Source organism: Oceanobacillus jeddahensis (assembly GCF_000750635.1).
Taxonomy (GTDB): Bacteria; Bacillota; Bacilli; order Bacillales; family Amphibacillaceae; genus Oceanobacillus; species Oceanobacillus jeddahense.
The window spans coordinates 865,074-980,416 of sequence record NZ_CCDM010000002.1 but is presented as its reverse complement, the minus strand read 5'-3'; the positions used below and the strand labels follow the sequence as shown (position 1 = coordinate 980,416).

General features: G+C 36.5%; 121 protein-coding genes (2 of these 121 cut by a window edge). 22 read left to right on the top strand and 99 right to left on the bottom strand.

Features of this window, described 5'->3' with window-relative positions:
• The 17 genes from BN986_RS12485 to BN986_RS12415 form a co-directional block, all read right to left on the bottom strand.
• Positions 1–2,374 carry the 5' portion of an ATP-binding protein gene (locus BN986_RS12485; RefSeq protein ID WP_040980411.1) on the bottom strand. The gene continues 218 nt to the left of window position 1, outside the view, so 2,374 of the gene's 2,592 nt are visible here — the first part of the coding sequence; its start codon is at positions 2,372–2,374; the stop codon falls past the left edge of the window.
• 21 nt (positions 2,375–2,395) lie between these two features.
• A complete protein-coding gene (locus tag BN986_RS12480) occupies positions 2,396–2,869 on the bottom strand; it encodes a TcpE family conjugal transfer membrane protein (RefSeq protein WP_040980409.1) in 474 nt (157 codons plus the stop codon).
• 87 nt (positions 2,870–2,956) lie between these two features.
• Complete coding sequence (locus BN986_RS12475) at positions 2,957–3,184, bottom strand: hypothetical protein (RefSeq protein WP_040980407.1); 228 nt, start codon at positions 3,182–3,184, stop codon at positions 2,957–2,959.
• 92 nt (positions 3,185–3,276) lie between these two features.
• Positions 3,277–4,425 (bottom strand): conjugal transfer protein, encoded by a 1,149-nt coding sequence (locus BN986_RS12470; protein WP_040980405.1) that lies wholly within the window; start codon positions 4,423–4,425, stop codon positions 3,277–3,279.
• Between the two features lie 32 nt (positions 4,426–4,457).
• Positions 4,458–4,679, bottom strand: a complete 222-nt coding sequence (locus BN986_RS12465) for a hypothetical protein (RefSeq protein WP_040980402.1) — start codon at positions 4,677–4,679, stop codon at positions 4,458–4,460.
• Between the two features lie 182 nt (positions 4,680–4,861).
• Complete coding sequence (locus BN986_RS12460; protein WP_040980400.1) at positions 4,862–5,536, bottom strand: hypothetical protein; 675 nt, start codon at positions 5,534–5,536, stop codon at positions 4,862–4,864.
• 56 nt (positions 5,537–5,592) lie between these two features.
• On the bottom strand, positions 5,593–6,180 hold the full coding sequence (locus BN986_RS12455; protein WP_040980878.1) for a thermonuclease family protein: 588 nt from the start codon (positions 6,178–6,180) through the stop codon (positions 5,593–5,595).
• Positions 6,177–6,449 carry a hypothetical protein gene (locus BN986_RS12450; RefSeq protein ID WP_040980398.1) on the bottom strand — a complete coding sequence of 91 codons (273 nt, stop codon included), beginning with the start codon at positions 6,447–6,449 and terminating at the stop codon, positions 6,177–6,179. Before BN986_RS12450 ends, BN986_RS12455 begins: the two co-directional genes overlap by 4 nt.
• A gap of 11 nt (positions 6,450–6,460) precedes the next feature.
• Positions 6,461–6,811 carry a hypothetical protein gene (locus tag BN986_RS12445; RefSeq protein WP_040980396.1) on the bottom strand — a complete coding sequence of 117 codons (351 nt, stop codon included), beginning with the start codon at positions 6,809–6,811 and terminating at the stop codon, positions 6,461–6,463.
• A 3-nt stretch (positions 6,812–6,814) separates the two neighbouring features.
• Positions 6,815–7,873 carry a ParM/StbA family protein gene (locus BN986_RS12440; RefSeq protein WP_040980394.1) on the bottom strand — a complete coding sequence of 353 codons (1,059 nt, stop codon included), beginning with the start codon at positions 7,871–7,873 and terminating at the stop codon, positions 6,815–6,817.
• 48 nt (positions 7,874–7,921) lie between these two features.
• On the bottom strand, positions 7,922–8,071 hold the full coding sequence (locus BN986_RS26710) for an aspartyl-phosphate phosphatase Spo0E family protein (RefSeq protein WP_148417114.1): 150 nt from the start codon (positions 8,069–8,071) through the stop codon (positions 7,922–7,924).
• Positions 8,072–8,546: 475 nt separating this feature from the next.
• Complete coding sequence (locus BN986_RS12435; RefSeq protein WP_040980392.1) at positions 8,547–9,158, bottom strand: MarR family transcriptional regulator; 612 nt, start codon at positions 9,156–9,158, stop codon at positions 8,547–8,549.
• Positions 9,151–9,402, bottom strand: coding sequence for a hypothetical protein (locus BN986_RS12430; RefSeq protein WP_040980390.1), 252 nt, complete (start codon positions 9,400–9,402; stop codon positions 9,151–9,153). The genes BN986_RS12435 and BN986_RS12430 overlap by 8 nt, the downstream gene beginning before the upstream one ends.
• Positions 9,386–11,593: an SF1B family DNA helicase RecD2 gene (recD2, locus tag BN986_RS12425; RefSeq protein ID WP_040980389.1), complete on the bottom strand. Its 2,208-nt coding sequence runs from the start codon at positions 11,591–11,593 to the stop codon at positions 9,386–9,388. Before recD2 ends, BN986_RS12430 begins: the two co-directional genes overlap by 17 nt.
• Positions 11,590–12,495, bottom strand: a complete 906-nt coding sequence (locus tag BN986_RS12420) for a hypothetical protein (protein WP_040980387.1) — start codon at positions 12,493–12,495, stop codon at positions 11,590–11,592. The genes recD2 and BN986_RS12420 overlap by 4 nt, the downstream gene beginning before the upstream one ends.
• A gap of 213 nt (positions 12,496–12,708) precedes the next feature.
• Complete coding sequence (locus BN986_RS27020; protein WP_157037077.1) at positions 12,709–12,879, bottom strand: hypothetical protein; 171 nt, start codon at positions 12,877–12,879, stop codon at positions 12,709–12,711.
• 23 nt (positions 12,880–12,902) lie between these two features.
• Positions 12,903–13,145 carry a helix-turn-helix domain-containing protein gene (locus BN986_RS12415; protein ID WP_040980385.1) on the bottom strand — a complete coding sequence of 81 codons (243 nt, stop codon included), beginning with the start codon at positions 13,143–13,145 and terminating at the stop codon, positions 12,903–12,905.
• A gap of 177 nt (positions 13,146–13,322) precedes the next feature.
• Between BN986_RS12415 and BN986_RS12410 the strand changes: the two genes are divergently transcribed.
• From BN986_RS12410 to BN986_RS12400, 3 genes are all read left to right on the top strand, one after another.
• On the top strand, positions 13,323–13,712 hold the full coding sequence (locus tag BN986_RS12410; protein ID WP_040980384.1) for a helix-turn-helix domain-containing protein: 390 nt from the start codon (positions 13,323–13,325) through the stop codon (positions 13,710–13,712).
• 322 nt (positions 13,713–14,034) lie between these two features.
• Positions 14,035–14,334, top strand: coding sequence for a recombinase family protein (locus BN986_RS12405; RefSeq protein ID WP_040980382.1), 300 nt, complete (start codon positions 14,035–14,037; stop codon positions 14,332–14,334).
• On the top strand, positions 14,327–16,243 hold the full coding sequence (locus BN986_RS12400) for a recombinase family protein (RefSeq protein ID WP_040980380.1): 1,917 nt from the start codon (positions 14,327–14,329) through the stop codon (positions 16,241–16,243). The genes BN986_RS12405 and BN986_RS12400 overlap by 8 nt, the downstream gene beginning before the upstream one ends.
• A 740-nt stretch (positions 16,244–16,983) precedes the next feature.
• Here BN986_RS12400 and BN986_RS27015 read toward each other — a convergent pair.
• The 7 genes from BN986_RS27015 to BN986_RS12370 form a co-directional block, all read right to left on the bottom strand.
• A complete protein-coding gene (locus BN986_RS27015; RefSeq protein ID WP_157037076.1) occupies positions 16,984–17,127 on the bottom strand; it encodes a hypothetical protein in 144 nt (47 codons plus the stop codon).
• A 165-nt stretch (positions 17,128–17,292) separates the two neighbouring features.
• Entirely contained in the window at positions 17,293–18,012 is a 720-nt protein-coding gene (locus BN986_RS12395) for an EcsC family protein (protein ID WP_040980378.1), read from the bottom strand.
• A gap of 182 nt (positions 18,013–18,194) precedes the next feature.
• A complete protein-coding gene (locus tag BN986_RS12390) occupies positions 18,195–18,800 on the bottom strand; it encodes a response regulator transcription factor (protein WP_040980376.1) in 606 nt (201 codons plus the stop codon).
• Between the two features lie 36 nt (positions 18,801–18,836).
• Positions 18,837–19,940 (bottom strand): sensor histidine kinase, encoded by a 1,104-nt coding sequence (locus tag BN986_RS12385; RefSeq protein WP_244444993.1) that lies wholly within the window; start codon positions 19,938–19,940, stop codon positions 18,837–18,839.
• A gap of 199 nt (positions 19,941–20,139) precedes the next feature.
• Positions 20,140–20,823, bottom strand: a complete 684-nt coding sequence (locus BN986_RS12380; RefSeq protein ID WP_040980374.1) for an ABC transporter permease — start codon at positions 20,821–20,823, stop codon at positions 20,140–20,142.
• A complete protein-coding gene (locus BN986_RS12375) occupies positions 20,820–21,557 on the bottom strand; it encodes an ABC transporter permease (RefSeq protein ID WP_040980372.1) in 738 nt (245 codons plus the stop codon). Before BN986_RS12375 ends, BN986_RS12380 begins: the two co-directional genes overlap by 4 nt.
• Position 21,558: 1 nt before the next feature.
• Positions 21,559–22,506, bottom strand: a complete 948-nt coding sequence (locus tag BN986_RS12370; protein ID WP_040980370.1) for an ABC transporter ATP-binding protein — start codon at positions 22,504–22,506, stop codon at positions 21,559–21,561.
• A gap of 85 nt (positions 22,507–22,591) precedes the next feature.
• Here BN986_RS12370 and BN986_RS12365 point away from each other — a divergent pair, with 85 nt between their 5' ends.
• From BN986_RS12365 to BN986_RS12355, 3 genes are all read left to right on the top strand, one after another.
• Positions 22,592–23,359: a DUF418 domain-containing protein gene (locus BN986_RS12365; RefSeq protein WP_052400763.1), complete on the top strand. Its 768-nt coding sequence runs from the start codon at positions 22,592–22,594 to the stop codon at positions 23,357–23,359.
• A 163-nt stretch (positions 23,360–23,522) separates the two neighbouring features.
• Complete coding sequence (locus BN986_RS12360; protein WP_052400762.1) at positions 23,523–24,338, top strand: CPBP family intramembrane glutamic endopeptidase; 816 nt, start codon at positions 23,523–23,525, stop codon at positions 24,336–24,338.
• A 286-nt stretch (positions 24,339–24,624) separates the two neighbouring features.
• A complete protein-coding gene (locus BN986_RS12355; protein WP_040980368.1) occupies positions 24,625–25,221 on the top strand; it encodes a dihydrofolate reductase family protein in 597 nt (198 codons plus the stop codon).
• 629 nt (positions 25,222–25,850) lie between these two features.
• On the opposite strand, the gene BN986_RS12350 is transcribed toward BN986_RS12355, so the two are convergent.
• Positions 25,851–26,552 (bottom strand): alpha/beta hydrolase, encoded by a 702-nt coding sequence (locus tag BN986_RS12350; RefSeq protein ID WP_040980366.1) that lies wholly within the window; start codon positions 26,550–26,552, stop codon positions 25,851–25,853.
• 153 nt (positions 26,553–26,705) lie between these two features.
• Positions 26,706–27,221 (bottom strand): Lrp/AsnC family transcriptional regulator, encoded by a 516-nt coding sequence (locus tag BN986_RS12345; RefSeq protein WP_081922192.1) that lies wholly within the window; start codon positions 27,219–27,221, stop codon positions 26,706–26,708.
• Between the two features lie 85 nt (positions 27,222–27,306).
• On the opposite strand from BN986_RS12345, the gene BN986_RS12340 reads away from it, so the two are divergent.
• Positions 27,307–28,170, top strand: coding sequence for an EamA family transporter (locus BN986_RS12340; RefSeq protein ID WP_040980364.1), 864 nt, complete (start codon positions 27,307–27,309; stop codon positions 28,168–28,170).
• A gap of 340 nt (positions 28,171–28,510) precedes the next feature.
• Here BN986_RS12340 and BN986_RS12335 read toward each other — a convergent pair whose 3' ends face one another.
• The 6 genes from BN986_RS12335 to BN986_RS12310 all read right to left on the bottom strand — a co-directional run bounded on the left by BN986_RS12335 (position 28,511) and on the right by BN986_RS12310 (position 33,179).
• Positions 28,511–28,954: a carboxymuconolactone decarboxylase family protein gene (locus BN986_RS12335; protein WP_040980361.1), complete on the bottom strand. Its 444-nt coding sequence runs from the start codon at positions 28,952–28,954 to the stop codon at positions 28,511–28,513.
• 188 nt (positions 28,955–29,142) lie between these two features.
• On the bottom strand, positions 29,143–29,571 hold the full coding sequence (locus BN986_RS12330) for a ribbon-helix-helix protein, CopG family (protein WP_040980360.1): 429 nt from the start codon (positions 29,569–29,571) through the stop codon (positions 29,143–29,145).
• 275 nt (positions 29,572–29,846) lie between these two features.
• Complete coding sequence (locus BN986_RS12325; RefSeq protein WP_074435660.1) at positions 29,847–30,398, bottom strand: cupin domain-containing protein; 552 nt, start codon at positions 30,396–30,398, stop codon at positions 29,847–29,849.
• A 355-nt stretch (positions 30,399–30,753) separates the two neighbouring features.
• Positions 30,754–31,620: an alpha/beta fold hydrolase gene (locus BN986_RS12320; RefSeq protein ID WP_040980358.1), complete on the bottom strand. Its 867-nt coding sequence runs from the start codon at positions 31,618–31,620 to the stop codon at positions 30,754–30,756.
• A gap of 16 nt (positions 31,621–31,636) precedes the next feature.
• Positions 31,637–32,212, bottom strand: a complete 576-nt coding sequence (locus BN986_RS12315; protein ID WP_040980355.1) for a TetR/AcrR family transcriptional regulator — start codon at positions 32,210–32,212, stop codon at positions 31,637–31,639.
• A gap of 184 nt (positions 32,213–32,396) precedes the next feature.
• Entirely contained in the window at positions 32,397–33,179 is a 783-nt protein-coding gene (locus tag BN986_RS12310; protein ID WP_040980351.1) for an alpha/beta fold hydrolase, read from the bottom strand.
• Positions 33,180–33,824: 645 nt separating this feature from the next.
• Here BN986_RS12310 and BN986_RS12305 point away from each other — a divergent pair.
• On the top strand, positions 33,825–34,475 hold the full coding sequence (locus BN986_RS12305; RefSeq protein ID WP_040980349.1) for a GOLPH3/VPS74 family protein: 651 nt from the start codon (positions 33,825–33,827) through the stop codon (positions 34,473–34,475).
• A gap of 12 nt (positions 34,476–34,487) precedes the next feature.
• The gene (locus BN986_RS12300) at positions 34,488–34,748 is read left to right on the top strand and encodes a helix-turn-helix domain-containing protein (protein ID WP_040980347.1); all 261 of its coding nucleotides are present in this window, start codon (positions 34,488–34,490) and stop codon (positions 34,746–34,748) included.
• Positions 34,749–34,877: 129 nt separating this feature from the next.
• Here the strand turns inward: BN986_RS12300 and BN986_RS12295 are convergent, their stop codons facing one another.
• From BN986_RS12295 to BN986_RS12215, 16 genes are all read right to left on the bottom strand, one after another.
• Entirely contained in the window at positions 34,878–36,110 is a 1,233-nt protein-coding gene (locus tag BN986_RS12295) for a TcaA 3rd/4th domain-containing protein (protein WP_040980345.1), read from the bottom strand.
• Positions 36,111–36,143: 33 nt separating this feature from the next.
• Positions 36,144–36,650, bottom strand: a complete 507-nt coding sequence (locus BN986_RS25735; RefSeq protein ID WP_052400761.1) for a hypothetical protein — start codon at positions 36,648–36,650, stop codon at positions 36,144–36,146.
• 506 nt (positions 36,651–37,156) lie between these two features.
• Entirely contained in the window at positions 37,157–37,408 is a 252-nt protein-coding gene (locus BN986_RS12285; RefSeq protein WP_040980343.1) for a hypothetical protein, read from the bottom strand.
• Positions 37,401–37,643, bottom strand: coding sequence for a hypothetical protein (locus tag BN986_RS12280; protein ID WP_040980341.1), 243 nt, complete (start codon positions 37,641–37,643; stop codon positions 37,401–37,403). Before BN986_RS12280 ends, BN986_RS12285 begins: the two co-directional genes overlap by 8 nt.
• Positions 37,644–38,153: 510 nt before the next feature.
• A complete protein-coding gene (locus tag BN986_RS12270) occupies positions 38,154–39,239 on the bottom strand; it encodes a hypothetical protein (RefSeq protein WP_040980337.1) in 1,086 nt (361 codons plus the stop codon).
• A gap of 307 nt (positions 39,240–39,546) precedes the next feature.
• Positions 39,547–40,188, bottom strand: a complete 642-nt coding sequence (locus BN986_RS12265) for a hypothetical protein (RefSeq protein ID WP_040980334.1) — start codon at positions 40,186–40,188, stop codon at positions 39,547–39,549.
• Between the two features lie 58 nt (positions 40,189–40,246).
• Positions 40,247–40,570: a hypothetical protein gene (locus tag BN986_RS12260; protein WP_148417113.1), complete on the bottom strand. Its 324-nt coding sequence runs from the start codon at positions 40,568–40,570 to the stop codon at positions 40,247–40,249.
• Between the two features lie 7 nt (positions 40,571–40,577).
• Positions 40,578–41,294, bottom strand: a complete 717-nt coding sequence (locus BN986_RS12255; protein WP_040980330.1) for a DUF6612 family protein — start codon at positions 41,292–41,294, stop codon at positions 40,578–40,580.
• 54 nt (positions 41,295–41,348) lie between these two features.
• Positions 41,349–41,816, bottom strand: coding sequence for a hypothetical protein (locus tag BN986_RS12250; protein WP_040980328.1), 468 nt, complete (start codon positions 41,814–41,816; stop codon positions 41,349–41,351).
• Between the two features lie 73 nt (positions 41,817–41,889).
• Positions 41,890–42,351, bottom strand: coding sequence for a DUF1307 domain-containing protein (locus BN986_RS12245; RefSeq protein ID WP_040980326.1), 462 nt, complete (start codon positions 42,349–42,351; stop codon positions 41,890–41,892).
• Positions 42,351–43,073 (bottom strand): DUF4352 domain-containing protein, encoded by a 723-nt coding sequence (locus BN986_RS12240; RefSeq protein ID WP_040980323.1) that lies wholly within the window; start codon positions 43,071–43,073, stop codon positions 42,351–42,353. The genes BN986_RS12245 and BN986_RS12240 overlap by 1 nt, the downstream gene beginning before the upstream one ends.
• Positions 43,057–43,485 carry a DUF4352 domain-containing protein gene (locus tag BN986_RS12235; RefSeq protein ID WP_187378549.1) on the bottom strand — a complete coding sequence of 143 codons (429 nt, stop codon included), beginning with the start codon at positions 43,483–43,485 and terminating at the stop codon, positions 43,057–43,059. The genes BN986_RS12240 and BN986_RS12235 overlap by 17 nt, the downstream gene beginning before the upstream one ends.
• Positions 43,486–43,750: 265 nt before the next feature.
• Positions 43,751–44,623 carry a DUF6612 family protein gene (locus BN986_RS12230; protein ID WP_040980319.1) on the bottom strand — a complete coding sequence of 291 codons (873 nt, stop codon included), beginning with the start codon at positions 44,621–44,623 and terminating at the stop codon, positions 43,751–43,753.
• A gap of 41 nt (positions 44,624–44,664) precedes the next feature.
• Entirely contained in the window at positions 44,665–45,114 is a 450-nt protein-coding gene (locus BN986_RS12225) for a hypothetical protein (RefSeq protein ID WP_040980317.1), read from the bottom strand.
• 51 nt (positions 45,115–45,165) lie between these two features.
• Positions 45,166–45,831 carry a TetR/AcrR family transcriptional regulator gene (locus tag BN986_RS12220; RefSeq protein ID WP_040980315.1) on the bottom strand — a complete coding sequence of 222 codons (666 nt, stop codon included), beginning with the start codon at positions 45,829–45,831 and terminating at the stop codon, positions 45,166–45,168.
• Between the two features lie 855 nt (positions 45,832–46,686).
• Complete coding sequence (locus BN986_RS12215) at positions 46,687–47,169, bottom strand: LysM peptidoglycan-binding domain-containing protein (RefSeq protein ID WP_244444992.1); 483 nt, start codon at positions 47,167–47,169, stop codon at positions 46,687–46,689.
• Positions 47,170–48,065: 896 nt separating this feature from the next.
• Between BN986_RS12215 and BN986_RS12210 the strand changes: the two genes are divergently transcribed.
• Positions 48,066–48,467 (top strand): VOC family protein, encoded by a 402-nt coding sequence (locus BN986_RS12210; RefSeq protein ID WP_040980313.1) that lies wholly within the window; start codon positions 48,066–48,068, stop codon positions 48,465–48,467.
• Positions 48,468–48,940: 473 nt separating this feature from the next.
• On the opposite strand, the gene BN986_RS12205 is transcribed toward BN986_RS12210, so the two are convergent.
• Entirely contained in the window at positions 48,941–49,243 is a 303-nt protein-coding gene (locus BN986_RS12205) for a hypothetical protein (RefSeq protein WP_040980311.1), read from the bottom strand.
• Between the two features lie 210 nt (positions 49,244–49,453).
• On the opposite strand from BN986_RS12205, the gene BN986_RS12200 reads away from it, so the two are divergent.
• Positions 49,454–50,866, top strand: a complete 1,413-nt coding sequence (locus BN986_RS12200; RefSeq protein ID WP_081922191.1) for a catalase — start codon at positions 49,454–49,456, stop codon at positions 50,864–50,866.
• 144 nt (positions 50,867–51,010) lie between these two features.
• On the opposite strand, the gene yiaA is transcribed toward BN986_RS12200, so the two are convergent.
• The 12 genes from yiaA to gpr form a co-directional block, all read right to left on the bottom strand.
• The gene (gene yiaA / locus BN986_RS12195; protein ID WP_040980309.1) at positions 51,011–51,481 is read right to left on the bottom strand and encodes an inner membrane protein YiaA; all 471 of its coding nucleotides are present in this window, start codon (positions 51,479–51,481) and stop codon (positions 51,011–51,013) included.
• Between the two features lie 162 nt (positions 51,482–51,643).
• The gene (locus BN986_RS12190; RefSeq protein WP_040980307.1) at positions 51,644–52,411 is read right to left on the bottom strand and encodes a 16S rRNA (uracil(1498)-N(3))-methyltransferase; all 768 of its coding nucleotides are present in this window, start codon (positions 52,409–52,411) and stop codon (positions 51,644–51,646) included.
• Positions 52,412–52,427: 16 nt separating this feature from the next.
• Entirely contained in the window at positions 52,428–53,369 is a 942-nt protein-coding gene (prmA, locus tag BN986_RS12185; RefSeq protein ID WP_040980305.1) for a 50S ribosomal protein L11 methyltransferase, read from the bottom strand.
• A 104-nt stretch (positions 53,370–53,473) separates the two neighbouring features.
• Entirely contained in the window at positions 53,474–54,604 is a 1,131-nt protein-coding gene (dnaJ, locus tag BN986_RS12180) for a molecular chaperone DnaJ (RefSeq protein WP_040980304.1), read from the bottom strand.
• Between the two features lie 184 nt (positions 54,605–54,788).
• Positions 54,789–56,630 (bottom strand): molecular chaperone DnaK, encoded by a 1,842-nt coding sequence (gene dnaK / locus BN986_RS12175; protein ID WP_040980302.1) that lies wholly within the window; start codon positions 56,628–56,630, stop codon positions 54,789–54,791.
• Between the two features lie 36 nt (positions 56,631–56,666).
• Positions 56,667–57,221, bottom strand: a complete 555-nt coding sequence (grpE, locus tag BN986_RS12170; protein ID WP_040980300.1) for a nucleotide exchange factor GrpE — start codon at positions 57,219–57,221, stop codon at positions 56,667–56,669.
• A gap of 105 nt (positions 57,222–57,326) precedes the next feature.
• A complete protein-coding gene (hrcA, locus tag BN986_RS12165; protein WP_040980298.1) occupies positions 57,327–58,358 on the bottom strand; it encodes a heat-inducible transcriptional repressor HrcA in 1,032 nt (343 codons plus the stop codon).
• 76 nt (positions 58,359–58,434) lie between these two features.
• A complete protein-coding gene (hemW, locus tag BN986_RS12160) occupies positions 58,435–59,616 on the bottom strand; it encodes a radical SAM family heme chaperone HemW (RefSeq protein ID WP_040980296.1) in 1,182 nt (393 codons plus the stop codon).
• A gap of 309 nt (positions 59,617–59,925) precedes the next feature.
• Positions 59,926–61,734, bottom strand: a complete 1,809-nt coding sequence (gene lepA / locus BN986_RS12155; RefSeq protein ID WP_040980294.1) for a translation elongation factor 4 — start codon at positions 61,732–61,734, stop codon at positions 59,926–59,928.
• 190 nt (positions 61,735–61,924) lie between these two features.
• Positions 61,925–62,218, bottom strand: a complete 294-nt coding sequence (locus BN986_RS12150) for a hypothetical protein (RefSeq protein ID WP_040980292.1) — start codon at positions 62,216–62,218, stop codon at positions 61,925–61,927.
• Between the two features lie 11 nt (positions 62,219–62,229).
• Complete coding sequence (locus BN986_RS12145; RefSeq protein WP_040980290.1) at positions 62,230–63,402, bottom strand: stage II sporulation protein P; 1,173 nt, start codon at positions 63,400–63,402, stop codon at positions 62,230–62,232.
• Positions 63,403–63,523: 121 nt separating this feature from the next.
• Positions 63,524–64,624, bottom strand: coding sequence for a GPR endopeptidase (gpr, locus tag BN986_RS12140; protein ID WP_081922190.1), 1,101 nt, complete (start codon positions 64,622–64,624; stop codon positions 63,524–63,526).
• A gap of 550 nt (positions 64,625–65,174) precedes the next feature.
• Here gpr and rpsT point away from each other — a divergent pair.
• Entirely contained in the window at positions 65,175–65,435 is a 261-nt protein-coding gene (gene rpsT, locus BN986_RS12135) for a 30S ribosomal protein S20 (protein WP_040980288.1), read from the top strand.
• 210 nt (positions 65,436–65,645) lie between these two features.
• Here rpsT and holA read toward each other — a convergent pair whose 3' ends face one another.
• Positions 65,646–66,650 (bottom strand): DNA polymerase III subunit delta, encoded by a 1,005-nt coding sequence (holA, locus tag BN986_RS12130; RefSeq protein ID WP_040980286.1) that lies wholly within the window; start codon positions 66,648–66,650, stop codon positions 65,646–65,648.
• Between the two features lie 688 nt (positions 66,651–67,338).
• Here holA and BN986_RS26165 point away from each other — a divergent pair.
• On the top strand, positions 67,339–67,473 hold the full coding sequence (locus BN986_RS26165) for a YqzM family protein (RefSeq protein WP_040980284.1): 135 nt from the start codon (positions 67,339–67,341) through the stop codon (positions 67,471–67,473).
• A gap of 297 nt (positions 67,474–67,770) precedes the next feature.
• On the opposite strand, the gene BN986_RS12120 is transcribed toward BN986_RS26165, so the two are convergent.
• From BN986_RS12120 to BN986_RS12065, 12 genes are all read right to left on the bottom strand, one after another.
• Positions 67,771–70,062, bottom strand: coding sequence for a DNA internalization-related competence protein ComEC/Rec2 (locus BN986_RS12120; protein ID WP_040980282.1), 2,292 nt, complete (start codon positions 70,060–70,062; stop codon positions 67,771–67,773).
• Positions 70,059–70,637 (bottom strand): ComE operon protein 2, encoded by a 579-nt coding sequence (locus BN986_RS12115; RefSeq protein ID WP_040980280.1) that lies wholly within the window; start codon positions 70,635–70,637, stop codon positions 70,059–70,061. Before BN986_RS12115 ends, BN986_RS12120 begins: the two co-directional genes overlap by 4 nt.
• 25 nt (positions 70,638–70,662) lie before the next feature.
• Positions 70,663–71,271 carry a helix-hairpin-helix domain-containing protein gene (locus BN986_RS12110; protein ID WP_244444991.1) on the bottom strand — a complete coding sequence of 203 codons (609 nt, stop codon included), beginning with the start codon at positions 71,269–71,271 and terminating at the stop codon, positions 70,663–70,665.
• A gap of 104 nt (positions 71,272–71,375) precedes the next feature.
• The gene (locus BN986_RS12105) at positions 71,376–72,122 is read right to left on the bottom strand and encodes a class I SAM-dependent DNA methyltransferase (protein ID WP_040980279.1); all 747 of its coding nucleotides are present in this window, start codon (positions 72,120–72,122) and stop codon (positions 71,376–71,378) included.
• A 5-nt stretch (positions 72,123–72,127) separates the two neighbouring features.
• Positions 72,128–72,484, bottom strand: a complete 357-nt coding sequence (rsfS, locus tag BN986_RS12100; protein ID WP_040980278.1) for a ribosome silencing factor — start codon at positions 72,482–72,484, stop codon at positions 72,128–72,130.
• Positions 72,477–73,061 carry a bis(5'-nucleosyl)-tetraphosphatase (symmetrical) YqeK gene (gene yqeK / locus BN986_RS12095; protein ID WP_040980277.1) on the bottom strand — a complete coding sequence of 195 codons (585 nt, stop codon included), beginning with the start codon at positions 73,059–73,061 and terminating at the stop codon, positions 72,477–72,479. Before yqeK ends, rsfS begins: the two co-directional genes overlap by 8 nt.
• Positions 73,036–73,617, bottom strand: a complete 582-nt coding sequence (locus BN986_RS12090; protein WP_040980276.1) for a nicotinate-nucleotide adenylyltransferase — start codon at positions 73,615–73,617, stop codon at positions 73,036–73,038. Before BN986_RS12090 ends, yqeK begins: the two co-directional genes overlap by 26 nt.
• Before the next feature lie 127 nt (positions 73,618–73,744).
• The gene (gene yhbY / locus BN986_RS12085) at positions 73,745–74,038 is read right to left on the bottom strand and encodes a ribosome assembly RNA-binding protein YhbY (protein WP_040980275.1); all 294 of its coding nucleotides are present in this window, start codon (positions 74,036–74,038) and stop codon (positions 73,745–73,747) included.
• A 1-nt stretch (position 74,039) separates the two neighbouring features.
• The gene (gene aroE, locus BN986_RS12080) at positions 74,040–74,870 is read right to left on the bottom strand and encodes a shikimate dehydrogenase (RefSeq protein WP_040980274.1); all 831 of its coding nucleotides are present in this window, start codon (positions 74,868–74,870) and stop codon (positions 74,040–74,042) included.
• Between the two features lie 428 nt (positions 74,871–75,298).
• A complete protein-coding gene (gene yqeH, locus BN986_RS12075; protein WP_040980273.1) occupies positions 75,299–76,408 on the bottom strand; it encodes a ribosome biogenesis GTPase YqeH in 1,110 nt (369 codons plus the stop codon).
• Positions 76,409–76,410: 2 nt separating this feature from the next.
• Entirely contained in the window at positions 76,411–76,926 is a 516-nt protein-coding gene (locus BN986_RS12070; RefSeq protein ID WP_052400757.1) for a YqeG family HAD IIIA-type phosphatase, read from the bottom strand.
• Between the two features lie 619 nt (positions 76,927–77,545).
• The gene (locus tag BN986_RS12065) at positions 77,546–77,695 is read right to left on the bottom strand and encodes a hypothetical protein (protein WP_157037075.1); all 150 of its coding nucleotides are present in this window, start codon (positions 77,693–77,695) and stop codon (positions 77,546–77,548) included.
• Between the two features lie 530 nt (positions 77,696–78,225).
• On the opposite strand from BN986_RS12065, the gene BN986_RS12060 reads away from it, so the two are divergent.
• The 9 genes from BN986_RS12060 to sigK all read left to right on the top strand — a co-directional run bounded on the left by BN986_RS12060 (position 78,226) and on the right by sigK (position 85,683).
• Entirely contained in the window at positions 78,226–78,366 is a 141-nt protein-coding gene (locus BN986_RS12060) for a sporulation histidine kinase inhibitor Sda (RefSeq protein WP_040980271.1), read from the top strand.
• Positions 78,367–79,053: 687 nt separating this feature from the next.
• Positions 79,054–81,474: a Na+/H+ antiporter subunit A gene (locus tag BN986_RS12050; RefSeq protein ID WP_040980268.1), complete on the top strand. Its 2,421-nt coding sequence runs from the start codon at positions 79,054–79,056 to the stop codon at positions 81,472–81,474.
• A complete protein-coding gene (locus tag BN986_RS12045) occupies positions 81,471–81,902 on the top strand; it encodes a Na(+)/H(+) antiporter subunit B (protein WP_392392277.1) in 432 nt (143 codons plus the stop codon). The genes BN986_RS12050 and BN986_RS12045 overlap by 4 nt, the downstream gene beginning before the upstream one ends.
• On the top strand, positions 81,902–82,240 hold the full coding sequence (locus BN986_RS12040; protein ID WP_040980266.1) for a Na(+)/H(+) antiporter subunit C: 339 nt from the start codon (positions 81,902–81,904) through the stop codon (positions 82,238–82,240). The genes BN986_RS12045 and BN986_RS12040 overlap by 1 nt, the downstream gene beginning before the upstream one ends.
• Positions 82,233–83,717: a Na+/H+ antiporter subunit D gene (locus BN986_RS12035; protein ID WP_040980264.1), complete on the top strand. Its 1,485-nt coding sequence runs from the start codon at positions 82,233–82,235 to the stop codon at positions 83,715–83,717. The genes BN986_RS12040 and BN986_RS12035 overlap by 8 nt, the downstream gene beginning before the upstream one ends.
• A 5-nt stretch (positions 83,718–83,722) precedes the next feature.
• Positions 83,723–84,199, top strand: a complete 477-nt coding sequence (locus tag BN986_RS12030) for a Na+/H+ antiporter subunit E (RefSeq protein WP_040980262.1) — start codon at positions 83,723–83,725, stop codon at positions 84,197–84,199.
• Positions 84,199–84,477 carry a Na(+)/H(+) antiporter subunit F1 gene (locus BN986_RS12025; RefSeq protein ID WP_040980260.1) on the top strand — a complete coding sequence of 93 codons (279 nt, stop codon included), beginning with the start codon at positions 84,199–84,201 and terminating at the stop codon, positions 84,475–84,477. Before BN986_RS12030 ends, BN986_RS12025 begins: the two co-directional genes overlap by 1 nt.
• Positions 84,470–84,820 (top strand): monovalent cation/H(+) antiporter subunit G, encoded by a 351-nt coding sequence (gene mnhG, locus BN986_RS12020; protein ID WP_316244927.1) that lies wholly within the window; start codon positions 84,470–84,472, stop codon positions 84,818–84,820. Before BN986_RS12025 ends, mnhG begins: the two co-directional genes overlap by 8 nt.
• A 155-nt stretch (positions 84,821–84,975) precedes the next feature.
• Positions 84,976–85,683 carry an RNA polymerase sporulation sigma factor SigK gene (gene sigK, locus BN986_RS12015; protein ID WP_040980256.1) on the top strand — a complete coding sequence of 236 codons (708 nt, stop codon included), beginning with the start codon at positions 84,976–84,978 and terminating at the stop codon, positions 85,681–85,683.
• 345 nt (positions 85,684–86,028) lie between these two features.
• On the opposite strand, the gene BN986_RS25730 is transcribed toward sigK, so the two are convergent.
• The 25 genes from BN986_RS25730 to BN986_RS11885 form a co-directional block, all read right to left on the bottom strand.
• A complete protein-coding gene (locus tag BN986_RS25730) occupies positions 86,029–86,700 on the bottom strand; it encodes a hypothetical protein (protein WP_052400756.1) in 672 nt (223 codons plus the stop codon).
• Between the two features lie 710 nt (positions 86,701–87,410).
• Complete coding sequence (gene hfq / locus BN986_RS12005; RefSeq protein WP_040980254.1) at positions 87,411–87,635, bottom strand: RNA chaperone Hfq; 225 nt, start codon at positions 87,633–87,635, stop codon at positions 87,411–87,413.
• 43 nt (positions 87,636–87,678) lie between these two features.
• A complete protein-coding gene (gene miaA / locus BN986_RS12000) occupies positions 87,679–88,611 on the bottom strand; it encodes a tRNA (adenosine(37)-N6)-dimethylallyltransferase MiaA (RefSeq protein ID WP_040980252.1) in 933 nt (310 codons plus the stop codon).
• Between the two features lie 42 nt (positions 88,612–88,653).
• Entirely contained in the window at positions 88,654–90,531 is a 1,878-nt protein-coding gene (gene mutL, locus BN986_RS11995; protein WP_040980250.1) for a DNA mismatch repair endonuclease MutL, read from the bottom strand.
• A gap of 22 nt (positions 90,532–90,553) precedes the next feature.
• On the bottom strand, positions 90,554–93,151 hold the full coding sequence (mutS, locus tag BN986_RS11990; protein WP_040980248.1) for a DNA mismatch repair protein MutS: 2,598 nt from the start codon (positions 93,149–93,151) through the stop codon (positions 90,554–90,556).
• A gap of 514 nt (positions 93,152–93,665) precedes the next feature.
• Positions 93,666–94,238 carry an outer spore coat protein CotE gene (locus BN986_RS11985; protein WP_040980246.1) on the bottom strand — a complete coding sequence of 191 codons (573 nt, stop codon included), beginning with the start codon at positions 94,236–94,238 and terminating at the stop codon, positions 93,666–93,668.
• A 319-nt stretch (positions 94,239–94,557) separates the two neighbouring features.
• Entirely contained in the window at positions 94,558–95,763 is a 1,206-nt protein-coding gene (locus BN986_RS11980) for a Bcr/CflA family efflux MFS transporter (RefSeq protein WP_040980851.1), read from the bottom strand.
• Between the two features lie 327 nt (positions 95,764–96,090).
• Entirely contained in the window at positions 96,091–96,519 is a 429-nt protein-coding gene (locus BN986_RS11975) for a YlbF/YmcA family competence regulator (protein WP_040980244.1), read from the bottom strand.
• A gap of 1 nt (position 96,520) precedes the next feature.
• Positions 96,521–98,080, bottom strand: a complete 1,560-nt coding sequence (gene miaB / locus BN986_RS11970) for a tRNA (N6-isopentenyl adenosine(37)-C2)-methylthiotransferase MiaB (protein WP_040980242.1) — start codon at positions 98,078–98,080, stop codon at positions 96,521–96,523.
• Positions 98,081–98,364: 284 nt separating this feature from the next.
• Positions 98,365–98,625, bottom strand: a complete 261-nt coding sequence (locus BN986_RS11965; RefSeq protein ID WP_040980240.1) for a stage V sporulation protein S — start codon at positions 98,623–98,625, stop codon at positions 98,365–98,367.
• Between the two features lie 87 nt (positions 98,626–98,712).
• Positions 98,713–99,510 carry a TIGR00282 family metallophosphoesterase gene (locus BN986_RS11960; protein ID WP_040980238.1) on the bottom strand — a complete coding sequence of 266 codons (798 nt, stop codon included), beginning with the start codon at positions 99,508–99,510 and terminating at the stop codon, positions 98,713–98,715.
• An 84-nt stretch (positions 99,511–99,594) separates the two neighbouring features.
• Positions 99,595–101,157 (bottom strand): ribonuclease Y, encoded by a 1,563-nt coding sequence (gene rny, locus BN986_RS11955; protein ID WP_040980236.1) that lies wholly within the window; start codon positions 101,155–101,157, stop codon positions 99,595–99,597.
• A gap of 606 nt (positions 101,158–101,763) precedes the next feature.
• Positions 101,764–102,807, bottom strand: coding sequence for a recombinase RecA (recA, locus tag BN986_RS11945; RefSeq protein ID WP_040980232.1), 1,044 nt, complete (start codon positions 102,805–102,807; stop codon positions 101,764–101,766).
• Positions 102,808–103,006: 199 nt separating this feature from the next.
• Positions 103,007–104,254 carry a competence/damage-inducible protein A gene (locus BN986_RS11940; protein WP_040980230.1) on the bottom strand — a complete coding sequence of 416 codons (1,248 nt, stop codon included), beginning with the start codon at positions 104,252–104,254 and terminating at the stop codon, positions 103,007–103,009.
• Positions 104,251–104,829, bottom strand: a complete 579-nt coding sequence (pgsA, locus tag BN986_RS11935) for a CDP-diacylglycerol--glycerol-3-phosphate 3-phosphatidyltransferase (RefSeq protein WP_040980228.1) — start codon at positions 104,827–104,829, stop codon at positions 104,251–104,253. The genes BN986_RS11940 and pgsA overlap by 4 nt, the downstream gene beginning before the upstream one ends.
• A 349-nt stretch (positions 104,830–105,178) precedes the next feature.
• A complete protein-coding gene (locus BN986_RS11930) occupies positions 105,179–106,081 on the bottom strand; it encodes a helix-turn-helix domain-containing protein (RefSeq protein ID WP_040980225.1) in 903 nt (300 codons plus the stop codon).
• A 24-nt stretch (positions 106,082–106,105) separates the two neighbouring features.
• Positions 106,106–106,891, bottom strand: coding sequence for a DUF3388 domain-containing protein (locus BN986_RS11925; RefSeq protein ID WP_040980223.1), 786 nt, complete (start codon positions 106,889–106,891; stop codon positions 106,106–106,108).
• 483 nt (positions 106,892–107,374) lie between these two features.
• Positions 107,375–107,626 carry a DUF3243 domain-containing protein gene (locus BN986_RS11920; protein WP_040980221.1) on the bottom strand — a complete coding sequence of 84 codons (252 nt, stop codon included), beginning with the start codon at positions 107,624–107,626 and terminating at the stop codon, positions 107,375–107,377.
• Positions 107,627–107,795: 169 nt separating this feature from the next.
• Positions 107,796–108,512 carry an elongation factor P 5-aminopentanone reductase gene (gene ymfI, locus BN986_RS11915; RefSeq protein WP_040980849.1) on the bottom strand — a complete coding sequence of 239 codons (717 nt, stop codon included), beginning with the start codon at positions 108,510–108,512 and terminating at the stop codon, positions 107,796–107,798.
• Positions 108,509–109,804 carry an EF-P 5-aminopentanol modification-associated protein YfmH gene (yfmH, locus tag BN986_RS11910; RefSeq protein ID WP_040980219.1) on the bottom strand — a complete coding sequence of 432 codons (1,296 nt, stop codon included), beginning with the start codon at positions 109,802–109,804 and terminating at the stop codon, positions 108,509–108,511. Before yfmH ends, ymfI begins: the two co-directional genes overlap by 4 nt.
• Positions 109,797–111,086 (bottom strand): EF-P 5-aminopentanol modification-associated protein YfmF, encoded by a 1,290-nt coding sequence (gene yfmF, locus BN986_RS11905; protein WP_040980217.1) that lies wholly within the window; start codon positions 111,084–111,086, stop codon positions 109,797–109,799. The genes yfmH and yfmF overlap by 8 nt, the downstream gene beginning before the upstream one ends.
• Before the next feature lie 103 nt (positions 111,087–111,189).
• On the bottom strand, positions 111,190–111,915 hold the full coding sequence (locus tag BN986_RS11900; RefSeq protein WP_040980215.1) for a GntR family transcriptional regulator: 726 nt from the start codon (positions 111,913–111,915) through the stop codon (positions 111,190–111,192).
• A 265-nt stretch (positions 111,916–112,180) separates the two neighbouring features.
• The gene (locus tag BN986_RS11895; RefSeq protein ID WP_040980213.1) at positions 112,181–114,517 is read right to left on the bottom strand and encodes an FtsK/SpoIIIE family DNA translocase; all 2,337 of its coding nucleotides are present in this window, start codon (positions 114,515–114,517) and stop codon (positions 112,181–112,183) included.
• Positions 114,518–114,719: 202 nt separating this feature from the next.
• The gene (locus BN986_RS11890; RefSeq protein ID WP_040980211.1) at positions 114,720–114,926 is read right to left on the bottom strand and encodes a YlzJ-like family protein; all 207 of its coding nucleotides are present in this window, start codon (positions 114,924–114,926) and stop codon (positions 114,720–114,722) included.
• On the bottom strand, positions 114,923–115,343 hold the 3' portion of the coding sequence (locus BN986_RS11885; RefSeq protein ID WP_040980847.1) for a ClpP family protease. 314 nt of this gene lie beyond the right edge of the window; the window shows 421 of its 735 coding nt (coding positions 315–735); its start codon lies off the right edge, out of view — the gene reads right to left on this strand; it ends in the stop codon at positions 114,923–114,925. The genes BN986_RS11890 and BN986_RS11885 overlap by 4 nt, the downstream gene beginning before the upstream one ends.

Genomic DNA, 115,343 nt, shown 5'->3' with positions numbered 1-115,343 from the left:
CTTCCGTTTTTCTTAAGGCAAAGGAAAATATCATTCCCATATTAGCTACATCTTTCCCGTGGTCACTCGCATTTTGTGCTCCCTTAATTAATGTTGTGTTGTAATAGCGTCCCATACGAACTATGAAATCTAACAGTTCAGAACCCATCGCATTTTTTTCAATGGCACTTGCTTCATCTTGCAGAATAAATTTATGTCGAGAACGGTCTGAATTAAACATGTATTGCTTGGCAAATGCAGTAAGAGAAATCATAATCGCTTCAGAAATTTTATGGGTCGCTCGAAGTTTTTTTGTCTTATCCGTCGGTAACTTCAAGTTTTCTACCATCAAAACTTGAAGTGGAACATCCGCATGTAATACTCGATAGTCTTGTCCAACTTCTCCAAACAACAGGTTTGCCAATGGGTCTCGATTTAATGTCTCCAAAATGCTCTTTAAACTTTCAACAGAACTATAACGTTTCACAGTTAAATTATCTTTCTCAAATTCATACATTTCTTGAAGCGTTGTAATGATTGCTCCAATACAAGGGTCATCAGTACTTGCTACTTCTTCGGTTATTTCACTCAAAAGTGAATAACGATCATCTTCAATTTCGATATTGGCGAGATATGAGAGAGTATCCATGCAAATATCTTTAGCTTCATCTATCGTAGTAGATGTCCGAAATGGATCAAGGCTGCCAGCATCCTTTCTGTCTGCACCAAGCGTCCATACAGAGATATCTTTAGCCGGGATAAATGGTAATCCTTTTTTCCAACCTTTTCGGTCGCCTTTAGGATCTAAAACCAGACCTTGTGAACCTGTTAATACAGCTAAATATGCAAACAAATTCATGAAAAAACTCTTTCCTCTTCCAGTCATACCTGCAACTAAAATAGACAAAGAATCCACTTCCGTATTTTCTATGGCTTTAGCAGCTAAATCCGGCTTAATAAACAATGGTTTATTAAAATGCTTTGTATATCCGAGGAAAATCCCTCTATTATCCCCTACAAAAGAAGTTGTGCCAAACATCATCCCAGCAATAACGCCAGGTGCCACCAACATTTCATAGTCTTTGTTTATTTTTTTTGACCCAGGTATTGTCTCCATCATCAAGGTGATTTGTTCTCCAAATGGAGCAACTAACGATAACCCAAAACGATTAATTTGATTAACTAAACGTTCCACACGACTATCCAATTGTTTTTTATTTCTAGCAGTTACCTTAACGATGAAGGAACAAGCATAAGCGGGTTGTGCAGTTTTCTTAAAATAATTCTCCATTCTTATAGCACCCGACTGGGAATCTTTTACGTCTAAATCAATGTCTTCGCCGCCTTTGTTCGCTTCTCTCCGTTGGTCCTTAAATTCAAGCAGCTTATTGCTTAATTTTTTCTTGATATAATCATTAGGCTGATGGTGTGCACGGATAGAAATGGTTACAGGAAATCCAAGATTAGACTTCAGAAAATGAATCCACTCTGATCCGGGGTGTGCTCTTTCATTGTCCATATTGCAACAAATTAGATGTTGCGTGAAGAATTCCTTTTCCTCATTATTAATAATTTTAGCTAACTTTAATGTTTTAGGACCAATCTCCTCAATAGCAGTGTCTTGTAATGATAGAAAATATTTTGTACGAGGACGAATCGCTTTGTATTCTCTATCTCCATTTTCTGGACTATCAAAGCCATGAATCTCTTCTCCTGATTGAAAGACCTTAGGAATATTAATATCAGTATAATTAGATGTAACTGCAAAATTCTTTGCAATAAGATAAATCAAATCATTTGTCTTTGTTGCTTTTACTCTACAATTAAATGCATTAGATAATGCATTTTGAAGAGAATCAGCCTGGTCCTGATAAGCCAAGATTTCATCCTCTAAAATATCATATGGTTCTAAACCTACTGCCGAATAAACCGGTGATTTCAGTCCATCTGTAAAATTTTTTGCAGCCATAATAATATTATTGCCAGTGTTCGGCGACTGGTATTTATTTAATTTTGTGTTTAGCTGCACCCCAATATAATCTGCATATTCACTTGTATCTGACATCTTGCTTTGTTTAGCAAGCGTTGCTTTTAATTGTTTCATATAGGCAATACCGTTTTCTTTTAACTCGTAGTTTAATGTTTCCATACTTTCTATAGTTTCATCAACAATCGTTTCAACATCTGTTGGTGTTGGGTCAGAATAATAATGTAAATCGTGTTTATGGTTCACCAAAAACCCCATTTGGTTTTCAAATGGGGTCATTTTATCCATGTTATTAAGAAACGCATAATTGTATCCTTCCAAATTAAAATAAGCCCAAACCTCGTCATCCACTGTGAATATAAGATTGGACTCAATGTGTTTTGCAGGTAATTCCAATATATTCTTCATTAAATAATACTCCTTTCTCCTCTATCTGAAGGTTACATATTCTTTCTTTTTCTTTACTTTTTGGCTATGCGTTTTTGTTTTACTTAATATGGTATATTTAGAAAACCTATGCTCTCTGGGCTTTTTAACTGCTTTCGTTCTTACATAGACTACTTTCTTTGATTTACGATAATAGTAGTAAAGGAAAGATTTGAAAAAAGAAAATGGAGATCTGCCTTCCGATCCTATATCTACTAATAACCAAGCTAACAATATAGGTATTGCAATTAATACAGCTGGCTGCATCCAGTTAATTAACCTATTTAGAATAGGAATGAAATACCAAATTAGAATTATGCCACCAAAGGTAAAAAAATAAATAACACCTTTTAAAGGCAGTGGTCTTTCTAAGCGCAGACCAAAAACTTGATATAACTTTCTATCAAATTTCAAAAAATTATTAAGAAAATATAGAGATACATACCTTTTTTCTTCTTCCTTCTGTTCTCTAGTCATAGATTCTCCTCCCCTGGAAAAATAAAAATTGGTGAAAATGTTATGTTAAATGAACACCTTCACCAATACTTAAAACTAAACAAGGGTTTAATTGTCACCACCGATATTCACTCTATCGTTAATCCACTCGGATAAATCAAGTAAAATATTAGGGTTTGTAACAAAAATACCAATCACTGCAAAGCCGATAATAGTTGCACCTAACATAATCCAAGCTCGTTTATATGCGGCAACGATAACTAAGATAATAAAACCGATAATCAATAAAATCTCAACTTGATCGACGATCCAATCCTTAATTCCTTCCAGGCTCATGTTGCATCACCTCCTTTCAAGGTGATAAAAAAGCATTAAAAAAAGAGCGATGACTCACATCGCTCTCAAGTACGAAATTTTTATTCTTCTTTTCACTCACCGGAAATATCACCATCTTCTTCTACCTCTGTTTCTTGCTCTTCATTTTCATCCTCTTCAAGCTCTTCTATCGTTTCTTTATCGATTTCAGATTCTGTTTCAATCGTGTAACCGGTCATTTCCTCAATAACGGGTTCTGCATTCATGGATGAAATAATATAACGATTACCTTCCTTTTGAATTAGCAGGAGATATTCAAAGTCAAAGGTTACTAATGTTGCAGGTTCCTCAAAGGTGACAGTGCTTGCTACAATAAATTCATTATCTTCACGCCCTTGAAAAACGTCTGATGATATAACTTCAACAAAATTCATTTCACCGTTCATTCCAATTGCATCTGGATCATCAAGTACATAAGCTAAAATATCTTGCGTATCCGAAGCATAACTTTCAAAAAAGGTTGGTAGAAAATTAGAAATATTTGTCTCTTCTTCTCTGTTTTCACTATCTAATCCTTCTAAGTCTTCTGTCATTCCAGTATTAGCTACTGTTATCTCATTTTCTACATTGGTAAAATAGGGTGTGCTATAAACTCCAAAAGATTCACCATCAAACGCGACAGGGACAGCAATATATTTTTCTAATCGTTCTGATTCATTTTCTGAACTTGCATTTTTTCCACTCCCAGTTTCTACTTCTCTATCTAACGTTGCATTGATAGAGAGAATAATATGAGATTTATTAGCACTAATCTCCCTGATTTCTTTTAATGATGAACTATTATACGTCGCATTCCAGCCACTACCTACCAAATCTATATTTCTTGGTTCAACACCCAAAGCCAGATAAAGTTGGAGCCGTAAATCTCTATCTTCTAAATCGTCTTTATCCCACGTGAAATACTGTCGTGTGAAATCCATAGCAAACTGTATTGCCTCTGGTTGTGTAGTACTGTTTAACTCAAATGCTTCCCCTTCTTGCTCATCAAAACTTGCATTTGAACTGGAAGATGATATGACATTGATTAAAACTACTAAGAACATAAAAATAAATAGTATCCAAAAGGTAACAGCTCCTATTTTTCTAAAAGTATAAGCTCTTGGTTTTTTTACTCTTTCTTTTTTAGGCTTTTTGGTCTTCGAAGCTCTTTTTAAAAAGGTGAAGCCATTTTTTATCTTGGTAGACCATTTCTTCTTTTTCAATGGATGCACGTCCTTTCCAACATTTATAAATCTTACATTCTTTTACTCGATCCAATTAAAATAAATAACCCTGCTATAATAAGCAATGTTGGAATCGCTCCGTATCTAACAATTGACATATTATATAGAGTAACAACTTGCAATTTAACTTCCTCCCATAGCGGTTGTACAGCAGGAAATTCTTCTAACAGTATACTTCCTATAACAAGGAATAAAAAAATTCCCAGTACTAAACCCAGTAAAAACTTAAGCATGGTGATGTCTCGCCTCCATTTTGATATTTTCGATACATTGAGTTAATGCAGTTTCTAAAAGTTAAAAAATAACTATTTTCGAAAAGAAAGTTTTTTTGTCCATATAAAAAGCCCCAAACATTAGAATTATTTATCTAACATTTGGGGCAGTTAAATTATCCGATTTATATAATTTGTGTATTCTATTTTCTACGAAATGATTCAAATATCGAAAGTAGGAGTGTTATCACTACAAACTTTCTCATATTATTTTCTCTTTTGTGCTGTTGTTCATTATATTGATTAATGGACCCTTTATTTAAATGGTCAGCGTACAGCATAATCGCCTGTTGATCACTTTCTGCGAAACCATTTTTGATATGATCCATCATTATTTCCAGCTTTGGCTCTGTTTGATATTGGGCTGGAACCACAGAATGATTATCGAGTGCATCTTGTATAATCTTTAGATTGGATTCAATTTCCTCTATCTCTTGTTCAATCGCTAAGATTCTTTTAGTTCCTCGCTTTTTATTAAGTTTCACTTTAATAACACTGTATCCACCTAATAATATTAGTATAGTTGCTATAGGTAGCCAAAATGAATAAAGCAACACTAAAATGGTTAGTGGCAATACCTTTATAAAGTCCATAAAATTATACGCTTCTGATTTATTTAACACCATTAAAACAAACATTGCAGCAATGGCTATACCAATTATTTTTAATGATAAATGAACGAACTTTTTAAAAGAAAATGCTTTTTCGTATATAATATCATTAGCTTTCTTTTTTAATATTTTTATATCCTCCTGCCAAGCTTTCTTTAACATCAACGATTTATACGTTTGGAAAATATTCATTGTTGATTGATTCATTTCAAACACCTCCGAATATTTTTGTTCATATTTTATCAAAACAATAGTTTCATAAATCATTCAACTACAGACATATCGAATCCATCTTCTGTTACATACCCGTCTATACTCCAGATGTTGAGCTTTTTGTCTTTTGCATTAGCTTCAGCATCCCGAAATTCATTCAAATACTTGGTGTTCGGTTCAAATACATAACCAACACGAGCATACCCTTGTTCTATCATGTGTTGATTAAAATTCACGTCTTCCACCCATATATAAGCTAGTAGCCTATCATAATTATCTCTCTCTGGGTTACCTCTTTCCAAGGTGACTTTCTGGCCAATATCAAAATATGTTTTGGCATAATCCGATGCATCTTTTGCAAATAGCTGTTCTTCTTTATCAGGATGAGAGTTTTCAGGTGTGTCTATTAAAAGTAGTCTAACCGTTTCTTCTTTACCTTCTGAATCTGCTACAATGATTGTATCTCCATCAATAATCCTCAATATCACAGCCTCTTCTTCTGATAAGTTCTGATTCTCACCATCTAGGGAAGGAATACTATTCCCGATATCAGGAAAAGTATAATGTGTAGCTAGATCAGTAAATCCAAGTAGGATAATTACAACAACTAGAAATAGCGAGAATAACGTTCTCTTCATATTTTTTTCTTCCTATTTAAAAAGGATTTGGTCCCTTTTATTGATAAGACTATTATTCCTGTAAATAACAAGAACAATAATATAATAGATAGTATCATTATAATCAAGCTGATAATGACACTATTATTAGTGAACGATATTGCATAACCTGTTAAAAACAATAGGGTTTGACCAAGACATAAACCAACTACAATAATTAATCCGTTTAGAAACAAAATACCAGTTAAAATTAGAGGTACATCTTCCTGTTTCAATGTTTTTTGGGACATATTACAACCTCCTAAAATTCAACTCCAAAACCCGATATCAATGCAGCAGCTGTTTCTTGAGCTACCTGGTCACCTTCCTCCACATCATCATTATTCACCTCATATGAAGCAAATGAAGCGTTCTCAATCTGTTTCAGGACTTGTGAATGGTATTGCTCCTGAATGCCTTTCATTTCTTCCAGTTGAATCTGTATTTGCTTCATTAATTCATTCTGTTTATTTTCATGTTGGTAATTGTAAGCAAACAACAATAACTGTCTAATTGCTTCACTTTCATTCTTATACTGTTTGGCCAATTCTGAGATAAAGCAAGATAATTCTTCATCTGAATTTTTTAACCGGAAACTGTATTGCTTTTTCATAAGTTATCCCAACTTTTTACCTTTTTTTGCAGCGAATGTTGCCCTTGACAATCTCAAAGCTCCAATCGCATTTGCAAATTGGCTTTCATAAATTAATTGCAATCGATTATCAAAATAAGGTTGGATATCTGGCTGAAATAGTTCGCCACCGCCACCAGCCAAAAAAATAGCACCAAATAAATCTGCTTCATTAGACCAAATACTTTTCAGCCGATCTGAAATGTTACTAACAATGGATTCTTTACTAAATTTTATTGTTTCTTTAAAATCTATTTTCTCTCCTTTAAATAATAAATGCCCATTTTTTAAAATTTGCTTAATATATCTTTGATTAAGGTCGGAACCTCCTGTTTTACTTTTAAATGCTTGGTGTAAACTATTATGCAAATTTATGACACCCGCATCTACTGATCCAGATAATTTAGCAATTGGCGAGAATGAACCATTACTTTGAATTTCAACAACAATATAATCCGTGGTCCGGAATCCAATATCAATAAGAGCAATTAGATTTCCTTCAGTCATCAAATGAGGATAGACAAATTTCCCTTCATGGTTTATTAATGCTGTAAAAAGTGCTGTTGCTCCCTGTGGTAATACGAGAGCATTATCAATATTAATTGTCTTTTCTTGTCCAGCCAAAGGTCCTGATACCCAAGTAGTTACTGGGTGTATACCTAAAATGGACTCCCTAAAGGACTTTGACTGTGATTGGTAATAATCCAATGGTAAACCAGTTGCAATCTTTACAATATCCGAATCACTTACTAACTGGATTGCTGTATTCAATAGAATTTTTGTATGATTATTGCTAAAACGCTCTTTCTCAAAAATTCTTGTACTTGAAGATGATTCTTTTTCAGCTAGTTCACCTATAAAGTAGCTTTCATTATTCATTTTCAAGTGCATATTGTTAATATCATTATTTCTCTGACCAAAGGTGTTTGTTAAATCTACATTGTTTACTCCATCACCGACTACTGATGGGAAAATTGCCCTTTCTCCATTGCTTGCTATTACTTTTACATAACCGTAGCCAAGGTCAGCTGATACGATTGTCAATTTGAACACATCCTTTATTAATTCTCCCTTTTGCTGTATCGGGGTTATCTATTCATCATTATTTGATTTTTGAATAGCAATGATTATTTTATCTATTTCCTGTGATAATCTAATGACTTCAGGAGCATCGTAACCTTTTTGTTCAGCTAACTTTATCATCTCTTTCCTTTTTATTTCTAAAAGCTTGATTAATTCCATAACTAACTCCTTTCGTATTCTTGTTTTGTATTCTGAATACTTCATTTGTTATTTATCCCTCTATTCCTGAAAAAGCAATTGTTGGCTGGATACGAAGATTTAAACTACAATATTTATCTCAAATCCTTCCCAGCCAAGTTTTCTCATCAATAAATTAATAATCAGGTATAGATACTGAAACAAAGAAAAGATGATTGATATCTTTTATAAAAACTGAAAAATAATTTACGCTTTAATATATAGAGAGTGAGAAGAGATTACATATCCTAATTCCGATTAAAGCTTGGTATAGTGCTCTTTAAAAAGGATTTGTAGTGTGGCAATATTGCCACACCTATGTGGCTATTTAGCCACACCCCCAAACCCACTTTCCCATTCTTTTTTTATCAATTTCAGGTGTGGCTATTTAGCCACAAATAATATTTAATCAAATTAAAAACCCTTATACATCAAAGGGTTTCAAGCTAACATTCTGTCACATTTTATTTCTCATTTTTAAATAGGTATTTCTTTTATATAATTTCCCATACTCTTCAGCAGATTTAAGATATAATTTCCAGGATAACTTGATACCTTGTGACTCAAGTACATCAAATTCCATCACAAGTCTCGTTAATGTTGCATTTACTCTGTTTCTGTCACCTCTGAATATAATTTCGGGATTTATAAAGAAGGGGCGTTGACTAATATTTCGTTTATACTTTTTTAGTTCTTGAGCATTTACAAATTCAAAAAGAATCCCTTTCTCCAATAATTGCGAGATCGTTTTACTCAACCTTGTTCTTTCCCTTTTTAAGGTTGCAGCAAGTTCCGATACTGACATAAATTGTCCATCCGAATTAACAATTGCATTGGAATGTAACTCTACAAAAGGCATTAGCAAAAATAGAAGTGTATATTCTGCATTGGTAAGATGATTTGACTTAATTAATATTTCCAAATTTTCGTTGATGGTTTGCGTAAACACGGCTTTATTTTTCTGATTAATTTTATACAAAGAGAAACCGTGCGCATTTGCTCTACGCTCTAATTCATTTATATCTGATAAATCGTTATCAAATTTTTGTTTCTTGATTGATTCATCCAAAACTTTCTTCCTCTTTTACTAGAGCATAATTATAAAACCAATTGCTGAAGCTTAAAAATTTACACTCAATATGACCATTAATCAAAGCATTATGATAAATTTCTTTTAATCGATTCAAATCAAGATTTTGTTTGGCCAACCATTCATATAACAAAACTTTTAGACCAGCATTAGACTCTATTTCATTTGAAATGTGTCTTGAAACCCAATCGGAATCAAATTGAACATTAATTAGTTGTGGCATATTGATTTCCACCTTTCTCTTTAAAATTCATAATACGTGTTGCAAGTTTGCTATTTTTATTTATAACCTTATTATTCTGTATCGCTATATCCATAGCCTTCTGAGTTCCAATAAAGACCAACCGTTCTTTCGCTCTAGTCATTCCTGTATAAATCAGATTTCGCGCAAGCATGACATGATGATTTGTAGTGACGGGTATAATAACGACCGGAGCTTCTCCTCCTTGAGATTTGTGAATCGTAATTGCATAAGCTAAATCAAGTACTTTTAACTCCTCTTTTTTGTAGGTTACTAGCTGACCGCCAAAATTGACTTTTAAAATATCTATGAAATCGCCATATTCATTTTTCTCTTTCGTCATCACTTCAATCATCCCTAAATCACCGTTATATACCTCTTTCTCATAGTCAGTTCTAGTTTGAATGACTTTATCACCTTCACGGTAAAGCTTTTTTCCAACCTTCCATTCTTGCTTATTAGGATCTACAGGATTCAAAATTGTTCTTAACATTTCGTTTAGAGCAATGGTTCCAGCTTGACCTTTTTTCATTGGAGATAGTACGAGTATTTCAGACAATGAATATCCTTTTTCAATAAACCTCATCGTACATTTAATAATTAACTTTGCTATATTTTCTGGGTATTCCTGAATTAAAAAAAAGAAATCATCCTTTTCTTGATCAATTAAAAGTGACTTCCCTTTATTAATACGGTGTGCATTATTAACAATTTGACTTTCCATAGCTTGTCTAAATACTTCCGTTAGTGTAACAGTAGTGATGCCTGATGCAATTAACTCGTTAAGAACATTACCTGGAGATACAGATGGTAATTGATCAACATCTCCCACTACTAATATCTTTGTATCATTTGGAACAGCCTGGAAAAGATAGTTGGCTAAAGCTATGTCTACCATTGAAAACTCATCCACTATTAATAAATTACATGACAAGTGATTTTCATAATTGTACAGAGGTTTGTCTCCATAAAGCTTGATTAATCTATGAATAGTAGATGCTTCATGTTCAGTTACTTTTGCAAGATTTCTGCTAGCTCTCCCAGTCGGTGCAGCCAATTTAATATTATGATTGGGATACATTGCTTGATAAATATCTGTTATCGCTCGAATAACAGTAGTTTTTCCCGTTCCAGGTCCTCCGTTTAATATAGTAATTTGTTTTTCAAACAATTGTCGTATAGCCTCACGCTGTTTCTTAGCTAATACAATTTGTTTTTCTTTTTGATATTTTTCAATCGCTTTTTCTAAAAAAGGCAATGCTTCGCCACCCCAGCAGTCTTTCCACTTTAACATTTTGGAAAGCTTTCGAGCTAATTCGACTTCATGATAATATAGATAACTAGGGAAAATATTATCTTCTTCATTTACAATATAATTTTCTTCAGCTTGCATAATACTATTTTCCAAATCATCGGCTGTTACAATATCTGTTTCAGCTGTATTATGGTTTAATGCCAACAACGTTTTTTGCATTAGCCTTTGTTTAGAAACATAGGTGTGTCCTGCTTCAAAACATATCCTTTTGAGTACATAATGCAAACATGCTTTCATACGATAATTTGACGTTGGTAGAATCCCCATAGCCCTTCCGATCTCATCCGCTTTTTGAAAGCTAACAAGATTTAATTCAATCAAAATATATGGATTTTTTGTAAGAATCTCGACGGTTTCTGACCCGTATATCTTATATGCTTTGATAACCATATTGGCAGAAACACCGAACTTTAATAATCGAGACATTATGTCTTGCAATTCAAATGTAGATTTTACACTTGCCGCAATCATATAAGCTCTTTTTTTTCCAATACCTCTGATACTAGATAAACATGATGAACCTTGTTTTGTAATGATCTGTAATGCATTTTCACCCAGTTCTTTTAAAATGCTCCTAGCAACTTTTTTTCCACACCCTTTTATCATCGGAGAAGACAAAAATGTAATTACTTGTTCCTCGGTTTTTGGAAGAGATCTTTCCCAAAATTCTACTTTTAACTGCTTTCCAAATTTAGGATGTGTTTCCCATACACCCTTTACAACTAATTCTTCACCTTTATCTACGCCAAATATATTGCCAATAATTTTAATTGGTCCCTCCTTTGAACATAAAAGACCAATTATAAAATCTTCATTTTTAAAAAAGATTTTATCTAACTTACCCGCAATCTCTATCATTCCAATGCCACCTTCTTACTAAATATCAATAGTTTTAGTCGATCCACGAATGTACTGGATAATGGAGGTGAAGGCATCTTATCTGACCGAGGGTAAATTTTTTTGAATAGAGAAACTGGCAAAGAAATCGTTTCTTTTTTATTCTTAATAAACGCCCTTATTTTTTCAATAACTGTGGATTCTTTTAATTTATTCACTTCTGAAACAATATCTTGCTCAAGATTATCAAATTCTTTTAGGAAACTTTTTTCTTTCTCTTTATCATCTGTTTTATTAGCAGCATGAACTAATTCTTTTTTCTTCTTGATAATTTCCTTGTAATCTTTTACTACTTCAAATTCAATTTCAATCTCTGGCTCAATAGTAATTTCAAAAAATTGATTCATTTCTTCTTTAGGAATACTATATTTACTTGGAATGGCAATCACAGCTGGGCAATACTTAATTAACTGCCATAGAGTATTCGGTAAATAAAGCAAATCTGCTTTTAATTCAAGCAAAATATATCCTGGCAGTGCTGCTTTAATTTTTTTTGAATCCTTACGGATAGTATTAATGTGATTAACTAATTTAGTGATTTTTTCATAGAGCTCCTTTTTCATTTTCTTGCTTTCAAAGTCTTTATAAGATTTTAGCTTTTCATATTGTTTTTTCAAGTTACTTAAGCTTTCCTTTAAACCATCTAAATATAAGCTGGCACTAATATCTTTTTTATCAAGATTAGGGAAATCAATATCTGGGTTTATTTCACGATGACTTACATATTCTGTATAGCTTTCAAGGGCATAAACGGCTCTTAATAAACTTGCTTCATGACAATTTGTTTTTTTAAAAACGTGTAAAATCATTTCTTTTGCTTTAATTTCATGTCCTGTCTTTACTTGTACTGCAAAAAAAGTCATCATTACTCACCTCTCTTAAGCATGTAATTTTGGAACTTGTCAATTTCATGATTTTTCAAAATTTTTTAGCGATACATCCAACAATCAAACCCCAAAGTTCTAATTTAAAATTAGGAGATAAATAGATTAGTATTCATAATTGCTATTTTGTTTTAGACATTCATTGTTAGATGTATCTATTCGAAATTGGAAATCAGGTAAAATTCTCATCGATCACTTAAAAAGAACTTTGCTTTCTACTTTTTGAGGAATAGTTGAAACCATACAGCCAATATTCAGATCTCCAATATTTTTTATTGCTTGATCTAATTGACCACTGGTGTAAATCCCCATTGCTTCTAATGCTTTCTTCAGGTTTACTTCTTGCTTCTCTTGATGAGTCATATCGATCACTCCTGAAATGGAATTTATTTTATTTCCACAGGTTCCTTTATAGGAACTATTGGTTCAAAAAAAAGAGCATAAGGAATCCCAAATACTTCATACAAGGTTGTTACTTCACTTAATCTAAAATCTCCTCCAAAACCATTCAATCGTTTATTTAGTGTCTGAGGGCTTATATGAAGTATTTTTGCTATATCTTTTCTACTTATATTTTGTTCAATCAAATATGCCTTAACCTTAAAATAAGGTTCTCTATTTTTGCTCACATTATCACCTCCTAGGTTCCTTTATAGGAACACTTTCAATATATACCACATTTTTCCCATTGTCAACAACAAAAGTTCCTTTTTAGGAACTTTTTATTAAATTTTGTTGCTTTTAAGGAACTCATGATATAGAATGTCACTATAAGAGGAATATTGAGACAAAAAAGAGGTGCATCTATGAGTGTCTTTGGCGATCGCTTAAGAATTTTAAGAAAAAAAAAGAAATTAAGTGTTTTAGAATTAACTGTGGAACTAAATAAAAAATACGATACAACATTCAGTAAAAGTATGATATCGAGATATGAAAATGGAAAAACAGATCCAAAATTGGAGTATGTGCGAATAATCGCTGATTATTTCAATGTATCTGCTAATTATTTAATTGGGATTAGTGATAAAGAGAAACTTGAACCAGAAACTATTATTACTCATAATAATTCAAATGATTGGACAGCGGATTGGACGGAAGCAGAGCTACAGGCATTGGAAGATTTTAAAAGATTTATCCTAATGAGACGAGAAGAACGGAAACGTGAAGAACAGGAAAATAAAAAGAAAGGAGGCTGATTCACTTGGTGTGATTTAATGGAGAAAATCTCAATTAGATGACTAATATAATAACCATAGATGAAATGATTTAATTATTGACATAATAACTAATTACTCATTGTGTTAGCAAAGAATGTATAAAATGAAAAACTATACCTTTTCATTCGAGCCTCACTGTGTTTCAGGGGAGGCTTGATTCAAAATATCTTAATATTACGATAATTTATTCTTATTACATGCCCTAGGGGTATTTTTTTTACCCCAAAAAAGGAACATATATTCCTATTTTAAGAACTTTTATTCCTGAAATAAGACTATTTTAAAAAATGAGGTGCAAAAAATGAAAAAAATCGCGATTTATGCTTCGATAAGTTCTCTTCATGAGCCCAATAAAGATTTTTTATTTCATCAACGACAAATGCTAATGAACTATGCATCGACTGCAACAGCATTAAAGTACAAGCCTATGTTACAACTATTGATTAAAAGTATTCATAAATATGAATTCTCTCATTTGCTGGTTTGCAGCATAGACCGTATTTCAAGAAGTTCAAAAGTTTATATGGAGTTTCGACAAGAACTTAAAAATTATGGGGTTACTATTATTTCTCTAAGAGAAAGTGGTTTTTATTATGAGTAAAGTTGCCATTTATGTTCGGGTAAGCACAGTACATCAAGTTGATAAAGACTCGCTACCTTTTCAGCGCCAAGAGTTAATAAACTATACGAAATATGCACTTAACATTGACGAATACGAAATTTTTGAAGATGCTGGGTACTCTGCAAAGAATACTAAAAGACCAAAATACCAACAGATGATGGCACGTATCCGTAATAATGAGTTTACCCATATACTTGTTTTTAAAATTGATCGCATTTCTAGAAATTTAAAAGATTTTACAGAAATGTATGAGGAGATTAAAGACTATCAAGTCACATTTGTATCTAAAAGTGAACAATTTGATACGTCTACCCCCATGGGTGAAGCTATGTTAAAAATCATTTTAGTTTTTGCAGAATTAGAAAGACAAATGACTGCTGAAAGAGTATTTACCATAATGCTTGATAGAGCAGAGAAAGGCCTTTGGAATGGGGCAACAGTTCCAATTGGTTACGTATGGTCTGATGAAGTTAAATTTCCTGTAATAGATAAAGATGAAGCAGTGATTGTACAGTATATTTATGATTTATATGAAAAACTTCGTTCAACAATCAAAGTTGCCATTAGACTAAACGAGGAAAATATTCAAACTAAAAGAGGTGGTGAATGGACTCCTAAAACAGTTAGAGATATTTTAAGAAACCCTTTTTATATTGGCACTTATCGTTATAATGTAAGGAAAAATAATAGTAAATCTAGATACAAGGATAAAAGTGAATGGATTGTTAAAGAAAATAATCATCCAGCCATAATTGATAAAGAGCAATATTTCCGAGTTAATATAATTCTTAATCAAAATTTCAGAGGAAACTTACATGTTCAACGTGAAAATATGCATACTCATATTTTTGGAAAGAAATTATTCTGTGGTAACTGTGGAAAACTGCTTTTTTCAGCAAAAGATAGAGAAAGAAAAGATGGATACAGACCTTCAAGATATACATGCTCGACAAATGAATCCAGAGCAGCTGGACATAGTTGTAGCAATTTCATTAGTGATGTTACGTTGCTTCCTTTTATGTTAAACTACGTTTCCAATCTTATCCGATTACAGGATAAAGTAACACCTAATCATACTTTAAGGGATATAGAGTCTCTTTTATTACGAGGAGAACCTTTTGTAGATGTCCTTGGAGTTGATAAAGAGGGTTTAAAAATTACAAAAGATATGATCTTAGCAGGTTTTGAGAAAAGCATATATAATTTTAAACCAGAAGATATTGACGGTGAAAGCTCCTTAGAAATAAATAAGTTAAAAAAATCACTAGATAAATATAAAACAGCACTAGAACGGCTAGAAAATCTATATTTATTTGGAGAAGAAGCTATAAGTGAAAAAGAGTATATATTTAAAAAAAGAAAGCTCATGGAAAAACATGAAGAACTTACTTTAGAACTTAACAATCTATATGAATCATTACCAATACCAAGTAATGTTAACAATGCTTGGATGAATAAAGCCAAAAAGTTCTTGCTAAGTCAAGAAATATACCGTAACAGAGATACAGATTACAGAAGACTGATTGATAACGTAGGTGAAGAAATGCTTTTAGATTTTTTCAACACTATTATTGAAAAAGTGATTATTCATGAAAAAAAGGTAACATCAATTATATTTAAAAATGGTTTAACGCATCATTTTGCTCATAAACCTTTTGAAAAGAGAATTAAAAGAAAAAATAACACTAGATTCTACTATAGAAAATTTATGGATCAGGTTCTAAATTATATTAAAGAAAATGGTCCAGTTAGGCGAGTTGATATTGAAAATTTAACTAATTTAAAACGAACTACTACCAATACTCTTCTAAATGAATTAATAGACCAAAACTTAATCGAAAAAAGAGGTGTTTCTGTAAAAATAAGGTATTATTACAAAGGAAAATAGCTTAAAAAGGGCATTTAGGGATGAAATTCCCAATCCCTTAATGCCTTACCACCATTGTGTTTGGCAGCCATCATAAGAGGTTTTACGCACGCTCATCCTAATGTGTGGAAACTGACGGTTTTGGCCAGCTTTTCAGCCATTTATATATCATCCTTTCATTGATATTGAATTAAATTTTAGCTTATTCGTATTTAATGATATCACAAATAATTTAAAATACGACATAAAAGACCTTTTCGCCCTCCTAATTAAGGTGAAAAGGTTTCATCTTTGCGCACTTACAATGCTATTTCGTTCATCAATTAGCTTTATTTCTATCTTAGTAATTCTCTCCCCGCCATTTTAAAATGAAGAAGGTCTGTTTGATTATACTTAGTAGTTATTTCATTAACTTTTTCCAATGTTGAATCCATTTTATTGAACGAAGAAATATAATTCCATCCATAGATTTCCCTACTTTAGCAATTTCTCAGCGAAAACTCAATACTTTGCATTATTTGAGTGATATTTTAATAAATTTTGTATAACAACTTCTCTTCAATATAAAAAATGTATTTCACCTAAATAAGCAATAGGCTCAGTTAGGTTGTCCAATTGTAATAATAACATTTTCTCCTGGTGACCATTCCTTTTTTAAAATAAAGCTTCAATAAATATCCCCATACATCTTTATTTAAGACTATGAAAATATTTATTTCGTTAGTTACTTCTATATATTCTTCTATTTAATCTATTCTTTTTTATTTCTTTTTAGTTAATAAATAACGAAGCAGGAAATAAACTATTAGAACCCCGCCCCCGATAAAAACCACTTGGGCAAAAAAGGTATTAATATCGAAACCACCCATAAAACCATCCTTCTCATTGCAATATATTTTTTCCATTCCAAGTTTATATTATATTTCTTTTCTAATAGTTTTTCAAAATTGCATTAAATAGTCCATTAAAGACTAGATTATCTTCTCGATAATATATATCAGATTGTACCTGCCTATTTTCATATTCGAAAGCTGAATTCCTATTGGCTTTTCTTCATATACAATAATTGTTCACTCTTTCGTCTGCATTTCAAAATAACGCATTCTATACGCATTCATTGCCGCTTCTCCCAGGGTATCCATCAGATTATGATTGGCATATGCACCCACGATTGCACCAAATCCCGGTACGAGCTGCAGCATTTTGACCAAATCAATATAATCGCGATACTCCTGCTGGAAAACACGCCAATCCATATCAGCGAGCTTCCCCTTCTCCTGCTCCCAATTTTCGAGTATATAAAACGTATCCTTCCGTTTTTCATCACTTGAAAAAGCAAGCTGGAAGACATGGAGAATAAACAGCCGCTCCTCATATTCATTTGCATCATAGCCATAAACTGCAGCCAGTTCAAACAAAAATTTCATCTTGATCGACAATAGCAGCGGAAAATCTGCAAGTCCAAGAAAAATGCCTCCTGCACCTGTTCCTGCTCCTTCAATCACTGCCGTCTTACGATAAGAAATGAGTTTTTCTTTGGCCATTTCATCCCTTTCATACAAGGAAAGTTCTGTTGGTGTTGGCTTCTTTGTAGTTATATTAGATCCGACCAATGTCGCTTTCACCATGTTTTTAATACTGTCTGTAATAATACGGTGAGCCTTCTCAGGAATCATGCTATTCATTTTCTTTTGTGCTTTTTTCGATAACTGATTAAAAAGACTGGATTTCTTCAAAACTTTATTACGCCAATCCATAAGTTCTTTAGATACGATTGTTTCATATTCCATATTCAAAACCTGCCTTTATTTTCTTTACTTTCTTATACGATTTTGATCGGTAAAGAGATTCAATTTTGGTTTGAATGAAACTTTTTACTATTCTATTTTCTATATCAAATAAATAAGAATACTTTCGAGATTTTCATTCAGGTATACATACTTCCACCATATTCTAACAGCAATCTAATTTTTCAAGTCCTCCTCCAATAATATAACGCCAGCTGCGTTCTATCACGCACCTCCAGCTTATCCAATATAATGGAAATCACATTACGCACTGTGCCTTCACTAACAAAAAGCTGGCTGGAAATTTCCTTATTGGAACAGCCCTGCGCTACCAGCTGTAATATTTCTTGTTCACGTGCTGTTAAGCTTTCTAGCTCCTTCTTTTCTGGTTGTGTCAGTCGCATTAAAACATCTGCGTTCAACACAGAACTCCCAGAGACTAACGCACGTAACTGCTGTGCCATATCCTCAACTGGTGCAGATTTAAGCAAATATCCTTCCGCTCCAGCTAAAAGTGCCAATCTAATATTTTGTTCATCTTCAAAAGTCGTAAGCATCATCACCCGAACTTTTGGCCAGCGCTTTTTTATTTCACGCGTTGCTTGAATACCATCCATTTCCGGCATTTGTATATCCATCAGAACGGCATCCGGCTGAGTATCTTCACAAGCTTTAACCGCTTCTCTCCCATTATCAGCAGTTCCAACAACTTGAATATCTTCTTCGCGGGAAAACAGCAATTGAAGGCTTTCATATACCATCGCATCATCATCTACAATAATTATCTTCACTTTAAAGACCTCTTTCCTTTATCCGGTTTTCTCTACCTATTCGTCTTTATCAAGCGGTAATACACAGACTAACTGGAACCCTTCCTTTACAGAAGATGCTGACAAACTACCTCCGACTGATTGCGCACGCTGACGAAGATTTCGGATTCCGATCCCATAGCCGCTGGGACCTTTTAAAGCACCGTCATTGAAAATATACAACCGGACAATGCTTTCACTAACATCCAAAGAAACCTTTACCTGTGTTGCATCCGAATGGCGGGCAACATTAGTTAACGATTCTTTCAAAGCCGGGTCTAATATTCCCCATAGATAAGAAGGGACCTTCGATGTATCTCCGTAAATATTCAACTGTACCGGACACATATTGAATTGTTCCGTGATTTCTTTAATACTTTCTATTCCTGTCGCGCTTACCGGTTTCATATTACGCACTGTTTCCCGCAGGTGACGGGAGCTCTCAGAAAATCTCTCTTTTGCCTGAAGAAATAATTTCTCCGCTCGTGGATCGCCTTCTTTCCAAAGCTGCTCAAAAGCTGTCAGCGCCAAAATAGCTCCTGTTAATTCATGACCAACATGGTCGTGCAATGATTTAGAAATACGATTTCGTTCTTCTAATTTTGCCATTTTTGCAGTCTGTGTACTTGCCAGCAGCAGCTCACGCTTGAAGCTTTCTAATTCATAGCGATATCGCCGCTCCATGTCTGCTTCTTTTTTATACAAATCTACACTTCTCGACCAGCTATATAAAACAATCCCTATAAACGCTGCCAAAAGTAGAATCATTATCAATACCAGCGACGATTGTGCTTCCATAATCAAGAAAATAATGGAGGGAATAACAAACCACGGCTTTCCTTTCAGTGTGGCTTCAAAGACAGGAATTGCTAAAGCAAACCAGGCACCGGGCCAAAATGTAACAGCAACAATACAAATAGCCTGATCGAACAACGTTGTCCAAGCAGGCATTTTTATCCTCCATCTCGCTAAAGCCATGATTATCAGAAATAATAAAGAGAGAATTCCTGCTTCTTCTCCATCACTGATCAGCCAATAAAGACCGAGGAAAAAGACAGCAAGAAACCGCCATATGAACGTGCAAGTTGTTGGCGTAAACACTTCATATTTATTTGACATCATTGGCTGATCTCCTTTCTGTCCTATTCATTCACTATTATATTCGTTTCGACTGTTTTATTCTGTTTAAGTTTACCATGTCAAACAATCAGGGAAAACCTCATGCTTTTTTGATTCATTGAATAGCATACTTCCACTTTGCGGTTAATCATAATAACAATGCATACAGGGACAGGCGAATATAATATCTGTTTGCATGAAACTAAGCGATACGTCTTCTGCTTCCAATGATAAGAAAAGCTATCGTGAACAGCATCATCATTGCAAACGGTATAACCAGCTCCGATATACCTTCCTGATTGGCAACAATCGTAATCGATTCTGCCAGCCAGTAAGTAGGGAGCAGCATCGCAAATCGCTGCATGAGTTCCGGCATGATTTCTACCGGCCAAAGCATACCACCAGCCATTGCCATCAGAAAAATTAACCCAATCAGAACCGCAAATGCCGTCTCTTTATGCCTGAACAGCGAAAACCAGGCGAGGGAAAATCCAATTGCTGTGATGGCAAAGACCGAATACACCACAAACAGTAAAAATGGCTGCATTAAATCATGTCCGTATAACACACCAGCGACAACGACTAACCCGACCTGTACGATAAGAATAAGCGAATAAGCCAGGAGATTTTGCCATAGATACTGTAAATGTGTAATCGGAGAAATCCCGACTCTTGTTAAAATTCCTTTAGCCCGGTCATCCATCATAATACTTACAATTCTCCCGGCTGCAAAAAGCAGGAGAACACCATAAATTTGATAACCTAAAGGTAATGGCAGCCACTCTTCCTCAGGCATCAAAACCACAATAACCGGCAGAATACACAGGAATAGAATATTCATCATATTTCGGAAGCACCGTTTGATCGCAAAAAAGAAAACAGTCATGTTAATCGCCTCCTCCCGAAAAGCACGATGCATATCGTTAGTACAGCCGAAATTGTAAGCAGCATTCCTGTACTTAGATATGCTTCACTCATTTCCTGTCCTTGCATTTGATAAATAATCGCTGTCTCCCCAAGCGCCAGCGGATTGATATATTGATTAATCCAATCAAAAATTGCCATGTCGGGAATTGGAATAAATAAGTATCCTGACAGAATCATAAAAAGAAACACATACGCATAGCCAATAAATTCCGCTACTTTATATCTCTTTATTAATGTAACGGCTATTAAGAATACAAGCTGAGAAACAAGGGAAACGAGCATTAAAACAAAGATAACCCAGCCGATATTTCCCCAATTCACATCAAATACCAAATAGGTGAACAACACCATAACACTTCCATTCAGAACACTAAACAGCACACTGCTGATCAAGATGGAAAAAGCATGTATATATATCGGGTAAGGCAGGGAAAGCATACGCCATCTTCTTTCTGAAAACAGATCTTCTTTTATCATTTCCATCGTATAAAATCCGCCAACAAGCTGAAAGCCTATAATAATCCCGACGGAAATCATCTCCATCCCGGACAGTCCATTCTCATCAACGAAGTCATCACCTACCGCAAAACCATTGACCGTTATGATGGCTAAAGGAAGCAGAATTAAAATAACAAAGCCAATGTAACCCCGAAGCATCCTTCGCAGAATAAAATAAGTAGACCTGGCCAGCATGCTAATCCTCCTCCCCATCGCGCAGGTTTTTCCCTGTCAACGTAAGAAACACATCTTCCAAGGTCGGTTTCTTCGCTGTCACCGAACGGACTCCCCCTGCATTTTTAATAATCGCAAGTACATTATCAACGTTTTCTGCACCGCTGCCGGATACTACCTGAATATTCTTTTTATCCTGCATGACATGTTTGACTCTATCCAGATTTTTCAATTCCTCCAAAAGCGCACTGGTCGGTTCGTTAACTGCTTCTACATCGATTCTTTCCTCATGCTGTATATTTTCAATCAGTTCATCCAATGTCCCTTTGGCAATAACATGCCCCTTATCCATGATCGCTATTTTAGAAGCAATCGATTGCACTTCTTCCATATAGTGCGTCGTATATAAAATGGTCGTTCCCTGCTGCTGCAGCTTACGGACGGAATCTAAAATATAATTTCTGGATTGCGGGTCGATTCCTACAGTCGGTTCATCCATAATCAACAGTTTGGGACTATGGACAAGCGCACAAGCAATATTTAAGCGGCGCTTCATCCCGCCGGAAAATTTAGTGGGCAGACTTTTCGCTTTATCCGTTAACCCGACAAAAGCCAGCGTTTCATTCACACGCTGTTTTAACTCCTCACCTCTCAGACCATAAATACCGCCGAAGAACTCCAGATTTTCACGGGCAGTTAAGTCCTCAAACACCGTTACTTCCTGTGTTACCAGACCGATTTGCTGCTTCACTTCCATGATATTTTCATTCAATTTTTTTCCGAACAAATAAACTTCACCGGAATCTATTTTTATTAATCCTGCCAAAGAATGAATCAGTGTCGTCTTACCAGCTCCATTCGGCCCGAGTAATCCCATAATGGTCCCCTCTTCTATTTCCAAATCAACATGATCCAACGCCCGAAAAGATCCGTACCTTTTTACAATATCGTTCATATATACAATGGTCATGTGATAACCTCCTTTTATTAAGTCATTTATCTCTTATAGTATTTATTATTACAGGAGAGCTTTGATAGAAATAGTTACAAATGTAATGAATTTCAATGCATCGTCTCAAAATGCTAATAGAAGTGATAAAAAGTTTATAAACACCTTTATATATTTACTGACACCATTTTTTATCATCACTGCAGTGGGAATGGGTTTAGGGCTTTTTATGTACGATGCAGCTGCCTATGCAATGCCTGATTACACTTTAACAGGAATCATTGAGCGATTGATTTCTTATCCATTAGGTATGTTCACTACTCTGCTTTTCTATCCAGTTATCATTATCATATTACTTGGCATTTGGGCGGTGAGAAAAGGGATACTTTTACAACCAGAGAAGCATCGCAAATTTCTAACAATTATTTCTATCGCAGGCATGCTTGTATCCATTGCCGGAGTATTACCCGTTACACTTATTGGAGTCGATATGTGGTCTCCAGATCCGGTGGTAGGTGGTGTACTATATGGTGTTCAAATTTTGATTGGCGTTTTTGGCGGTATTGGGTACGCTGCTTTATTTGGTTTGCTCAGTATTCCATTATCTAAGAAGCCGGGAATAATTACACGTGCATTGGCAGCCGCTGGTAAACGTTCACTCACCTGCTATATCCTTCAATCAACCATTATTGCCATTATTCTTTCAGAGCCGTTATTTGGATTAGGCGGCAGGATTTACGCTGCAGGTGCTGCACTCATCGCCCTATTAGCTTGGTTTATTGGCGTTTTATTATCTGTCGTTTTGGAAAAAAGAAAGCAGGCTGGACCCGCAAATGCGTTGTTTCGACGTCTGATTTATTCGCGCAAAGTATAAGAACAAAACAAGAAGGTTATCTAGAAAAACGTAACGCTTTTATTACAAATATCACTATGATTCAACGATCTTTTCGTTTATGTTAGCTATGATTTTGAATAGATAATCATTTAGCAAGATTTTTGCTGTATAAACAAGCTTGAGAAAAAGGGAAGTGGTATATATGGATCTTCAACGTCTGTCACTCATATGGAGAATACCTATTGTCTTCACAGCTATATCTATCATTTGGTGGATATCCAGTGGTGTTAATACTTGGATTGGAGATGAGGGAGAATATAGTCGTACAGCTCACGTCCTATCAGCATTACTCATATTCAGTTTGGTAATTCCATTGATTATTGTTGCACGTAAGTATCTTGACAAACAGCCATGGACAGGATTAAGGCTTACTTCTTTCAAAAAGGGGTGGAAACCCTTTGTTTATGGGGGGATCAGTTATCTTATACCAGCATTGCTGGGAATAACCATTTTTTCCTTGTTTGGGTGGACAAAGGTAAACTTTCAAGCCTCTTTTGGAGAGCTGTTATTTGCTGTTATAGTGTTGTTAATACTTGTATTTATGTTTGAGGCATTACCGGAAGAACTTATTTTCCGTGGTTATTTTTATCGTAACTTAAACAATTTCCTTTCCAAATGGAAGGCAGTCTTAGCTCAGAGTGTGTTATTTGTGTTGTTTGCTTTAATTATTGGAGCTGCACCTAGTATTGATCGAATCATATTCTTTATAGCAATTGCCATAGTTATAGGTATGATTCGTGTTATCACTGATAACGTATGGAGTGCGGTTGGTTATCACTTAGCTTTTCAAACGATGCAGCAGTTGTTCGGACACCCTTATCATCAAGAATTAACATCCACAACACCTGCTCTTATGGAAATCGTAATTTTGGGAATCATTCCATTTTCCTTTGCGATTGTAACACTAAAACTATTCGTTAAAAAAGAACCTGATTGGAAAGAAGTCGATCCGGAATAGAGAAAATTTTACAATGGGAGCATATTCCATTTTTCGTTTCAGTGTTCACTTTCCATAAAAATTCTGATCATTTTCCATCTGTTTACTTCTCGGTTGTTGTACCAATCTCTTGATCCATTTAGTCGATATTTTATATGAAGCAATCCAAAAGAAATTTACTTAAACACATCCGTTATAATTACATTTAAATCAATAACATACGCAAGAGGGATATGATTATTAGGAAACTATTTTATCGGAATAGTTGTAAAGGCGGATCCAAAAAATATTGATAGGAGTTGATGAAATGGGAAAAGTCGTCATTGATATGTCCATGTCCTTGGATGGATTTATTGCAGGGTTACATGACAGTCAAGAGCAGCCCTTGGGTGAAAATGGTGCAGTTCTCCACAGTTGGTTATTCAACGGGGATATGGTTAGCAAGCATAGTACCTTTTTTAAGTTGACTTCAGAAAATCGCGATGTGTTGGATTGTTCGCTCGATACTGAAGGAGCCGGTCTCACAGGTCGGCGTACATTTGATATAGTAGGAGGATGGGGAGGAAGCCCTCCCGGTGGTTCTCCGATGTTCATCCTAACACACTACCCCCCTGAGGATTTTATGGGAGATACACCATTTACATTTGTAACAGATGGAATAGAAAGTGCAATCAAACAGGCAAAAGCAGCCGCAGGGAATAAAGTTGTAGGAGTAAGTGGAGCCAGTACAGCACAGCAATGTCTTGCAGCAGGGCTTGCTGATGAAATCCACATTCACCTCATCCCAGTCTTGCTTAGTAAAGGTATCCGGTTATTTGAATCTATCCCAGAACAAATACAGTTAGAACTGATAAGGATAGTGACAGATATGGATGTTACACATTTATTTTACCGTGTGAAATAATGATGTTATGAAGAATGATACAGTGAGACTCACCATCCTTAATGACTAATGTGTTTATTAATTTGGATCAGAGGCTGTGAATTAGCACGGCCCGTTTTATCTCTTGAACGACCGGATAACATGTTTTTGCATCAAATGCTTCCTGGTGTTGCGGGAAATGTGCATGAATCAAAATCCTAAATTCCATGATTGAAGACTATACGAAATAAACACCAACATCAGGACATTAGGTTTTTCTTCATTATTAGCAGAAGTGCCTTAGTCATGATTTTTTAAACAAATCCTCTCATTTCCGATTCTACAAAATGTTGCTGGCAAAACTCAAAGGAAATGGTAACATCATACTCATAAGAGACTTTTCCGATCGCATCATTAAATCAAGCGTTGTCCATATCCAAGATAAGCTGAAACAAAATACCAGTAATAAAGCGACTCCTAACAACACTCCTGGTATTTCTCCATAAGGACGATACTCCCGCACTAATCCCAATACAATAATAATCGTAGAAGCTAGAGTATATCGAATCGAATCTACAATCAGAGAGCCAATAAATGCAGTAGAGAGCCATATTGGAAGCGTTCTAAATCGATCAAAAATCCTCTTTGAAATGAAGTAGCATGAGTATTCATTAAGGGCATAACAACTTAATGAGATTACTTAGTGAATCCGAAACAGCTTTTGGTTCTACCAGCATATGAAAATGCCCTGCATCAAATTCATCATATCTCCAACCGTAACTTTGGGCTTTTTCAGCAGGATCTGTATAAGCTTGGCTAAATTTAATATATCCACAAGGTATATCTGACCAATTAGGATAGTAAGGCATAGATTCTTCAAAGAAAGAAAGCCCCATTGGTCGAATCTCTGCGAGTATACCTTGACGAAATCCATCTGGGATGATTTCAGACAAATCCTTATCAGTCCATTCAGGAAAAAGTCTCCCTGCTTCCAAGTGATCTCTCAATGATGATGCTAACGACGATGAACTTGCTTCCATCTCTTCAAGCCGGCTCTTTCCACCATGAGGTAAGCTGGCATCCACGAAAATATAAGCTGCTATCGGATGAGGACTGTATGCATTAATTGCAGGCAGTAAGGGACCGGCTCCGCTATGCCCAACTAATACGATTGGTTGATTATTTGAAATGGCCTCTAATCTCTTTGCTACTCCCTGAACGTGCTGAGTCCAAATAGGAGTTGACTTTTCAATTATGCTGGGGAGAGTTGGCACAATGGTTCTGATATCTCTCCGTCGTAGTTCACGTGAGACCGGAGCCCAGGTGTTGGGTCCAACTATGGGGCTGTGTACAAGTACAACATTTACTTCCATTTAATGTTACCTCCTATTATTGTTGTTTAATAGAAACATATTACCATGCAATGGCATAGTCGCAAATAACAAAATGATCTTAAAAGAAAAATAACTGAATTAATTAGATTTTCCCCGCAATCTTTAATATTTCATATACTTTATTACAGGTTTTTATTTCCTAACATTATCATCATTCTCTCCAAGTGGAAGTGGTCTCATTGTAACTGGAGAAGACTGAATAATCGTTGTGGTAGTAGAACCATATAAAAGAAATTGATCTAAAATTCTATCAAGTTGATCTATTGCTGGTATATATACCTTGAGAATAAAACAGTCTTCACCAGTTACTCGGTGACATTCTACTACTTCAGGAATAGATAGTGCTAGTTCAGCAATTATTGAAAGTTTTCCTGAGTTAGGACGTATACGAATATAAACCCCTATTGGTAATCCAAGGGCAGCAGGATTCAGGTCTAATGAATATCCTTTTATCACCTCACTTTCCTCTAATCTCCGAACACGTTCCGTGACAGAAGGAGAAGATAATCCTACTCTTCTTCCTAATTCGGTCATCGTTAATCGAGGCTCCACTTGAAGTTCCTGAAGAATTTTGAAATTAATTTCGTCAATTTCACTTTTATTAAAATCATAGGAAAAGAGCTTTTTATTCATTAAATGTTTAGGCATTTTATATTTTCCTCCTTAATTAAGCCATGTAAAATTATTGATTATTATTTTACTATATAAATTGAGAAGTTAAGGAGGAGATAATGTGCCAAAAGAAAATGCGGTTTCAAAAAATGGAGTTCCCCCTCATATTTATTTTTTAATAAGTGCTATTTTTCATTACTTAGGTCCCTCTTTTGCTGTTCTTCTTTTTTCCAGTATCAGCGTACTTGGTGTCGCCTGGTTCCGAATAGCCACAGCCGCTAGTTTTTTTATGATCTGGCGGCGTCCATGGCCCCGTTTCTTTCAGTTGACCTGGGACCAACAGCGTATTGTTATTGGACTCGGTATCGTTCTTGGACTTATGAATGCCAGTTTTTATATAGCTATTGCTCGAATTCCTCTAGGGACGGTTGCTGCAATTGAGTTTTTAGGCCCCATTATACTAGCTGCCCTGGGGGTGCGTAATCTGCGGAATGTCGTTGCACTACTATTTGCTGCAATAGGAGTATGGCTCTTAACAGATGTCAGATTGGAAGGAGACCCACTCGGTTTTATTTTTGCTTTCGCTAACTGTATATTTTTCATAATCTATATTATGCTTGGACACCGAGTTGCCAGTGATGGTGGCTCTTCCGGCATTGATCGGCTGAGTATAGCAATGGTCGTAGCTCTTTTTACTGTTACACCTATTGGGATAAATGGAGCTTTGCCAGCGATAACATCTCCTATTTTACTTTTGGCTGCTTTAGGTGTTGGCGTTTGCTCTTCTGTCATTCCTTATGTATGTGATCAACTGGCTATGGCTAAATTATCTAGATCGACTTTCTCCCTTTTACTTTCTATATTACCGGTTACAGCAACATTGATAGGGATATTAGTACTTCATCAGTTTCCAACCATTTTAGAAGTTATTGGAATTTTTTTAGTTGCAAGCGGTGTGCTTTTGCATCAGACCAAGAAAACATAATCAAAATAAAATCAACGTTGAAAAATAATCTTATAACAAAAAGGAAAACGTACTGATTGATATTACCATTGAACTTCGTAGAGAGAAAATACGTACCTACTTGATTGAATATTTTTTAGATTCATATAAAAGCCTAATTTCTTCAAAATTAGGCTTTTCTGTTGGTTCCATTATCAAAAACGTGCGTTTATTAATCCTTCACTCCATTTTGAGAAAAATCACTGCTGTTCGATACGAGTGAATCATTACTTTCCATTTATTGATCTAAAACCCGCTAATTAAAGTAACAACCTTAATTCGAATTCCATTCTAGATCTATATTCAATTAGACATGGAGAATCTATATATTCGATGGAGCTTTTATTCCTTGGGCAATAACGAAACGGTTCCAACTGTTAATTGCCACAATAGCCATAATAATTTCTCCAATTTGTTTATGATTGAAGTAATTTGTGAGTTCCTTATAGGCGTCATCAGATACTTTTTGATGAGGTAATGTTGTCAACTCTTCAGTTATTTGTAATGCAGCTCTTTCTTCATCCGTATAAAAAGTACTGTGTTTCCAGCCACTTAAGCCAAGCATTCTTTGATCTGTTTCTCCATTTTTACGAGCTTCTTTAGTATGCATATCTATACAGAATCCGCACCCATTCAACTGTGATGCCCTAATTAAAATCAGGTCAATAGTTATTCGAGGTACGCTCACTTTTTCTAAATACTTGTCAAACCCCATCATTGTTTCCATCGCTTGCGGGTCTTCCATCATTACATTTACTCTTTCCATAAATAATTCCCCTCTCAGAATGATTTTTCGAATACTATATACCAGAGGACCTAATTTGCGGTACTTTTCAATTACGTTTGATACATCACATGATGCATATTATATTAGTTGATGATCCTTCACTTCATCAACATCACCTCCAGAATTGATTTTTATGACCATACACTAAATAAAGAACTTTCTAAATTCTAAATGGTCTTATTTTGCTTCTCGTTAAAACCTGCAGGCTTATCTCCAACTAAACCCAACAAAAACATTTGAGAATAAGCAAAACCTTGGTACGTTTTTGAAACAATTGATGGAACTGTCAGTTCAAGATCCAGATAAGTACTTAGCACTAATTGTGAGAATTGTTTTTGATCGGTCAAGGAATATTCCTGGAGTTGATTTGCAAACTCCTTACTAACATATTCTCTGCCTCCTAACACTTGTTGTAATTCGTATCCTGCCATATATAGCTCAGCAGCCACCTCTTCGTCAGGTTTTTGATGTTTAGCTACATAACTTGAAATCCAGTCACGTATTAATGTGGAGGTATCTTTGTTATTTTCCTTAGCAACTTGTTGAAAACGTTCTTTTAAATCTTTTGATATACGTACTTGCAAGCTTGTATTCATTTGGCTGTTAACTCCTTTAATATAGTTAAAATCATTATAAGTTATTAGCAATTACAATGTATTGACAAACAATCCATATTGGAATTTATCCATTCATCAATAAACAAACCTATTTTTTAGAGTTCTGGAATCTTTAAGCATAAAAGAACATGATTCTAACAATTAAAGAAGAAAGCTGTTTCCTTTTATAACTTCTTATCTATATAGAATATTCATTCACTACTTCTTTTAAGAAAAGCAACTATACCTTGCTCTTAGCGTTACTGATATCAATTTTATATTTTATAACCAAGATTTCCAGCTAATCTAGCCAACCCTCCAAGAAATATTTTCTGGATAAACCTAGGCGGACCCTTAAGGTAACCATCAATACATTCCCAAGCAACTCCAAGCCAGAGTGGATTACGCGGTATCCCATTTTTTGTTAGTTTTCCTTCACACTCTAATTTGTGCATTAGAACGAACATTTTCCAATGTTGCCCCGGTGGACGAATTTCGTGAATGACTTCTAGATTACCATCACTTACATTCCAAAACTGATGAACTTGATTGGGAAGAATGATTATTTCTTCTCCAGCCTCAATCGTTATTTCTTGTCCATCCACTAAAAAGCGCATTCTTCCTTTTATAATTATAAATTTTTCTTTCAACAAAGGATGAGAGTGCGCCCCATTAACTGCTCCTTGTTGTGTCATTCGGTGTCCTAATGTTATATATTCCCCGTCTTCATCCTGGCCTGCCTGCAGAAAAGTAACAGTTCTTCCATCTGGATAGACAAGTTCCTTCCCAATTTCAACAGTGTCTCTAACTTTAAACTTTTCGGGCATTATTTTTTCCTCCCGCCTTTGGTTATCAAAATCCAAAATGAGAAAAATATTACGAACATATATAGACGTTTGAATAGGAACTTAATAATAAAGCTAATCATTAAAAACTACATCAACTTACTACAATTCATATTGTAATCGTATTCATTTTCTTCCACTATCATTTACTAAGGTATACCAGGTAAAACATATTCACTTTACTATTTAAATAGAAGCAGAACGATTTGGTAATCCATTACTAGAGTCGATTTGTAAATATACAAATAACTCCTAAACTAATCATCCTTCTAAAGGTTACATCCAAAAATATTTCTATAAATATGGAAACACAAAAGAATTTTGAGCATTCAAAGCATCAATAATCATTTTTCGATAAAAAATTTTTAATAACCTTGGTAAATTCATCTGGTCTTTCTTTTTGAGGCCAATGTTTGCACCCTTTCATTAGATAAATATCCGAGCCTTGTATACTTTCATGTGCATGTTCTGCATATTCAACTGGTACACTAGTATCATCAGTCCCATGTACAATTAATGTTGGATTTTTTATTTCAGAAAATCTGCCCGCCAAATTCGTACGAAGTCCGTTTTTTGTTATTTCACTTCTTTGAAATGAAATAAAGGCCTTTCCCGCATCGGGAGCCTTTAAAACCTCCTGTACCTCATCCACGAGCTCTTCAGATAACTGATCAGGATCTCCAATCAAACTATTTAACAGTGTCCATTTCACAAATGCCCTGCTTTTACTGGACAATTTATAAGATAGTTCGTTGAAGAAAGTTTTGGTATACCAATAGGAAAGACGATGAGATGGCAGCTTGTTGAAAATTCCCCACGCATCTACTAATATTAATTTTTCTACTAACATTGGATAATCCAACGCAAACTTGAGAGATATTCCTCCGCCAAGTGATAAACCAGTCAAACTAACTTGTTCTAGATTCAAGGCATCCATAAATTGTTTCAAAAATTCTGTATAAAATGATAGAGAATATTCTAAATCAGGTTTATCACTCATTCCATACCCAGGTAAATCGGGGGCAAATACACGATTTGTTTCAGACAAAGGTCCTTTTATTTCACCCCAAGATATAGAGGCGGAATCCACTCCAGCACCATGCAAAAGAATAACAGGTGGACCTGTATCGCCAGCTGTAAAGCATTGAACTTTGATATCATTTATGATTAATTCCATCGTATTTATTGATGAATTACTTTGCATCTTCTTTGACTCCTTCCTATCCATGATTTATCCCGATAACCCGATCAATACAAAGTTCAATAAGTTCCTTTAACGATTTATCCTGTTTGTGTAGCCATAGCATGACTGCTCCTAAAATAGAAGCTTGCAACAAATAGGATGTTTCTTTTACATTTATTTCTGCAATCTCTCCTTTGTCTATACTAGCTTGAAGAATCCTTTGTACCTCATTATCAATTAGTAAATTCCTTTCTTGCGAAATAGCATGCAACTCTTGGTCCTGTACTCCTTCTAAATAGATAGCTATCATACTCATTAAGGAAGTAGCATCATCATTTTCAGCAGACCAGTAAGTCAAAAAATTCCGTAACGTATCAATATTGGTTTCCTTTAATTGATTCTCTTCAACAACTAATCTTGTTCGTTCCAATGCATATTGAAAATAGCTGAGTATCAACCCTTTTTTTGAACCAAATCGCTTTGACAAGATCGCTGTAGAAACATTGGCTTCTTTTGCGATTTTTTCTAATGACAATTTTGAATAACCATGCGTAGCAATTGCAGTATAAAATCCTAAAAAGATTTGTTCGTCACTATATTTAATTGGGCGCATATCATATCCTCCATTAGTAAGTGATTATTCATTTACTAATATATATAAATCACCTTTAAAAGTCAATCATTTCATGATAATGTCAAATTTCACGGGTAGATGTATATCTTTTGAAATAAAATTAATTGTAATACTAATTTATCCACAGAGTAAAAAGGTTACTGCTGCACAAGAATAGATTATATTAATGGATTTTATTGAGATAATCATTCAAATGTTTATTAAATTCATCGGGCTGGCATAAATTACTTGGATCAAAAGAATCTTCTATATAAATCAGTTTTGAATCAGGTAAAAGCTCATGAATTTGTTCCATCCATGACGAAGGCATTTGTTTGCCGCTTAGAAGCAGGACCGGACAATGAATATTCGGTAAAAACGTTGTATAGTTAATACGATTAATATAAAGTCTTTGTTTAGTTACCTCATTTCTACGGATAGATCGCATTATTTGTTGCATTTTATTTGCCGCTTGTGGCCATTTTTTATAACTCCCCGCTGTCATAGCGGCTAACCACTTTCTGGGAAGATAATACATCGGAATAGCTGAATAAGCTGCTATAACCCGCATTACACCCATTGACTTCATTCTAGTGTCACAAAAACTATCTACAATCACAAGACCCTTAACCTTATTTGGAAATAACGAGGCAAACTTTTGACAAAACACTCCCCCATAAGATACACCAATGAATACTGTACTCTCGATATTAAGTTGGTTCATTAGTTCATAAATATCATGACATTGTACGTCCATCACCTGATTTGAAGAAACACCATTTAAACTTCCTGACCTTCCATTTCCTCTCAATTCCGGAATAATGACTTGATACGCCGTTTCGAAATATTGCTGCTGAGGTTCGTACATATTAATTCCTGCTCCAAGACCCGGAATAAAAAAGAGCGGCGTTCCTTTTCCTGTGTATTGATAGTAAACCGTCGTTTCATTTACTTGAGTTTTTGGCATCAGTTGTTTTCTCTCCTCTCTTCATTAGCCTAGAAATAGTTGAGGTTATTATTCATCCATTTTCACTAGTTTTGGGATTGCCTTCAGTATCCATTGACTTAATTTGAATTTATCCAGTTTTAAGATTGTTATCTTCTTCTGAATTCACTCCTTTTTCTAAACTCGCATTTTTCTGAGGTACACAGTCCAATATTTCATAGTTGTTGAATCTTTAAGGGAGTCAAGTGTAACATTTATATATTTTTTTTCACATTAACATTTTGGAAAATATATATTTATAGCTTTATTCCTGTGTTTGTCTGTTCTCTTCTCTTTATCAAGGGAGGTTTTTCTTTTCATGATTTTTGGCTGCTGGTGTTGAGAACCAGTATTAGAAAGAAGTAGATTTATAAAAATTATACGAAGTACGTCAGGATGAGAAGAAATAATATATTTATACAAAACAAATAATAATCAGAACTAATTAGTTTGACTAAATTCGGCTAAGAAGTATGACAGTTGCAGATAAATATATAATTTTTGCATTATTCAATATTGAATTGACAAATAATTACCGTTCATTTATTATAAGTAGTAAGTGATAAGTAGTAAGTAGTAAGTAGTAAGTGAACAGGAATAAACATTTATTATAAGGAGAGATATGTTATGAATGATTTATCTATAACTCAAGAATTTTTATTGTGTTCATTAAACGATAAGGGTAAATTACCCAGTTTTACCTCCGAGAGGTTAGTTGGCTTTTTAGCAAGTGGATTGCTTGAATTACAATTAGAAAATTGTATAAATATAGAAGAAAAAAAAGTTATTGTAAAAAGTGATCTTCCAACAGATTTAGATTATCTTCAACCTTTATTCCACTATATAAAACAAGCAAGCCCAGTTAAGATTAGTAAAGTAGTTGGAGCTTACAATTTTTCAATAACAGATAAACATTTAAAGCAATTAGTTAACTCCGTTGGTGATTCACTCGCAAAAGCTAACACTGTAGTTATTAAAAACGACAAATCTGGTTCGAAGTATGTACCGAATAAAAGCTCAATAAACAAGATCATTGATAAAATTCGAGCAGAAATTTTTGAAGATGAATTAATTACACAAGATGTGACAATATTGGTTATCCTATTAAATAAAAGTGGGTTACTAAAAGACTATTTTTCAAAACATGAGCAAATCGAGATTAAAGAAAAACTAAATGAGCTAAATAAAACAGAATCGGCTAATTTAGTCCAAGGTATGATAAATAAAGTGGAAGGTATTTCAGCACTTCTACAAGCTCCTATTTTCCCCCGTAAGTAGAGGTGTTTGGATATGTCAAGACAAAGAAAAATCGAAGTTATTAAACAATCTGAATATGTGACAATTGGTGAATTAGTAAGATTGACTGACGTTAGGTACAGTACATTGAAGCACTATACAGAAGAAGGACTAATTCCATTTGATCAAAGTGAATCAAATTTAACAAGAAGGTATAAGCGAGTAGAAAGTTTGGAACGAATAAACGAAATAAGAGAACTTAGAAAGCAAAAAAAGTCTGTACCAGAAATCAAGAAGTTGTTACTTGACGATTAGCTTAATGTAAACACATTTTAAAAACAAATAAGTAAGGAATTATTTTAAAGCACCTAGCCTAATAATGTTGGCTAGGTGCTATTTTTACTTTGATTAAAACCCCGTTTCTTCTATATTACCTTACACCACTTACCACTCTCTGCCTGTTTGTTCCTCTGAAATAATCCACTTATCTTCTCCTACTAGATATTCTAAAACTATAGATTTATTAATATGTCTTTCGACCGGTTCTGTATCCCTCATAAATTCATAGATTTTGATATATTCCTGATGGATTTCTACTTGTAATGTCACATAATGGCTACCATCATCGTCATTCCGTTTAAAAGACGATGATTCAAAGTCAATGCTTGTATCAAATACTTCCCCTTTATGTGAACTATCTGCATTTATATCTCTTTTGATATCGCCATCTAGCGTTTCACGTAATTCTTCCGATACATCTTCTGTCAATTGGTCTATTTCTAACCCAACCAAAGCTGCCATCTTGCTTTGAAAATAGTTATTAGCAAGCTCTGTAATGCTTTCTCGGTTTTCTTCTTTTGTTAACATATTTGGTGTTATATCATATTCTTCCTCCTCATCAATCGTTAATTCTTCCCCTTGTGCACTTTCCCACGGAAACTCTGCAATACCTTGAAGTATATTACCCTCAGCAATAGGGCCAAATTCCATTCCTTCCATATATCCTAATTCTATATCTGTTTCCTCCCCATTAATCAGAAGTTTGGTATCATCTGATGAAGTAACAATTCGCACAAAGTTACCTTCAAATGCTAAATCCATTGATTGAGTAAACGAATCAGAGCTCATCACAGAAAATTCTCCTGTACTTTCCACTGTCTCATAAGGAAATTCTCCAATAGCTGTAAATGTATATTCCCCTGGACCAAACGAACCAATGGAATCCCCCAAATTTTCTATTTCAACCATATCTCCTTCATCAATAGAAATCATTAGCTGATCCGGTTCAAGGCCAAATGTACTGTTCGTTATTATAACCTCATAACTTCGAGCTTTTAACTCCCCCTCTTCATCAAAATAAAAAAGCCCTTCTCCATTTGGTGGTTTCTTATCCTCATCTAATGCATTTTCTTGTTTTTCCAACAATCGGATCTGCTCCTGATACGATTTGTCATTCTCGTGAAAGAACTCGATAACTTGTTGTGCTTGCACCTCTGTCCAATAGGTACCTTCTTCCAACGTGACTAACTCAATCAGACCTTCTGGATCTCTATCATCTACTATTTCTTTAAACGCTTGTGCTGATTTTTCAATATTGTTAGAACATGCGCTCAAAAAAAGTACTGTTAAACTAAATAAAATAAATGCATATATTTTTTTATTATACTTTTTTTGCATTTTATGCCTCCTCTTTCTTTTTTAGTAAACTATCTATTGGTTTACTTTTTTAAAGAGAATAGACAACCCTGTTTCTGGATCAAACTCACTTAACTTTTTAGCAACAAAAACAACTTCATAATCATCTTCTAAATAGGAATGTACATCTTCTAATATCTTTCCTTCTAACTCTGTTTCAAAATGATTAATGAATTCATTTGGATCCAGGCCAAGTACTTTAGCAACAGCAATACTTGCTTCATATCCCTTACCTTCTAATTGTTCATACGGTTCTGATGATTCTATGCTTATGGTGTACCCAGATAGTTTTTTTCCATCTTCATAATTAGCCTCAATTGTGTACGCTTCTGATTCATATAATGTTTGCCATTTCGCCTTATTTTCTCCCTCTATCTCTCCGAATTTGTCAGGATTTAATTCATCAATATCTTCATTATTTACAACTTTATTAAAGTCAGAGGCAAAACTTTTTACTTCTCCAGAACTGCAACTAGCCAAAAATAAAAGCATTACAAACAATAAAAATAAGATCTTTTTCAAATTAAAAACTCCTTTATAAAATCTAAATAATTTTTCTGTATGCTTATTATATTAAGTAGAGGATTTCTTCTTAATAATGAGTGAAAGTAAAGTTATTTAGTCAAAAGTCGAATATTCTAATTCGCTAAATTTCATTGTAAGATAAGATCAAAGACTTATACCAAATCGTTGAGGTACTAATAAGTTCATATGATTTTGTTTCATAAGAATACTCCTTTGCTTCAAAAGTTATTATCTTCTTCTCACCATTTCATGTATGAGCATAATTGATTAATAACTTAATACTTTGGTGGTTTACTGTTTGAAGGAGATAATAATTCATACGAGAAAAGAGAACTAGAAAGTAATTTATTAAACCAAAAAATTCTTTAACTATCTCTTATATCGTGTTCACGCCAGAGCGTGGGGAACTTAGTCAAAGTTCTTTTGGCTCCATATTATTTCTTATTTGTTCATACCATGCAACAAAATGTGCACGCTCATTCAATTAATAACCAGCAGCAACATCATTTATTCTTTTTAGATTTAAAATCCTCTATGATTGCCCACAATATATATAGAATGCCAACTATTATAAAGATGATGGCAAAGTGGGAAAGTCCACCACCAACATGATCTAGTAATTCATCAAAACTGGGAACATCCATAATGGTGTTAACTTCAAATGATGATCCTATTAGAGCTGCGCTTAAATATCTAATAAATATCAAAAAAATCCCGATTATGATAAATGAAATACCTGTACCCTTTCTACTCATTTATTTTCACCTCGATTTCTGCCCAGGCAATGAAAAGAACGCCCACGATGATAACGACGATGGCAAAATTAGACAGTCCACTACCTACAAAAGTTAGTAATGAATCAAAGTCCGGAGAATTATTTAAGACACTAACTTTAACCCCTGATCCTATAAGAGCCGCACTCAAATACCGTATAGATATTAAAAAAACTCCAATCGTTATGAATAAAACTCCAGCTCCACGTTTTTTCATTTATTTTCACCTCAGTCTATTTAGTAAAGCATTATAAGCTGAAATCTTTCATTCTAATTTTGAGAAAAGAATAAAAAGTGGTAATTTGAATAGTTTAAACTAAACATACTTGATAAACATCCATAGTTTTATAATAAGTGATTCAAAGTATTCTGAAAAAAGAGTACTAAGTTTCAACTGTTGAGAATAACACAAATGAAAGTTATGATGAAATTGAATAAAGAAGCAACTATTTGAGACATCGACGGCAAACGTATTTCTTGTGAAAACCATATCAAAGCAGCAGCACGAGTTAGAATGATATACGTCCAACTTAGAATAAAAGTAAGAATCAAAAATGTACTGACTGGATAATTACCAAATGGCTTGGGTAGTTTTGTCCTTCCTGTCAAAGTACTCTGAGACGATTTTTCATTCGAAATCATTACACATCGTCCTTTTCTTGGATATAAACTGTAATTCCTTACTTCTTTTACTGTTTTCCTCGCCTCGTTATTACTTTTTTCTTCATTAATCAAATGTGTTGATATCCTTTTTACGAATGATATATACCCCAAAAATAATGAGTAGCATTACTCCAATCAAGAAAATAGTATTTCCAATAAATTTGTTATATGATGATACATTTCCTAGAGGTTGAATAAGATAAGCAGCCCATGTTCTCGTCAACATGGCACCTCCTGCTAAAGCAAGATAATGCATGGTATTCCACCCTTTTCGTTTTGACCAAATGAAAATGAAGTAGCCAAGTAATAATAATGCCATTAATCTTAGTATGACGCCTGGCCATTCCATCATAAAATCAGAGGAAAACTGCAACAGAACTGCTAATAACTCGATGATCGTGTGCATACTTAATAAGAAGAGTGTTATCACACCAACAAAGAACGGATTAGGAGCTGTTTTTTCACTATTTGTCGTGTTGTGTTTTCTGAGAGTAAATGAAGTAATTATTAAACCGATCATAATGATTCCCGTACTAATAAATTGTGTTATAGATGGAAGAAAATGGTCCATTGTCATTTGGTCTTGAAAAATAAATGCAGATGCAATCAGGTATAGAATAATGATAATCGCCAATCCCAGATTACTTAACCATGGCTCTCTTCTACGGGCAGGAAAGAATATTTCTATAATGACAATGGGCACCATAATACTCCAAATAACATGCCCGCTTATAAAGTCAACCGCTTGGTATGCACTAACACCTAGAAAAGGGATATAAGTTGGATCACGTAAATCCTGCCAATAATCAATGTCCTGGAAGGCTGGATTGAATAATCCATGGTCAATCATACCTGCTTGAAATAAACCGAATGCAATAGCAAGTGTAATGATCGTTAACCAGCCAAACCCGGCACGGCGTGTAACTTCCCTAATAATTAACGCTGCCCCGCCATACAATGGACCAAAAAATATAACATATAAAAACATTAGTCCAAAATTTCCTGTTATATCCAAATATCCTATCATATATTCAGCAGTAAATGGTGCAAACAATAGTACTCCCAAAACAGGAAAGAATTGTGTCTTATATTTAACCTGTCTAGATCCACTTTTCACCTGTGTCATCATTTCAGAGTTGTTATTTTTCACGCGATTTCCTCCAATGTTTGAAAGTATGAAGCATATTAACTTAGTAATCATATTTTTGATTGGTTTATCAAAATTTGCATACGAAATTTTTACAGTCAATTATCATTCTTGAGGAGGAGGTCCATATTTTTAGAAAGACGTATTTTAATTTGATAAATTTTTTATAAACAGCGTGATACATCAACGAACCTAACTAACCCTGGCCTTCAACAATTTCTCCTAGCCTTTATAAGGTGTAGATCGATAACTTACATCTTTGTTGGCAAGAGAAATATTAAACCCGTTGAGTTTAGAAGAACGGCAGGAATTAATATGTAAGGTCGTCTGTCAATTTATTTGAAACACGTCCTACTAATCTTTTGCCCATTAGCCATATTCTCAGGCTAGTTCCCCATAGAATCAGTGCAGAGCCAAAACCGACAATAAACATATATGCATCTATCTGGTGATTCATTAGTGTTAGGTTAACCGGGAAAAACAGCCATGTTATAACGGGAAGTATACAAAGCAGCATGCCTGTGAAATAATAAATCCTGACTTGAAAAAGATAGGCCAATGGTATAAAATGAATGCCGACAATCAGAGCTATTACAAGAGGTATAAATTCAGCGTGACCAGTTACATTACATACAGCAATCGCAATTAGTATTGCTAAACCCTCGGCTACAAAAATAACGTTAAACCTGAATCCTATATTTTTCCTTTCTTTTCCGTTTACATAGGGAGCCTGATTGCTTAATTCCCGTGAAGCGAATATTAGTAAACAACCTCCTATGAACAAAGCGACTCCAACCGCTAAAGAAGCTATTAGCACCCAAGGATTCCCCCAGCCATGTAATCCCATTATTCCTACATATGCCCACATCGTACCGAAAAATGCCATAAACAATACACCAACTGCAGGTCCACGCACCTCATCTTTTGAAATGGTTCTTAATGTTTGTGCCATTTTAAAGAATCTCCTTTCATCAACAAATTGCTAACGTTTCTGCACCTTAAGAAATTATTCAGCTTCTAAGATGATAGAAAATAAACAATATGCTCTGTGTTAACAATAAACAAAATAAGAATATGATATGTAACTGAAACGCAAGTGTTAATACAAGAGAAACTAAGATTACCGCTAATACGTTACCGATATGACCAAACACGAAAAATTTAGATGTAATCTCCGAATACAATAAGACAAACTGAAGAAACGCTAAAATAATTAGAGCAATACCAGAACCTGCAAACCAAATCGCATCCAGCGAAAGTCCCTCATAGGTTACTAGAGTCAATGAAACATGGGCTATTCCCATTAGAAAGATGAGTGTTGCGATAAGAATCATGATTTTCTTAATATGAAACAACTCCTTCAGGCACTTCTATATTTTCTATTTCATTTATCTCACTAAATATACGATGTTCTTGAAAAACCATTGTCCCTTCATCTAGTTCTTCTTCCAATCGAAACTGAAAGGATTGAATAAACATCGTATTCTCATCAATTTCTAAAATCATTTCGATTGCTTTATCTGTATCTTCCTCAAGCTCCCTTCCTTCATATAATTTAAGTAATTCAGCTCCTTCTTCATCTCCGCCCGAGTAGCTTATGATGTAACTATTTTCCTTGTGTTCCATATCGACATTCTCTTGTTCTTTAATAATTGGAAGATAATAATTAAGAATTGCGTTATAATCCGATCTGGCAATTGTATGGACTACTTCTTCTGTCCAATCATCTTCTAAAAGCCAATTACCTCGACCTCGTTGATCAGAATATACATCATCCCCTTCAAAATAATATTGATAAAGGATCCCATGCTGATTTGTATGATCAATAAAACCTTGATTTGCTTTCAAATCAATAAATGCCTCCGTTTTGCTGGATGACTTTTCAACTTCTTCATCTCGTGGATATTCATCTTCAAAATCTACTTCTACTTTGTAAGAATGGACTTCCTTTGCATTTTCTTCTACTTCCGATATGATTTCTTCTTTTGATAAAGAGTTGCATGCTGTGAACAATAAAATCGAAAGAACAGTCAAAACTAGGAACACTTGCTTTTTCATCCGCCCCACTCCTAAACATTGTGAAGTTCACGTAAACCATTAATTATTTGGAAGCTAGTCAATACCATCTATTTCATCTGCTTTAATCACAGGCCCATATGTCTGATGATTCATTCCCTCAAAAGTTCCCGTGACAGTAATGAAATCTCCTTTATTCCATTGACTAAAATCATCCGTATCATTTACAAGTATCGTATATTCAAACGCCGTTTCTTCGGTCATTACCATAAAAACATTACTATCTTCAAAAACAACAGACTCAAATTTTACACCTTCTTGTTCAGAAATTCTGTTCGCCAATATACCAGAAGCCTCCTCCGTTTTGTTTGTTATTTCTCCTTCAAAGGTAACACCAGAGTCTGGTTGAATAATTTCACTCTCGTCCAATTCACTAGGTTCAGTGACGTCATAGTCCATTTTTTCAAGATCTGCTTCCACTACATCGTTGTTACTATTACTATCGCTGTTACTACATGCACTAAGTACAAACAGCATTACTAGAATCAATAGTTTTCCCTTCATTTTCTGCCTCCTCGCTTAAATATATACAAAAATTTTCTTCACATTAAACATGTAGACAAATACATCTGTCAGTCTAGGATTCTCTCTCAAAACCTGCTTCTTCCAATTGCATCATCATATTTTCCAATTCTAAATCACCATCTTCCACATTCTCAAAACCATATTCGGACAGATCTGATTGATTAACTTCTCTAAAATCAATATACATTACTAATTCTATTTCTGTATCTCCATAATTAACGTTAACTCCCATACCATCTGCCCCCATTAAACTCCCATACATCAGCCGAATCTCTTCTTCCATCTCTTTTGCCTCTTCTTTTGTTATATTCATATCTGAATAGGAGGATGCAATAACATATTGCATCGATTGTACTTCTTCATCTTTTGCTTCCAAAATAATTTCAACATCGTTTGCAAAGTCCTCTATATCCCCTCTTAAAGTAATCGTTTCACTGGAACTGCAGGCTATCAACCCGACAGTACAAAGAAATAAAAATAACAGTCCGATGATTCTTAACATTCGTTTCATCATTATTTGTTCAGCTCCTTTCCAAACTCATCCATATCAATTTCCCAAAAAATTTCATTGGATAAGTAATCTGACTCCCATCCATACCTTAATTCGTAATGACTTGATTCGTTGACATCACAAACAAGCTCTCCTGTAAAAGAATCCCCGGGTTCCATCTCTTCTTTGTCTGCAAATCCAACAACAGATAAATCAAGTCCATCAGGCCAAAAACAAAAGTGATTATGCCGAGCGTACAATTCACCGTTATCGTCTGTTACATCTACGGGAGCTAAATCCTGGGAATCGATGGGTTCATCGGATATATTTTTCATTGTTAACTCGAAAACAATAAAATGATCATGCTCAAGCGGTCGGTCATCACGCACTTCTTCTCCAGCTTTTAAATAATTTACTTCATACGTATCTTCTGTCCGTACATCATTTATTGTTATCTCTTGCGTATACAAACGGGAATCATGTATCCCAGTCTCTCCTATCGTTCGTTTTTGATCTTCCGCAAAACCTTCTGGAGATTCTTTTTCATCTTCCGTTTCCTTTTCCACGGTACTATCTTCATTTATTTCACTTAAGCTGACTATTATTTCACCGATTTGTAAGTCAGGTGGCCTCCGCTCATCCCATCTTTCAAATATTAAAAATAATTCTCCATAGTCTTCTGGAACTCGAAATGCTTGTGTTCCCGATACTTCTTCCTCCGGTTCCAGTTCATTGAAGTGATTCATTTTCGTATCTCCGTCCACACTTGTCAGCACTACCTATTCTGTCAACCTCATCTCCATAAACATCCAGGAGAGCACCCGAGCTATCCTCTAAGTAAAAATGCGGGCGAGCAGCATAGTCCATCTTTTCTTCTCCTGTATTCTTAAGCGTTATATCAACAATGATGAATACATTCCCCTCACCTGTTGCGTCATATTGATGCGGACCAGAACTTTTTTCTTCCATACTATTCACGGTCAACGATAAATCCTCGAATGAAATTTCCTCCCCGATTACACCTGTTTTTTCTATTAAATCGGATTCCTCTTTATTTGCAGCTTCATTATTTTCTGCGTCTTCCCTACCTTTGTCCTCACATGCTGCTAAAATGAAAAACGTTCCCAAAACAAAGAATATTAGTAAAATTTTTCTCATTCCATCCTCCTCCTTTGTTACGAGGATTTTATATTTTTCCTTACCAAAAACAAGAACTGCGCACGTTCCATTCATCAACAAATTCATAGAAGAATAAAACTTCTGTCGAATAAATTTTCCTTTATCATGAATGTAATTGCTCATTTTCTATTCCCTCAGGTATTTCAATATTCTTCCACGACTTCTGCTTCGGCCGCCTCTCCACATCCAGCTATAAACAATATACTCAAAAGAAAAAGAACTATTTTACCCACCGTCTCCCTCCTTATTCTTCATCCTCTTCATCCGTTTCTGCTGACATCTCAACACGGGTGGGAATCTTCAAATCTCCTTCTTCCAAATTATTCGTTCCCATCACATGGGTAAAGATAATCTCCTCTACCTGAAGAACCTCTCCCTCCATATCCAGCGTACCGTACATTGTTGAATATATTTCGATTGGGTGTTTTGTATCTTTATCAAGGGTTACATTAAAATTGAAGTCATCGACATCAGCAAACTGATCGGGTTCATCCATATTTCGATCATTAATTAACTCATGATAGATATTGGAATCTCCTCCCAAGGTAAGTTCATAATAATCGAAGTTATGTTCATCCGCTTCACCCTCATCATCGCTTACTAAAGCAAGAACGAATTCATCTGTATATTCAAGTAAAACATCATAATTTACAAATAAAAACGCTTCATTTTCTTTCTCTATACCTGCAAGTATTTCTTCATGCTCCTCCCCAGTGAATTTCTGCCAGTGTGGGTCCTCATCACTTGGATTGGCTGATAAATAAGTAGCATCCTCGTTAAGATGCATGCTTAATTCCGTGTTTTGCGTATACGTATCCTCTTCACTGTCTATACGTGCTGCGAGTGGGTCAAGTATTAAATCAGAACTAGCAGAAACCTCAGTATCTATACTTACCCCATCCTCCCCTGTTACAACTTGAGATACGTTTGCCCCCATGCTCATACTATAAATTTCTTCTTCAGCAGCTTGAAATTCCTTCAATATATCCGCTTTCTCTTCCGCATCTTCAACGTATACTTTCTTAGAATCTTGTTCTGGCACCTGTTCCTCTGTCTCTGCTGAACAGGCAGAAATCACTACAAATAATAATAAAGAAAAGGAATAGAATAATTTCATCGCTTAAACCTCCTATTGATTTGAAAGCTTATTATTTATAACTAATTATCTTCTTCTTCCTGTTCTTTCGAAATCTGAATTATTTTATTTATACTTATGGAAACGATATAGAAGCAAAAAGCTGCTATCATACCAAGAATTGAAAGATATACACCGATCCTCCCTTGTAAAAATAAATGGAACAATCCTGTGACTACGCCCCCAGCAAAAATATACAATATTGGATGGAGAATATATTTGAATATTCGCTTTGAAAATTTTTTCATAATTTCATCAATAATAAGAGAAGCTGGAATACCTCCAATTATCGAAATAATGCTGGACACGATAAAAACGAGTAAAAAAGCATCATCAAAACCGATTTGTTCTGGTGGTCTTTCTTCTTCTGGCGACCTCTGAGCATTAGCAATGATTGCTAAGACTGAACTGAACAAAAAAGAACCTAGTATAGCCACGAAAAGCTTTTTCATTATTAATTTCAATATATCCATTTTTGCAGCACCTTTACTTTCGGTATATTTTAGATATACATATTCGACAACTTACTCCTTTTGATCATAAGCTTCCGGGTACAATTTTTTTAGCAGGTCCGCAGTTTCTTCAATCACTTTATCACTTACAATATCTATTCCCATAGACTTCATCATTTCTTGGACAAACTGTAATCGTTTATATGATTTCTCCGGATCCGCTTGGAAAATAACGGGATCACACCAAATATTAATTAATAAAAAGAAAACTTCTGCACATTCCTCCGGATAATTGGTTGTGATCGATCCATCTTCTATTCCTTCTTTTATAATTTGGGCAAATGCCGGGGCACTGCTGTCAATGGAATTTTTCATCATCGATACAATAAAATCAGGACTTTTCATTTGTGTACGGAATACCTCATCCATCGAATGTGCTTGCTGATCCGTTATATTTTTTTCTAAGATAGCGATTAGTTCTTCTTTCGCAGATTGCTCCTTAATCGTTTCTTTCCATTTGTTTAATTGAGCTTCTACACTGTTTGCTTTATTTTCCCTGACAATATCAATGATGTCTTCCTTTGATTTAAAATGATGATAAATACCACCTTTAGATATACCAAGGGTGTTAGCAATATCTTGCATACTCGTTTTCTCAAAACCTTTTTCCATAAATAATTGAATGGCAGTTTCGATAATATTTTCTCTGGTTTGTTTTGCATTATATTTTCTACTCATATTTGATTCACTCCTATTTTAAATCCAACCAGTCGGTTTTCTAAAATGTAACGAAAATCCATACTAGTGTCAAGACTATAAAGTGAAACTTCATTCAGCGGGGATTTTTCGACGCACCACTCTTTACGACGGGACGAGTAACCGCAAAAGCTCTTCGGTGGGGCGAGTAATCGTAGCAATGTTGTCAGGTTAATGAATTTTCTTAAATTTAATACAGACAGCAATAAAACTATCTAGCGACGGTTTTGATGGGACGAGTAATCGCAGTCCCAGCCCCAGCCAGTTACACTGCGATAAATGAAAGCCATCAGAATGTTAAGCATAAAAGCTGGTAATAATTCTTCGGTCAACTTTTTCAATGATAATCTAATTTTTCAATAATAAACACTAAGTATATTGAAATCGTTTACAAAATTATTCTAACAACTCCTTTTATTTTATAAAGGATTATACATTGCACATGTTACACCAATATACAAACTATTTTTAGTGATAAAAGTCATTTTTTCATGAAATTAAATAGGTCTTTTATAATATTTTTAGGAATTTAACTTCTTACGATTAAAAATAAAGGAGCGAGCATTATTCTTTTCAATACTTTTATTTCAGACCATAAATTCATCCTTTATCTTGATAAAATACCACGCATTTTCAACAGGAGTTTAATCTTTTTATTTCCTTGAGATTATCCATTTTTCAATTTCAAGAATTCACATCTATTACCTTTCCTCAAACGAACTGAACGAGATAACCAACACAAAGAAAGCAACCAACCTGATTGTGATCCACAGGTGGCTGCTTTCCTTGTAGTAAGGGTATTAATACAAATATAAATCCATAATCTTATTCTTAGGTTTAATACGTCCACACTTTAGCTTGAAGTTCTTGTACTCCAAATTCCAATGCATCGCCTAAGTCTTCCTTATAAATATCCAAATGGCCATTAGTAATAGCACTTCCTCGGTCTTCACATACGTAAGTCTCATCTAACTCCGGGATATGTACTTTTGTGCCAAAAGGAAGAGATTGTGGACATGCAATGGTTCTTCCTTCCTCTACTTCTTCACCAGATGCTGTTATACCGTAAGCAGGATCACCATGTTCTTTTCCAGTAGATTCAGGCCCAGCCGTATAAGCTGTAACTGTAAAAGAAGCTCCATTTTCATCTGGTATTGTTATGGTTTGCCCGGCTTCAATATAACTAGAATCCGATATAGATGGGTTTGCTGCAATAAGAGCATTTACATCAATTTGATAGTTTTGTGCGATACGATAGACATTATCTCCTGGTTGAACTTCATGATGCTGCTCAGCAGCTGCTGTCCCCGCGAAAAGCACGAATCCAGCCAAAGCAAGAAAAATCGAAAAAATATTCTTAATAATAACACCTTCCTTTCTAATGTATAGTTACTGTCTACCCCTCTTTATAGCTTATAAACTTGAATTCTATCTATGTAATCTTTTTTTAATTATTCGTAAAGAAATTGAAATAATAGAAATATTTTTTCATTCTGTAGATTAATTTCCAGAACAAAGTTGCTAGCGCCCGATTAGCAACGTAAAAAACTAAAGTATTCCATCATCATGACTTACCACATCGCCCAAAACTTTAACTCTAACCTATATCCGTTTACATACTGGTACCTCTTTTTCGATTGCTTGATTTATGATTTTACTTATAGATGCAAATTCTATTTCATCGACGGAAAAAATGTGTATTGTCTTTATAATAAAACAAGAATATGATTCGTATTTACGCTTTTCTAAACACAGCAATCCAAAAGAAATATTAAAGAAATGGCTATGCTACAATTGAATTACTGTAACCCTAAGGAGGAAAAATAATGGCAGTAAAAGTTACTCCATTCTAATACTGTACCTACTGAACAAAACAATCTGGTAACTATTTGTATTTCAACCAATCATGTTGAAAAGTCAAAAAGATTCTTTGAAGCATTGAAACAGGAAGGGACAGTCATGAGGTCACTCCAAGAAACGTCATTTAGTTCTGCTTTTGGGAGTTTAACAGATAAGTTCAGCATAACATTTTTAATTGATACGAAAAGACAAAGCTAATCAAGTGAAGGCAATGTTCACAAGAGGTAATACCTTTATTCATTCAACCAGTGAGTTTTCAACTTCATGAGAAGTGATCAAGAAATCCAGAGATCATGTAAAGAAAAACTAAGACTATCTGTTTTTAACAAAAAATAGTTAAGAAAGGAGATGTTGGTTTGATTACACAAGTTGTACAAGTACCTATCCTCGTGAAGGACCTTGAGGAAGCAAAGCAGTTTTATACAGAAACACTAGGCTTTGTTGTTCGGGAAGAAATAGAATTTTCACCGGGATGGAAATATCTTACGGTTTCCCCAGCAGAAAGCAATGAGACACAATTGGAATTAATGAAGGCTGAGACACCAGAGCAAAACCAAATGATTGGTAAACAACTGATAGGAAGTGCAGCATTGATGTTTTTAAGCAACGATATTGAAACGGATTATCAAGAAATGAAAGCAAAGGGTGTCGTCTTTCACGGCGAACCTAAGTTGGTTCCCGGAGGAAAAGGCGTAGGTTTCGAAGATTTGTATGGTAACGCCTTTGACTTGTTTCAGCTGAATATAAAAGAAAAATAATAAAAGTTGGCGTTCTTGCTGCATGGTTTTAATGAACGCCAATAATATCGTGATATTTCTATTTAAATTTTATTTAGTTCGTTAAACAATCCAAGCACGATTGTGGAATGAAAGTACAAATTTATTGAATCAGCCGCATTCTTTCGTTGAAAAATGCGGCTTTTAAACGTTAATAGCCAACCATGTTATGGATCCAGTAACATAAAACGAAACTTCACTCAGTGGGAGTTTTCGACGCACAACTCTTTACGATGGGACGAGTAATCGCAGTCCCAGTCCCAGGATGTCGCGAACTTAGTCTGCTTCCTTCATTCTCCCACTGAGTTAGCCTTAGTGATTCAGGGAGTTAGCTCACCTGATCTCCCGCCTAAATAAATTTATTTTCACGCTTTATTTTTGAGGCGGGAGTTTTACGGACGCTTCTCCGTGATAAATGAAAGAGGATAAGAAAGATAGCAGCTTATGACTAATTCCTATTCAGCACCATCGACTATAAGTTCATAAGTTCCAATAGATGTTTGTACTACAGCTGTATCTCCTATGTTCAAATCAATTTGTTCTTCTTCTGTCACTTCAAAAAGACCTTCATTTGAATCTGAAGAATCACTATTATTTACTTCTTCGATAGTATTATCATTCCCGAATTCCGCCTCTATTTCGTTATTGCTATTTACATCTGTGTTATCATCAGCCCTTTCATTATTGTCACTACAGTCAACAAGAAATAGCATAAATAACGCTTTTTCATCTATTAACTCCCTCTCACTTATATTCATTTTAATATAACTCTGCTAAAGTGCCATAACAAAAGTCAACTGCGTCGAAAAACCCAGATTCCTCCATATAAATTTCATTAAATTCGTTTCAATTCATCCTAAAAAATGGATTGTTTTCACTTTTAAAATAAGTTGCGATAACGATGCATATTGAAACAAGCATTGTTCATAACCATATAATGTAGACCAATTTTTCAGAAGGAGGAAATAATGACGGATAACAATCAAGACCATCAAAAGGGAAGACGCATTCCTGTTCGAAAAACAGAGACAGAAACAGGAAACAAGCATTCTGTTCGTCAACATAAGCAATCTGATAGTTCTGGACCATATCATTCCCAAACAGTTGGTAAAGATGGTCCCATACTGGAACAAGATAATATTTTACATGAAAAACTGGAAACGTTCATTCACGAGAAGATTGTAGAACGCCCTTTACATGTGAAAGGATATGGTGCTTTTGGATATTTTGAAACGCTGAATAGTATGAGCAAATACACAAAACTTCCCTTTCTTCAGCAAACTGGTCAAACGGTTCCTGTAGCTGTTCGTTTTTCGCTCGGAGCAAGTAATAAAGGTACTCCGGATACATCGCGAAACATACGCGGGTTCTCAACAAAGTTCTATACAGACGACGGGATTTTTGACCTTATTTGTAATGATATCCCAGTCTTTTTATTGCGTGATCCGATGCGTTTTCCAGAAAGCATCAAAGCACTTTCACCATCACCAAAGAACAACCTGATGGATCCAAATTCGCTTTGGGAATTTGTTTCCAGGCACCCGGAGTCCACACATTTTATCGTCCGTCTCTTCTCTAACATTGGTACAGCCAAAAGTTTTCGGCGAATTCCTGGTAATAGTGTGAGTACGTACGTGTGGCGAAATGCAGAAGGGAAACGTCATTATATTAAATACCAGTGGATTCCATTTGAAGGTGTACAATTCATTACAAGCAAAGAGGCAGAGAAAATTGCAGCAATCAACCCCGATTATGCCGGTGAAGATCTGTTTCGAACAATCGAGAACGGAGGCTCGGTAGAATACGGGCTGTATGTACAAATTATGGACCCGGCAGATGCAGACCAGCTGCCATTTGATCCCCTTGATGACACGAAAGTATGGGATGCCAAGATGTTCCCTTTACATCCTGTTGGAAAAATGACGCTCAATCGCAATCCTGATAACTATATGGAGCAAGTAGAGAAAATTGCATTCTCCCCATCGAACTTATTAGATGGAGCGGAATTGACTGATGACAGGATTTTACAAGGACGGGCAAATGTCTATTGGGATTCTCAGCGTTATCGTATCGGACCGCGTTTCCGGGGCGTGCCAGTAAATGATCAAAAGGATTGGCAGCCAAGTGATTTACAGACAAGTGGAGAGGGTACTTTTGTAGAAGGAAGACTCATGCGTTCAGATATAGCAAAACAAGATGATTTTTCACAGGCCGGGGAATTTTATCAATCGTTATCACCAACATGGAAGTCTCAGCTAGTCTCGAATCTTGTCACCGCACTGACAGGAGTACGAAGTGACTTACAGGCTAAAACGATCGAATACCTTTCTCTTGCTTCCCGTGATCTCGGTGAACGTGTATCAGAGGGACTGCGAGACTAAATGATATTCGTAGATTAAAAGAATGCTAAAGGACGAGCGGATGCGTAGATTTCTTAGACTTTACACCTTAATTTCTTCAAGTAACAAAGCCTAATTTCTTTACCTTCAAAAATTAGGCTTTTTCTATATTCAACTCTTCTGTTCTCAATCTCTTTCTCTAGCTTGTTCTGTATCTCTAATATTTTTCTGGACGGTTACTGCTGAAAATAAACTAAGCACAAATGCCATGCCGTAAAATCCTTTTTCACTTAAAATAATACTTCCGGCATTGTATAAACCAATCCCAATTAATGATATCGATATTATAAGTGCAACCCAACTAATGCCATAATAAATATTGGTTACCGGAATCCCCTCATCTCGATCTCTTACTACTTTTTGTAATGATACTGCTGAATAAAGGCCAAATATTAATACAGCAAAATAATACCCTTTTTCATTCAATTCCATTGTTGCATTAAACAGACCAATAAGATAAGCGGAAACTCCAATTAATAAAGCTGCCCAAGAAGCACCTTTAAAAGCCGCAGTAGGTTCGCCTTCTTTTCTCTCCATTTTTATTTTTGGTTCATTATCTTCTTCCCTATCTGTTACAAGCTTAGGTTCACTATCCATACGCTTTTCCCCTTTCTTTTTGTATATAAAATAAAGCATTGCAAGAATATTGCAATGCTTATACCTATATTTATTATACGTAATTTTCCCACAAAGAGAAGACGATTTTTTAAAAATGGTTACTTAGACTTATAAAATAATCAGCGGTAAATTAATAACCTTCTAACCCTTATACCTAAACTCTTCCATATGATAAGAAATACTAGCTAAAGCGTACAAAGCTGCTGTTTCTGTACGTAAAATTCGCTTTCCAAGACGAATAGCCTGAAAACCGGCCCCTTTCAGATGATCTGCTTCTTCTACAGAAATACCTCCCTCTGGTCCAATAACCATCAGAATACGATCATTATCAGACAGGTTATCCAATACAGCTGCAAAAGAAGAAGTATTTGCAACCTCTCCTTTCGCCTCTTCTTCATAGGCAAAAAGCTTTACGGTATAGGCTTCGCTTTCTTCTATCAATGTTTTTAATGGCATAACATCAGACAGTTCTGGAATCTGGTTACGGTGACTCTGTTCACTAGCTTCCTTGATAATTTTGTTAAAGCGTTTTGCTTTTTTATTAAACTTCTGCTCATCCCATTTAGCAACAGACCTCTCCGCTGCAAAAGGTATAAATCTTGCAGCGCCCAACTCTGTTCCTTTTTGGATGATCCATTCAAACTTATCGCCTTTGGGAATTCCTTGTGCAAGACTCACTTCTACCGGTAATTCAACTGACTCGTCTAACCAGCTTTCAATGACTGCTTGCACTTCTTCTTCATGTATGCCTGTAATTTTACAAAGAGCTGAGTTTCCGTCCTCTGTGTTACAAATAATCATGTCACCAGGCTTATTTCGCATAACCCTTGTTATATGATGAACGTCTTCACCAGTGATTCTGATAACCTGACCTTCTACCTGTTCTTTCGAAATAAAATAGCGCTGCATCTACTATCCCCTACTTTTATTCTGGTTTCCGAGCAACAATGGAGACCCAATCTTCCATTTCACTGGTAGAAATAATATCAAATCCTGCTTCTGTTAACTGATCATGAACAGATTGTTTCTTATTTTGAATAATTCCCGCTGTAATGAAATAACCACCTGGGCGTAAATTATGATAAGCTTCCACTACAAAACGGACAATTATTTCAGCTAGGATATTGGAAACAATAACATCAGCCTGTTCTTCTATGCCATCAAGTAAATTATTCTGTTTAACTGTTATTTTCTCATGGGCATGATTTAATTTCGCATTCAATGTAGTACTTTTAACAGCTATATCATCTAAATCAAAAGCTTGTACCGATTCTGCACCTAATTTGACAGAAGCAATACTTAGAACGCCAGAACCACAGCCCACATCAATAACTTTATCATCAGGTTGTATATAAGCTTCTAAGCCTTGAATGCTCAGAACGGTCGTAGGATGTGTTCCAGTACCAAACGCCATGCCCGGATCCAGCTCTATAATTAATTCATCAGTAGATACTGGTTTATAATCCTCCCAAGTTGGAGTGATTGTGATGCGATTGGATATTTTAACCGGCTTATAATACTTTTTCCAGGCAGTCGCCCATTCCTCTTCATGAACTTCACTTATCGTCACCTGATTTTTTCCTAAATCAATATCATAAAGCAGTAATTGATTAATTGCCTGTTTAATCTCTTCAACCGTTTCTCCTAAAAAGCTATTCACTGGCAGGTATGCCTTTATCCGAACACCTTCCTCCGGGTAGTCTTCCGGATCCAGCTCAACTACTTCTCCAAATCCTTCTCCTTCAAATTGCTCTAAGTCCAATGGATCTTCAATAACTAATCCACTTGCACCTGTTTCATGTAAAATGTTTGAAATAGGCTCCACTGCTTCATTTGTTGTAAGAATGGTAATCTCTGACCATTTCATATTGAACACCGCCGTTCTTTTGAAATATCTATGTAAACAGAGATACCTCCAGCTTGCTTGTCATCTATATTTATTGACAAAATTCAAGCTAGAGGTCACTCTGATTAGTCTCCTTTGAACGCTTTACGAAAACGCTGGAAAATATTATCCTCTTGTTCATCGGTGGATTCATTTCCGCCTAGTTCATTAAATTGACGCAGTAAATCTTTTTGTTTGTCTGTTAAATTGGTTGGCGTCATCACTTTTACTTTAATATGCTGATCTCCATGTCCTCGTCCATGAACATTTGGTGCACCTTTTCCTTTTAATCGGAATGTTTTGCCTGCTTGTGTACCAGCAGGGATTCTTAATTTAACCTTCCCATGGACAGTAGGAACTTCAATTTCATCTCCTAAAGCTGCTTGTGCAAAGGTTAGTGGCAGTTCACAGAATATATGGTCGCCTTCGCGGACAAAGAAATCATGCTTACGAACACGAATAACGACAAATAAATCACCTGCTGGACCGCCGTTTTTCCCTGGATCTCCTTTGCCGGCAACACGGATTTGCTGTCCTTCATCGATACCGGCCGGAATATCAATATGGATTTTTTTCTTTCTATTAACTGTTCCGGCACCGCCGCAGGTTTCACATTTTTCAGGAATGATTTTTCCTGTTCCATTACAATAATGACATACACGACGGTTAACCACACGGCCAAATGGCGTATTTTGTTCTTGATTTAATTGGCCTGAACCATGACAATGTGAACATGTTTCTGTTTTCGTACCCGGTTTTGCTCCAGAACCATCACATGTATCACATTCTTCTTCTTTTGGTACTTCAATATCTGTTTCTTTGCCAAAAATTGCTTCTTCAAAATCAAGAATCAACGTGTATTGCAAATCGTCTCCTTGCTGTGGTGCATTCGGATCACGCGAACGTCCGCCGCCGCCAAAAAACATATCAAAAATATCACTGAATCCACCGAAGTCTTGGGCTCCGCCACCGCCAAAGCCTCCGAAGCCTTGACCTTGTGCGCCCGCATGCCCAAATTGATCATACTGCGCTTTCTTTTGGTCGTCACTTAATACTTCATAAGCTTCTTTTACTTCTTTAAATTTCTCTGCTGCGCCTTCTTCTTTATTTACATCCGGATGATATTTACGGGCCAGCTTCCGGTAACTCTTCTTTATTTCATCTTTTGATGCTCCCTTTTCTACACCTAAGACATCATAATAATCTCGTTTTGCCAAATTATTCACTCCCGATACTCTGATTGCATAAGTTTAATCATATCATCATTCATTTGTCTGTGGCAACAATGAATATCAGCTTCGTTCTAATTTATCCGTAAGCATTATGTTGCTTATATCCTGCCTTGTAAAAAAGTCAAAGCCAAGAGAATCCTGACTTTGACTTTTATTCAGTAACTATTCATTATTTATTTTCTTTATCGTCATCGTCGACTTCTGTATAGTCTGCATCAACAACGTCATCGCCTTGCTGCCCTTCTGCATTTTCTGCTCCTTGTGCTTCCTGAGCTTCTTGTTGTACTTGCTCATAAAGCTTAGCAGAAAGCTGTTGAACTTTTTCTTCTAAGGCATCTTTTTTCGCTTTGATTTGTTCTTGATCATTAGACTCTAAAGCTTCTTTTAATTCATCTCTTGCAGCTTCTGCTTGCTGTTTATCTTCATCAGAAACTTTGTCACCTAAGTCTTTCAATGTCTTATCTGTTGTAAATACAAGCTGATCAGCCTGGTTGCGAAGTTCTACTTCTTCACGACGTGCTTTATCCGCTTCTGCATTTTCTTCTGCTTCTTTTACCATCTGATCTACTTCATCATCAGATAAACCAGAAGAAGATTTAATCGTAATCGATTGTTCTTTATTTGTTCCTAAATCTTTCGCTCTTACATTAACAATACCGTTCGCATCGATATCGAAGGATACTTCGATTTGAGGCATTCCACGTGGTGCTGGTGGAATATCGGATAATTGGAAGCGGCCAAGCGTTTTGTTATCTGCCGCCATTTCACGCTCTCCTTGAAGTACATGAATATCTACTGCAGTCTGGTTATCAGCAGCTGTTGAGAAAGTTTGGGATGCACTTGTCGGAATGGTTGTATTACGTTCAATTAATTTTGTAAATACAGCACCCTGTGTTTCAATACCTAAAGAAAGTGGTGTTACGTCCAGTAATAATACATCTTTCACGTCACCTTGCAGAACACCGCCTTGAATTGCTGCACCAAGTGCTACAACTTCATCCGGGTTTACACCTTTCGAAGGATCTTGCCCTAATTCTTTCTTGATGGATTCCTGTACAGCCGGAATACGAGTAGAACCACCGACTAGGATAACTTTATGAATATCCTTGCTGGATAAGCCAGCATCAGAAAGTGCACGGCGAGTTGGTTTCATCGTACGTTCTACTAAATCAGATGATAACTCATCGAATTTTGCACGTGATAATGTCATTTCTAAGTGTAATGGTCCAGCTTCACCAGCTGTAATAAATGGAAGAGAAATTTGTGTTTGTGCTACTCCAGATAAATCTTTTTTCGCTTTCTCTGCAGCATCTTTCAAACGCTGTACAGCCATTTTATCTTTAGAAAGGTCAATGCCATTTTCTTTTCTGAATTCTTCTACCATATGCTTGATAATTACTTCATCAAAGTCATCTCCGCCAAGACGATTATCTCCAGCTGTTGCAACAACTTCAAAAGTACCATCACCGATATCTAGGATAGATACGTCAAAAGTACCGCCGCCAAGGTCATATACAAGAATTGTTTGATCTTGATCTTCTTTATCAATACCATATGCAAGCGCTGCTGCTGTTGGTTCGTTAATAATACGTTCTACTTCAAGACCTGCAATTTTACCAGCATCTTTGGTAGCTTGACGTTCCGCATCGTTAAAGTAAGCAGGAACCGTAATTACTGCTTTATCTACACTCTCACCAATATAATCTTCTGCATACGATTTAATATGCTGCAGAATAATTGCTGAAATTTCTTGTGGTGTATAATCTTTTTCGCCAATTGTTACTTTATAGTCTGTACCAATATGGCGTTTGATAGATTGAACCGTATCCGGGTTTGTAATTGCTTGACGTTTAGCAACTTCCCCTACTTGTCTTTCTCCATTTTTAAAAGATACAACTGATGGTGTTGTACGGTTTCCTTCCGGGTTTGGGATAACGACCGCTTCGCCACCCTCCATAACTGATACGCATGAGTTTGTTGTTCCTAAGTCGATTCCAATAATTTTACCCATTCTTGATTTCCTCCTTCAATACTTCTGCGACACTTTTTATTTATTGACTTTTACCATTGCAGGGCGGATAACCCGATCTTTTAAGAGATAACCTTTTTGCAGTTCTTCTACCACTTTATTTGCTTCGACAGAGTCATCTTCAATCTGCATCACCGCATGGTGTACATTCGGGTCAAAATCAACACCCTCTGTTTCAATAACAGAAACACCTTGTGAAGTGAATACATCTTGTAATTGACGGTAGACCATGTCAATTCCTTCAAGAATACTCTTGTTTTCTTCAGATACTTCTACTTGCAGAGCGCGTTCAAAATTATCCATTACAGGAAGCAGCTCTTGAACCATATCTTGTGCTTTGTATTTACGATCTGCTTCACGCTCTTTTAATGTGCGTCTTTTGTAGTTATCAAACTCTGCCTGTAAACGAAGGATGCGGCCTTCAAGCTCTTCTTTTTCATTTTTTAATGCTTCTATTTGAGCTTCTGCCTCATTGCTCTCCTCGACAGATTCAGTATCTGTTTCTTCGGCTGTCTCTTCTACAATTTCTTGTTCTTCTTGTAGCGCTTCTTCTTTTTTTTCATTCTCTGACATCTACTCAGGCACCTCTTTTCTAAATTCCAATTAAAAACTATACCATAGAAGATATAGATAGAAAACCAAAATCCTTGATTTCTTTATGAGGATGTTCTCTTATTTTTATGATTTATCACTATACCATTTTCCCATTGTACCAGTCATTTCTCTGGAAATGCTCTGCATTAAGGATAATACTTTTCTGTATTCCATTCTTGTAGGTCCGATTAATGCAATTGTTCCCATTTGACCACCACCAATATGGTAAGAAGCAGTAATCAAACTTAAGTCTTTGATTTCTTCCACTTCATTTTCGTGTCCAATAGAAACTTTAATACCTTGATTGGAATTTTTCAAGAGATTTATAATTTCATCCTCACGTTCCATCAAGGAGTAAAATGAGCGAATTCGATCAACATCATTAAATTCTGGCTGCATCAATATATTTGCTTTTCCACCAAAATAAAGCTTCACTGCTTGTTCTTGCGTAAATAGCGCGCGAATCCAATTGAGTGAAGAACCTACTCCATTCAAATATTTCTTCAATAGGGAAGCTACCTCATTTTGAATTACTTCAGGAAGCCTATAAAGAGCTACACCCTGAAGACGGTCATTTAAAATGTTTACGAGCTTTTCTATATCAGATGATGAAATTTCTTTTGGCAATGTAAAAGAACGGTGCTCTACATGACCAGTGTTTGTTACTAAAATCGCTACTGCTGATTGATCGGATAACGCTAGAACCTGAATCTGCTTGACGGTTGCTTCATACATTTCCGGTCCGAGAATGATAGATGTGTAATTGGTTAATTCAGAAAGCGCTTCTGCTGCTGTCTGCACAATCTGTTCAAACTCATATATTCCGTTATTTGTTAATTTTTCAATGATCCCCAATCCATGCTGATGAATTTCTGGACCAATTAAATGATCAACATAATAACGATAACCTTTTTCTGAAGGTACACGACCAGAAGAAGTATGTGTTTTTTCTAAAAACCCTAATTCTTCTAAATCTGCCATCTCATTTCGAATCGTTGCGGCACTGTAATGCAACGTATCCTTTTTGGAAAGAGCCCTAGACCCAACCGGTTTAGCAGAATCGATAAAATCATCAATAATGACCTGCAATATCATAAGCTGCCTATCTGTTAACATGATGATCACCTCTGTTAGCACTCTCTTGTTATGAGTGCTAAATCTATAATAAAATTATCAAATTCGATTTCTTTTGTCAAACAGTTTGCCCTTTTGCTTCCATCATTTTTTGCTCAAAGTTCTCCAATAATAAAAATTGTTGAAATACCCTATCTCCTAGAAGCATCCCCTGATTTGTTAATGCATAGTTTCCATCGTTATACGCTAATAAATTGTCATGTGTTAGTTTATATAATTCTTTACGGTATAATTTTTCTAACGATAAACCATATCTTTCCCTAAATGCTTCCGTGTTAATCCCTTCAGCTTTTCTGAGCTGCAGGAATAATTCTTCTTCAATTTGATCTTGTAAGGTTATTTCTTCAAGATGTTCGATTGCTGAACCAGTACGATTAACTTCCTTCATGTATGTTCCTAAAGGTTTATAATTCGATGTACGTTTACCTGGCAGATAGCCGTGGGCCCCAGCCCCAAAACCAAAATAATAATCGTTATTCCAATAGGTTAAATTATGCTTGCTCTCATAACCAGGCTTGGCAAAATTACTTATTTCATACTGGTGTACACCTTGTTTCTTCATATTTTTCTGCAGCAGCTCATACATCTTAACCTCATCGTCTTCTGGTGGCTGGTGCAAAAATCCGTTTCTCCGTTTATGATAAAACACCGTTTTCGGCTCAATTTGCAATGCATAAGTTGAATAATGAGGAAGACCGAATTGAAGTGCTTCTTTTAATGTTTTTTCAAAGTGAGCAACGGTTTGATTAGGGAGAGCATAAATTAAATCTAAACTTATATTGGTGAACTGCGCCTGTTTAAGAATCTCCACCGTTGTATAAACATCTTTCACACGGTGCATGCGTCCGATTTTTTCAAGCATATCATCGTCCATCACCTGGACGCCAAAAGAAATTCGGTTTACGCCATAATCATGAAGCAGTTTCGCCTTTTCTTTATCAATATCCCCTGGATTAATTTCAATTGTAAATTCTTCACAAGAATTAAGATCAAACTTTTTATTTAAAAACTCAAAAAGCTTTTGTAATTGATCCATTGATAGTGCTGTCGGCGTTCCACCGCCCATATAAATCGTTCGGAAGACATTTCTATTACCGGGAATAGTAGTGTCCATTTCTTTTATCAACGCATCAACAAAGGCATCTGCCTTCGTTTCCATATAATAATACTTTACAAAATTGCAGTAATGACAAATTTGCTTACAAAAAGGGATATGGATATATACTGACTTCACTTGCATGACTTGAACTTCCTTCCTCTGTAAAAACCCACGTATTCACCTAGCTTCTTTAATACCAGGATATACTGACTTCGACGTTCCCGCAAATTCTTCTGCACAAAAACCCGATAGTCTAAAGTTATAAAACGAAACTTCACTCAGCGGGAGTTTTACGGACGGTTCTCCATGATAAAACCAGTGGGTTATTTTTGAGATTATTTTATATTATTTTATGTTTGCTCGCAATTTCCATGGATAACCGACGTCGTTTTACTTAAACAATAAAACCCACTGTTCTAAGTAGAGCAGCGGGGTTATTTATATCGTAATCTAATCTTCATCCATCTTTAAGACAGCCATAAACGCTTCTTGAGGTACTTCTACATTACCTACCATCTTCATACGTTTCTTACCTTCTTTTTGTTTTTCAAGCAGCTTTCTTTTTCGGGAAATATCTCCACCGTAAAGTTTTGCAGTAACATCCTTACGAACTGCTTTGATGTTAGAACGCGCTACAATCTTATTCCCAACCGCTGCTTGAACTGGCACTTCAAATTGCTGTCTAGGAATTAAATTCTTTAATTTCTCAACAATCTGTTTTCCACGTTCATATGCAAAATCACGATGAACTACAAATGATAATGCATCAATTGTATCGCTATTGAGCAAGATATCCATTTTCACAAGACGAGATGGCTGATAGCCAATTAATTCATAGTCAAATGAGGCATATCCTTTTGTTTGTGATTTTAATTGGTCAAAGAAATCATAAACGATCTCAGAAAGCGGAATATGATAAATTACGTTGACACGAATATCATCTAAATATTGCATATCTACAAAATTCCCGCGTTTCTTTTGGGCAATTTCCATCACTGCTCCAACATAATCGTTTGGAACCATAATCGTAGCTTCTACATAAGGTTCACGCACTTCTTCAATTACTTGTGGATCCGGCATTTCTGACGGATTATCCACAGATACTACTTCACCATTCGTCAGCTCCACTTCAAAAATAACACTCGGAGCTGTTGTAATTAAACTAATGCCAAATTCTCTTTCAATACGCTCTTGTATAATCTCCATATGAAGCAGCCCTAAGAATCCACAACGATAGCCAAAACCCAGCGCTTGAGAAGTCTCTGCGTCATATTGCAAGGAAGAATCATTCAGCTCTAAACGTTCCAGTGCTTCTCTCAGATCGTTATAGTCGTTGGAATCTACTGGATAGAGTCCACAAAACACCATTGGGTTTAGCCGGCGGTAACCAGGCAAGGGTTCATCTGCTGGTTTATTAGCTAATGTAATTGTGTCACCAACACGTGAATCACTAACATTTTTAATAGACGCCGTTAAATAACCAACATCTCCGACTGTTAATTCTTTTTTAGCAAGCTGCTTCGGTGTAAACACGCCTACTTCATTTACCTCGAACTCTTTACCTGTAGCCATCATTTTAATTTTATCTCCTACTTTAAGAGAGCCTTCCTTTACACAAACATAAGCAATAACACCGCGGTAAGAATCATACAGCGAATCGAAAATCAATGCTTTTAACGGATCTTCTGCTTCACCAGGAGGTTCTGGAACAACTTCTGTAACACGCTCCAAAATTTCTTCAATTCCTATATTCGCTTTTGCGGAAGCTAAAATTGCTTCGTCACCATCAATACCTAATACGTCTTCTAATTCCTTTTTCACTTTTTCTGTGTCTGCACTTGGCAAATCAATTTTATTAATTACCGGAATAATTTCTAAATCATTTTCCATCGCTAAATAAACATTCGCCAATGTCTGTGCTTCAATACCCTGCGCTGCATCCACCACAAGTATAGCCCCTTCACAGGCAGCCAGGCTTCTGGATACCTCGTATGTAAAGTCGACATGGCCAGGTGTGTCAATTAAATGGAAAATAAATTCTTCGCCAGCTGTATTCGTATATTTTAATTGTACTGCATTCAATTTAATTGTTATGCCGCGTTCGCGTTCCAGATCCATTCCATCCAGCAGCTGGTCTTTCATTTCACGCTTTGTAACAGTTTCTGTATTTTCAAGAATTCGATCAGCTAACGTTGACTTTCCGTGGTCAATATGAGCAATGATCGAAAAATTTCTGACGTTTCGTTTTTTATTCGTCATTTCACGCACACTCCTAAGTTTTCCTATATATCTTCATTTTCTTTCCATCAAAAAAGGCGTCAATTACTAGCATTGATTATAGCAATTGATGCCTCGAGATTCAATGATTAACTAAGAAAGACTGGCGTAAATCTAATCTAGTTCATTGTTTTTATTCAAAATGAAATATATTTTACTTCGCTTCTCCGTGTCAGAAAAAGAGCTCCCCTATCCCATACATAATGGCCACGATGACTTCAAATAGTTGTTTAACGATACCTTCCATTGTTGCTGCTGTGCGATTTGTTAAGGAGTAACTGCCTTCTTCCAGGACGTCTGTTTGAGCAATAATGATCTGTTCTTCCTCGTTGGCTTCCTCTACAACTTCTGTTGCGGAGGTGTCTGGAACTGGTCTTTGTTCAGCCACCTCATTTCGCTGCATTCCGAATACAAGTCCACTTAGAAAAAAGATGACAAGCAATAACAATATAATTATTTTTCGCATCAAATCGCTCCTTATGAATCAGACTGTACTGCTTCGGCGTCCCAATAATAGTCGCTGAACACTTCTGCTAAAGCATCCGCAGAACGATACAGTTCTTCCATGGTATTGTCTACTCCGCCAAACTCAATCAACAGGGCGTTATCAACCATATCCTGATTATAAACCCCATTCCCACTGGATCCATCCTTTTGGAACACTCCTCGGCTTAATCCTGGATACGCCTCTTCTATTAAGCCGTGTAGTTCGGTTGCAACTTTCAAGTTCTTTTCATAATCTGGGTGTCCGGTGCCGATCACAAATAGGATTTTTGCATAATCTTCTCCTTCAATGGTTTGCGTCGTCTTGTCTCTCCGCAAAGCATCTCGATGAAGATCAAACACATATTGAATCTCTTGGTTACCTGCAACAGCTTCCGCAACAATATCACGAGAGACTTCATAGGATTGATGATAGCCCATTCCCCGTTCGTTCAAGAGCTCTCCAAAGTCCGTATCATCTACTTGCGTCCCAATTCCCAGCCTTTCAAGTTCTTCTGCTAAATGATCACTAACTTTTGTAATATTAATTTCCCCATGCATTGCACCATCAGGGTCTGTTTCATTTGGCAAATGTGGTAAAAAGGATTCCCGATTGTGTGTATTATAGATAAAAACAACGTCCCGATCTCCAGTGGTTTGTTCATTCTCGGTTTCTTCTTCCTCTGTATCTTCTGTCTCTTCCGTTTCTTCATCTTCCTCTAATACCGCTTCCCTATCTCTTAAAACTTCCTCTAAAGGTGGATTAGATTCTATTGGAAAGTGTGTAAAATCATTATCACTTGCCATTAATAATTGACTGTCAAATATCGAAAAACCTGGAATTTCATTTCCAAAAAGTGTTCTAGGGTCTGTCGGTTTTACATTGGATGTAAGCTCAAAGAATACATCAGACAATTTAGGTATCTCTGCTTCTCCTTCTGGAAAGCTCTGCTTATAGGCCCGGTTTTCCATTGTAATTAAATGATAAAAAATCGTACTATCCATTTCCTGTGTCCAACTGTTTAGCACATCGGATGAAAATCGATATGCAGGCTGTACTGCAGTTAATATACTAATTAATAAAAATATACTAACAAAAAAAATAATATAAAGACCGCTTCGTCGAGAAAAGGTTTGTACCATTTTACTCCAATTATTTTTGTTCATAAAAATACACGATGCCACCTTTCTCTAATAACTCTATAGTGCAATCTATGAGTAAACTAGAGAAAATAGAACCGTGTAAAAAGAAAAAAATAGACTTAATAGAGGGTACGAATTGGTACAGTCACTTAGAATAACTTGAGAAATTATCAATTGTTACTGTTTCATGCAAAGCTGCATTTAATCCATTTGCTATCACTTCTGCCATATCGATCATAAAACCATCCACTTCTTTTGGAGTAACCATTAAATTATGACCAATCGGTGTTAATACTTCCATGATCAACTGTCTCTTTTCTTCCTCAGACAGCCCACCAATAATACCAAATAATTTTTCACTTTGTTCTTTATCAGGCATATCCTCATCGGTTAACTGCTTCGTCCCAAAATTCATGCCGGCAGGAGTCAACGATTTGGATGGATCATCTTTTTCTTTCCATTCCCTTCCAAAGTGTTTAAATACATAATCGATGGTATCACTAGTGATTGTTACCGCATCTACCACTGTCGGTACCCCAATAGCAATTACAGGAATCCCCAACGTCTGCTTGCTTATTTCTTTTCGCTTATTGCCAACTCCTGAACCGGGATGAATTCCTGTATCAGATAATTGGATCGTTTCATTCACTCTGCTGATCGATCTCGATGCAAGTGCATCAATCGCAATAACCATATCAGGCTGGTATTTTTCTACAATCCCAAAAATAACATCGCTGGTTTCTATTCCTGTTACCCCCATTACTCCAGGGGTAATAGCAGCCACTTCCGCATAGCCTTCTGCAACAGATTCCGGCTGCAAACGGAATAAATGGCTTGTTACCAATACTTTCTCAACGGTCATTGGTCCTAAAGCATCAGGAGTCACATTCCAATTTCCTAAACCAACAATCAAGCACGAGGCATTATCAGGTAAATCTTGTTTTTGTATTAAATGTTCAAGTTCTTTTGCTAAAATTGTTGCGGCTTGATGCTGTTTCTCCGTATCTTGTTTTTTGACACCATCCGCATGAATCGTGACGTAGTTCCCCGGTTTCTTTCCGATTTGTTCAGCGCCAGTATCATCAATCGTCACATAAGAAATTTTTATATTTTTTATCGTTGTTTCCTTAAAAGTGACACCCGCTATCTCTTTCTTTTCCCGTTCCTCTTGCTTTTCTGCATACATATCTCTTGCTTCAACAGCTAAATCTGTTCTCACTTGAAAGTTTTTCTTCATATTTTCCATTACATCAAACCCCTTTTCTTTCAATACATACTCTTCAGATAAAACGAAACTTCACTCAGTAGATACTATTTCCCCACTGAAAAAATAAGGAACATTAGAAAAACTTGTATTCACTTGGTTTGCAGTAAATCCACAGTTTTCCATTCTTTTCCCTTTAAAATTGGTATAACTTTTTTAAAACAAACGAATATCTCTGCTTCCTGAGGCAGGGATGATTTACCTCAACGAAAACACCTGTGTGACCAGCAACATGTTTGCCGGAATTAACCAGGAGATTAATGTCCGTCTTCCAATTCCCCATCTATACGTCACCCTGACTAAACAAGAAGAAAGATGGACTTTCACGCTGTGACAAAACTCCTGTATTTATACATTCTTAGCATGCACGCCTGGAATAATTTCATACCAATTTGTTGATTAAGTAACAATTCTATTGAAAAGATAGGGTAGCTTTGGTAAAATACTCTTGTCGTACAATGAAAATTGACAACTGATTAAAGCATATGAAACATGTTTTTTTAATCGCACACTTTTTAGGAGGTGAATAAACATGGCAAATATTAAATCTGCAATTAAACGCGTAGAAGTTAACCAAAAGAAACGAGTTAATAACAGTTCACAACTTTCTGCAATGCGTACGGAAATTAAACGTGTAGAGAAACTTGTAGAAGCTAACGATACTGAAAATGCAAAAGCAGTATTCCAATCTGCAAGCAAACATATTGATAAAGCAGCTCAAAAAGGAATTATCCACAAAAATGCTGCTAATCGTCAAAAATCTCGTTTAGCTAAAAAAATCAACGCATCATAATAATAAATAAAAGGTGAAGTAAGTACGGAGATTGCCGTAAGTACTTCACCTTTTATTTTTAGACTAAAGGACGAACTTTTCTAATTTTATTTTATCCCTGGATTTCTTCTCTATTATATGCACAACGAGACTTTCAACGATTTAACTTTACCTAACCGGTATTCGTTGAATTAACTGATCCTCACACCTTAGTTAAACGAATATACCCGCCTAAACTACATCCATTAACAGAAGTTCAAATGCTAACCCTTTCTCCATTAACCCTTGCTTCATTTTAGCGTCCGTTTCTGCAAGCTGACAAAGGATATAAGACAAACGTTCCTCGGATAATTTTGCTTCTCTCGCCATTGCAACTTTAATGACATAAGGATGTGCACCAATATTTTTCTGAATTTGAAATTGAGAATAACCCTTCTTTTTTAGCTGCTTTACCCTTAAGATCATCCGAAATTGATAAGCAAGTAAACCGATCATTGCAATAGGATCTTCATTCATTTTCTCCAAATCCTTATAAATTTGAATGGCTTCCTGGATACTCCCTTTCATAACAGCATCAACAAGTGCAATAGATGTAGTGGTGGGTGTGTGTGATACTAACTGCTGGGCAATTTCTTTTGTAACAATCCCATTCTCGCCTACAAAAAGAGCCAGCTTCTCGATTTCACTTTGTAAGAGCTGAATATTATTAGAAACCTCTGCCTCTAATATTTCCATTGCCTCTTGGTCAATATCTATCCCATAGGACTTCATCAGACTTTGAATCCATGTTCTTGCATCTTTTTCTTGTACAGAATGACAGTCCACGGAATATGCCAGCTTTTTTAATTGTTTTGTAACTTTCTTACGTTCATCTAATTTTTCATATGGCGCTATAATTAGTAAAACGGAATAATCAGGCGGATTTTGTAAATACTCCTGTAAATAGGTTAAATTATGCTCAAATGGTGCTTTATCAGGTTTTGTTTTTACAAAAGAAGCATTGCTGGCAAATATTAATTTACGGTCACCAAAAAATGGAAATGTTTCCGCATCTGCTAATACTTCTTGTATAGATGTTTCTTCCAAATCATATAAAGACAGATTTGTTTTATCCCCGTCTAAAACGGTTTTGATTAATCGGTCTTTTAATTGTTCTAAAAAAAATGATTCTGTTCCAAAGGCAAAGTAAATTGGTTGAATCTGATTGCTTTTTATTTTTTTTATTTGATCCATCATGTATATTTCGCTTCCCATCTAAACAATATTTCATTACAAATTATATACGATTTCTTTATGTTTCTGTTTTAAAATACGGTGAAAAGTTTAACGATTTTTATATAAGGGTGTATCCCAATCGGGCTGAAAAAAACAGTTGATGACTTATTCACGTACTGTGATGACTTCCCGAACCATCCCAACGCATGAGCGCTTTTAGGAAAAGGTCTTTTCCTTTTGTTATGTCGTTTTATTTGGCGTTTTGAGCATGTACTAAAAGAAAAAGTGCTAAGTATAAAACGCAACTTCACTCAGCGGGAGTCAGCTTACCTGATCTCCCGCCTAAATTAATTTATTTTCACACTTTATTTTAAGCCAGGAGTTTTACGGACGGTTCTCCGTGATAAATTCATCTCTTTTCATCCTATAAGGAAGCTGGCATAAACGCAACAAAAAATAAAGGAAGAATCACAAGACTTTTGTGTTCCTCCTTTATAAAGCATCTATATTAAACGTCTTAAAATAAGCTCTAGAAACAAATTTTAAGAACGATATTTGCTTATATATAATTTGTGCTTTTAGGCAAAAAGTATAGATGTTAACTGTTGCTAAAAATGGCTGTATTCATCATGAAGGAATCGTATAAAGAATGTAGATTTTTTTTTGAGGATGATTTATACTATAGTTGTGAGCATAGGAGGGGTATATCTTGAACGAATTCGAAAAAGATCCACAGTACAAAGGAAGCGATGTCGTAGACTCCATTAAAGGATTTACCTTTTCATTTCTCTTTTTCTTTATCATTTTTGCAGTTGGTGTAACCATCAGCGTAATTGGTCAATAATAAAAGAGATAAAAGGTTAAAAACCCGGTTGTCACCTTGTTTTAAGTGACTACTTTCGTTTGGACTTATGCAGCAGAAAAAGTTTTTGTTTCTTATCTGCAAAAAAGGAAGGGATTACATCTCTTCTTTTTTTTGCCTTTAAAAAGTATAAAGTGAAACTTCATTCAGTGAGAGGTTTTAGGCGCATCACTCTTTACGATAAGACAAGTAAGTTTAAGCGCGAGACATTGCTTTTTTAGCTGTCAGGATACTTTGTGCTTTTGGTTCTTGGCTAACAAGTTCTTTTCTAAATTTATTTTATGGTAAAAAGGGCGAAAAAGTTCCTCCCCCATCTGTGTAAAAAAATTGAATCGCCCCTTGTTTATCCGTTCGGTACACCTGAATTTGATTACGCTCCAACACTTCCAGCACTTCTTCATTCGGATGATTATACCGATTATTCCTTCCTGCTGAAATCAAAGCAGCCCGCGGCTGGACAGCTTCTAAAAATACTTCGCTGGTTGATGTGTTGCTGCCATGATGGGCAACCTTTAAAATATCAACTTGCAGTGCCGGATAATCACGTACGATTTGCTCTTCTATTTCCTTGCTAATATCTCCTGTAAACAGCCATTTTAATCCTAAGTTGGTATATAAAACGATCGAATTGTCATTTGCATCTCCCTTATCCGCATCCGGTGCTAACACTTGGAAAGAAATAGCATCATTAAAACGGAGTAAATCACCCGCTTCTGCATACGTTATTTTTAAAGAAGGCTGTATCTCTTTAAATTCTTCTAATAATGTTACATCAAAATAAGGACTTACGATTACTTCTTCTACGCTAACCTCTTCTAAAATAAAGCGTACGCTTCCAAAATGGTCTACATCGTCATGTGAAATAATAATTGCATCCAGCTCTTTGATCCCTCTCTGATGAAAATAAGCACGAATAATATTCTTATACACTCCCCTAGTTGGTTCCATATCTTCAAAATGAAAAGCTGCTCCAGCATCAATCATAACTACCGCTTCCCTCTTTGCTGCTTCCACTAAAATTGCATCACCTTGCCCCATATCAAACATGGTCACAATACCTTCATCTTGAAAATAAGGTTTACTGGCAGTCATTAAAATAGGCAGTATAAAAATAATTCCAATGATCGCTGCTGCTTTTTCTTGTTTATACTCTAAACATCGCATAAATAAGAAGAAGCAAACGAAATAAATAATAACACTAATGATCGATAATTGGTCTAAATACATTGGCGGGAATAATGTCTGATCAATCCATCCAATAAACTGTAGGGCCCTTTCATGAATGAACACAAAAATATCATCCAAAAATAGGATCATCTTATTAGGTAAAAAAGAAATAACTGCAAAAACATACATTACGGGAATAACGAAGAAGGTAAAATAAGGGATGACGATTAAATTCATGAAGATAGACAATGGATGAAAAATGTTAAAATAATAAATCTGAAGTGGAAGAATGGCCATTTGTGCAATAAAACTCACCTGAAAGACCTTCCATACCGGTGATTTCGATTGACTGATCCATTTCTGGGACAAAAGTATGGAAAAGGTTACTGCAAAAGAAAACTGAAAGCCGACATGATAAATGATATAAGGATCCCAAAGAATAAATATCATAAACACGATACACAGCAAATCAGAGTAGGGAAGTTTCCATCGATACTTTTGAAAAATAAGGAGTCCCACCATCATGATTGCAGCACGAAGAACAGGAGGATTAGCTCCGGCAAGGACGGAATAAACCGGAAGAAAAACCATTAAAAACAAATGTGTTTTCTCTTTTGTGATGATATTGCCTTTCACTAACAGTAAATATAAAAAAGCGATGACCAGCGTTACATGGGTGCCTGAAATAGCTATAATGTGTGATAAACCAAATCGCTGAAACAACTCTGTTATAGATTCTTCCATTCCAGAAGCATCTCCAAAAACGATGGCGTTGATCCAAATAGCTGTCTCTTCACTCCATGTATCTTCCATTCGATTTAACAAGCCTGTTCTTAGTTGATACAAAAAAGAAAGCATGCCTTTTTCTGAAATACATTCTATATCATTAAAATCTTGTAATACTGCTTGGTGCGTAATTTGTTTTTGTAACAGAAATTGACGAAAATCAAATTGTGCGGGGTTTGTACTGGAAGGCGGAATTTCAATTTGTTGATGAATCGTACATCTGGAGCCGTGAAATAAGGAATGTTCAAGAGGGATGTCACGGTAATTTTCCTCTTTTTCAGGAAAATAAGTAACTAAAAGTTTAGTGGAATGATGCAATGGTTGGAGGGTAAATTGTATTTGTTTGGAACTGACCTTTACTTCCCCTTCAATGTTTCCAGTAACCTCTGCTGCTATTGAGCTTTCTTCATATTCCGTCTGGGGAACAACGGGAACTATATATACAAAAGTGAGGAAGCTGAATATGGTAATTAGCCATACCGTACTATTCATTTTTTTTAAAAGCTTCAGCCACAGAAGCCATACGATAAAAAAGAGGAGCAGCCATTTCATATCCAAGATAAGATATAAAATGGCTAATACAGATGCAATCGCAGGAAAATGCCAATATCCGGTCAATTTTTTTTCTCTTCATTAAAAAATAATCGATCTGCCTCTGCTTTCATTGTCTCTTTTTCACCTGATGTTACATTTAATGCATCCAGCTTCTCCATAAGCTCATGTACAAAAGCGTTCTTTTCTGCAAACTTTGTATCGACTACAGCATCCACCAATGGCACTTTTTGTGTTTTTACCCCTGCTTCTTCAAATAACTGGACAGCATAAGGATGATTTTTGTAATCCTCCGCATAAAATAAGTTTTTAATTCCACTTTGTATAAGTTGTTTTGTACACTGCAGGCAAGGAAAATGGGTAACATATACATCAGCGCCATCTGTCGGCACCCCAAATTTTGCACATTGAAGAAGCGCATTTGCTTCTGCATGAACGGTCCTTACACAATGTCCGTCAATCACATAACACCCCTCATCAATACAATGAACATCTCCTGAAACACTGCCGTTATAACCGCCGGCAATGATACGTTTATCCCGGACAATCGTAGCGCCTACCATTAAACGGGTACATGTACTTCTTAAAGCTAATAAATGACTTTGCGCCATAAAATATTGATCCCAAGCAATTCTCTCCATGATGATTACCTCTTTCCCTTATTTTCTACGGCACCTGGATGTGCTCTATCAGCGTCTCCAGTGTTTTTTCTCCAATACCGGAAATCTCTAGTAAATCTTCTGCCTTTTGAAATAGTCCGTGATTATCCCGGTGAGCGATAATTGCCTCTGCTTTTGCAGGACCAATACCGGGCAATTGCGTCAGCTCTTCACTGGATGCTGTATTTATTTTTATCTTATTGTTACTTCCTTGCTCTCCGGCAGAATCGTTCACTGTATTCTCTTCTTCCTGACCAACAGCAGGTATCAGGATAATCATTTCATCCTGAACGATTTGAGCTAAATTCACTTGAAGAATATCTGCATTTTCAGTAAAGCCGTCCGCACGTTCAATAACGTCCCGTATGCGGTCGTCTTCTTCCATTTCATATACTCCCGGCTCTGTGACTTCTCCTTTTACATCGACCACTGCAGTATGATTTTGTGTTTCTGGAGCTTCTTCAACAAGCGGGGGTTCTATCGAATCATCCATATCAGAAGATTTCAATGAGGCAGACAGCGGACTGGAGGTGTCTTTCTTACTCACAAAGATAAAAAATACGAGGACAGCAGCAATAACAATAAAAATGAGAATATTTTTCTTTAACCAATACAAGATATTACCTCCTTCTTTGCCAAAATAGTATTCCATATAGTATTTCGACAAAGAAAGATAATCTCCTTTTTCTAAGAAAACAGGTTAAAATTTACTTTTGCTATTCATTTTTCAGCTAAAAAGAAAATTCTTTCTGACTGTTCATTCCAATTATTTATTTCCAATGAAAAATCAGCGTAAATATTAATTTTTTTGAATCCAATTTTTTTTAAAATTTGTTGATATACTTTTACCGGAAATGTTCTTTGATGATGTTTTTCTTGAAAACGAATGAAATGGCCTCCTTCTTCTTGATGAAAAAAGGTAAGCTCGTGATACATTTCTCCCTTTTCCTGCCCCGGGATACACTCCCAAATATAAGCTGCTTCATCTGTAACGTCGGAAAACGTCTGACCGATATAAATATCCTCTACTGTATGCATAGAATGAACATCAAAGAAAAATATGCCGTCTGTTTTTAACATCCGGTATATATTTTTAATCGCCTTTTCTATATCCTCAAGGCTTGTCAGATAATTTATCACATCACAGCAGCTAATTGCCATATCATAGTAATGCTGTAAATCATCCAACTCTGTCATATCAGCCTCTACCCATTTTATACTATCAGCCGGTTCCAGCCCTTTTTGTGCCTGACTCAGCATTTCACCGGACTGATCTACTCCTGTCATCGTGTATCCGGCCGCTGCTAACTTTCTGGTGATAACCCCTGTACCGCATCCTAAATCAATAATCGATTGTACCGGGCTTTCTTTCTGAGCTATCATTTGCTGGATCATAACCATCCAGTCATCATAAGGAACATTGTCCATCAGCTCATCATAAACCTCAGCCATTTTACGATAGGCCATTTCCTTTAACCTTCTTTTGTAATATTTAGCGCAATACGATCCGCATCGCCCCATAGTTTTTCTAAATTATAATAGTATCTTTCATCTTTATGGAAGACGTGACAAACAATATCACCAACATCCACAAGAACCCAACGTGCTTCCTCAAAGCCTTCCATTCTTTTAATATCTTTTCCATTTTCTTCAGCAGTTTCTTTTATTGCGCGCGCAATCGCTTGTACTTGCCGCTCATTACTGCCGTGGCAAATCACGAAATAATCTGCAACCAGAGATACTTCATTCATATCTAAAGCAACAATATTTTCTGCTCTTTTATCATCACAGGCTTCTGCCACTACTTGAATTAATTCTTTATTATTCATCTTTCATTCCTCCAAAAACGTGTTGATTTAAGTCATTATAAGCATGAAAGCTATCAGGGTATACGGTACGATTCTTCTCCATTAAGTAACAGACCGTATTCCTTGCAGCCAGGTAGCATGCTTTTGTTAAATCTATTTTAGCCACATCTCTCACTTCATCTAAACCGGGGAAATCTCTGCCTGGCTCTATATAGTCAGCAAGAAAGATTATTTTATCCAGTTTTGTCATATTTGACCTTCCAGTTGTATGAAAAAAAATAGCATCTTTTATCTCTTGATTTGTAATGCCGTACTTTTCTTCGATTCGAAGAGACGCTACCGGCCCGTGCCATAATTCATGATGAAAAGAAAGTAACAAATCCGGAAGTTTGTTGTTTACTGCAATAGTTTGCTTCATTTCCTCTAAAGAATCATATTTACAATAATCATGAAATAAAGCAGCAATTTTTGCATTTTCTTCGGATTCACGAAAGGTTTCAGCCAATTTTATTGCAGTATCCGTTACCCTTAAGGTATGCTCATATCTTCCTTTCGTCAGCCTTTCTTCCAAATCAAGCTTGAGGGTCTCTATATCCATAAATTTGATTCTCCTTAATATAATTCATAACATCATCAGGAAGCAAATAACGAACCAGCTCTCCTTCTTTTAATCGATTTCTTATAAAGGTAGAAGAAATATCTAATGGATGTATTTCCAGACGGTCGACAGGATATGGAGTTTCTAATGTATAACCTGGTCTGGTTACACCTATAAAATGAACCATTTCCATTAATTCTTCCACGAGATACCATTTCGGCAAATACTCTACCATATCGCCCCCGATAATAAAGCTGAAATCAACTTCTGGATAGTTCATTGTCAATTCCTTTATCGTATCATAGGTGTACGATTTTCCATCTCTTTCAAGTTCTAAAGCATTCACTTGAAAATACGGATTTCCTTTTACAGCCAGCTTAAGCATTCCTAATCGGTGACTTGCATCAAGAACCGAAGTTTTTTTATGAGGAGGCGTCCGCGTCGGAATGAACCAAATTTCATCCAATTGCTTTCTGACCCTTACTTCTTCAGCAATCCATAAATGACCAATATGCGGCGGGTTAAATGTTCCGCCTAAAATTCCAATCTTTTTCAAAGACTCACCTTCTGCAATGATTAATGCGTGTTCAAAACAGTCAAGTCAGGAGTCAAATCCTGACATAGAAACGTCTTGAGGTTATGATTATCCCCTTCAAAATCGCTGATGACTTTTTGAACATCTTTTATTTCGGCAGTTTAATTTCTTTATGATCTGTGGATTCTTTATATAAAATAATAGTGCTTCCGATAACCTGTACTACTTCTGATTCTGTACCTGAGGAAATTTGTTCTGCAACATCATTCTTATCCTCTGCACAATTTTGAAGGATACTGACCTTTATTAATTCCCTTTTTTCTAAAGCTTCCTTTATCTGAGTTAGCATATTATCGTTTACACCATCCTTGCCAACTTGAAAAATTGGTTTAATATGATGTGATTCGCTGCGTAAAAATTGCTTTTGTTTATTTGTTAACATCTTATTTATCTCCTTTGATTTTTGCTATCATTTCTTCGTCCATTCCTTCAACATTTACATTCTTATTTGTCCAAATTTCAAATGCCTTCTGTGCCTGATAAAGCAGCATGGTGTGACCATAATGAATGCGTCCGCCTTTTTCTTCGGCTTGTTTTAAAAACTGTGTTACAAGCGGCTGATACACAATATCACTGACAATAGCACCTTGCCGCAAATTGCTCAGATCTATAATTTGTTCAGCTTCATTCATTCCTACAGAACTTGTCTGAATGATAACATCAAAAGCTGCAATATTTTTCTCGGCTTCTGCTAATGTAATAATAGAAGCATCGGCTCCATTTATAATATTTTCGCATTTTGATCTGGTACGGTTCGCAAGCGTCAGATTTTTAAAGCCTGCCAGAACTAAACCGTGGAAAATACCGCGTGCTGCTCCACCGGCACCAAGTATTAAAATTGGAACATCCTTATTGCCATCCATATCCGGAAACTTATCGCGTAATGCCTGAACATAACCAACGCCATCCGTATTATATCCGACCCAATCATTTCCTTCCAACGCAACTGTGTTAACAGCCCCGACACGTTCTGCCGTAACATCTAACCTGTCAAGGTACGGTATAATCGTTTCTTTATAAGGAACAGTAATATTAAATCCATTAACTTCTGCTGCCTTCAGCTTATTGATTTCTTCCTCAAAAATTCCTTCGTTTGCTATTTCATGCAATGTATAAGAACCTTTTATGCCAGACCGTTCTAAAAATGTAGTCTGAATCCAAGGTGATAAAGAATGTTTGATGGGATAACCGATTAATTTAAATTTTAAACTCAAAGCAGTACCTCCTGTCTCTCTATACAATATAAAACGAAACTTCACTCAGTGGGAGTTTTTCGACGCACAACTCTTTACGATGGGACGAGTAATCGCAGTTCCAGTCTCAGGACGTCGCGAACTTAGTCTGCTTCCTTAATTCTCCCACTGCGTTAACCTAAGTGATTCAGGGAGTTAGCTCACCTGATCTCCCACCTAAATAAATTTATTTTCACGCTTTATTTTGAGGCGGGAGTTTTACGGACGCTTCTCCGTGATAAATGATTTTCCATATTATTTTATGTCTTATCTCAAAAAGTCCTTTAATGATTAGCGGGGAAGTATTGCTCCTCTAAAACTGCCAACATATTTTCTAATAGATGCAAGACATTTCTCAGCTAATGCTTTTTAGTACCCTTTTCCTACGTATAATCTAAAGTTTGATCTGTTTACTGTCCTGATAAAAAGGAGGTTCTTGTAGATACAGAAACACCTTTCGGACTATGCGCAACGACAGTCGCTCCCTCTCCTTGAACGCTGATCCATCCTAACCCCGGAAAAACAATATCCACTTTTCCATTTCCTACTTTAAAGCTGTGAGCCACCAATGGCGGAAATTGATTCAAATGCTCTTTATACGGCGGAGATAACAGCTCTCCAGCATGCTTCTCATACAGTTCATCTGCATTCTCCAATTTTGTCCGGTGGATGGTTAAATCATTCGAGAAATAACAAATAAATGATTGCTTCTCTCCTTTAATAAAATCCAATCTTACCAAACCGCCGATATACAATGACTGTTGCTCATTTAATTGATAAACCCTTGCCTTAATTTCTTTTTTCGGTGTAATCATTTTTAATTCTTTTTCAGAAACATAATGAGCCATCTGTTGTTTATTCACAATCCCCGGAGTATCTACTAAAAATGTTTCTTCATCCAATGGTATTTCAATAAATCCTAGCGTCGTTCCCGGAAAATAAGAAGTCGTTATCGCGTTTTCCTCTCCTGTTGACTCTTTGATTAAACGATTGATAAAAGTTGATTTCCCAACATTTGTGACTCCGACAATAAATACATCTTTATTTGCCCGGTGTACTTCTATTTTTTGCTTCAGCTCATCAATTCCCTTTCCTTTTACAGAAGAAATTAACACAACATCCTTTATTTTTATCCCCAGCTGACTCGCTTCATGACGCAGCCACTGTTTTAATTTATTTTCATTGGTTGATTTCGGCAATAAATCAAGCTTGTTACCTACTAAAATAATCGGATTATCTCCCGTAATTCTTGGTAAATTACTTAATAACGTGCCATTCACATCAAAAATATCAATAATATGAACAACCAATCCATTTCTATCACGAATGGAACTTACCATTTTTAAAAAGTCTGCATCCGTAATCGATACGTCCTGAATCTCATTATAATGCTTCAGGCGGAAACACCTTTTACATAAAATAATATCCTTTTCTAATGCACTAACCGGTGCATAGCCTGGTTCATTAGGATGCTCTGTTTGTATAATACTTCCACATCCTTGACAAATGTGCTGCTCCAACCTTATTCCTCCCTCTTACGGTTATCCTTATTTGGCATTCTTTTTAAAATTCTTCGCTCAATTAAACGATTAATCCTTGTTATTTTACCATCTGTTTGTACCACAGGAACAACTAAAACGGTGTAAAACCCAGCAATATTCCCGCCAAGAACATCTGTCAGCAGCTGATCACCGACGACCAGTATTTCTTCTTTTTTCAGATCCATTTGCTTTGCAACGGTTTTAAAAGCTCTGCTCAAAGGTTTTTTTGCACTAAATACAAACGGTGTTCCCAGCGATTCTGAAAATACTGTGACACGTTCCTGATTATTATTTGATATTATTGTTACTTTTATATCATTTTCTTCCATTGATTTAAACCATGTAATTACATCAGGTGTTGCATCCTTTACATCCCATGCAACAAGGGTATTATCTAAATCAGTTATAATTCCTTTAATACCCAGTTCTTTTAATTTTTCTGGTTTCAAGTCAAAAATTTGATCAATTTGCTCATCCGGCAAAAATTTAGAAAACATATACACACCTCAAAATTTCCGTTTAGTTAACTTTTCTTTTCCCTGCATCGTATCCTTTTATGTAAAGATAGCTTATTAATAGTATTACTGTAATAGGTCAAATAATTAATATTAGATACCTTCATTTTACCCTATATAATAACTCAACTTCCGCTCCCAAAAGTAGATATATATATCTTGCTATTCCTGGATTATCGTGTTCATCATTATTTTTTTGATTAATTCAGCTTTTTTGAACGAATGATAGTGTATAGCTTCCGCTCCGGCCAACCACTCCGCTTTCCATGGGGACGGCTTCAGCTAACTTGAAAAGAAAACCGCTTTTCAAGTGGATCTTCAGCTCGCCCTGTTCCCATAGGAGTCTGCGTGGTTGGCCTGCGCTCTGATAGGATTCTACAGCGAATATAAGAGATAACATCCTGTTGGGTTGGACGAAATAGTATCTCTATCGCTTGATGACACGGTCATTCCGTTATTTCAAATGGTTGGTTTAGCAGTTCGAATCATAACAGCATGGATAGTTAACATGAGAAATAGCTTTCATGCACAAAAAATAATCATTGCTGAACATATTTACCATGTACCACGAAAAATATATTATGTCAGATCTAACTTCTATTTAGTCAGCTGTTGCAACGTCTGTACTAGTACTTCCTGGAACAGGGGCTGCGAGTACTCGTCTCATAATAGAGTGCGAACCCATACGTTCCAAATCGCCATCTGTCTGATTCAATTTCAATCCACGCACCCATCGTAAAGATTTGTGCATCGAAAAACCCCAATGAAGGAAGTTTAACATTATATAAGTAAGTAATTTCATTTAATTTTCTCACCAAAAAATAAGAGAATACGCGGGTAGATTACTCTCAAAATATATTACTCAGCTTATATACTTTTGAACATGTAGAATGATAGCATCTCTACGCTACATCACATTATACCTAATCCTACTGCAACTGACTAGCGTTTCAAAGAATTATTATCTCTATCGTAATGTTCAACCAATCGACATCGATTTCCTTTTTATTCTTTTTTGCAAAATGAAACTATGCAGGTCCATAGACAAAAATGCTTCCCTGCTTTAAAAATCGTTCGACAAATTCCGATATTTTTCGATTTTGTGGATAACTTTATCAACATAAGAATCCATCAACAACACTCTTAAGCAAGGTTACCCACCGTCTTATACACAACTTATATACAACTATATGTAGATAAGTTAAAGCTTGTTAACACAAGATACACGTGTTAAATTATTATTATCTTAAAAGAATTGCTGACTAATGAGGAGGTTGTATTGTGGAAACATTATCGGACGAACTATTACTGGAATCTTATTATACGGCAATAGCATTAAACTTAAGTCCTGATTTTCTTTCTTTATTTGAGGAAGAAATCCATAAAAGATCTCTGACTCATAAAATCAAAGAATCTGTATAATTTTGTCTTGTTTGCGAAACTTCAATCTAAAAAATTGAAGTTTTTTTTTGTGGTTTTCCCCCATTTCTTCCTATTTAAAATACAAACTTCCAACTCTTAAAACAGCATTCTTTTTGTATGCATCGATCTTCTGAATAGGTTATAATCAAATATAGCACTCTGATTTTGTGTGTGTAAAAAGCCGTAAAGAGATAATGAATAAAGAAAAACATAGCAAACGAAATCTGAAAGGCAAGGATAGGCGCCTTCGTTTGTAGCTGTATTTACCCAGCTTATTAAAAATGGTGTACTATTATAGACTATGAACGATCACACCTTGTGGTGGGATTTGGTACTGAGGTAGTTTGTCTGCGCTGCTTTATTCTTTAAATTTTTACATTTTCTACTGTGTAAAAAAGCAGGGTTTCCCCGTCATATCACCCTGAATAACCTTTATCTGCTCTGTAAAAAGCAAGCTTCCATCCTTTTTTATTAATAATTAGGCAAGCTTCTATTTTTAGCACTTGATAAAGAAAAAGAACGCTTCTAACTGAAGGAATATTTAAAAAAAGATGTTCTGAAGGTCCAATAAAAAATGACAAGACTAATTTCTGTGTTGCCGGACTTTTTGAACACGTACTTAAAGTATTTAATACCATCTTATTCATTAAAAGAAATTCGTTACTATAGTAAAAGGAGGAATTACTTTTGACGTTATTGCATTGGGCTGTCTTATCACCATTTATTGCAGCCATACTTATTCCATTCTTGTATAAGTATTTAAAGAGAATACATACTGGTTGGTTTGTTTTAATTCTGCCTCTGGTGCTGTTCATTTATTTCTTATCCTTTATACCTGAAACATCATCCGGGGAAGCTATTTTAAATAACCTGGCCTGGGTTCCATCCCTTGGCATAAACTTCAATGTATATGTTGACGGTCTAAGTCTGCTTTTCGCATTATTAATTACGGGAATCGGAGCACTAGTAGTTCTATACTCTATCTATTATTTGTCAAAGCGAAAAGAAAAACTAAACAATTTTTATGTCTATCTTTTAATGTTTATGGGTGCTATGTTAGGTGTCGTTCTTTCCGATAACCTGATCGTTATCTATGTTTTCTGGGAAGTAACAAGTATTGCTTCTTCTTTATTGATCAGTTATTGGTATACAAGAGAAAAATCGATTTATGGTGCTCAAAAATCCATGTATATCACCGTTTTCGGCGGATTATCCATGCTGGCTGGTTTTTCTTTACTTTACGTTGTTGCCGGCACATTCAGTATCAGGGAACTAATTGCAAATGCAGATATTATCATGGCAAGCAGTTTATTTATTCCGGCAATGATACTCGTTTTATTAGGAGCATTTACTAAATCTGCCCAATTTCCATTCCATATCTGGCTTCCGGACGCAATGGAAGCACCGACACCTGTCAGTGCTTATCTTCACTCTGCAACCATGGTAAAAGCAGGAATTTACCTTGTTGCCAGATTAACCGGCGTTTTCGGCGGTGCACCCGAATGGTTCTGGATTATTACCATTGCCGGATTGGTCACTCTGACATGGGGTTCTATTTCAGCAGTACGGCAAAAGGATCTGAAAGGTATTCTTGCCTTTTCCACAATAAGCCAGCTTGGTTTAATTATGAGTTTGCTGGGAACAGGCTCTGCTGCATTCTATTTCCAGGATGGGGACAATGCGCTATACATGACTGCCATCTTAGCAGCAGTATTTCATCTGATTAACCATGCTACCTTTAAAGGAAGCTTGTTTATGGCGGCTGGAATTGTTGATCATGAGACAGGCACCAGAGATATACGCAAACTGGGCGGTTTGATGACCATCATGCCAGTTACAGCTACTATTTCTCTGATTGGTCTTGCTTCCATGGCTGGATTACCTCCATTTAATGGTTTCTTAAGTAAAGAGCTGTTTTTAACAGGTATGCTGAACGTAACAGAATATGGCATTTTCAACCTGGAAACATTTGGATTTATCATTCCAATTATTGCTTGGATCGCTAGTGTATTTACCTTTTTATATTGTATTCTTATGTTTTCGAAGACCTTTATGGGGAAATTTGACATCAGCAAGCTAAAAGTAAAACATGTTCATGAGGCTCCTGCCGGTATGCTTATCAGTCCTATCATACTAGCTGCACTTGTTATTGTATTTGGGCTTTTCCCTAACCTGTTGGCATACTCTATCATTGAACCTGCGATGGCAGCTATTGCCCCCGGTATTTTAGCTCCGGGAGAGTTTTTTGATGTACACATCACGCACTGGCATGGCTTTTTAGCACCAGAGTTATGGATGACAATAGGTGTTGTTGTTTTAGGGGCCATTTTATTTATGACCTTTAAAAAATGGGAAAACACTGCATTCTATCGCGGAGAACGAGACCTGTTCAACGCTGCCTACGATTATGGTTATGACGGGCTGGTTAAAGGGTCGCAATTCTTAACACGTATCCAGATGACTGGCAGGTTAAGAGATTACTTCATCTATATGTGTACATTTATCATTTTGATAATGGCCTATACGATGTATCGTTATAATTTACCGGCAATTCAATCCCTTGATTTATCACCTGTTCCAATCTATGTGTGGTTTGTCATGGCAGTGTTCATTGGATCTGTCGTTGTTATTCCATTTATTAATAATCGGGTAGCGTTAATTATCGCAACAAGTGTCAGCGGCTTTATTGTAGCTCTATTATTTGTTCTGTTCAGAGCTCCTGACCTGGCATTGACACAGCTGCTTATTGAAACAGTATCAGTGATTTTGTTTATGCTTGTCTTTTATCATTTACCAAAATTGAAAAAGGTGAAAACACCTCCAAAAATGAAGGCTGTCAAATTAATCATTTCGATTGGATTTGGATTAATGATTACGCTTGGTTCTTTATCTGCATTTTCATTGGGACAAGAGGCTAATTATTCTTCGATTTCTGAGTACTATACAGAAAATGCGAAAGATAAAGCTGGAGGTTATAATATTGTAAATGTTATCTTAGTGGACTTTCGTGGTTTAGATACCATGCTGGAAGTACTTGTTGTCGCATTAGCAGTATTAACTGTTGTCAGCTTAATACGTTTACGTTTTAAAGGGAGTGAGGACATATGATGAAAAAACCGAATAATATGATGTTACAAACATTAGCCAGGCTGATTATTCTGATTGTCCTCTCGTTCTCTATCTATTTGCTGCTGGCAGGTCATAACAGCCCCGGCGGAGGGTTTATCGGAGGATTAATGACTGCAAGTGCGATTCTTATTTTGTACCTCTCATTCGGTTTAAACTCCATTAAGAAGGTCATTCGATTTGATTATATAAAAATAATCGGTATCGGTTTACTTTTTGCCAGCGTGACAGGAGTTATCTCTATGGTTTTTGGTTTTCCGTATCTGAAGCAATTCTTTGACTACTTTACCCTCCCCATCCTGGGAGAAGTTGAATTGACCACAGCATTGCCTTTTGATCTGGGTGTTTATTTTGTTGTACTGGCCAGCGCACTTGCAATTATTCTGACGATTGCGGAGGATGATAAATAATGGAACTATTAATGTCAATTGTCATAGGGATTGTTTTTAGCGTAACGATCTACCTATTTATGTCTAAAAACCTGCTCCGCGTTGTTGCAGCTACATTATTACTATCACACGCCGTGCATCTTTTATTATTAACGATGTCCGGACTGCAGCGCGGTGCTGCTCCTGTTTTAAGCTTTGAAGCAGAAGCATATGCCGATCCGTTACCTCAGGCGCTGGTGCTGACTGCTATCGTTATCGCTTTTGCTGTTACTGCTTTATTGTTAGTTATGTCTTACCGGACCTATAAAGTGCATAAAACAGACGATTTAGAAGAATTAAGGGGTTCTGCTGATGAGTAATATAATTATTCTGCCGATTATTATACCTTTTATAATCGGCGCTATACTTATACTTTTATACAAAAGACACGCTGCGCAGCGTGTGATAAGCGGAATTACAATGCTTGCTTTACTGGCACTTTCCGTTTATTTAGCAATTGAAGTGTACCAGCATGGAACACTTGTATTAGAAGTCGGGGACTGGGAAGCTCCTTTTGGAATTGTTATTGTGGCGGATCTGCTTTCTACGTTGATGGTGCTTTTATCAACCTTAGTTGGAACCGTCTGTTTATTCTTTGCTTACCAGACCATTGCCAGAGACCGTGAAAAACAATTTTTCTATCCGCTTTATCTGTTCTTAATGATTGGGGTAAATGGATCTTTTTTAACAGGCGATTTATTTAATCTGTTTGTCTTCTTTGAAGTGATGTTAATCGCTTCTTATGGATTGATTGTCCATGGCGGGACAGGCTATCAGTTAAGAGAGTCCTTTAAATATGTCATTATCAACATTTTTGCTTCGGCTCTCTTTATTGTCGGAATTGCATGGATATATTCCATCACAGGAACGATGAATATGGCGCATATTGGCCAGCGGGTCTCTGAATTGGAACAAACAGGCGCACTCAATATTGTAGCAATTATGCTGTTTATCGTTTTTGCTTCTAAAGGAGCTTTATTTCCGCTTTATTTTTGGCTGCCAAAGTCTTATTACGGACCGCCTGCTGCCATTGCGGCATTATTTGGAGGTCTGCTGACCAAAGTAGGTATTTATGCGATTATCCGTACGTTTACTGTTATTTTTAATCATGATACAGGATTTACGCATAAAGGATTAATTGTGACGATTGCTGGTTTTACCATGTTATTCGGCGTTCTCGGGGCAGTATCGCAATTTGACTTCAAGCGGATACTTTCCTATCATATTATCAGCCAGGTCGGCTATATGGTGATGGGGCTAGGAATTTTCACACCATTAGCTGTTGCCGGCGCCATTTATTATATTGCACATCACATGATTGTAAAAACAGCGCTTTTCTTATTTGCTGGAGCAACACAGAAAATTACGGGAACAACCGATTTAAAGAAAATGGGCGGACTCATCGGAACGCACCCGTGGCTTGCCTGGATGTTCTTTATCACTGCTATTTCCTTAGCAGGTATCCCGCCATTAAGCGGGTTCTTCAGTAAGTTCCCGATAATATTAGCCGGCTTTGAGGAACAGCAGTATGTCATTTCTGGTGTAGCACTCCTGGTTGGGCTGCTGACGCTGTTTTCCATGATGAAAATATTCAGTTATGCTTTCTGGGGAAAACAGAAGCATACAGAGGAACAAGCAAAGATTCCCGCAGGAAAACTGTTACTGCCGATCTTACCACTTGTTGCACTTACCATTATTTTAGGATTTGCAGCGGAGCCCATTTTTGCATATTCGATGGAAGTTTCACTGGAAATTATGGACCCTGCAAATTATATTGAATCTGTGCTGAAGGAGTAGTTGCTATGCCTTTTCAAATATTAATAAACGTTTTGATTGCGATACTCTGGATGTTTTTACAAAACGAGTATACATTCGTAAGTTTTCTTTCCGGTTATTTCATTGGAATTTTAATCTTAATCGTTATACGGCGTTTCCTAAAGTTTGATTTCTATTTAAAAAGAGTCTGGGCTATTCTGAAATTAATTTATCTATTTATGATTGAATTAATTAAAGCAAATATTGATGTTGTGAAAGTAGTACTTAATCCAAAACAAGATCACCAGCCTGGAATTGTTGCTGTCCGAACACGCTTAGAATCAGACTTTGAAATCTCTATGCTGGCAGCGTTGATCACCCTGACTCCAGGAACGATTTCCATGGACTTCTCAGATGACAGTAAAACCATTTATGTCCATTCGATCGATGTACCAGATAAAGAAGCCATGATCAAAGATATTCAGGACTCTTTTGAAAAAGCAATTATGGAGGTGACGAAATAATGTTTGATACAATTATGATTATTGCATTAAGTGCACTCTCCGTCGCCCTTGTTTTATTGTTTATCCGTGTGATGATTGGTCCGTCCACACAGGATAGAATTCTGGCATTGGACGCTATTGGTGTTCTACTTGTTGGATTTATCGGGATATTAATGATTTTACAAGACACATCCGTGTTCTCTGACATTGTTCTAGTACTGACTATTTTGGGATTTGTCGGGACCTTGACCCTTTCAAAATTCCTGGAAAGAGGTGTTGTCATTGACCGCGATGATTGAAGTACTTGTAGCTGTCTTTGTTGTCATTGGTGTATTCTTTGCCGTAGTGAGTGCCATTGGTATACTTCGGTTAAAGGATATTTATAGCCGTGCGCATGCTTCTGGTAAAAGTGCGACTTTAGGTGTTATTTTTATTATGCTTGCTGTATTTATTCACTTTATAAGCCAAGGTGAAATGAATGCAAAAGTATTATTAGCTATTCTGTTCTTATTCCTGACAGCACCAGTAGCCAGTCTAATGGTAACGAGATCAGCTTACCGTAACGGCGTAAAGCTTGACAAGAATTCGATAACGGATGATTTAAAAGAGATGTACGAAATGGATCGAAACCAATCAAAATAAATGAAACACTAGCTCCAATTTAATTCGTGCTATTTACGAATTAAATTGGAGCTTTTTATATGGACAGACACGTTTTCTTCCTTCCATACATAAGATTAGGCTATAGGCAATTACCTAGAAGGTTTAAAGGTGCTGACTCTTGGAGGTGATGGGATTTGTCTGTTGTTTTATCTGCACTTGGACTATTTATTAAAGAAGCTTTATTTTTTGTTTCTTATGTAAAGAACCAGTCTTTCCCCCAGCCACTATCCCCTAAGGAAGAAGCAAAATACATCCAATTGATGCAGGAAGGAGATGAAGAAGCCAGAAACAAATTGATTGAACATAATTTGCGTCTCGTAGCCCATCTAGTCAAAAAATTTGAAAATACCGGCGAAGACATGGAAGATTTAATTTCTATTGGGACGATTGGTTTAATTAAAGGTGTGGAGAGCTTTTCTACCGGAAAAGGAACAAAACTGGCCACATATGCGGCTCGCTGCGTTGAGAATGAAATTCTGATGCACTTAAGAGCTCTCAAGAAAGTCAAAAAAGATGTCTCCCTGCATGATCCGATTGGCCAGGATAAAGAAGGAAATGAAATTAGCTTAATTGATATATTAGAAGCTGAAAATGAAAATGTAATTGAGTATATTCAATTAAATATGGAGATTTCTAAGATTGAACAGTATTTTTCCATCTTAGACAGCCGGGAACGGGAAGTAATTGTGTACCGTTACGGTTTAAATGATCAGGAGGAAATGACACAGCGGGAAATTGCAAAGAAATTAAATATCTCTAGAAGCTATGTATCACGGATTGAGAAACGTGCATTGATGAAAGTATTTCATGAGTATTACCGAAATGAGCACCCTTCGTTGTAAATGTATGATTAAAAAAGAGAGTAGTTATTTCTTTATAACTAAAAATCCAAACGTATATTCAAAATAACTAACTCGGCTTAATAACGTCCCAGGTGAGTACTAATCACTTGGGACGTTTTCATTCATATATAACAAGATAATGAAAATCTAAAAAATTGATGTTATTTTAGATTCAAAAACTCATGCGTTCATTAATAGTATAATCTAATTTTCTATATTATTCTCTTAGCTTACCATTCATTTATGGGAGGTAAGGATAACAGCTTCCCGTTCTTCTTATAAATAAAAAGGATATCAAACAACACTTTATGCATTATTTGATGTCCTTTTGTTAACGAATTGAACTTACTTATTATCGTGTTTTAAAGTTATCTTTTCACGCTCACGATTAGATTTTGCTGCATTTAAAAATAGAAAAAAAGCAATTAAAATAATATACAATGGTATTAACGGAAGTAAAATATCCTTAATTTGTAAATTTGAACCAAAATTTCTTAGTAGAATTGCTATATAGATAAATACTGTAAACCCTATGCTTATAAACATAATCAAAAATTGAATTAATGGAGCAATACTTCCTACTTCTTTTTTTTGTTCTGGTATATAAGTATCCTTAGAAACATAATGTTCACTTGATTCTTGAACTTTTTCATATTCTACATTACTATCATCAAAAAGTGCTCTAGATAATTCTAATTTTCTATCCACATCAATAAAGCTTGTTTCAAATAATTCTTTGATTAATTCCTCTTTGACATCTATCACAGAATACATATCACTAATTTTAATACTATAACTTCTTGAATATGATGTTATTAAAGCTTTTATTATTTGATTACTTGGAATAGCACCTTCAGAAATTAAATTCCTTAGTACTGCCACCAATTGATGATTAGCTTCTTTTACTCGTTTATTATACTCACTTCTCCCAAAAAGTTTCACTGCTATTTTGTATAATAAATAATAGATAACCGAACCTATGATACTTGCTAAAATGCTAATAATCCAAGGATTCAAGTTCAGACCCCCCTATTCATACTATTCAATATAACTCCGCAATTGGTTAGTATTTTTATTGTATCAAATTCTAACTTGTTTGCATTAGATACATGCTTGTATTTGTATCTCTTCGTTCTTGAGTACAAAGGTTTAAGATATTGCGGTCATAAAACGAAACTTCATTCAGTGGGAGTTTTTCGACGCACAACTCTTTACGATGGGACGAGTAACCGCAGTCCCAGGATGTGCTAGTGCAGACGTTGCGACAACGGTTTTCGATGGGGCGAGTAATCGCAGCCCCAGTCCCAGGACGTCACGAACCTAGTCTGCTTCCTTCATTCTCCCACTGAATTAGCCTAAGTGATTCAGGGAGGTAGCGCCCGTTATCTCCCGCCTAAATTAATTTATTTTCGCTTTTTATTTTGAGGCGGGAGTTTTACGGGCGCTTCCCCGTGATAAATTTTTCACTGATTTAGATGAACAAAACAAAATGGATTCCTCTCCTTTTTTTGAATTCGATCTACTCGATTTAATGACAATGATAAAACTACCGTAACTATCAAAAAGTTTCTGTTTTGATGAATTACAAGGAGAAACTAAAAACATTTACTGCTTCATTAATGAATTAATAGCTTGATTCACTTTAATTAGAATTTAAATTGTGAGTAGATAACATACGAAAAAGAGAGAAGCTCCATCAAGCCTCTCTCTTCCTTTCTATTCCTTCTCTATTCTTTTTCAATCTCCACATTCTTTGTAGGTGAGAATGTAGAAATAGCGTGTTTAAAAATAAGTTGTTGTTTCCCATCTGTTTCCAGCAATACCGTAAAGTTATCAAATGCTTTTACCGTTCCTCGTAATTGAAAACCATTCGTTAAAAAAACCGTTACAAAAATATGATTCTTGCGCAGTTGATTCAAATACTGATCTTGAATATTGACGGATTGGGCCATATATAAGTTCCTCCTCTTTTCTATCTATACATCTTTATTCTATTTATTCTTGTAAAAATCCTGCTAAATCATTTAAAATTAATTTCATTTGTTGTGCAGCTTCTTTTTCTGTAAGCTGATACCAGTGTACATCCAGTTTATTCCGGAACCATGTGAGTTGTCTTTTTGCATACTTGCGTGAATTTTGCTTTACCGCTTGGATAGCATCATCTTGTGATAAGCGATTATCCAAATAAGCAACTATTTCCTTATAACCAATTGCATGCATCGACTGACAGTCCTTATAACCTTTAGCAATAAGAGATTGGACCTCGTCGATCAAGCCTTCCTCGACCATTTGATCCACACGCCGGTTAATCCGGTCATATAATATTGGCCGCTCCATATCTAATCCAATAATAAATGGATCATAAGGTGATTCTACTTGCTGCTCTTTCTGATATGCTGTCATGGTCAGCCCAGTCATTTCATAAACTTCTAACGCGCGTACAAGACGACGATGATTATTCGGATGAACTTTCTTAGCTTGTTCTGGATCAACCTGTTTCAAGCGCTCATAAAGCTTTTCTGATCCTTCTGTTTCAATTTGCTGAAATAACTTATTAGTGATTTCCTCATCACGGCGCTGATTCGAAAAATGATAATCAAATAATACAGATTGAATATACAATCCACTTCCACCAACGATAATAGGCAGATTGCCACGCTCGTGAATAGAATCAATATGGTATTTTACATGCTCCTGGAAGTCTGCCACAGAGAAAGCTCTATCCGGATGGATAATATCAATCATATGATGAGGAATACCTTCTGTTTCTTCTGATGTTACCTTTGCTGTGCCAATATCCATCCCTTTATATACTTGTGTCGAATCACCGCTGATAATTTCCCCTTGGAACTTTTTTGCGGCAGCAATTCCTAATGCTGTCTTTCCGACTGCTGTTGGTCCTACGATAGAAACTACTTTTTTCTTCATTTACCTATTCCTCAACTTCAAATTTTTTTGTGTTCACTCTACCTACATAATACGCTTAAACATCTTTTCTAATTCATAGGTAGAAAAATGAACAATAATCGGTCTTCCATGCGGACAAGTGAATGGGTCTGTTGTACTTCGCAAATCTTCAAGCAGCTGAAACATTTCCTCACTAGTTAGATAATGATTGGCTTTTATCGACCTTTTACAAGACATTAGTATCGCTGCTTCTTCACGTATTTTTTCTACATTAACCGTGGATTCCTGAATAAATTGATCTACCATTTCTCTAATAATTTCTTCTTCAAAACCGGCTGGGAACCAGGTTGGATGAGAACGTATGATATATGTCTGATTGCCAAAGGGTTCAAAAAATAACCCGGCTTTTTCTAGCGTATCCTTCGCTTCTTCAATAAAGATAGCTTCTTTTTTGGAAAAGTCAAAGGTCATCGGTATTAAAAGTTCCTGTGATTCATTAATTGGCTTTCCAAGCTTTCGTTTAAAAAATTCATATTTGACCCGTTCCTGGGCAGCATGTTGATCGACCATGTACAAGCCGTTTTCATTTTGTGCCATAATATACGTTCCCTGCAACTGGCCAATTGGATACATCATCGGCACCCGCGGCGGCTGTTCAACTTTTTCTCCTGTTTGAAGAGAGGTTGAGACGTCTTTTAAAGGCTCCTCAGGTACTCTCTCTTCCTGATTGACGATTGCCCCTCGTTCTTCGCTATTCGTCTCTATGCCCTTATTCTCTTCTCGAAGAAAGATCGGTTCTTCTTTTTGAAATGGATTTTCTTCCTTGATAACCTGCTGGGAGTTTTCAAACTCTCTACCTTTATCTTGAAACGGATGAGCAGGCTCCGTGTCAAATTGAAATGCATGCTGTTCTGATTTTTCTTTAGGCTCTGGCTTTTTTGTTACCTCTGGAATAAGTGTCATCTTCCTGAAATGAGACTGAATCATATCTCTGACAGCCGCATATAGCTCTTTTTCTTTACTGAAGCGGACCTCCAGCTTAGCAGGGTGCACATTTACATCAACAAGAATCGAATCCATCTCAATAGAAAGCACCACAATCGGTGAACGACCAATTGGCAGCAGCGTATGATACCCTTCTATAATCGCTTTGTTTAAAGCAATATTACGGACAAATCTGCCATTAATAATTGTAGACATATAGTTTCTGGATGCTCTTGTTACTTCCGGCTTTGCAATATATCCAGTAATGGTAAAATCCAATGTCTTATATTCAACTGGCGACATTTGTTTGGCTACACTCATCCCATATACTTGTGAGATCACCTGCAGCATATCCTTATTTCCAGATGTTTTTAAAAGCCCTTTGCCATTATGAGTTGCTTCTATCCGAATTTCCGGGTGCGCTAATGCCATCCGGTTCAAAACATCTGATATATGGCCTAGTTCCGTATGCAGGCTCTTCATATATTTCAAACGTGCCGGTGTATTATAAAATAAATCCCTGACAATAATCTCCGTACCTTGACGGGCATCACTCTTGCCTCTTTTTACAACTTTTCCACCCTCTAGTTCAAGTGACACACCTGCAGCGTCTCCTTCAGACGTATGAATTGATAGCTTGCTTACAGAAGCAATACTAGCCAACGCTTCGCCGCGAAAACCAAGTGTTTTTACATGAAATAAATCTGTCTCTGTACTTATTTTACTTGTCGCATGTGGCAAGAAAGCCTTCTCCACATCCTCTGCAGCAATACCGGAGCCATTATCGACAATACGCATTTCCGATAATCCGGCTTCATGTACATCGATTCGTATCCATGTAGCGCCTGCATCAATGCTATTTTCAATGATTTCTTTTACAACCGAAGCAGGACGTTCTACCACTTCTCCTGCTGCAATTTTATTTGCCAAACTATCCGGCATTTGCATAATTGGCATGTTATCACCTTCCTCTTACTTACTACTTCATTTTCTTCTGCAGGCGATATAATTCATTCATGGCTTCTAATGGATTCATTTCTAATATATTTAAACTTTTAAGTTCCTCTAGAACTGCATTATCCTTATTATCTAGCTTTACCGGCTTTGTTGCTTCTTTATTCTCTTCCACAAAAAAAGATAGTTGAGCTGACTCGGTTTCTTCTGGTTCCAGTGAAGGAGCTGCTTCTTTTTGAGTTTCTGTTTCATTACTTTTTTCAAACCCCTCCAAAATAACAGAAGCACGGCTAATTAATTCATCTGGTAAATCAGCTAATTTAGCTACATGAATTCCGTAACTCTGGTCAGCTGCTCCATCTTTAATTTGATGGAGAAAAACAACATTTCCTTCATGTTCTTCTGCCCGGACGTGGATATTTTTTAAGTGTTTTAAAGAGGTTTCTAATGCTGTCAACTCATGATAATGGGTTGAAAAAAGGGTTTTAGCATGAATATGGTCATGAATGTATTCTACAATCGCTTGAGCTAAAGCCATTCCATCGTACGTACTTGTTCCACGCCCAATCTCATCTAATAAAATCAGACTGTTGGCAGTAGCATTTTGAATAGCGTGTCTAGCTTCAAGCATCTCCACCATAAAAGTACTTTGACCGGACACCAAATCATCCGCTGCACCGATTCGGGTGAAAATCTGGTCAAAAACTGGCAATATTCCCGATTCAGCCGGGATAAAGCAGCCCGTTTGTCCCATAATTGCAATCAGAGCTACCTGCCGCATATAAGTACTTTTACCAGACATATTCGGACCAGTGATAAGCAGCATTTGCTGATTATCATCTAGTTGGGCATCATTCGGTACATAAGTGCCGTTTTTCATTACCTGCTCGACAACTGGATGCCGCCCTCCTTCTACAGAGAAAACACCTTCTTGGAAACTTGGGCGTTTATAATTATTTGCTTCACTTATCGTCGCAAATCCTTGTAATACATCTATTTCACTGACGATTTGTGCGAGCTGTTGAATTACTGGAATATCTTGCTTTATTCGCTCTCTAATTTTAATAAATAAGTCATATTCCAGGTCCACACTTTTCTCATCCGCCTCTAAAATAAGGGTTTCTTTTTCTTTTAATTCCGGGGTGATAAAGCGCTCTGCGTTTGTTAACGTTTGTTTCCTTTCATAGCGGTCATCTTTCAACAAAGGTAGGTTTGGTCTAGTCACTTCAATATAATAGCCAAATACACGGTTATATCCTATTTTAAGTGACTTAATTCCAGTAACTTCCCGCTCTTGTTGTTCTAAAGAGGCAATCCATTGTTTTCCGTTTTTAGAAGCATCGCGATATTTATCTAATTCTTCATGATAGCCTTCTTTAATTAAAGCCCCTTCTTTGATAGAAATCGGTGGTTCTTCTACTAAACTGTTTTCCAGAAGGTCAACGATATAATCTGGATAGATTAAAACATCTGTCAGTTCTCTTACTTCAGGAATGTCAAGCTTCCCAAGCGTCTCTTTAATCACTGGGATTTGCTGCAGAGATTGTTTTAATTGAATTAAATCTCTCGCATTGACATTTCCAAAAGCAATTCTTCCAGATAAACGTTCTAAATCATAAACGGATTTTAAATTTTCCCGTAGATTTTCCCGTTCCATAAAAGCATCCAAAAATGTTTCGACAACTTCTAAACGTTGATTTATTTTAACTTGATTTAACAAAGGCCGCTCCAACCATTTTTTCAGCATTCTTGCTCCCATAGCTGTCACTGTTTTATCCAGCACCCATAATAAGCTGCCATGTTTTGACTTTTTCATGATGGACTCTGTTAGCTCTAAATTACGTTTGGAATACATATCCAGGCTCATATATTGTTTTAATTCAATCACTTCTGCAGGCTGTAAATGATCTAAGGAACGCTTTTGGGTGTTTTGAATATAATTCAACAATCTACTAAATGCTTTCATTAAACGCTCATCCGTTAAGTTCTCACTTAAATCACGAAATTCTGCATTAAAATTTACTTCGTCCTGATACGATAACGTAACGTGCAATCGCTCCCGGAGGTTTGTTTGCATTTCTTCAGGCAGACTAGAGGAAATGACAATTTCCTTTACTGGCTGATGATAAAATTCATGAATCACACTATCCCAGCCATCGTCCATTAAAGCAAGACGGTTCTCACCAGTGGATAAATCGTTATAAGCAATGACAAAGGAACCATCTTCAAAATGAGACAAACTGCCAATATAATTGTTTTCTCCCTCAACCAACATGTTACTTTCCATAACCGTACCTGGTGTAATCATTTGGACCACTTCGCGTTTGACCACACCTTTAGCTGTCTTGGGGTCTTCGACTTGTTCGCAAATGGCTACCTTATACCCTTTATCAATTAATACCTTTATATAATTTTCGGCAGAATGATAAGGGACACCGCACATCGGGATTGGATCATTTCCTCCAGCCCGCTTGGTTAGAGTGATCTCTAATTCCTGCGCAGCCTTTGTTGCATCATCATAAAACAACTCATAAAAATCGCCGAGCCGGTAAAATAAAAAAGCATCCTTATATTGTGATTTTATTTCTATGTATTGCTGCATCATTGGTGTTAATTTGCTCATGAAAAAATTTCCTCCAGCTTAATAAAATTATCTGTATTATTCCTATTAATTGCATTTCCATATTTTTGGTTTGGGCGAGTATTTCTAGCCTAGACACATAGCAGAAAGAAAAACTTTCGCCTTCTGATGTTTTTGTACTATATTCTCACATAGTTTTTAAATAAACTTTAAGATGAATTTAATTCCATTATAGCATATTATTAAGCAATCTTGCTTTATCCTGTTTTAAAGAAAACTTGGTATTTAACAGGTCTTTCGGCGAATCCCCTAGTTAGGAATGAGGCTGGACTGCAAATATTCATGCTACCGAAGTGCTTTTTTACACTTTCATCGACTAAGAACGGTCACGCCATGTGACCTACGTCGATACAAGGATATTGTATTCAACGCACTTTTTCCTTAAATTTCTTATCGTTAGAAAACGAAACATTCGCTTAAGGGCAAGCGAATGTTTCGCATTACCATTTCCTGATGTACAAAAGAAAACGAGAGTAATATTTACCCTCGTATCAATTTAATCTTTGTGTTTGTGATGGATAAAGTCCGGTCTAATATCTTCTGCCTCATCATTAGTCATTTCATGGTCCCACATAAAATCATCTTCTTCGTCATCGCTCTTCCAGTTTGGCTTCACTTTTACACAGATTTTAGTTTCACCAATTATTTGAACGACAAATTCACGTTCAATTTCAACAGTGATACTGCCGCCTTTATCTGAAATCATACATTCTAAGCAATTAGGCTGCTGAAGTACTTTTGCGATAATATCATATTCATCATTAATGCAATTATCGTCTTTTACAGATAACGGAACAACATCTGTGTATTCCACCCTTTCTGTGATAACCTCTGTTTTTGTATTATCATTGTAAGAATACCATACATTAATATCATAACTGCCACTGATAATGACAGTATCCTCAGACTTCTTCTTTGCGTGGTATAAATGATTGATCACCCAGCACCCAAGAATACTTGTCGGACGATGGCTTGGAGTTATCGTATGGGTATCTTTTGTGAATTTTCTACCTTTACCACATACTGCTTTCGTAATGATTTCTCTATATTCTTTATCAAGAAAAGTCATGATATATTTTACCTCCTCTTTTTTCATAGTCATTTTATGCACGGCAAATACCTAAAGTGCATAACTATTGCTAAGAAAAAAGAAAAGTCGCCGTTTTAGAATAGCTTATAGGGTTTTCATTTAAAAAAATGGGCTAAAATCTTGTGTACTGAATAGAAATTAAAATGTTCATTTATCCTTTAGATTTTTTATATTAAATGTCGGAGTTGCTTCTATATTATTCATGAGAAGGTGAACCTTTTTAACAGAAAATTATTCTCTTACAGCCTATTCATTATTATTATTATTTGCTCTTCAAATTTTTTAAGCAGTTCTCCATTCATGCCTTTACCTCATCTTTTTTGACAAGGGTAAAGAAAACAATAAAACCAATAAGCGTTGTTGTAAATAATATCATCCCCATTGGAACCGCTGATGCCTCATTAATACCCGCGAGCGGTGAAAAAATGGAACCGAGTAATAATGGGAGCATCCCCAAAACTGCACTCGCACTTCCTGCACGATGGTCCTGTTTTGCCATTCCCAATGTAAACGTACTTGTCAATATCATGCCCATCGTAATCATATAAATAAAAATAAATAAAACAATCAGTGTTAAAGGCCCTTCTATTATTGTCATGATAAGTAATAAGGCAGTTGCCACAAGCGCCGTTACAACCGCAACCTGAAGTAACGTTTTTTCCAAAATAATCCCGCTGAATCGCCCGATAAGAAAGCTCCCTGTTATAATCGCTAACCCATTGATTCCAAACAACACACTAAATACTTGCGGAGATACGCCATAGATATCTTGATAGACAAATGGTGTTCCGGACACATAAGCAAAGCTGCCGCCATGGATAAAACCAACAACTAAGGCATAGCCGATAAAGGAACGGTCTTTCAGCAAACTGCCCATCGTTTTTATTGATGCTCCTGCTGAACTTGGAATCCGCTTATGCGCCGGTAAGGTCTCTTTCAATTTCATAGCTACAATCGTAACCATAAGTAGCCCGACGATGCTTAAAAAGTAAAAGATACTTTTCCAGCTTGTCCACTCGAAGGAAAGAATAAAGCCGCCAATCATTGGTGCAATCATCGGCGCGATTGCATTAATAACCATTAGTAAAGAAAAAAACTTTGTAAGCGCCTGTCCGCTGAATACATCCCGTACAACGGCACGGGAAAGAACCACTCCAGCTGAGGCTGTTAACCCTTGTAAAAAACGCATGGCAATCAATATGACAATATTAGGAGCTACCGCACATAAGATGGAAGCCAAAGCAAACAAAAACGTAGCAATCAATAATGGCTTTCTTCTTCCCTGAGCATCGCTGATCGGGCCGGCAAATAATTGCCCTATTGCAAGGCCAAGTAAACAGGCTGTTAAACTAGCCTGTACAAGGGTGGCACTTGTGTCTAAATCTTGAGCAATCTCCGGAAAACTCGGCAAATACATATCAATATTAAGCGGCCCTAAAAAAGCAAGCAATCCGAGAAGTAATGCCAATCCAAATCGAGCTGCCCCTGTCGGGTTATGTTGTATCGTTATATCTCTTTCAGAATTCAATCATGATCACTCCTAATTGTGTCCTCACATCTAGCTTTAGACAGAGAAAATTTTAAAATTTCCCTGCGTGTCTGTCAAATCTTTTAAACATACATTTCATTCCCAACTATCTGCCTTCTCATTTTTACATCTCTTTGTAAATGCATGTTTAAAAAATTGCTAAGACATTATTCTATATGATTTATGCTTTCAATTTTATACACAATAATAAAAGCCGGACAGATTGTTGTCCGGCTTTATTTCACGATAGAAGAGTATAGATGTAAAGACTTTTCAAAACTCATTCATTTAATTCATACAGAACTAACGAGCACAGCTGGAACTATTTTCTATTTGTGAACCCGTCTCACCTTTAAGCACATCGCCGCCAGTTGATTCAATAATATCATTTGTAACTGTACGGGATATTGTTTTGGAAACTAACTGTAGAACATCATTAACAACGATTTGCGTCTCCTTAAACTCTTGGACAACAGGAATTTCATCAATTTCATTTTGTAGTCTGTCAATTTCCTGTTCAATACGCTGCAACGCTTCTTTCTTATCATATGCCTGAAAATTAACTGCCTGTTTTTGCAGGGTTTTAATCTTTTTAATCAAGCTTTGTACCTTTTTATTGCTGTTTAATTTAGCTTCTACTTGCTTAAAGCGTTCAATTTCTTCCGTATTTGCAAGCATTGCTGCTAATTTCCTGGCTTCATCAAGGACTTCTTTTCTTTCATATTTCGCCATCTTATTCCACCTCAACTCTATTTTCTGCCATTACCCCGTTCAATGACCACGTTTTTGTTTCTGTAATTTCTACTTCTACAATTTGGCCAATTGTGGATTTTGGTCCCTTAAAGTTTACTAATTTATTTCTTTCTGTATAGCCAGCAAGAACATCTGGATCTTTCTTACTTTCTCCTTCAACAAGAACCTTTACAACTTCACCTTGATAAGTTTTCATTGATTCAGCTGATTGCTTATTAACAAGCTCATTTAAACGGTATAAGCGTTGTTTTTTCACTTCTTCCGGTACATCATCTTTTTTCCTTGCAGCTGGTGTACCTTCACGAGGTGAATAAATAAATGTATAAGCTGCTTCAAAGCCTACTTCTTCGACTAATGTCATGGTTTCTTCAAATTGTTCTTCTGTTTCATTTGGGAAACCTACAATAATGTCCGTAGTCAATGTTGCATGTGGCATAGCTTCACGAATTTTTCTAACTAATTCTAAATAATCTTCCCGTGTATATTTACGGTTCATTTTCTTCAATATTTCACTACTACCAGATTGGACTGGTAAATGGATATGATCCAGAAGATTTCCACCCTGTGCTAAAACTTCAATCAGACGGTCGTCAAAGTCACGCGGATGAGAAGTTGTAAAGCGAACACGCGGGATATCAATTTTATGAATATCATCCATTAAATCGCCTAAACCATATTCAATATCTTCAAAGTCTTTTCCATATGCATTTACATTTTGACCAAGAAGTGTTACTTCCTTATAGCCCTGTGCAACCAAATGACGTACTTCCTGAATAATATCCTGTGGACGGCGGCTGCGCTCTTTACCACGTGTCATTGGTACAATACAGTACGTACAGAATTTATCACAACCGTACATGATATTTACCCACGCTTTTATTTTGCCTTTACGTGCTTTTGGCAGATTTTCAATAATGTCGCCTTCTTTAGACCATACTTCTACAATCATTTCTTTTCCAAACAATGCCTCTTTAACAAGATGTGGCAAACGGTGGATATTATGGGTTCCAAATATTAAGTCAATATGCTGATGCTTTTCCAAAATCCGGTTTACAACAGATTCTTCTTGTGACATACAGCCACAAACGCCAATAATAAGATCCGGGTTTTCTAATTTTAATGGTTTTAAATGGCCAATTTCACCAAACACTTTATTTTCCGCATTTTCACGAATCGCACAAGTGTTTAATAAAATAATATCTGCTTCTTCCGTCACGTTCGTGGACTCATAGCCCATTTCCGATAAAATACCAGCCATTACCTCTGTATCATGCTCATTCATTTGACAGCCATATGTGCGAATGAGAAATTTTTTGCCTTCACCAATTCGTTGCATATCCTCCGGGATAGAGAAATCATAATGAAACTGAATATCCTCCTTGCGGCGTTTTCTCGCTTTTTTTATATCTGGAGATTGTGGTTCGTACTCCATTTGAAAATATTTAGCGATTAATTCTTCGCTGGATGTATTCTTAATTCGTTCAATATTTGCTTCTTCGTTACGAATCTGGGCCTGTTGTTTTCGTTGTTCTTCATTCATCAGGTTAGTCCCCTTTCTTTCATCGATTCATATGTATTAATGCACTAACTTACAGTATAAAGCTTATACATAAATTGTACAATATTCAAAGCCTGAAACCTATAAAAAAATCTCTTATTTCCATCTTGGAAAAAAGAGATTTTTTATGATTCGTCAAAGACGATACCTTAATAGAAATAATTCCTGCATTGTCAATCATTTTGAGAACGGGAATACCTCTATCCAATTCGAAATACATATTCAAAAGTCATTTTCCTCTTTTGAACATATATTCGAAATTACCCTTATCTAGGCTCAATAATTAACTTAATTGCCGTACGTTCCTCATCATCAATTAAAATATCTGTAAATGCTGGTATACAGATTAAATCGACCCCACTTGGTGCTACAAAACCGCGAGCTATAGCAACTGCTTTGACAGATTGATTCAGTGCCCCTGCACCGATTGCCTGAATTTCAGCCGTACCTCGCTCCCTAAGTACATTTGCCAAAGCTCCTGCCACTGAGTTTGGATTTGATTTTGCTGAAACTTTTAAAACTTCCATCACTAGTACCTCCTCATGTGCTATTTATACTTTTATTGCTACTATTTCTCCTGGAGATGTATACCGTGTTCGGCTGTATGACAGATGCTACACAAAGAAAGGGTGATCGTCATTAATAAGGATCCTTTCAATGGCTACTGCTTTTCCAGTCGAATCGTCCGTACTAATGAATACTCCATTTAGTTGTGTTCTTCCCTTTTTTTCAATTTCAAAACGTACAGGAAGAGAAGTTTGGAATCTTTTAATAACAGATTCCTTCTCCACACCTAATATCGCATCATACGGTCCTGTCATCCCCACATCAGATATATATGCAGTACCTTCTGGCAATATTCTTTCGTCAGCAGTTTGTGTATGCGTATGTGTTCCTACAACAGCCGTTACCCTTCCGTCTAAGTACCAGCCAATGGCTTGTTTCTCACTTGTTGCTTCACCATGAAAGTCTACAAAAATTGTATTGGTTCTTTTCTTCGCTTCTTCAATTAATTGATCTGCTTTTTCAAACGGATCATCAATTGGCGGAAGGAAAGTTCTTCCTTGTAAATTAATCACAGCAATTTCTTTTCCGTTAATATTCGTATAGGTAATTCCTTTTCCTGGATTATTCTCTGGGAAATTTGCAGGACGAATCATAGCTGGTGCCTGGTCAATAAACTCAAAAATTTCTTTCTTATCCCAAGTATGATTTCCCATCGTAATGACTTGTGCTCCAGCTTGTAAAAATTGCTTATAAATCTTTTCTGTAATGCCTTTCCCAGAAGCAGCATTTTCCCCATTAATAATGGTTACATTCGGTTTGTATTTTTCTTTTAATTTCGGCAGGTATTCCGCAACCATATCTCTTCCCGGAGAACCTACTACATCACCAATAAATAAAATTTTCATCTTTTCTTCCAACCTTTCTTCTTTACCATACAATCTATATATTCATTCAATAAAAAAACAAAGGCGACATCTGCCGCCCTTGCTTTATTTTGCATATTCAACTGCTCTTGTTTCCCGAATAACCGTAATTTTTATATGTCCAGGGTAATCGAGCTCCCCTTCAATACGTTTTCTAATATCACGGGCAATTCTCGCTGATTCCATGTCATCAATATCATCAGGACGAACCATGATACGAATTTCACGACCTGCTTGAATAGCAAACGACTTCTCTACACCTTCAAATGACTCAGATATCTCTTCCAGTTTTTCTAAACGCTTGATATAATTTTCAAGGGTTTCACTTCGAGCTCCTGGTCTCGCAGCAGAAAGTGCATCTGCCGCCGCAACTAGTACAGCGATAACAGAGGTTGCTTCTTCATCTCCGTGGTGGGAAGCAATTGAATTAATAACAACATCGTGTTCTTTGTATTTCATTGCTAATTCTTTACCAATTTCAACGTGACTGCCTTCTACTTCATGATCTATCGCTTTTCCGATATCATGGAGCAGACCAGCTCTTTTGGCAAGATTGGTATCTTCGCCTAGCTCTGCTGCTAGCAGTCCTGACAAGTAAGCAACTTCCATTGAGTGCTTCAAGACATTTTGACCGTAGCTTGTACGATATTTCAAACGACCTAGAATCTTCACAAGATCCGGATGTAATCCGTGGACTCCAACTTCAAATGTTGTCTCCTCGCCCACTTCACGTATATATTCATCAACATCACGTCTGGATTTTTCAACCATCTCTTCAATACGTGCAGGGTGAATTCTGCCATCTTGTACAAGTCTTTCTAATGCCATTCGAGCGATTTCACGCCGGATTGGATCAAAACCAGACAATATAACCGCTTCAGGTGTATCATCAATAATTAAATCAATTCCCGTTAACGTTTCTAATGTACGGATATTTCGTCCTTCTCTTCCAATAATTCGGCCTTTCATCTCATCATTAGGCAAATTCACAACAGAGACCGTTGTTTCAGCAACGTGATCAGCTGCACATCTTTGAAGTGCAAGCGATAAGATGTTTTTCGCTTTCTTATCAGCTTCTTCATTCGCACGATTCTCAGCTTCTTTGATCATAACGGCTGATTCATGCTGTACTTCTTTTTCAATGCGCTCTAAAATAACTTGTCTCGCTTGTTCGGTTGTATATCCTGAAATGCGCTCAAGCTCAGCTTGCTGCTCGTCTTTCATAGCTTCCACTTTGCTTTTCATTTCTTCAATTTGTTGTTGTTGTTCCACCAGAGTTTGTTCTTTCTGTTCGAGTAGAACTTCACGTTTGTCTAATGTTTCACCTTTTCTATCCAGATTTTCTTCTTTTTGCATCAGACGATTTTCTTGCTTCTGAGACTCCATACGACGCTCACGAATCTCATCCTCGGCTTGACTCCGAAGCTTATGATTCTCATCTTTTGCTTCCAGAAGCGCCTCTTTCTTAGCAGCATCTGCATTTCTACGTGCTTCGTCCATAATTTGTTTAGCTAATGTTTCCGCACTAGAAATCTTAGCTTCTGCAATAGATTTACGTACCAAATAACCAACAACAATACCGACGACTAGAGCAAGCAAAATGGAGATGATGATAATAACAGTGTTCATGACTTCACCTCCTATTGCCTATAAAATTGTAAATTGCATATTTGTCGGCATATCACATTTTCAGATGCATCAAAATAAAGGTAATTTCATAATACAAATTATAAAATTATACACTATTAATATTAATTCTCACCAGCCTGAATGTCAAGGAACTCCCGATATAAATTATAAAACGAAACTTCACTCAATGAGAGTTTCCGACGCGCAGCTCTTTACGATGGGACGAGTAATCGCAAAAGTTCTTCGATGGGGCGAGTAATCGCAGCAATGTTGTCAGGTTAATCGACCGCTGCGGAAAAACACTACGCTAGATAGATTTTTTGTTATTTGTATTAAATTTAAGAAAATTCATTAACCTGACAACATTAGTAATCGCAGTCCCATCCTCAGGACGTCACGAACTTAGTCTGCTGTTCTTCTCCCACTGAATTAGCCTAAATGACTCAGGGAGTTAGCTCATCTGATCTCCCGCCTGAATAAATTTATTTCACGCTTTATTTTGGGACGGGAGCTTTACGGACGGTTCTCCGTGATAATATAGTGGAAATGCTCATATATTATCTCCATACAAAAAACCATAGTGCGATGACTATGGTTTTGATTACGTTAAATATCCATGCTTTCCTGCTCTTCTTTTGTTTTTTCATCATTTTGTTCTGGTTCTTTATCCAGTTCATAATGATCACGGATTGCTGCTTTGATTTCTTCAAATACTGCTTCATTTTCTTTCAGGAATTGTTTTGCATTCTCCCTGCCCTGGCCTAAACGATCTCCATTATAAGAATACCAGGCACCGCTTTTTTGGACGATATCAAGATCTGATCCAATATCAAGGACTTCTCCTTCTTTAGAGATCCCTTTACCATACATAATATCCACTTCTGCCTGCTTAAATGGAGGCGCTACTTTATTTTTCACAACTTTAATACGGGCTTTATTCCCTACTGCATCATTGCCGATTTTAAGGGTTTCGGCACGGCGTACTTCCAGTCTCACAGAAGAATAGAATTTTAATGCACGTCCTCCTGGAGTGGTTTCCGGATTTCCGAACATTACACCTACTTTTTCACGAATCTGGTTGATAAAAATAGCCGTCGTTTTTGATTTGTTGATTGCTCCTGAAAGTTTACGGAGAGCCTGTGACATTAATCTGGCCTGCAATCCGACATGGGAATCTCCCATTTCCCCTTCAATCTCAGCCTTTGGTACAAGTGCTGCTACAGAATCGACAACAACAATATCAACTGCACCGCTTCGCACAAGCGCTTCAGCAATTTCCAAAGCCTGTTCGCCAGTATCCGGCTGCGACAATAAAAGTTCATCCACATCTACGCCAAGCGCTCTTGCATAAACAGGATCAAGGGCATGCTCTGCATCAATAAAAGCGGCCTGCCCGCCCTGTTTCTGGGCCTCCGCTATAGCATGGAGCGCTACCGTTGTTTTACCAGAAGACTCTGGACCATATATTTCTACTACTCTTCCTTTTGGATATCCGCCAATTCCAAGAGATACGTCCAATGCTAATGAACCACTTGGAATCGTAGCAATTTTAGGTATTTCATTTTCCCCCATTTTCATAATGGACCCTTTACCAAATTGCTTCTCTATTTGTCTTAAAGCCATATCTAAAGCTTGTTGTTTATCACTCACCGAAAATTACCTCCTTTATCTATCTGTATCCATCATACAATGATTTTATAGATTTAACAAGCAAAAAGACGAATAAACGTTCCTGTATTTTTAAAGCAAATTTTGCCTTAGAAATAAAATATACTTATAAATTTGCTCCAAAAAGGGAATTTTCTGCGTCAGATGAAATGGAATTATTAAAAAATCCTTTTCTCAATTTTTATTTTAAATATTGATATAATAATTCAAAACCTTTTAAAGCAGCTCTTTCACGAATATTATTGCGATTTCCTGCTAAAAGAATAGAACTGGTATCCACAATTTTTCCTTCATCATAAATAGCAATATATACTTGGCCGACTGGCTGTCCTTCTTGCTTATCAGGACCAGCAACCCCTGTAAAAGAAATAGCAATTGGTGTATTTAATTTCCTTGCAGTTTGTTCAGCCATTGCTTCTGCACATTCTTTACTTACAACACCGTATTTTGCAATCCATTCCGGCGATAAATCTAATAAAGATTCTTTCACGGGTGTTTGATACGTAATTAAACTGCCGGCAAAAACACTTGAAGCTCCTGCAGCCGATACGAGATTACTAGAGAATAACCCGCCTGTTAAACTTTCTGCTGCACCAATTGTTTTATCTTTTTCGGCTAATAATTCAATCACTTTATTTTCAATGGTTTGCTCATCTTCACCGAAGCAATATTCACCAATACGTCCCAAAATCTCCTGCTTTTTATCAGCAACCAATTTTTGAGCCTCTTCCTTTGATGAAGCGCTGGCAGTAACCCGGATCACAACTCCCTGATCTTGCGCAAGTGGAGCTATCGTTGGATTGGTTTGTTCATGAATCATATCTGATAATTCATGCTCTAAATTAGATTCACCAATACCAATAAATTTCAAAACAGTAGATTGAATAACCTGCTGCTTACCAGTTAGGTTCTCTAAAAATGGAAATAGCTCCTCTGTGGAAATTTGTTTCATTTCCCGTGGGACTCCTGGTAGAAAGAACCAATGCACATCTTGGTAATCTACATACATTCCCGGAGCCATTCCAGCATTATTTTTTAATACACGAGCCCCTTCAAAAACACGGGCTTGCTTTCGATTATTCGGTGTCATTGTTCGATTTCGCTCTTTGTAGTAGCTTTCAATCTTATTCATTGTTGTTTTGTCTTCTATAATTTCCAGACCTGTTAATTGCTCAAAACCTTCACGTGTTAAGTCATCTTCTGTTGGCCCTAAGCCGCCGGTAACAATAACAATATCTGAACGTGATTGTGCTAGACGAAATGCCTGCTCAACTCTATCCAGATTATCTCCAACTACCGTATGGTTATAAACATTAATTCCATAAGTTGCTAATTGCTCAGATAGCCACTCCGCATTTGTATTCGCTATCTGACCCAGTAATAATTCTGTACCTACTGCTACAATTTCTGCCTGATAATTTTTTGTCATTTTGAATCCCTCATTACATGCCAATTTTTAACAAAGTAATCCACCCCAGAAATAATGGTGAACACTAAGGAAAGATATAACATTATTATACCAAATGGAAAGTCCATGTAAGAAAATGGGAAATTATGAAGCAATAACACTGCAATAGCAATCATTTGCGTTGCTGTTTTTAACTTTCCCATACTTCCAGCAGCCAGGACAGTACCTTCACCCGCTGCAACCAGTCTTAATCCGGTCACTGCCAGCTCCCTGCTAATAATAATAATAACAACCCAGGCCGGAGCAAGATCAATTTCTACTAACAAAATCAAGGCTGCAGAAACAAGAAGTTTATCTGCTAATGGGTCCATAAACTTTCCTAAGTTGGTAACAAGATTATATTTTCTTGCATAATAACCATCTACCCAATCTGTGCCCGCCGCAATAATAAAAATAAGGGCTGCGACAAAATGAGCAATAGGTAATTCTGCATTCCCAATATCCCAACTCCCCCAAGAAAATGGTACGCTCATGAGCACCATAAAAAGAGGTATCATTAAAATACGGGAAAAAGTTAACTTGTTTGGTAAATTCATTTTACACCCTCCATTATTTTAGAAAAACTCCTATTGTAAATTTTCCTAACGTTAAGTACTTTACATTTTTTCTATGTTAACACATTTCCTTAGAACTGCGCTTACTTGTCCCATTGAAAAACATTCACATTTATCACGGAGAACCTCCCGTAAAACTCCCGCCTCAAAATAAAGAGCGAAAATAAATTTATTTAGGCGGGAGATAACGGGCGCTAACACCCTGAATCACTTAGGCTAATTCAGTGGGAGAAGGGCGAAAACTCCCACTGAATGAAGTTTCGTTTTATTTTTCCTTCATCTGCAAGAATGAAACCCTCCCTATAAAAGGAGGGTTTCATTCTTACTCCATTCATTCACTGCTCATCTGTAGATCCAGGCGTTGATGAATGGCAGAAGTCGGATATTCTATATCAGTTCCATCAATAGAAATCGTCACTGCTGATGAATTACCGATGTTTAAAGAAATGGCTTCTTCATCAGATAAGTCAATTTCTACAGGAGATGCATCTGCATCAAAATTACCACTAAATAACGATTCATCGTTTGAGCCAGTTACTTCCAACCAGCTGTTCTGATCCTCATCTGCAGATTCTAAAGTCAGTACAGCCTCGTCGCCGACATTGGTTACTTCAAGCACAGATGTTGGAGAGTTTCCTGTTCCTTCTTCAACAACCTCTACAGAGACTTCTTCACTTTCTTCTGTTTCCTCATCTTCTTCTGTACCGTCTTCCGTTCCATCCTCACTGTCATCTGCATTATCATCCGCAGCGCCATTACCGTCTCCCTCATCAGAATCATCGATAATCACACCGCCATCGTTGCTATTTTCTTCTTCAACTGGTTCCCCGTCACTCGGAGATGAACTCTGACGGATGAAAAAGATAGCTACGGCGATGATAGCAATAATCAATAAAATCACAGTTACCGTTGGAATAATGGATGACGAACGTGATTCTTTATCTGATCTGCTCTCTTTTCTGGTCCGTTGTATCCTGCTGTATTGTACATTTTCTTCTTCTGTTGCAGGGAGCTCTTCTTTATGATCTGTCATAATATCATCCGGATTAATTCCTACTGCAGATGCATATTCTTTGATAAATGCACGCGTATAGAACTTTCCTGGAAGAATATCAAAATTTCCTTCTTCAATTGCAACCAGGTACCTTTTTTGAATTTTTGTTTTCTCCTGCAGGCTGTCCAAAGAAATATCCTTCGCCAGCCGTGCCTCTTTTAGTTTTTCACCAACATCCATTTAAAACACCTTCCACCTTTTTAATTAAAACATCGAAAATCCATCTTGACGAAAATCCTCATTTTCCACTGTCTCATAAGTGATTTCTTGATCTTCATGTGATCTGAGTTCAATAATGTAATCAAAATCTTCCATGCTGTATTCCGTAGACTGAACGAATATATCTGGATGTTCAATTACTTTGACAGTCGGTAACTGCATAATCTCCCTGATCAACTGCCAATGCTCCTCTTCATTCATTTTTCTTTTAGAGACCACACCATCAATGATGTAAATATTGTCCGAATCGTATTCGCCTTCAATTAAGTTTTTGCGTACAGTTTGTTTAATCATGGTGCTTGATACAAACAACCATCTTTTATTTGCACTGACGCTTGCTGCAACGACAGACTCTGTCTTTCCAACTCTGGGCATCCCACGTATCCCAATAAGCTTATGCCCTTCCACCTTAAATAATTCAGCCATAAAATCAACAAGCAGACCAAGCTCATCCCGCACAAAACGAATCGTTTTCCGGTCTTCATTATCATGATGGATAAACTTTCCATGCCGAACTGTAATTTTATCACGCAATTTAGGTTTGCGGAGCTTGTGTACTTTAATCGCATCCATTGTTTCTAAAATATATTTAAGTCTTGTTATATTTTCATCATACTTAGACAAGATAAGCATCGCTCTGCGGGAATTTTCGACACCATTGATCATAATGATATTAATCGTGAGCATCCCAAGCAAAGAGGATATTTCCCCTAATAATCCCGGACGGTTTTTTAAATTTTCGTATTCTAAGTACCATTGTGTTCTATCCATTGTAAGCTCCTTTTAGAAGTTATTTGTAAAGGACAGTCAACTTATTATGTCGTACTATGTATCATCATATCGAAAAATAGATGATCCATCTATTATAATATACCATTTTTTCTATATTTCCTAAACTACTAATACCTTTTTCACCATTCATTTTTTTACTTTCTTAACTTTCGCCAAGTGCTCTTCTTGGCAAAAGTTAGCTGAAGAGCGTGCCCCTAGGCAGACTAAAGTCGCAACGTCCTGGGACTGCGATTACTCGCCCCATCAAAACCGTTGTACGTCGGAAAGCAAAACGGTCCGCCGCAGCGGTGCTTTACACTTCACACTTCTATTCTTTGTCTTTACAAGGTGAACTTGCCAAGTTTTCTTTACAGTTTCAAAATCAGAATATTTCTTTGCAAAATTGATATACATTCATTGGTTATATACAAAAAGAAGCTATATAGATATTACTATACAGCTTCTCTTCTTATTATTCATTATTTAATCATGCTTTTGGACAAGTTTAATCATCGCACTGGCAATAGCTTGCTGTTCTTCTTCAGAAGCTGTACTCCACAACTCTTTCAGTACATCTTCTTCCGGTGTTTTCGCATCTACACTCTCTGCCAGATAATCACCAACTTCAGCTGCCAAATTCGTTAACGTATCATGGTTAACTCCATTTTCTTCAGCTTGTTGCAAACGTCCCTTTAAAAAGCCTTTCCATGAATCAAAGTTATCTAATACTGACATTTGGACATGCCTCCTCAAACGTATTGTTTTGCAAATGAAGAACGAGCCCTCATTTGACAGAACCTGCCTGTTCCGTTAAAAACGGTTATACAAACAGAATGCTCTGTAACTTTCCTTAAGCACCTATAGTATTTGAGGAATTTTAGAATTTATACATGCCCATTATTCCCTATAATCCGCCATTAATATGAATGATTTCTCCCTGAATATAGCTGGAGTCTTCACCAAGTAGATAGCTGATTGCATTTGCAACCTCTTCCGGACGCCCGGCACGGTTAGCGGGAATCTCGTCAATAAAAGCATTTGCCTCTTCTACAGATAAATGGTGATTCATTTTCGTATCGATAAAACCTGGGCTTACCGCATTTACACGAATATTAGATAACGCCACTTCTTTTGCCAAAGCCTTTACAAATATATTTTGGGCACCCTTTACACTAGAGTAGACAACTTCATTACTTGCGCCATAATGTCCCCAAATACTTGTAACAAATAAAATATTTCCCTGCTTTCGCCGGATCATCCCTGGTAAAAAGTGATGCACAATCAGCCAGGGTGACTTCACATGAACCTGTAATAAATCATCCATCTCTTCTGTCTTCATATCCTGGAACAGACCATAATAGGCATGGCCGCCTGCGAAAACAATACTATCCACCGGAAAAGCAACAGCTTGTATAAAAGCCTCCACCTCTGCTTCATTTGCTAAATTTGCCTGATAAAAAGCTAAAATCGCGTTTTGATTATCAGCTTCGATTAAGCTTTTTATCGATGCCTGATTGGAATGATAATGCAGGATAAGCTGATAACCGTTATTTATCAATTTTTTTGCAATAGCTGAACCGATATCTCCACTTGCCCCGATTAAGAGGACCGTTTCGTTCATTTTTCCACCGTTTGATTTTGAATCGTACATGTTGCCAGACGATCTTCTTCAATCCATGTATTTAAAAATGCATTGACATCCTGAGCAGTCAGTTTTTGAATAAAAGGTACGATATCAAGTAAATTCACGTTCTTAAATGATAATGTAGCAAATTGATTTGCAATAAATTCTAAAGAATTCATGGCGCGGAGCAGTTGCCCCATTCTTTTCTTTTTCATCCGCTCAAATGCTGCTTCACTGATTTCCATGTCTCTTGTGGACAAAAGCATTTCTTGTACCCGCGTAGAGAATTCTTCAGGCTGATTCGTATTGGAGCCTATCGAAACATATCCAAAAGACGTCTGCAAGTTACTTTCAAAGAAGAAACTGTTATCAATAATATCTGCCTCATATAATTTTTGATAAAATTCGCCACCGGTTGAAAAGAAATAATCGAGCACCATATCCGTTAATAAATCACGTTTTAAATAATCATCGCCTTGCAGCTGCAGGTTAGGCTCTTTAATACCGACGGAACATTTAGGAATAGAAACCGGCATATTAATCTGTAAATTCTTTTCTTTCACATGATCAGGCTCTTCCGGAAATTCACGTTTGATTTCCTCTAATTTGTCAAATGATTTTTTCTCCTGGTTCTCTAAAATCAATTGCATCATCTGCTCCGGCTCAAAATTTCCAATGACAAATAAAATCATATTTTCCGGGTGGTAGAACGTATGATAACAGGTATACAAATCATCTTTTGTAATCGTGTAAATAGAGTCTACCGTGCCGGCAATATCAATATTGACAGGGTGATTATGGAACAATGCTTTATTCGTTCCCATAAACAGACGCCAATCAGGCTGATCATCATACATGTTAATTTCCTGGGCGATGATTCCTTTTTCCTTTTCTACCGATTGCTCAGAAAAATAGGGATCCTGTACAAAATCAATCAATGTTAAAACATTTTTCTCAATATTGCTCGTTGCAGAAAATAAATAAGCTGTCTCTGTGAAGGAAGTGAATGCATTTGGAGACGCCGCCTGCTTGGTAAAGTCAGTAAAAACGTCGCGGTCCTCCTTTTCAAACAACTTATGCTCTAAGAAATGAGCGATTCCATCCGGTACAGTGATTGCTTCCGTCTGGCCAATAGGTACAAAGCTTTGATCAATGGAGCCGTAATTTGTCATAAAAACACCATACGTCTTTGTCAGCTCCGGCTTTGGCAACAGACAAACCTGCAGTCCATTATCCAGCTTTTGTTCATATAATGTTTCGTCAACTGTTTCAAAATACCGCTTATTCATGAGCCGCTCCTCCTTCGCTTGTTAATAAGTAAACCATGTTTTCCTGAACCTGTTTCGCCACCTCAATAACCTGCTCCTTTGTTACCTGCCGGATGCCTTCAAAAAGCTCATCCACCGGCATCTCTTTTTGCCCGACCTCTTGCTGATACATAAATTCAATCATGCCCTGCGCATGGTCTAAGGTTTCTTTCAATTGATTAATAATAAGCAATTTCGTTTCTTCTAATTCTTCTTCTGTGAAATCACCATTCTGCATTGCTTCCATCTGTTCACGGATAATCGCGAGGGCTTTTTCATAATCCTCCGGCGCTATACCGCTCATTACAAATAATAACCCTTTATGACTTTCTACGCGGGAGACGGCATAATAAGCCAGGCTGTTTTTCTCTCTTACATTGATAAATAATTTAGAGCTTGGAAAACCACCAAACATGCCGTTAAAAACCTGCAATGCCGGATATTTTTCATCCCGGTAAAGAATATTCGTCCGATAGCCGATATTTAACTTTGCCTGTTGGATCTGGTCTTTTTCAATTAACTCTTTTTCATCCGATTTCCAATCCGGGGTAGCCTGATTGGAAGATACGGCATCCTTTTTCTTGAAAGTGCGTTTAAATTGAACCGTTAATAGCTCCATCATCTGCTCTGCGTCAAAGTCACCACTTACGTAAATATCCATTTCATCTTCTTCGCGCATATTTTGGTAATACGTAAACAGGTCCTGATTAGAAAGGGTGGACAGATCTTTTTCATAGCCTTGCGCATGTATACTATACGCCTCTCCAGCACACATTTCGTCTACTAACCGCATATTCGCATAGCTTGCTTTATCATCCTTGATGGAACGTATATTTTGACGAAGGATCCCTTTTTCTCTTTCAAATACCTTCGAAGAGAAACCATCCCCCTCTTGATTTGGTTCATAAACAATTTCATATAGCAATTTTATTGCCCGTTCGATCGTCGAATTGCTGCCTGGGAGGAATTTTTCATTTGGCACTTCTAAATAAAACGTCAATATATGATTTTCCCCTTTTTTAGCTCCGCCGATAGATAATACAGAACCATACAGCTCTGCAAGTTCTTTCTGTAATTCTTGACGCGTTGGAAGAGAAGCCGTTCCTTGTTTTAAAATATAAGGAAGCAGGGCCCGCTTTGTAATACTTTCTTTTTCTAATGGTGCACGAAATTTTACTGCAAAGGTTAATGTTTTATGCTTTTTATTTGGAAGCATGTGAAAATGTATATCGTTTTCCATCTGTTTGATTTCTTTAACGCTCATATTTATCCTCCATTCTAAACGGTTTAGTATCTATTTTACGCTGTTCTCTCCTTAATCATCCATTATATTGAAAGAAAGCCTGAAATAATTCGTTGGTAAAAGGTCATATTCTTCGTCGTACAACCTGAAAACGGAACATATCTGCCCGAAAATAATTCATTGAATATAAAACAGCCTCATCATCACTTGTATAATGCATCTGTTTTAACAAAAGAAGCGATTCATCCGGTGTACATTGTAAAATACTATAAATACGTTCGTGGTATGTAATTGGCTCAATGTCCGCTATTGCATAAGCAATCTGTTTATTGGAGACTGATTCAATCGTACTAAAAATAGACGCTTCCTCCCATAATTTTTCTAAAGACAGATATGGTGATGGAGCCTTGTCCATACAAAAAACAACAGGGGCTCCATCGGCGGTGCGGATTCTTTCGATGGTTGTTACATGTTCTAAATCAGCCATGCCGAAATCATACTGCTCTTGTTCAGTAGCATCTAAAATATCCGTACTGATATATTGTGTTCCCGGTTCCTTTCCTGATTGTTTAATCATTTGTGTCACACTGTTAAGCTCTTCAATACCAGCTTGAAACAGTGGCTTCGAATTTACAAATGTACCAACACCATGTCTGCGCGTAACAATATTATCCTCCTCCAACATTCTTAACGCTTCTCTTAACGTTGCCCTCGATACTCCTAATTGTTTGGAAAGCGCATATTCTGACGGTAATTTTTCTTCCTCTATATATGTACCATCTTCAATTCCTGTTTTTATTTTATCCATTACTTGTAAATATAAATGTCTATCATCTTCACGTAAAGTCATTTCTTCACCTCTTCTCTGTCCAAATATTGTGTTAGTCTGTTTCACACGATAATACAGTATAAGAAAAACTACATACTTAAGGAACTTCGGCTTACCCCCCAGCAGGAACGTCGAAGCCAACACCTCCTTGTCCAAGTAAAAAACGAGTGAATGTCAGTTTTTCTAACTTCTGCTATTTATCGTACCACTTCTTTTATAAATTTTGAACTTTAATAATTCAGTCTTTTTAAAACGCGGTTTATCCATGATGGATAAACCGCGTTTTCTAAGATGTTGTGGAATGCTCTTCTTCCTGATTAGATACCAGTACAGCCCTAGGCTTACTTCCTTCATATGGACCGACAATACCACGAGCTTCCATGGCATCGATTAATCGGGCTGCTCTGGTATATCCAATCCGGAAACGGCGCTGAAGCATCGAAACACTTGCGCTTTGCATCTCGAGAATCATTTGTACGGCATCGTCGTAGAGCTCATCGTCTACTTCTTCTGTTACTTCGTTCGTTTCTTCCGGTATCATTTCTTCCTGATAGCTTGCCTGCTGTTGTTCGACACAGTGATCTACAATACGCTCCACCTCTTCATCTGACAGGAACGCACCTTGGACGCGGGTAGGCTTGGAACTGCCAGCTGGAACATAAAGCATATCGCCCCGTCCCAGTAATTTCTCAGCTCCTCCAGAATCAAGTATGGTCCGTGAATCTGTTGTAGATGAAACGCTGAAAGCAATTCTGGATGGGATATTCGCTTTAATCACTCCGGTAATAACATCTACCGACGGGCGTTGAGTAGCAATAATTAAATGAATACCTGCTGCACGAGCCATTTGTGCAAGCCTTGTAATCGCGTCTTCTACATCATTTGAAGCAACCATCATTAAATCAGCCAGCTCATCTACTAGAACAACAATGTATGGCAGGTAAGGCTGCTGTTCCTCCTCCGTTGCATTTGCATTTTGTTTACGGATATACGCATTATAACCTTCCATATTTCTCGTACCGCTATCAGAAAACAGGTCGTATCTCCGCTCCATCTCTGCAACAATTTTTTTCAACGCTCTAGATGCTTTTTTCGGGTCTGTAACAACAGGTGTTAATAAATGAGGAATTCCGTTATACACATTCAACTCTACTTTTTTCGGGTCAATCATCATCATTTTCACTTCATGCGGTTTGGCACGCATTAAAATACTCGTAATGATGCCATTCACGCAGACACTTTTCCCGCTTCCTGTTGCCCCGGCAATCAGCAAATGCGGCATTTTGTTCAATTCGCCGGCTATCGCTTCTCCAGAAATATCCCGTCCTAAAGCAAACGCCAATTTATTTGCTTTAGACGATTGTTTATCTAAAACCTCCCGGAGTGAAACCATCGAAATTTCCTTGTTAGGTACCTCAATCCCGACTGCTGATTTACCAGGTATCGGTGCCTCAATACGAATATCCTTCGCGGCAAGGGCCAACGCAATATCGTCATGGAGACCGACGATTTTACTCACCTTCACTCCAGACTCTGGATATACTTCATATTTCGTTACTGCCGGACCGACATGTACTTTCGCTATTTTCGCTTTTACACCGAAGCTTTGAAAGGTCCGGTCAAGCTTGCGGACGGTTGCCTGAATATGTGATTTCTCCTGCTGCTGGGAATTATGCGCCGGACTCGCTAATAGTTCCATTGACGGTAATTGATAATCATGATTTTCCGTAGCTGTCATCGGCATGGCTTCATGCGTTTCTTCCTCATCCTCTGTATTTAAGGTTTTCTCTTTAGATGTCTCTGTTTTTCCCTTTTTCTGTTCCGGCTGTTCCTGATAAGCAACATCCGTAAAATTATTAATAAGAAGTTCTTCCGCACTATATTCCTGTTCTTCTGGAACCGGATTACCGCTCTCTTTCTGATTCTGAACAACGGTATCAGCAATCTCTTTCTGTTTCTGTTCTTCTTCTTTACGCTCCGCCCAATTTTCTCTGGTTCTTTTGATGCGTTCCCCAATATAAATAAAAGTGGCTTTAAATCCTGCTGCTACCTTTTTAACAAAATCACCAATAGATAAATTTGTCATAAAAATAATCCCGATTAATAAGCAAAAAAATACTACTATCCGGGAACCGGCGATCGAAAATAGAAAATAAGAAACGGTGAATAACAGCGCACCGATCATACCACCGCCTGTCTGCACCAATGTGCCTGTTCCATCTAAATATTGAAAGTAAAGCTGCCAGGTCAGACGAAGAATAGAAACATCCGTCGTATTAGCTAATAAACTTTCCATCACTTGTACATGCGTCAACAATAAAACACCAGCAAATAAAATGTAAAAACCTATCAATCTTCTTGTTAAAAAATCCGGTGCCTTTCTTTTAAAGATAAGATAAAATCCAATCATAAATAATGCCACAGGAATAAGGAAGTGCCATATCCCCATAAAAAACTGAAATATATTCCCAAGCCAGTCAGGTATAGCTCCCCCGCTTAACATAGCTGCCCCGCTTCCGAATATAGCAATAAATATTAATAGTAATCCTGTCAGTTCCATTTGCAGCCCTTTAACCTGTTTGGTTGTCCGTTTTTTTCTTTTCTTTCTTTTTTTGGCAGCCATTTTCTCACCTCCGTATGTAAAACAAATGAAGGTTGCTAGGATGCTAGATTTGCAATAAGGAAAACCATCTTTTCCTATGTAACAAACAAGGAAACTGGAATCAGTCCTCTTTCAAGAGGCTGCTGCTCCAGTTATCATATCATCCCGTATTGTATCTTTCATTTATCTCTTTACCATTTCTATATTATAGCATAGATTACCATCATCTGATAATTCTTCCTGGTAAAAAATCAGGATTCAGATAATCATTCGGATCACTCGAAATAAGCTGATTTATTTGATAATGGCCATCATTATTTTTCGATACAAAAACCGTTCTTCCTTGCCATTCAACGGCTTGTATTTCATTTGCTGCTCCTTGTGTTTCTGGAAAAATTTCCTGATGGGATAGTGGGGTATAGAGTATCATGAAGCATCACCTTCCTCTTCAGAATGGGCTCCTTGAATCATATGATTTAATTTCTGTATTGCTTCTTTAACCCCGCCAACCTCATCGATTAATCCATATTCTACCGCTTCTTTCCCAACCACATTTGTACCAATATCACGAGTCAGATTTCCTTTCGCAAACATCAGCTCCTTCAGCTTTTCCGAGTCGATATTGGAATGTTCAACAATAAACTGAATGACGCGTTCTTGCATTTTGTCCAGATATTCAAAGGTTTGTGGAACACCGATAACCATGCCCGTTAACCGGACCGGATGGATCGTCATCGTTGCCGTCGGTACAATAAAGGAATAGTCGGTAGCAACCGCAATCGGCGCGCCGATAGAATGACCGCCTCCTAACACAATTGAAGTGGTCGGCTTTGACATCGATGCAATC

Excerpts from the sequence above, each read along its gene's own strand:
- BN986_RS12350 (WP_040980366.1), bottom strand. The coding sequence starts at position 26,552 with ATGGAAGTAAATGTTGTACTTGTACACAGCCCCATAGTTGGACCCAAC.
- BN986_RS12320 (WP_040980358.1), bottom strand. The coding sequence starts at position 31,620 with ATGCAAAGTAATTCATCAATAAATACGATGGAATTAATCATAAATGAT.
- BN986_RS12230 (WP_040980319.1), bottom strand. The coding sequence starts at position 44,623 with ATGAAATTATTCTATTCCTTTTCTTTATTATTATTTGTAGTGATTTCT.
- BN986_RS11890 (WP_040980211.1), bottom strand. The coding sequence starts at position 114,926 with ATGATACTCTATACCCCACTATCCCATCAGGAAATTTTTCCAGAAACA.
- BN986_RS12400 (WP_040980380.1), top strand. The coding sequence starts at position 14,327 with ATGAGTAAAGTTGCCATTTATGTTCGGGTAAGCACAGTACATCAAGTT.
- BN986_RS26710 (WP_148417114.1), bottom strand. The coding sequence starts at position 8,071 with ATGGAATTAATCAAGCTTTTAGAAATAAAAAGGAAAGAGATGATAAAG.
- BN986_RS12065 (WP_157037075.1), bottom strand. The coding sequence starts at position 77,695 with ATGCACAAATCTTTACGATGGGTGCGTGGATTGAAATTGAATCAGACA.
- BN986_RS12450 (WP_040980398.1), bottom strand. The coding sequence starts at position 6,449 with ATGTCCCAAAAAACATTGAAACAGGAAGATGTACCTCTAATTTTAACT.
- BN986_RS12395 (WP_040980378.1), bottom strand. The coding sequence starts at position 18,012 with ATGGAATATGAAACAATCGTATCTAAAGAACTTATGGATTGGCGTAAT.
- hfq (WP_040980254.1), bottom strand. The coding sequence starts at position 87,635 with ATGGCCCAATCCGTCAATATTCAAGATCAGTATTTGAATCAACTGCGC.
- BN986_RS12370 (WP_040980370.1), bottom strand. The coding sequence starts at position 22,506 with ATGACCATTGTATATATGAACGATATTGTAAAAAGGTACGGATCTTTT.
- BN986_RS12280 (WP_040980341.1), bottom strand. The coding sequence starts at position 37,643 with ATGAAAAAACGTGGAGCTGGAGTTTTATTCATAACGATTGGAGTTTTT.
- BN986_RS11960 (WP_040980238.1), bottom strand. The coding sequence starts at position 99,510 with ATGAAAATTTTATTTATTGGTGATGTAGTAGGTTCTCCGGGAAGAGAT.
- mnhG (WP_316244927.1), top strand. The coding sequence starts at position 84,470 with ATGATTGAAGTACTTGTAGCTGTCTTTGTTGTCATTGGTGTATTCTTT.
- BN986_RS12355 (WP_040980368.1), top strand. The coding sequence starts at position 24,625 with ATGGGAAAAGTCGTCATTGATATGTCCATGTCCTTGGATGGATTTATT.
- BN986_RS12335 (WP_040980361.1), bottom strand. The coding sequence starts at position 28,954 with ATGGAAAGAGTAAATGTAATGATGGAAGACCCGCAAGCGATGGAAACA.
- grpE (WP_040980300.1), bottom strand. The coding sequence starts at position 57,221 with ATGTCAGAGAATGAAAAAAAAGAAGAAGCGCTACAAGAAGAACAAGAA.
- BN986_RS12030 (WP_040980262.1), top strand. The coding sequence starts at position 83,723 with ATGCCTTTTCAAATATTAATAAACGTTTTGATTGCGATACTCTGGATG.
- lepA (WP_040980294.1), bottom strand. The coding sequence starts at position 61,734 with ATGACGAATAAAAAACGAAACGTCAGAAATTTTTCGATCATTGCTCAT.
- BN986_RS11930 (WP_040980225.1), bottom strand. The coding sequence starts at position 106,081 with ATGGATGTTGGTGAAAAACTAAAAGAGGCACGGCTGGCGAAGGATATT.
- BN986_RS12225 (WP_040980317.1), bottom strand. The coding sequence starts at position 45,114 with ATGGATATATTGAAATTAATAATGAAAAAGCTTTTCGTGGCTATACTA.
- BN986_RS12310 (WP_040980351.1), bottom strand. The coding sequence starts at position 33,179 with ATGCCAAAAACTCAAGTAAATGAAACGACGGTTTACTATCAATACACA.
- BN986_RS12410 (WP_040980384.1), top strand. The coding sequence starts at position 13,323 with ATGAGTGTCTTTGGCGATCGCTTAAGAATTTTAAGAAAAAAAAAGAAA.
- BN986_RS12035 (WP_040980264.1), top strand. The coding sequence starts at position 82,233 with ATGAGTAATATAATTATTCTGCCGATTATTATACCTTTTATAATCGGC.
- BN986_RS12430 (WP_040980390.1), bottom strand. The coding sequence starts at position 9,402 with ATGCCACAACTAATTAATGTTCAATTTGATTCCGATTGGGTTTCAAGA.
- hrcA (WP_040980298.1), bottom strand. The coding sequence starts at position 58,358 with ATGTTAACAGATAGGCAGCTTATGATATTGCAGGTCATTATTGATGAT.
- BN986_RS12460 (WP_040980400.1), bottom strand. The coding sequence starts at position 5,536 with ATGAATCAATCAACAATGAATATTTTCCAAACGTATAAATCGTTGATG.
- BN986_RS12220 (WP_040980315.1), bottom strand. The coding sequence starts at position 45,831 with ATGAGTAGAAAATATAATGCAAAACAAACCAGAGAAAATATTATCGAA.
- BN986_RS12330 (WP_040980360.1), bottom strand. The coding sequence starts at position 29,571 with ATGAATACAAGCTTGCAAGTACGTATATCAAAAGATTTAAAAGAACGT.
- BN986_RS12305 (WP_040980349.1), top strand. The coding sequence starts at position 33,825 with ATGAATGATTTATCTATAACTCAAGAATTTTTATTGTGTTCATTAAAC.
- BN986_RS11940 (WP_040980230.1), bottom strand. The coding sequence starts at position 104,254 with ATGACAAAAAATTATCAGGCAGAAATTGTAGCAGTAGGTACAGAATTA.
- BN986_RS12200 (WP_081922191.1), top strand. The coding sequence starts at position 49,454 with ATGACGGATAACAATCAAGACCATCAAAAGGGAAGACGCATTCCTGTT.
- BN986_RS12250 (WP_040980328.1), bottom strand. The coding sequence starts at position 41,816 with ATGAAGGGAAAACTATTGATTCTAGTAATGCTGTTTGTACTTAGTGCA.
- BN986_RS11900 (WP_040980215.1), bottom strand. The coding sequence starts at position 111,915 with ATGACTTTACGTGAAGATGATAGACATTTATATTTACAAGTAATGGAT.
- rny (WP_040980236.1), bottom strand. The coding sequence starts at position 101,157 with ATGAACACTGTTATTATCATCATCTCCATTTTGCTTGCTCTAGTCGTC.
- mutL (WP_040980250.1), bottom strand. The coding sequence starts at position 90,531 with ATGCCAATTATGCAAATGCCGGATAGTTTGGCAAATAAAATTGCAGCA.
- rpsT (WP_040980288.1), top strand. The coding sequence starts at position 65,175 with ATGGCAAATATTAAATCTGCAATTAAACGCGTAGAAGTTAACCAAAAG.
- yqeK (WP_040980277.1), bottom strand. The coding sequence starts at position 73,061 with ATGGATATAGAGACCCTCAAGCTTGATTTGGAAGAAAGGCTGACGAAA.
- BN986_RS12360 (WP_052400762.1), top strand. The coding sequence starts at position 23,523 with ATGGATCTTCAACGTCTGTCACTCATATGGAGAATACCTATTGTCTTC.
- prmA (WP_040980305.1), bottom strand. The coding sequence starts at position 53,369 with ATGAAATGGTCAGAGATTACCATTCTTACAACAAATGAAGCAGTGGAG.
- BN986_RS11895 (WP_040980213.1), bottom strand. The coding sequence starts at position 114,517 with ATGGCTGCCAAAAAAAGAAAGAAAAGAAAAAAACGGACAACCAAACAG.
- BN986_RS12205 (WP_040980311.1), bottom strand. The coding sequence starts at position 49,243 with ATGAATATAAGTGAGAGGGAGTTAATAGATGAAAAAGCGTTATTTATG.
- BN986_RS12040 (WP_040980266.1), top strand. The coding sequence starts at position 81,902 with ATGGAACTATTAATGTCAATTGTCATAGGGATTGTTTTTAGCGTAACG.
- BN986_RS12345 (WP_081922192.1), bottom strand. The coding sequence starts at position 27,221 with ATGCCTAAACATTTAATGAATAAAAAGCTCTTTTCCTATGATTTTAAT.
- yiaA (WP_040980309.1), bottom strand. The coding sequence starts at position 51,481 with ATGGATAGTGAACCTAAGCTTGTAACAGATAGGGAAGAAGATAATGAA.
- BN986_RS11925 (WP_040980223.1), bottom strand. The coding sequence starts at position 106,891 with ATGGATAGAACACAATGGTACTTAGAATACGAAAATTTAAAAAACCGT.
- BN986_RS27020 (WP_157037077.1), bottom strand. The coding sequence starts at position 12,879 with ATGACTCATCAAGAGAAGCAAGAAGTAAACCTGAAGAAAGCATTAGAA.
- miaA (WP_040980252.1), bottom strand. The coding sequence starts at position 88,611 with ATGAAGAAAAAAGTAGTTTCTATCGTAGGACCAACAGCAGTCGGAAAG.
- holA (WP_040980286.1), bottom strand. The coding sequence starts at position 66,650 with ATGATGGATCAAATAAAAAAAATAAAAAGCAATCAGATTCAACCAATT.
- BN986_RS12265 (WP_040980334.1), bottom strand. The coding sequence starts at position 40,188 with ATGGCACAAACATTAAGAACCATTTCAAAAGATGAGGTGCGTGGACCT.
- yfmH (WP_040980219.1), bottom strand. The coding sequence starts at position 109,804 with ATGAATAAGCGGTATTTTGAAACAGTTGACGAAACATTATATGAACAA.
- BN986_RS12285 (WP_040980343.1), bottom strand. The coding sequence starts at position 37,408 with ATGAGTAGAAAGGGTACAGGTATTTCATTTATCATAATCGGGATTTTT.
- BN986_RS12405 (WP_040980382.1), top strand. The coding sequence starts at position 14,035 with ATGAAAAAAATCGCGATTTATGCTTCGATAAGTTCTCTTCATGAGCCC.
- BN986_RS12380 (WP_040980374.1), bottom strand. The coding sequence starts at position 20,823 with ATGACTGTTTTCTTTTTTGCGATCAAACGGTGCTTCCGAAATATGATG.
- BN986_RS12295 (WP_040980345.1), bottom strand. The coding sequence starts at position 36,110 with ATGCAAAAAAAGTATAATAAAAAAATATATGCATTTATTTTATTTAGT.
- recD2 (WP_040980389.1), bottom strand. The coding sequence starts at position 11,593 with ATGATAGAGATTGCGGGTAAGTTAGATAAAATCTTTTTTAAAAATGAA.
- BN986_RS12475 (WP_040980407.1), bottom strand. The coding sequence starts at position 3,184 with ATGAGCCTGGAAGGAATTAAGGATTGGATCGTCGATCAAGTTGAGATT.
- BN986_RS12255 (WP_040980330.1), bottom strand. The coding sequence starts at position 41,294 with ATGAAAAAGCAAGTGTTCCTAGTTTTGACTGTTCTTTCGATTTTATTG.
- BN986_RS12325 (WP_074435660.1), bottom strand. The coding sequence starts at position 30,398 with ATGCCCGAAAAGTTTAAAGTTAGAGACACTGTTGAAATTGGGAAGGAA.
- ymfI (WP_040980849.1), bottom strand. The coding sequence starts at position 108,512 with ATGAACGAAACGGTCCTCTTAATCGGGGCAAGTGGAGATATCGGTTCA.
- BN986_RS12300 (WP_040980347.1), top strand. The coding sequence starts at position 34,488 with ATGTCAAGACAAAGAAAAATCGAAGTTATTAAACAATCTGAATATGTG.
- BN986_RS11985 (WP_040980246.1), bottom strand. The coding sequence starts at position 94,238 with ATGACTTTTCTTGATAAAGAATATAGAGAAATCATTACGAAAGCAGTA.
- hemW (WP_040980296.1), bottom strand. The coding sequence starts at position 59,616 with ATGCAAGTGAAGTCAGTATATATCCATATCCCTTTTTGTAAGCAAATT.
- BN986_RS12420 (WP_040980387.1), bottom strand. The coding sequence starts at position 12,495 with ATGACTTTTTTTGCAGTACAAGTAAAGACAGGACATGAAATTAAAGCA.
- BN986_RS12045 (WP_392392277.1), top strand. The coding sequence starts at position 81,471 with ATGATGAAAAAACCGAATAATATGATGTTACAAACATTAGCCAGGCTG.
- BN986_RS27015 (WP_157037076.1), bottom strand. The coding sequence starts at position 17,127 with ATGGAAAAAATATATTGCAATGAGAAGGATGGTTTTATGGGTGGTTTC.
- BN986_RS12260 (WP_148417113.1), bottom strand. The coding sequence starts at position 40,570 with ATGATTCTTATCGCAACACTCATCTTTCTAATGGGAATAGCCCATGTT.
- BN986_RS12105 (WP_040980279.1), bottom strand. The coding sequence starts at position 72,122 with ATGGCCTATCGTAAAATGGCTGAGGTTTATGATGAGCTGATGGACAAT.
- BN986_RS12235 (WP_187378549.1), bottom strand. The coding sequence starts at position 43,485 with ATGAGAAAAATTTTACTAATATTCTTTGTTTTGGGAACGTTTTTCATT.
- BN986_RS11965 (WP_040980240.1), bottom strand. The coding sequence starts at position 98,625 with ATGGAAGTTTTAAAAGTTTCAGCAAAATCAAATCCAAACTCAGTGGCA.
- BN986_RS12465 (WP_040980402.1), bottom strand. The coding sequence starts at position 4,679 with ATGCTTAAGTTTTTACTGGGTTTAGTACTGGGAATTTTTTTATTCCTT.
- BN986_RS11975 (WP_040980244.1), bottom strand. The coding sequence starts at position 96,519 with ATGGCGAAATATGAAAGAAAAGAAGTCCTTGATGAAGCCAGGAAATTA.
- BN986_RS12190 (WP_040980307.1), bottom strand. The coding sequence starts at position 52,411 with ATGCAGCGCTATTTTATTTCGAAAGAACAGGTAGAAGGTCAGGTTATC.
- BN986_RS12115 (WP_040980280.1), bottom strand. The coding sequence starts at position 70,637 with ATGGAGAGAATTGCTTGGGATCAATATTTTATGGCGCAAAGTCATTTA.
- BN986_RS12375 (WP_040980372.1), bottom strand. The coding sequence starts at position 21,557 with ATGCTGGCCAGGTCTACTTATTTTATTCTGCGAAGGATGCTTCGGGGT.
- BN986_RS12150 (WP_040980292.1), bottom strand. The coding sequence starts at position 62,218 with ATGCGAAAAATAATTATATTGTTATTGCTTGTCATCTTTTTTCTAAGT.
- yfmF (WP_040980217.1), bottom strand. The coding sequence starts at position 111,086 with ATGAGCGTTAAAGAAATCAAACAGATGGAAAACGATATACATTTTCAC.
- BN986_RS12480 (WP_040980409.1), bottom strand. The coding sequence starts at position 2,869 with ATGACTAGAGAACAGAAGGAAGAAGAAAAAAGGTATGTATCTCTATAT.
- pgsA (WP_040980228.1), bottom strand. The coding sequence starts at position 104,829 with ATGAATTTACCAAACAAGTTAACTTTTTCCCGTATTTTAATGATACCT.
- miaB (WP_040980242.1), bottom strand. The coding sequence starts at position 98,080 with ATGAATGAAGAACAACGAAAACAACAGGCCCAGATTCGTAACGAAGAA.
- yhbY (WP_040980275.1), bottom strand. The coding sequence starts at position 74,038 with ATGTTAACAAATAAACAAAAGCAATTTTTACGCAGCGAATCACATCAT.
- dnaK (WP_040980302.1), bottom strand. The coding sequence starts at position 56,630 with ATGGGTAAAATTATTGGAATCGACTTAGGAACAACAAACTCATGCGTA.
- rsfS (WP_040980278.1), bottom strand. The coding sequence starts at position 72,484 with ATGAATAATAAAGAATTAATTCAAGTAGTGGCAGAAGCCTGTGATGAT.
- BN986_RS11920 (WP_040980221.1), bottom strand. The coding sequence starts at position 107,626 with ATGTCAGTATTAGATAACTTTGATTCATGGAAAGGCTTTTTAAAGGGA.
- BN986_RS12240 (WP_040980323.1), bottom strand. The coding sequence starts at position 43,073 with ATGAATCACTTCAATGAACTGGAACCGGAGGAAGAAGTATCGGGAACA.
- BN986_RS12455 (WP_040980878.1), bottom strand. The coding sequence starts at position 6,180 with ATGAAGAGAACGTTATTCTCGCTATTTCTAGTTGTTGTAATTATCCTA.
- gpr (WP_081922190.1), bottom strand. The coding sequence starts at position 64,624 with ATGGAAAATATGAAGAAAAACTTTCAAGTGAGAACAGATTTAGCTGTT.
- BN986_RS12445 (WP_040980396.1), bottom strand. The coding sequence starts at position 6,811 with ATGAAAAAGCAATACAGTTTCCGGTTAAAAAATTCAGATGAAGAATTA.
- BN986_RS12145 (WP_040980290.1), bottom strand. The coding sequence starts at position 63,402 with ATGAACAAAAATAATTGGAGTAAAATGGTACAAACCTTTTCTCGACGA.
- mutS (WP_040980248.1), bottom strand. The coding sequence starts at position 93,151 with ATGAGCAAATTAACACCAATGATGCAGCAATACATAGAAATAAAATCA.
- BN986_RS12385 (WP_244444993.1), bottom strand. The coding sequence starts at position 19,940 with ATGATGTCAAATAAATATGAAGTGTTTACGCCAACAACTTGCACGTTC.
- BN986_RS12070 (WP_052400757.1), bottom strand. The coding sequence starts at position 76,926 with ATGTTTTCTAAATTTTTGCCGGATGAGCAAATTGATCAAATTTTTGAC.
- BN986_RS12365 (WP_052400763.1), top strand. The coding sequence starts at position 22,592 with ATGAATTTCAATGCATCGTCTCAAAATGCTAATAGAAGTGATAAAAAG.
- BN986_RS12315 (WP_040980355.1), bottom strand. The coding sequence starts at position 32,212 with ATGCGCCCAATTAAATATAGTGACGAACAAATCTTTTTAGGATTTTAT.
- BN986_RS12245 (WP_040980326.1), bottom strand. The coding sequence starts at position 42,351 with ATGATGAAACGAATGTTAAGAATCATCGGACTGTTATTTTTATTTCTT.
- BN986_RS12025 (WP_040980260.1), top strand. The coding sequence starts at position 84,199 with ATGTTTGATACAATTATGATTATTGCATTAAGTGCACTCTCCGTCGCC.